Origin of the sequence: Amycolatopsis eburnea, assembly GCF_003937945.1 — a bacterium.
In the GTDB taxonomy this organism is placed as follows: Bacteria; Actinomycetota; Actinomycetes; order Mycobacteriales; family Pseudonocardiaceae; genus Amycolatopsis; species Amycolatopsis eburnea.
This window is the reverse complement of the sequence record NZ_RSEC01000008.1, coordinates 53,702-163,481: the sequence shown is the minus strand read 5'-3', so window position 1 is coordinate 163,481 and position 109,780 is coordinate 53,702. Positions and strand designations below refer to the sequence as shown.

117 protein-coding genes, 4 tRNA genes and 1 pseudogene (2 of these 122 cut by a window edge) are annotated in these 109,780 nt (G+C 70.9%); 71 read left to right on the top strand and 51 right to left on the bottom strand.

Translation table 11 applies throughout. The annotated features are described in order from the left end of the window. Positions 1-1,045 carry the 3' portion of a cellulose binding domain-containing protein gene (locus tag EIY87_RS01900; RefSeq protein WP_125305896.1) on the top strand. Its footprint begins 305 nt before the window's first position, so only the last 1,045 of its 1,350 coding nucleotides appear in the window; its start codon lies off the left edge, out of view; it ends in the stop codon at positions 1,043-1,045. Positions 1,046-1,100: 55 nt separating this feature from the next. Here the strand turns inward: EIY87_RS01900 and EIY87_RS01895 are convergent, their stop codons facing one another. From EIY87_RS01895 to EIY87_RS01885, 3 genes are all read right to left on the bottom strand, one after another. Continuing rightward, complete coding sequence (locus EIY87_RS01895; protein WP_125305895.1) at positions 1,101-1,304, bottom strand: DUF6186 family protein; 204 nt, start codon at positions 1,302-1,304, stop codon at positions 1,101-1,103. Beyond that, the gene (locus EIY87_RS01890) at positions 1,301-1,870 is read right to left on the bottom strand and encodes a hypothetical protein (RefSeq protein WP_125305894.1); all 570 of its coding nucleotides are present in this window, start codon (positions 1,868-1,870) and stop codon (positions 1,301-1,303) included. Before EIY87_RS01890 ends, EIY87_RS01895 begins: the two co-directional genes overlap by 4 nt. A 64-nt stretch (positions 1,871-1,934) precedes the next feature. After that, a complete protein-coding gene (locus tag EIY87_RS01885; protein ID WP_125305893.1) occupies positions 1,935-3,236 on the bottom strand; it encodes an aspartate aminotransferase family protein in 1,302 nt (433 codons plus the stop codon). Positions 3,237-3,323: 87 nt separating this feature from the next. On the opposite strand from EIY87_RS01885, the gene EIY87_RS01880 reads away from it, so the two are divergent. After that, positions 3,324-4,226, top strand: a complete 903-nt coding sequence (locus EIY87_RS01880) for a LysR family transcriptional regulator (protein ID WP_125305892.1) — start codon at positions 3,324-3,326, stop codon at positions 4,224-4,226. On the opposite strand, the gene EIY87_RS01875 is transcribed toward EIY87_RS01880, so the two are convergent. Together EIY87_RS01875 and EIY87_RS01870 are read right to left on the bottom strand one after the other, a co-directional pair. Beyond that, positions 4,227-4,694 carry a hydrogenase maturation protease gene (locus EIY87_RS01875; protein WP_125305891.1) on the bottom strand — a complete coding sequence of 156 codons (468 nt, stop codon included), beginning with the start codon at positions 4,692-4,694 and terminating at the stop codon, positions 4,227-4,229. It lies immediately after the preceding gene. Between the two features lie 38 nt (positions 4,695-4,732). After that, positions 4,733-5,776, bottom strand: a complete 1,044-nt coding sequence (locus EIY87_RS01870) for a tetratricopeptide repeat protein (RefSeq protein WP_125305890.1) — start codon at positions 5,774-5,776, stop codon at positions 4,733-4,735. Between the two features lie 175 nt (positions 5,777-5,951). Here EIY87_RS01870 and EIY87_RS01865 point away from each other — a divergent pair, with 175 nt between their 5' ends. The 4 genes from EIY87_RS01865 to EIY87_RS01850 all read left to right on the top strand — a co-directional run bounded on the left by EIY87_RS01865 (position 5,952) and on the right by EIY87_RS01850 (position 9,536). Next, positions 5,952-6,626 (top strand): HNH endonuclease family protein, encoded by a 675-nt coding sequence (locus EIY87_RS01865; RefSeq protein WP_125305889.1) that lies wholly within the window; start codon positions 5,952-5,954, stop codon positions 6,624-6,626. Between the two features lie 10 nt (positions 6,627-6,636). Then, a complete protein-coding gene (locus tag EIY87_RS01860; protein WP_125305888.1) occupies positions 6,637-7,278 on the top strand; it encodes an alpha/beta fold hydrolase in 642 nt (213 codons plus the stop codon). A gap of 182 nt (positions 7,279-7,460) precedes the next feature. Continuing rightward, positions 7,461-8,207, top strand: coding sequence for a 3D domain-containing protein (locus EIY87_RS01855; protein WP_125305887.1), 747 nt, complete (start codon positions 7,461-7,463; stop codon positions 8,205-8,207). Positions 8,208-8,216: 9 nt separating this feature from the next. Next, entirely contained in the window at positions 8,217-9,536 is a 1,320-nt protein-coding gene (locus EIY87_RS01850) for a cellulose binding domain-containing protein (RefSeq protein ID WP_191983912.1), read from the top strand. 80 nt (positions 9,537-9,616) lie between these two features. Here EIY87_RS01850 and EIY87_RS01845 read toward each other — a convergent pair whose 3' ends face one another. Continuing rightward, entirely contained in the window at positions 9,617-10,255 is a 639-nt protein-coding gene (locus tag EIY87_RS01845) for a nitroreductase family protein (RefSeq protein ID WP_125305886.1), read from the bottom strand. 18 nt (positions 10,256-10,273) lie between these two features. Continuing rightward, a complete protein-coding gene (locus EIY87_RS01840) occupies positions 10,274-11,251 on the bottom strand; it encodes an aldo/keto reductase (protein ID WP_125305885.1) in 978 nt (325 codons plus the stop codon). A gap of 47 nt (positions 11,252-11,298) precedes the next feature. Here EIY87_RS01840 and EIY87_RS01835 point away from each other — a divergent pair, with 47 nt between their 5' ends. Then, positions 11,299-11,778, top strand: a complete 480-nt coding sequence (locus EIY87_RS01835; protein ID WP_404800010.1) for a MarR family winged helix-turn-helix transcriptional regulator — start codon at positions 11,299-11,301, stop codon at positions 11,776-11,778. Here the strand turns inward: EIY87_RS01835 and EIY87_RS01830 are convergent, their stop codons facing one another. The 3 genes from EIY87_RS01830 to EIY87_RS01820 all read right to left on the bottom strand — a co-directional run bounded on the left by EIY87_RS01830 (position 11,779) and on the right by EIY87_RS01820 (position 13,453). Next, on the bottom strand, positions 11,779-12,198 hold the full coding sequence (locus EIY87_RS01830) for an ATP-binding protein (protein WP_125305883.1): 420 nt from the start codon (positions 12,196-12,198) through the stop codon (positions 11,779-11,781). It abuts the gene before it with no gap. Positions 12,199-12,260: 62 nt separating this feature from the next. Then, on the bottom strand, positions 12,261-13,040 hold the full coding sequence (locus tag EIY87_RS01825; RefSeq protein ID WP_125305882.1) for a SigB/SigF/SigG family RNA polymerase sigma factor: 780 nt from the start codon (positions 13,038-13,040) through the stop codon (positions 12,261-12,263). Continuing rightward, the gene (locus EIY87_RS01820; RefSeq protein WP_125305881.1) at positions 13,037-13,453 is read right to left on the bottom strand and encodes an ATP-binding protein; all 417 of its coding nucleotides are present in this window, start codon (positions 13,451-13,453) and stop codon (positions 13,037-13,039) included. The genes EIY87_RS01825 and EIY87_RS01820 overlap by 4 nt, the downstream gene beginning before the upstream one ends. 163 nt (positions 13,454-13,616) lie before the next feature. Here EIY87_RS01820 and EIY87_RS01815 point away from each other — a divergent pair, with 163 nt between their 5' ends. The 3 genes from EIY87_RS01815 to EIY87_RS01805 all read left to right on the top strand — a co-directional run bounded on the left by EIY87_RS01815 (position 13,617) and on the right by EIY87_RS01805 (position 15,347). Continuing rightward, entirely contained in the window at positions 13,617-13,925 is a 309-nt protein-coding gene (locus EIY87_RS01815) for a WhiB family transcriptional regulator (RefSeq protein ID WP_125305880.1), read from the top strand. A 218-nt stretch (positions 13,926-14,143) separates the two neighbouring features. Beyond that, complete coding sequence (locus tag EIY87_RS01810; RefSeq protein WP_086862300.1) at positions 14,144-14,497, top strand: STAS domain-containing protein; 354 nt, start codon at positions 14,144-14,146, stop codon at positions 14,495-14,497. Between the two features lie 61 nt (positions 14,498-14,558). Beyond that, the gene (locus EIY87_RS01805) at positions 14,559-15,347 is read left to right on the top strand and encodes a metal-dependent hydrolase (protein WP_125306006.1); all 789 of its coding nucleotides are present in this window, start codon (positions 14,559-14,561) and stop codon (positions 15,345-15,347) included. Here EIY87_RS01805 and EIY87_RS01800 read toward each other — a convergent pair. Both EIY87_RS01800 and EIY87_RS47535 read right to left on the bottom strand, forming a co-directional pair. Further along, positions 15,310-15,789: a nuclear transport factor 2 family protein gene (locus EIY87_RS01800; RefSeq protein ID WP_125305879.1), complete on the bottom strand. Its 480-nt coding sequence runs from the start codon at positions 15,787-15,789 to the stop codon at positions 15,310-15,312. The two genes, EIY87_RS01805 and EIY87_RS01800, sit on opposite strands and share 38 nt — an antisense overlap. Then, positions 15,777-15,917, bottom strand: a complete 141-nt coding sequence (locus tag EIY87_RS47535; RefSeq protein WP_158641274.1) for a hypothetical protein — start codon at positions 15,915-15,917, stop codon at positions 15,777-15,779. Before EIY87_RS47535 ends, EIY87_RS01800 begins: the two co-directional genes overlap by 13 nt. 97 nt (positions 15,918-16,014) lie before the next feature. Between EIY87_RS47535 and EIY87_RS01795 the strand changes: the two genes are divergently transcribed. After that, positions 16,015-16,575, top strand: a complete 561-nt coding sequence (locus EIY87_RS01795) for a TetR/AcrR family transcriptional regulator (protein WP_125305878.1) — start codon at positions 16,015-16,017, stop codon at positions 16,573-16,575. On the opposite strand, the gene EIY87_RS48225 is transcribed toward EIY87_RS01795, so the two are convergent. Both EIY87_RS48225 and EIY87_RS01785 read right to left on the bottom strand, forming a co-directional pair. Beyond that, the gene (locus EIY87_RS48225) at positions 16,549-16,680 is read right to left on the bottom strand and encodes a helix-turn-helix domain-containing protein (protein ID WP_225439646.1); all 132 of its coding nucleotides are present in this window, start codon (positions 16,678-16,680) and stop codon (positions 16,549-16,551) included. The genes EIY87_RS01795 and EIY87_RS48225 overlap by 27 nt on opposite strands. A gap of 1,201 nt (positions 16,681-17,881) precedes the next feature. Then, positions 17,882-19,114: an MFS transporter gene (locus tag EIY87_RS01785; RefSeq protein ID WP_125305877.1), complete on the bottom strand. Its 1,233-nt coding sequence runs from the start codon at positions 19,112-19,114 to the stop codon at positions 17,882-17,884. 90 nt (positions 19,115-19,204) lie between these two features. Between EIY87_RS01785 and EIY87_RS47530 the strand changes: the two genes are divergently transcribed. Continuing rightward, complete coding sequence (locus EIY87_RS47530; protein WP_158641273.1) at positions 19,205-19,528, top strand: hypothetical protein; 324 nt, start codon at positions 19,205-19,207, stop codon at positions 19,526-19,528. A gap of 39 nt (positions 19,529-19,567) precedes the next feature. Next, positions 19,568-20,038, top strand: a complete 471-nt coding sequence (locus tag EIY87_RS01775) for a hypothetical protein (RefSeq protein ID WP_191983911.1) — start codon at positions 19,568-19,570, stop codon at positions 20,036-20,038. Here the strand turns inward: EIY87_RS01775 and EIY87_RS01770 are convergent. Continuing rightward, positions 20,035-21,672: an ABC transporter permease gene (locus tag EIY87_RS01770; protein ID WP_125305875.1), complete on the bottom strand. Its 1,638-nt coding sequence runs from the start codon at positions 21,670-21,672 to the stop codon at positions 20,035-20,037. The genes EIY87_RS01775 and EIY87_RS01770 overlap by 4 nt on opposite strands. Continuing rightward, entirely contained in the window at positions 21,669-22,565 is an 897-nt protein-coding gene (locus tag EIY87_RS01765; protein ID WP_125305874.1) for an ABC transporter ATP-binding protein, read from the bottom strand. The genes EIY87_RS01770 and EIY87_RS01765 overlap by 4 nt, the downstream gene beginning before the upstream one ends. Positions 22,566-22,659: 94 nt before the next feature. On the opposite strand from EIY87_RS01765, the gene EIY87_RS01760 reads away from it, so the two are divergent. After that, positions 22,660-23,151 carry a GbsR/MarR family transcriptional regulator gene (locus EIY87_RS01760; RefSeq protein ID WP_125305873.1) on the top strand — a complete coding sequence of 164 codons (492 nt, stop codon included), beginning with the start codon at positions 22,660-22,662 and terminating at the stop codon, positions 23,149-23,151. Here EIY87_RS01760 and EIY87_RS01755 read toward each other — a convergent pair. Further along, positions 23,148-23,711: a TetR/AcrR family transcriptional regulator gene (locus tag EIY87_RS01755; RefSeq protein ID WP_125305872.1), complete on the bottom strand. Its 564-nt coding sequence runs from the start codon at positions 23,709-23,711 to the stop codon at positions 23,148-23,150. The two genes, EIY87_RS01760 and EIY87_RS01755, sit on opposite strands and share 4 nt — an antisense overlap. A gap of 82 nt (positions 23,712-23,793) precedes the next feature. Here EIY87_RS01755 and EIY87_RS01750 point away from each other — a divergent pair, with 82 nt between their 5' ends. The 4 genes from EIY87_RS01750 to EIY87_RS01735 all read left to right on the top strand — a co-directional run bounded on the left by EIY87_RS01750 (position 23,794) and on the right by EIY87_RS01735 (position 26,573). Then, entirely contained in the window at positions 23,794-24,405 is a 612-nt protein-coding gene (locus tag EIY87_RS01750) for an NAD(P)-dependent oxidoreductase (RefSeq protein ID WP_125305871.1), read from the top strand. A 9-nt stretch (positions 24,406-24,414) separates the two neighbouring features. After that, positions 24,415-25,077 (top strand): SGNH/GDSL hydrolase family protein, encoded by a 663-nt coding sequence (locus EIY87_RS01745; RefSeq protein ID WP_125305870.1) that lies wholly within the window; start codon positions 24,415-24,417, stop codon positions 25,075-25,077. A 420-nt stretch (positions 25,078-25,497) separates the two neighbouring features. Continuing rightward, the gene (locus EIY87_RS01740; protein ID WP_125305869.1) at positions 25,498-26,103 is read left to right on the top strand and encodes an RNA polymerase sigma factor; all 606 of its coding nucleotides are present in this window, start codon (positions 25,498-25,500) and stop codon (positions 26,101-26,103) included. Continuing rightward, positions 26,100-26,573: a carboxypeptidase regulatory-like domain-containing protein gene (locus tag EIY87_RS01735; RefSeq protein ID WP_125305868.1), complete on the top strand. Its 474-nt coding sequence runs from the start codon at positions 26,100-26,102 to the stop codon at positions 26,571-26,573. Before EIY87_RS01740 ends, EIY87_RS01735 begins: the two co-directional genes overlap by 4 nt. Here EIY87_RS01735 and EIY87_RS01730 read toward each other — a convergent pair. Then, positions 26,570-27,334, bottom strand: a complete 765-nt coding sequence (locus tag EIY87_RS01730) for a polysaccharide deacetylase family protein (protein WP_225439638.1) — start codon at positions 27,332-27,334, stop codon at positions 26,570-26,572. The two genes, EIY87_RS01735 and EIY87_RS01730, sit on opposite strands and share 4 nt — an antisense overlap. A gap of 107 nt (positions 27,335-27,441) precedes the next feature. Continuing rightward, positions 27,442-27,879: an SRPBCC family protein gene (locus tag EIY87_RS01725; protein WP_125305867.1), complete on the bottom strand. Its 438-nt coding sequence runs from the start codon at positions 27,877-27,879 to the stop codon at positions 27,442-27,444. A gap of 68 nt (positions 27,880-27,947) precedes the next feature. Between EIY87_RS01725 and EIY87_RS01720 the strand changes: the two genes are divergently transcribed. Both EIY87_RS01720 and EIY87_RS01715 read left to right on the top strand, forming a co-directional pair. After that, a complete protein-coding gene (locus EIY87_RS01720; RefSeq protein WP_125305866.1) occupies positions 27,948-29,915 on the top strand; it encodes an FUSC family protein in 1,968 nt (655 codons plus the stop codon). A 23-nt stretch (positions 29,916-29,938) separates the two neighbouring features. Continuing rightward, positions 29,939-30,148 carry an antitoxin gene (locus EIY87_RS01715; protein ID WP_086863118.1) on the top strand — a complete coding sequence of 70 codons (210 nt, stop codon included), beginning with the start codon at positions 29,939-29,941 and terminating at the stop codon, positions 30,146-30,148. Positions 30,149-30,210: 62 nt separating this feature from the next. Here the strand turns inward: EIY87_RS01715 and EIY87_RS01710 are convergent, their stop codons facing one another. From EIY87_RS01710 to EIY87_RS01700, 3 genes are read right to left on the bottom strand one after another with little or no spacing between them, the layout of a single operon-like run. Then, a complete protein-coding gene (locus tag EIY87_RS01710; RefSeq protein ID WP_125306003.1) occupies positions 30,211-31,164 on the bottom strand; it encodes a prephenate dehydrogenase in 954 nt (317 codons plus the stop codon). A gap of 50 nt (positions 31,165-31,214) precedes the next feature. Next, positions 31,215-33,227 (bottom strand): NADPH-dependent 2,4-dienoyl-CoA reductase, encoded by a 2,013-nt coding sequence (locus EIY87_RS01705; RefSeq protein WP_125305865.1) that lies wholly within the window; start codon positions 33,225-33,227, stop codon positions 31,215-31,217. Further along, on the bottom strand, positions 33,227-33,769 hold the full coding sequence (locus EIY87_RS01700) for a PadR family transcriptional regulator (protein WP_125305864.1): 543 nt from the start codon (positions 33,767-33,769) through the stop codon (positions 33,227-33,229). Before EIY87_RS01700 ends, EIY87_RS01705 begins: the two co-directional genes overlap by 1 nt. A gap of 104 nt (positions 33,770-33,873) precedes the next feature. On the opposite strand from EIY87_RS01700, the gene EIY87_RS01695 reads away from it, so the two are divergent. After that, on the top strand, positions 33,874-34,812 hold the full coding sequence (locus EIY87_RS01695; protein ID WP_225439637.1) for a patatin-like phospholipase family protein: 939 nt from the start codon (positions 33,874-33,876) through the stop codon (positions 34,810-34,812). Here EIY87_RS01695 and EIY87_RS01690 read toward each other — a convergent pair. After that, entirely contained in the window at positions 34,809-35,651 is an 843-nt protein-coding gene (locus EIY87_RS01690; protein WP_125305862.1) for an SAM-dependent methyltransferase, read from the bottom strand. The genes EIY87_RS01695 and EIY87_RS01690 overlap by 4 nt on opposite strands. After that, positions 35,648-36,097, bottom strand: coding sequence for a MarR family winged helix-turn-helix transcriptional regulator (locus EIY87_RS01685; RefSeq protein WP_125305861.1), 450 nt, complete (start codon positions 36,095-36,097; stop codon positions 35,648-35,650). The genes EIY87_RS01690 and EIY87_RS01685 overlap by 4 nt, the downstream gene beginning before the upstream one ends. Before the next feature lie 152 nt (positions 36,098-36,249). Between EIY87_RS01685 and EIY87_RS01680 the strand changes: the two genes are divergently transcribed. Continuing rightward, positions 36,250-37,212: an alpha/beta hydrolase gene (locus EIY87_RS01680; protein WP_125305860.1), complete on the top strand. Its 963-nt coding sequence runs from the start codon at positions 36,250-36,252 to the stop codon at positions 37,210-37,212. A gap of 147 nt (positions 37,213-37,359) precedes the next feature. Next, positions 37,360-38,568: an alpha/beta hydrolase gene (locus EIY87_RS01675; protein WP_125305859.1), complete on the top strand. Its 1,209-nt coding sequence runs from the start codon at positions 37,360-37,362 to the stop codon at positions 38,566-38,568. 3 nt (positions 38,569-38,571) lie between these two features. Here EIY87_RS01675 and EIY87_RS01670 read toward each other — a convergent pair whose 3' ends face one another. Beyond that, positions 38,572-39,438, bottom strand: coding sequence for a hypothetical protein (locus EIY87_RS01670; RefSeq protein ID WP_125305858.1), 867 nt, complete (start codon positions 39,436-39,438; stop codon positions 38,572-38,574). A 189-nt stretch (positions 39,439-39,627) separates the two neighbouring features. Here EIY87_RS01670 and EIY87_RS01665 point away from each other — a divergent pair, with 189 nt between their 5' ends. Then, positions 39,628-40,263, top strand: coding sequence for a DUF4383 domain-containing protein (locus EIY87_RS01665; protein ID WP_125305857.1), 636 nt, complete (start codon positions 39,628-39,630; stop codon positions 40,261-40,263). A 12-nt stretch (positions 40,264-40,275) separates the two neighbouring features. Here EIY87_RS01665 and EIY87_RS01660 read toward each other — a convergent pair whose 3' ends face one another. From EIY87_RS01660 to EIY87_RS01650, 3 genes are all read right to left on the bottom strand, one after another. Then, positions 40,276-41,265, bottom strand: coding sequence for an SCO0930 family lipoprotein (locus EIY87_RS01660; protein WP_125305856.1), 990 nt, complete (start codon positions 41,263-41,265; stop codon positions 40,276-40,278). Positions 41,266-41,348: 83 nt separating this feature from the next. Further along, positions 41,349-42,794, bottom strand: a complete 1,446-nt coding sequence (locus tag EIY87_RS01655) for a class-II fumarase/aspartase family protein (RefSeq protein WP_191983910.1) — start codon at positions 42,792-42,794, stop codon at positions 41,349-41,351. A 162-nt stretch (positions 42,795-42,956) separates the two neighbouring features. Next, positions 42,957-43,499 carry a DinB family protein gene (locus EIY87_RS01650; RefSeq protein ID WP_125305854.1) on the bottom strand — a complete coding sequence of 181 codons (543 nt, stop codon included), beginning with the start codon at positions 43,497-43,499 and terminating at the stop codon, positions 42,957-42,959. Positions 43,500-43,711: 212 nt separating this feature from the next. On the opposite strand from EIY87_RS01650, the gene EIY87_RS01645 reads away from it, so the two are divergent. Beyond that, a complete protein-coding gene (locus tag EIY87_RS01645) occupies positions 43,712-44,557 on the top strand; it encodes a COG1361 family protein (protein ID WP_125305853.1) in 846 nt (281 codons plus the stop codon). 23 nt (positions 44,558-44,580) lie between these two features. Here EIY87_RS01645 and EIY87_RS01640 read toward each other — a convergent pair whose 3' ends face one another. Continuing rightward, the gene (locus tag EIY87_RS01640) at positions 44,581-45,117 is read right to left on the bottom strand and encodes an AAA family ATPase (protein WP_125305852.1); all 537 of its coding nucleotides are present in this window, start codon (positions 45,115-45,117) and stop codon (positions 44,581-44,583) included. Between the two features lie 113 nt (positions 45,118-45,230). On the opposite strand from EIY87_RS01640, the gene EIY87_RS01635 reads away from it, so the two are divergent. After that, positions 45,231-45,303 (top strand) — tRNA-Lys (locus tag EIY87_RS01635). Position 45,304: 1 nt separating this feature from the next. Here the strand turns inward: EIY87_RS01635 and EIY87_RS01630 are convergent. Together EIY87_RS01630 and EIY87_RS48220 are read right to left on the bottom strand one after the other, a co-directional pair. Next, positions 45,305-46,204, bottom strand: coding sequence for a site-specific integrase (locus EIY87_RS01630; RefSeq protein ID WP_225439636.1), 900 nt, complete (start codon positions 46,202-46,204; stop codon positions 45,305-45,307). Positions 46,205-46,541: 337 nt separating this feature from the next. Beyond that, positions 46,542-46,670: pseudogene (locus EIY87_RS48220) on the bottom strand (helix-turn-helix transcriptional regulator); the annotation flags it as partial. A gap of 17 nt (positions 46,671-46,687) precedes the next feature. On the opposite strand from EIY87_RS48220, the gene EIY87_RS01625 reads away from it, so the two are divergent. Beyond that, the gene (locus EIY87_RS01625; protein WP_225439645.1) at positions 46,688-47,377 is read left to right on the top strand and encodes a GntR family transcriptional regulator; all 690 of its coding nucleotides are present in this window, start codon (positions 46,688-46,690) and stop codon (positions 47,375-47,377) included. A 12-nt stretch (positions 47,378-47,389) separates the two neighbouring features. On the opposite strand, the gene EIY87_RS01620 is transcribed toward EIY87_RS01625, so the two are convergent. From EIY87_RS01620 to EIY87_RS01610, 3 genes are all read right to left on the bottom strand, one after another. Then, positions 47,390-48,265, bottom strand: a complete 876-nt coding sequence (locus EIY87_RS01620) for a hypothetical protein (RefSeq protein WP_125305850.1) — start codon at positions 48,263-48,265, stop codon at positions 47,390-47,392. Beyond that, entirely contained in the window at positions 48,243-49,637 is a 1,395-nt protein-coding gene (locus EIY87_RS01615) for an AAA family ATPase (protein WP_125305849.1), read from the bottom strand. The genes EIY87_RS01620 and EIY87_RS01615 overlap by 23 nt, the downstream gene beginning before the upstream one ends. 709 nt (positions 49,638-50,346) lie before the next feature. Further along, a complete protein-coding gene (locus tag EIY87_RS01610; protein WP_125305848.1) occupies positions 50,347-51,270 on the bottom strand; it encodes a hypothetical protein in 924 nt (307 codons plus the stop codon). Between the two features lie 274 nt (positions 51,271-51,544). On the opposite strand from EIY87_RS01610, the gene EIY87_RS01605 reads away from it, so the two are divergent. The 6 genes from EIY87_RS01605 (at position 51,545) to EIY87_RS01580 (ending at position 58,006) form a co-directional block, all read left to right on the top strand. Beyond that, complete coding sequence (locus EIY87_RS01605) at positions 51,545-52,309, top strand: S1 family peptidase (protein ID WP_125305847.1); 765 nt, start codon at positions 51,545-51,547, stop codon at positions 52,307-52,309. A 117-nt stretch (positions 52,310-52,426) separates the two neighbouring features. Next, positions 52,427-52,930, top strand: a complete 504-nt coding sequence (locus EIY87_RS01600) for a SixA phosphatase family protein (RefSeq protein WP_125305846.1) — start codon at positions 52,427-52,429, stop codon at positions 52,928-52,930. A gap of 55 nt (positions 52,931-52,985) precedes the next feature. Further along, a complete protein-coding gene (locus EIY87_RS01595; protein ID WP_225439635.1) occupies positions 52,986-55,325 on the top strand; it encodes a xanthine dehydrogenase family protein molybdopterin-binding subunit in 2,340 nt (779 codons plus the stop codon). Then, on the top strand, positions 55,322-56,164 hold the full coding sequence (locus EIY87_RS01590; protein WP_125305844.1) for an FAD binding domain-containing protein: 843 nt from the start codon (positions 55,322-55,324) through the stop codon (positions 56,162-56,164). The genes EIY87_RS01595 and EIY87_RS01590 overlap by 4 nt, the downstream gene beginning before the upstream one ends. Beyond that, positions 56,161-56,622, top strand: coding sequence for a (2Fe-2S)-binding protein (locus tag EIY87_RS01585; RefSeq protein WP_125305843.1), 462 nt, complete (start codon positions 56,161-56,163; stop codon positions 56,620-56,622). The genes EIY87_RS01590 and EIY87_RS01585 overlap by 4 nt, the downstream gene beginning before the upstream one ends. 85 nt (positions 56,623-56,707) lie before the next feature. Beyond that, complete coding sequence (locus EIY87_RS01580; protein WP_125305842.1) at positions 56,708-58,006, top strand: alginate lyase family protein; 1,299 nt, start codon at positions 56,708-56,710, stop codon at positions 58,004-58,006. Between the two features lie 46 nt (positions 58,007-58,052). Here EIY87_RS01580 and EIY87_RS01575 read toward each other — a convergent pair whose 3' ends face one another. The 3 genes from EIY87_RS01575 to EIY87_RS01565 all read right to left on the bottom strand — a co-directional run bounded on the left by EIY87_RS01575 (position 58,053) and on the right by EIY87_RS01565 (position 59,693). Beyond that, positions 58,053-58,769, bottom strand: a complete 717-nt coding sequence (locus EIY87_RS01575) for a S1 family peptidase (RefSeq protein ID WP_125305841.1) — start codon at positions 58,767-58,769, stop codon at positions 58,053-58,055. A 164-nt stretch (positions 58,770-58,933) separates the two neighbouring features. Then, the gene (locus tag EIY87_RS01570; protein ID WP_125306002.1) at positions 58,934-59,305 is read right to left on the bottom strand and encodes a hypothetical protein; all 372 of its coding nucleotides are present in this window, start codon (positions 59,303-59,305) and stop codon (positions 58,934-58,936) included. Between the two features lie 22 nt (positions 59,306-59,327). Further along, the gene (locus EIY87_RS01565; RefSeq protein ID WP_125305840.1) at positions 59,328-59,693 is read right to left on the bottom strand and encodes a hypothetical protein; all 366 of its coding nucleotides are present in this window, start codon (positions 59,691-59,693) and stop codon (positions 59,328-59,330) included. Between the two features lie 447 nt (positions 59,694-60,140). Here EIY87_RS01565 and lanKC point away from each other — a divergent pair, with 447 nt between their 5' ends. The 4 genes from lanKC (at position 60,141) to EIY87_RS01545 (ending at position 66,619) form a co-directional block, all read left to right on the top strand. Then, positions 60,141-62,696, top strand: coding sequence for a class III lanthionine synthetase LanKC (gene lanKC, locus EIY87_RS01560; RefSeq protein ID WP_125305839.1), 2,556 nt, complete (start codon positions 60,141-60,143; stop codon positions 62,694-62,696). A 31-nt stretch (positions 62,697-62,727) separates the two neighbouring features. Further along, entirely contained in the window at positions 62,728-62,871 is a 144-nt protein-coding gene (locus EIY87_RS01555) for a SapB/AmfS family lanthipeptide (protein WP_125305838.1), read from the top strand. A 128-nt stretch (positions 62,872-62,999) separates the two neighbouring features. Next, on the top strand, positions 63,000-64,667 hold the full coding sequence (locus tag EIY87_RS01550; protein WP_125305837.1) for an ABC transporter ATP-binding protein: 1,668 nt from the start codon (positions 63,000-63,002) through the stop codon (positions 64,665-64,667). Beyond that, positions 64,664-66,619, top strand: coding sequence for an ABC transporter ATP-binding protein (locus tag EIY87_RS01545; protein ID WP_125305836.1), 1,956 nt, complete (start codon positions 64,664-64,666; stop codon positions 66,617-66,619). The genes EIY87_RS01550 and EIY87_RS01545 overlap by 4 nt, the downstream gene beginning before the upstream one ends. Positions 66,620-66,833: 214 nt before the next feature. On the opposite strand, the gene EIY87_RS01540 is transcribed toward EIY87_RS01545, so the two are convergent. Continuing rightward, entirely contained in the window at positions 66,834-67,247 is a 414-nt protein-coding gene (locus EIY87_RS01540) for an acyl-CoA thioesterase (protein WP_125305835.1), read from the bottom strand. Beyond that, a complete protein-coding gene (locus tag EIY87_RS01535) occupies positions 67,241-68,521 on the bottom strand; it encodes a hydroxyacid-oxoacid transhydrogenase (protein ID WP_125305834.1) in 1,281 nt (426 codons plus the stop codon). The genes EIY87_RS01540 and EIY87_RS01535 overlap by 7 nt, the downstream gene beginning before the upstream one ends. Positions 68,522-68,656: 135 nt before the next feature. Here EIY87_RS01535 and EIY87_RS01530 point away from each other — a divergent pair, with 135 nt between their 5' ends. From EIY87_RS01530 to EIY87_RS01480, 12 genes are all read left to right on the top strand, one after another. After that, positions 68,657-70,315: a thiamine pyrophosphate-binding protein gene (locus tag EIY87_RS01530; protein WP_125305833.1), complete on the top strand. Its 1,659-nt coding sequence runs from the start codon at positions 68,657-68,659 to the stop codon at positions 70,313-70,315. 214 nt (positions 70,316-70,529) lie between these two features. Continuing rightward, a complete protein-coding gene (locus EIY87_RS47965) occupies positions 70,530-70,703 on the top strand; it encodes a hypothetical protein (RefSeq protein ID WP_166640346.1) in 174 nt (57 codons plus the stop codon). A 206-nt stretch (positions 70,704-70,909) separates the two neighbouring features. After that, positions 70,910-71,113: a cold-shock protein gene (locus tag EIY87_RS01525; RefSeq protein ID WP_004563013.1), complete on the top strand. Its 204-nt coding sequence runs from the start codon at positions 70,910-70,912 to the stop codon at positions 71,111-71,113. 64 nt (positions 71,114-71,177) lie between these two features. Further along, positions 71,178-71,402 carry a heavy-metal-associated domain-containing protein gene (locus tag EIY87_RS01520; protein ID WP_125305832.1) on the top strand — a complete coding sequence of 75 codons (225 nt, stop codon included), beginning with the start codon at positions 71,178-71,180 and terminating at the stop codon, positions 71,400-71,402. Positions 71,403-71,565: 163 nt separating this feature from the next. Continuing rightward, positions 71,566-72,600, top strand: coding sequence for an ATP-NAD kinase family protein (locus tag EIY87_RS01515; protein WP_125305831.1), 1,035 nt, complete (start codon positions 71,566-71,568; stop codon positions 72,598-72,600). After that, complete coding sequence (locus EIY87_RS01510; protein WP_125305830.1) at positions 72,597-73,496, top strand: thiamine pyrophosphate-dependent dehydrogenase E1 component subunit alpha; 900 nt, start codon at positions 72,597-72,599, stop codon at positions 73,494-73,496. Before EIY87_RS01515 ends, EIY87_RS01510 begins: the two co-directional genes overlap by 4 nt. Before the next feature lie 12 nt (positions 73,497-73,508). Next, positions 73,509-74,456: an alpha-ketoacid dehydrogenase subunit beta gene (locus EIY87_RS01505; protein ID WP_125305829.1), complete on the top strand. Its 948-nt coding sequence runs from the start codon at positions 73,509-73,511 to the stop codon at positions 74,454-74,456. Between the two features lie 79 nt (positions 74,457-74,535). Further along, positions 74,536-75,798 carry a helix-turn-helix domain-containing protein gene (locus tag EIY87_RS01500; protein WP_125305828.1) on the top strand — a complete coding sequence of 421 codons (1,263 nt, stop codon included), beginning with the start codon at positions 74,536-74,538 and terminating at the stop codon, positions 75,796-75,798. An 18-nt stretch (positions 75,799-75,816) separates the two neighbouring features. Then, entirely contained in the window at positions 75,817-76,941 is a 1,125-nt protein-coding gene (locus EIY87_RS01495) for a sensor histidine kinase (RefSeq protein ID WP_125305827.1), read from the top strand. A gap of 94 nt (positions 76,942-77,035) precedes the next feature. Continuing rightward, positions 77,036-78,442, top strand: coding sequence for a hypothetical protein (locus EIY87_RS01490; RefSeq protein ID WP_125305826.1), 1,407 nt, complete (start codon positions 77,036-77,038; stop codon positions 78,440-78,442). Next, positions 78,439-79,413 (top strand): glutamate ABC transporter substrate-binding protein, encoded by a 975-nt coding sequence (locus tag EIY87_RS01485; protein ID WP_191983908.1) that lies wholly within the window; start codon positions 78,439-78,441, stop codon positions 79,411-79,413. Before EIY87_RS01490 ends, EIY87_RS01485 begins: the two co-directional genes overlap by 4 nt. A 55-nt stretch (positions 79,414-79,468) precedes the next feature. Then, complete coding sequence (locus EIY87_RS01480) at positions 79,469-82,105, top strand: serine/threonine-protein kinase (protein WP_125305825.1); 2,637 nt, start codon at positions 79,469-79,471, stop codon at positions 82,103-82,105. Positions 82,106-82,133: 28 nt separating this feature from the next. Here EIY87_RS01480 and EIY87_RS01475 read toward each other — a convergent pair whose 3' ends face one another. Then, complete coding sequence (locus EIY87_RS01475) at positions 82,134-82,727, bottom strand: PaaI family thioesterase (RefSeq protein WP_191983907.1); 594 nt, start codon at positions 82,725-82,727, stop codon at positions 82,134-82,136. Positions 82,728-82,964: 237 nt separating this feature from the next. Here EIY87_RS01475 and EIY87_RS01470 point away from each other — a divergent pair, with 237 nt between their 5' ends. Further along, positions 82,965-84,299 carry an MFS transporter gene (locus EIY87_RS01470; RefSeq protein ID WP_125305824.1) on the top strand — a complete coding sequence of 445 codons (1,335 nt, stop codon included), beginning with the start codon at positions 82,965-82,967 and terminating at the stop codon, positions 84,297-84,299. Between the two features lie 339 nt (positions 84,300-84,638). Here the strand turns inward: EIY87_RS01470 and EIY87_RS01465 are convergent, their stop codons facing one another. The 4 genes from EIY87_RS01465 to EIY87_RS01450 form a co-directional block, all read right to left on the bottom strand. After that, a complete protein-coding gene (locus tag EIY87_RS01465; protein WP_125305823.1) occupies positions 84,639-85,109 on the bottom strand; it encodes a hypothetical protein in 471 nt (156 codons plus the stop codon). Positions 85,110-85,114: 5 nt separating this feature from the next. Next, positions 85,115-85,666 (bottom strand): SigE family RNA polymerase sigma factor, encoded by a 552-nt coding sequence (locus EIY87_RS01460; RefSeq protein ID WP_125305822.1) that lies wholly within the window; start codon positions 85,664-85,666, stop codon positions 85,115-85,117. A 108-nt stretch (positions 85,667-85,774) separates the two neighbouring features. Further along, positions 85,775-86,068 (bottom strand): hypothetical protein, encoded by a 294-nt coding sequence (locus tag EIY87_RS01455; RefSeq protein ID WP_191983906.1) that lies wholly within the window; start codon positions 86,066-86,068, stop codon positions 85,775-85,777. A 158-nt stretch (positions 86,069-86,226) separates the two neighbouring features. Further along, on the bottom strand, positions 86,227-87,438 hold the full coding sequence (locus EIY87_RS01450) for a L,D-transpeptidase (protein WP_125305820.1): 1,212 nt from the start codon (positions 87,436-87,438) through the stop codon (positions 86,227-86,229). A 457-nt stretch (positions 87,439-87,895) separates the two neighbouring features. Between EIY87_RS01450 and EIY87_RS01445 the strand changes: the two genes are divergently transcribed. Then, the gene (locus tag EIY87_RS01445) at positions 87,896-88,099 is read left to right on the top strand and encodes a cold-shock protein (protein WP_003097368.1); all 204 of its coding nucleotides are present in this window, start codon (positions 87,896-87,898) and stop codon (positions 88,097-88,099) included. Positions 88,100-88,190: 91 nt separating this feature from the next. Here the strand turns inward: EIY87_RS01445 and EIY87_RS01440 are convergent, their stop codons facing one another. Further along, a complete protein-coding gene (locus EIY87_RS01440; protein ID WP_191983905.1) occupies positions 88,191-88,625 on the bottom strand; it encodes a hypothetical protein in 435 nt (144 codons plus the stop codon). A gap of 654 nt (positions 88,626-89,279) precedes the next feature. On the opposite strand from EIY87_RS01440, the gene EIY87_RS01435 reads away from it, so the two are divergent. The 9 genes from EIY87_RS01435 to EIY87_RS01395 all read left to right on the top strand — a co-directional run bounded on the left by EIY87_RS01435 (position 89,280) and on the right by EIY87_RS01395 (position 93,299). Continuing rightward, on the top strand, positions 89,280-89,534 hold the full coding sequence (locus EIY87_RS01435) for a hypothetical protein (RefSeq protein ID WP_086860904.1): 255 nt from the start codon (positions 89,280-89,282) through the stop codon (positions 89,532-89,534). Positions 89,535-89,684: 150 nt separating this feature from the next. Further along, complete coding sequence (locus EIY87_RS01430; protein WP_125305818.1) at positions 89,685-90,458, top strand: SCO6745 family protein; 774 nt, start codon at positions 89,685-89,687, stop codon at positions 90,456-90,458. A 99-nt stretch (positions 90,459-90,557) separates the two neighbouring features. Next, a tRNA-Glu gene (locus tag EIY87_RS01425) sits at positions 90,558-90,630 on the top strand. 21 nt (positions 90,631-90,651) lie between these two features. After that, positions 90,652-90,725, top strand: a tRNA-Asp gene (locus EIY87_RS01420). A gap of 31 nt (positions 90,726-90,756) precedes the next feature. Beyond that, positions 90,757-90,830: transfer RNA gene (locus tag EIY87_RS01415), tRNA-Phe, on the top strand. A 259-nt stretch (positions 90,831-91,089) separates the two neighbouring features. Continuing rightward, the gene (locus tag EIY87_RS01410) at positions 91,090-91,443 is read left to right on the top strand and encodes a hypothetical protein (RefSeq protein WP_125305817.1); all 354 of its coding nucleotides are present in this window, start codon (positions 91,090-91,092) and stop codon (positions 91,441-91,443) included. After that, a complete protein-coding gene (locus tag EIY87_RS01405) occupies positions 91,444-92,022 on the top strand; it encodes a class I SAM-dependent methyltransferase (RefSeq protein ID WP_125305816.1) in 579 nt (192 codons plus the stop codon). 107 nt (positions 92,023-92,129) lie between these two features. After that, positions 92,130-92,480 carry a YciI family protein gene (locus tag EIY87_RS01400; RefSeq protein ID WP_125305815.1) on the top strand — a complete coding sequence of 117 codons (351 nt, stop codon included), beginning with the start codon at positions 92,130-92,132 and terminating at the stop codon, positions 92,478-92,480. A 33-nt stretch (positions 92,481-92,513) separates the two neighbouring features. Beyond that, the gene (locus EIY87_RS01395; protein ID WP_125305814.1) at positions 92,514-93,299 is read left to right on the top strand and encodes an arylamine N-acetyltransferase family protein; all 786 of its coding nucleotides are present in this window, start codon (positions 92,514-92,516) and stop codon (positions 93,297-93,299) included. Here EIY87_RS01395 and EIY87_RS01390 read toward each other — a convergent pair. Both EIY87_RS01390 and EIY87_RS01385 read right to left on the bottom strand, forming a co-directional pair. Further along, complete coding sequence (locus tag EIY87_RS01390) at positions 93,293-95,614, bottom strand: sensor domain-containing protein (RefSeq protein ID WP_125305813.1); 2,322 nt, start codon at positions 95,612-95,614, stop codon at positions 93,293-93,295. The two genes, EIY87_RS01395 and EIY87_RS01390, sit on opposite strands and share 7 nt — an antisense overlap. 44 nt (positions 95,615-95,658) lie before the next feature. Next, the gene (locus EIY87_RS01385; RefSeq protein ID WP_225439634.1) at positions 95,659-96,387 is read right to left on the bottom strand and encodes a rhomboid-like protein; all 729 of its coding nucleotides are present in this window, start codon (positions 96,385-96,387) and stop codon (positions 95,659-95,661) included. Positions 96,388-96,557: 170 nt separating this feature from the next. Here EIY87_RS01385 and EIY87_RS01380 point away from each other — a divergent pair, with 170 nt between their 5' ends. Further along, positions 96,558-97,070 (top strand): hypothetical protein, encoded by a 513-nt coding sequence (locus tag EIY87_RS01380; protein WP_125305812.1) that lies wholly within the window; start codon positions 96,558-96,560, stop codon positions 97,068-97,070. Here EIY87_RS01380 and EIY87_RS01375 read toward each other — a convergent pair whose 3' ends face one another. Then, positions 97,071-97,517, bottom strand: coding sequence for a pyridoxamine 5'-phosphate oxidase family protein (locus EIY87_RS01375; protein WP_125305811.1), 447 nt, complete (start codon positions 97,515-97,517; stop codon positions 97,071-97,073). An 87-nt stretch (positions 97,518-97,604) separates the two neighbouring features. Between EIY87_RS01375 and EIY87_RS01370 the strand changes: the two genes are divergently transcribed. After that, on the top strand, positions 97,605-98,180 hold the full coding sequence (locus tag EIY87_RS01370; protein ID WP_125305810.1) for a TetR/AcrR family transcriptional regulator: 576 nt from the start codon (positions 97,605-97,607) through the stop codon (positions 98,178-98,180). Here EIY87_RS01370 and EIY87_RS01365 read toward each other — a convergent pair. Then, positions 98,131-99,453, bottom strand: a complete 1,323-nt coding sequence (locus EIY87_RS01365; protein ID WP_125305809.1) for a nucleobase:cation symporter-2 family protein — start codon at positions 99,451-99,453, stop codon at positions 98,131-98,133. The genes EIY87_RS01370 and EIY87_RS01365 overlap by 50 nt on opposite strands. 120 nt (positions 99,454-99,573) lie before the next feature. Here EIY87_RS01365 and EIY87_RS01360 point away from each other — a divergent pair, with 120 nt between their 5' ends. The 5 genes from EIY87_RS01360 to EIY87_RS01340 are packed head-to-tail and all read left to right on the top strand — an operon-like array spanning position 99,574 to position 103,850. Beyond that, positions 99,574-100,713, top strand: a complete 1,140-nt coding sequence (locus tag EIY87_RS01360) for a 5-methyltetrahydropteroyltriglutamate--homocysteine S-methyltransferase (RefSeq protein WP_191983904.1) — start codon at positions 99,574-99,576, stop codon at positions 100,711-100,713. Further along, on the top strand, positions 100,710-101,030 hold the full coding sequence (locus tag EIY87_RS01355) for an NIPSNAP family protein (protein ID WP_125305808.1): 321 nt from the start codon (positions 100,710-100,712) through the stop codon (positions 101,028-101,030). The genes EIY87_RS01360 and EIY87_RS01355 overlap by 4 nt, the downstream gene beginning before the upstream one ends. 4 nt (positions 101,031-101,034) lie before the next feature. Further along, a complete protein-coding gene (locus EIY87_RS01350) occupies positions 101,035-101,826 on the top strand; it encodes an IclR family transcriptional regulator (RefSeq protein WP_125305807.1) in 792 nt (263 codons plus the stop codon). A 24-nt stretch (positions 101,827-101,850) separates the two neighbouring features. Then, positions 101,851-103,080: an NAD(P)/FAD-dependent oxidoreductase gene (locus EIY87_RS01345; RefSeq protein ID WP_125305806.1), complete on the top strand. Its 1,230-nt coding sequence runs from the start codon at positions 101,851-101,853 to the stop codon at positions 103,078-103,080. 32 nt (positions 103,081-103,112) lie between these two features. Then, positions 103,113-103,850, top strand: a complete 738-nt coding sequence (locus tag EIY87_RS01340) for a Clp protease N-terminal domain-containing protein (RefSeq protein ID WP_125305805.1) — start codon at positions 103,113-103,115, stop codon at positions 103,848-103,850. A gap of 70 nt (positions 103,851-103,920) precedes the next feature. On the opposite strand, the gene gndA is transcribed toward EIY87_RS01340, so the two are convergent. Both gndA and EIY87_RS01330 read right to left on the bottom strand, forming a co-directional pair. Further along, the gene (gene gndA / locus EIY87_RS01335; RefSeq protein WP_125305804.1) at positions 103,921-105,360 is read right to left on the bottom strand and encodes an NADP-dependent phosphogluconate dehydrogenase; all 1,440 of its coding nucleotides are present in this window, start codon (positions 105,358-105,360) and stop codon (positions 103,921-103,923) included. An 84-nt stretch (positions 105,361-105,444) separates the two neighbouring features. Then, the gene (locus tag EIY87_RS01330) at positions 105,445-106,365 is read right to left on the bottom strand and encodes an MBL fold metallo-hydrolase (protein ID WP_125305803.1); all 921 of its coding nucleotides are present in this window, start codon (positions 106,363-106,365) and stop codon (positions 105,445-105,447) included. A 236-nt stretch (positions 106,366-106,601) separates the two neighbouring features. Between EIY87_RS01330 and EIY87_RS01325 the strand changes: the two genes are divergently transcribed. The 4 genes from EIY87_RS01325 to EIY87_RS01310 form a co-directional block, all read left to right on the top strand. Continuing rightward, the gene (locus tag EIY87_RS01325) at positions 106,602-107,465 is read left to right on the top strand and encodes a helix-turn-helix domain-containing protein (protein ID WP_125305802.1); all 864 of its coding nucleotides are present in this window, start codon (positions 106,602-106,604) and stop codon (positions 107,463-107,465) included. An 88-nt stretch (positions 107,466-107,553) separates the two neighbouring features. Then, on the top strand, positions 107,554-108,384 hold the full coding sequence (locus tag EIY87_RS01320) for an SAM-dependent methyltransferase (protein WP_125305997.1): 831 nt from the start codon (positions 107,554-107,556) through the stop codon (positions 108,382-108,384). Then, the gene (locus tag EIY87_RS01315; RefSeq protein ID WP_125305801.1) at positions 108,381-109,229 is read left to right on the top strand and encodes an SAM-dependent methyltransferase; all 849 of its coding nucleotides are present in this window, start codon (positions 108,381-108,383) and stop codon (positions 109,227-109,229) included. Before EIY87_RS01320 ends, EIY87_RS01315 begins: the two co-directional genes overlap by 4 nt. Next, on the top strand, positions 109,226-109,780 hold the 5' portion of the coding sequence (locus EIY87_RS01310) for a class I SAM-dependent methyltransferase (protein ID WP_125305800.1). 54 nt of this gene lie beyond the right edge of the window; 555 of the gene's 609 nt are visible here — the first part of the coding sequence; the start codon lies at positions 109,226-109,228; the stop codon falls past the right edge of the window. Before EIY87_RS01315 ends, EIY87_RS01310 begins: the two co-directional genes overlap by 4 nt.

Below are 109,780 nucleotides of genomic sequence, written 5' to 3'. Positions count from 1 at the left end.
CAACGGTGCCAGCGCGAGCTTCGGCTTCAACGTGACGTACTCCGGTTCGTACGTCGCGCCGTCGAACTGCAAGCTGAACGGGGGCTCGTGCGCCGCCGGGGGCACACCCCCCACGACCACGACGCCTCCTACGACGACGACCCCGCCGACGACCACCACACCGCCCCCGCCGGGTGGCCGCGGTGCGCCGTACCTCTACATGGGCTGGGGTAGCCCGCCGAACCCGCAGACGGTGATGAACGCGACCGGGATCAAGTGGTTCACCATGGCGTTCATCAACGCCAGCGGTGGCTGCAACCCGGCGTGGGACAGCAGCCGTCCGCTTTCGGGCAGCGCGGACGCGAACGCGATCGCGCAGATCAAGGCGGCGGGCGGCCAGATCGTCCCGTCGTTCGGCGGCTGGAGCGGCAACAAGCTCGGCCCGAACTGCTCGACGCCCGCCGCGCTGGCCGGCGCCTACCAGCAGGTGATCAACGCCTACGGGCTGAAGGCGATCGACATCGACATCGAGAACTCCGACGAGTTCGAGAACGAGGCCGTGCAGGACCGCATCCTGAACGCGCTGAAGATCGTCAAGCAGAACAACCCGGGGATCCAGACGATCCTGACCTTCGGCACGTCGACGACCGGCCCGAACTACTACGGGAACCGGCTCATCGACCAGTCGAAGGCCCTGGGCGCGAACGTGGACGTGTACACGATCATGCCGTTCGACTTCGGCGGCGGCGCGAACATGTACAACAGCACGGTGAGCGCGGCGAACGGCCTGCGCGACAAGCTGAAGTCGACGTTCGGGTGGTCCGACGCCACGGCGTACGCCCACCTCGGCATCTCGGGCATGAACGGCCTGTCCGACCAGCAGGAGCTGACCGATCTCTCGACCTGGACCCAGATCACCAACTGGGCCAAGACGAACAAGATCGCGCGCCTGGCGTTCTGGTCGGTCAACCGCGACCGGGGCTGCCCCGGCGGCGGCGTCCAGTCGGCGTGCAGCGGCATCGCCCAGAACGACTGGGACTTCACCAAGGTGACGGCGGGCTTCTGACGTCGTCGTGAACGAGGCCTCCTTGCCAGCTCCCCGGGCCGGCAAGGAGGCCTTTTCACCGCCCCACGAAGAAGTGCCAGCCGACCCACCACCAGGCCAGCACGAACGCGATCCGCGCGCTCCGGCGCCGCATCACCACGGCCAGGACGCTCGTCAGCTTCGGGACCCGCTTCGGGGCCACGTGGCTGGCCACGCCCAGGCCGATCGCGGCCAGGACGATCAGCCCGAAGCCCAGCTCGGTGACGATCCGGGTGCTCACGACCGCCTCGCCAGCGCCGCCGCGCGGAGCATCGCGAGACCGGCCGCGAGCCAGCCGGTGATCGCCAGTGCCTGGACCCAGCGGCTGGTCAGCAGCGGGTCGACGAGGTCGCTCATCGTCGGGTGGGTCTCCGACAGCCCGCCCGCCGCCTGCTCGTAGACGAACGACAGCAGCTCCCAGCCGCACCACGAAAGCGCCACCGCCGACCACAGCCACGCCCGGCGCGGGACCGGGCGGTCGGCGGGCAGCGACGGGTCGCGCCACTCCGCGAACAGCGCCACCAGGCCGATCGCCGAGATGGCGACCGCCACCGGGAGGCTGTCGCGGCCGAACGCCAGCACCAGCAGCCCGGCCGCGACGACGGCGAACCCCGGCACGCGGAACGGATCCCCGAGGACCGCGGTGTCCGCGCGGGGGCGCTCGGTCACCAGGAGCGCCAAGGTGACCGCGAGGAAGATCAGCGCGTCCTCGGGTGCGCCGCGGATCCAGTGCGCGATCGCCGCGAGCGTGAGCGCGACGACCGGCAGGTCGACGGTGAGCGGGTGACTGCGGAAGCCGAGAGCCATGGCGTAGCTCCTTCGCGACACAGTTTCCTGTTTGAACGTCGCGCCGGGCCCGCGGATTCCCCGGTCAGAGCGTTTTGACGACGTCGCCGATCGCCTGGTCGAGGATCTCCAGGCCGAGCCCGATCTCCTCGTCGGACGCCGTCAGCGGCGGCGCGATCCGGAACACCCCGCCCATCCCCGGCAGCTGCACGATGTTCATGTGCAGCCCGAGTTCGAGGCACCGCCGGGTGACGCGGGCGCCCAGCTCGTCCGAGCTGCGCTTGGTTTCGCGGTCCACCACCAGTTCCAGCCCGGCCAGCAGGCCGCGGCCGCGGATGTCGCCGACCACCTCGTGCCGGGAAGCGAGTTCCTCGAGGCCGCGGCGAAGCAGCGCGCCCAGGGACAGCGCCCGCGCGTCGAGGCGGTCGCGCTCCAGCACGTCGAGGACCGTGTTGCCGACCGCCGCCGGGAGCGGGTCCGAGACGTGCGTGGTGAAGAACAGGAAGCCGCGGTCGTGCGCCTCCTGCTCGATCGCCGCGCTCGTCAGCACCGCGGCCAGCGGCAGGCCCGCGCCGAGCGTCTTGGACAGCGTCAGGATGTCGGGGACGACGCCGTCGCGCTCGAACGCGTACCAGGTGCCGGTGCGGCAGAGGCCGGTCTGGGCTTCGTCGAGGATCAGCAGCATGCCGCGTTCCCGGCACTTCTCGGCCAGCGCGGCGAAGTAGCCGGGTGGCGGCTCGATGACGCCGCCGGAGCTCAGGATCGGCTCGGCGAGGAACGCGGCCAGGCTGCCGACCGACTGCGCGTCGATCAGCTCGAACCCGAAGTCCAGCTGGCGCCGCCAATCCAGCCCGCCGGACGCGTCGGTGAAGTCCGGGCGGTAGGTGTTGGGGACCGGGATGGCGAAGTTGCCGGGCGCGGCCGGCCCGTACCCCTTCCGGCCCGCGCTGTACGTCGCGCTCGCCGCGGCCTGGGTCATGCCGTGCCACGAGCGGGCGAACGAGACGATCTCGTGCTTGCCGGTGACGAGCTTGGCCATCCGGACGGCGGCCTCGTTCGACTCGGCGCCGGTGGTCAGCAGCAGCGCCTTCTCCAGCGGGTCCGGCAGCGTGCCGGCCAGGCGCCGCGCGAGGTCGACGACCGGGCGGCTCAGCATGCCGCTGAACAGGTGGTCCAGCTTCGCGGCCTGCCGCCGGACGGTCTCGACGATCTCCGGGTGCGAGTGCCCGAGGATCGCGCTCATCTGGCCGGAGGTGAAGTCGAGGACGCGGCGGCCGTCTTCGGTGAAGACGAAGCTGCCCTCGGCGCGGTCGATGATTTCGCGGGTGAACGCGCCGCCGTACCGCACGAGGTGCCGGTCGGCGTCGTCCCAGAAGGATGCGGCCATGGCTGCGACGGTAAGTCCGCGCCGAGCGCCACGTCCATCTCACGATTCCGGCTTTGTTGTTCGGTTTCGCCGCACAAGAATGGCGGCATGCTGAACCCGTGGCGGCTGTCGCTGCTGAGCAAGCTCGACACCCTGGGCACGGTCCGCGCGGTGGCGCAGGACGCCAACCTGAGCGCGTCCAGCGTGTCGCAGCAGCTCGCGGTGCTCGAGGCGGAAACCCGCACCCAGCTGCTGGAACGCACCGGCCGCCGGGTCCGGCTGACCCCGGCCGGGCTGGTGCTGGCCCGCCGCGCGCGGGCGATCCTCGACCACATGGACACCGTCGAGGCCGAGCTGCGCAGCCTCGGCGGCGAGCCGGCCGGCCTGGTCCGGCTCGGCGCGTTCCAGAGCGCGATCCACACCCTCGCCGTCCCGGCGGTGACCCGGCTGGCGCACCCGCACCTCGAGGTCCAGCTGCTGGAGCTGGAGCCGCACGAGAGCATCCCGGCCCTGCGCGGCGGCCACGCCGACGTCATCATCACCACGACCGACTTCGTCGAGCAGCCGCTCGGCCCGGACCTCGACATCGTCCCGCTGGCGACGGACCCGATCGTGCTGGTCACCCCGCCGGACGCCCCGCGCGGCCCGGCGGTCCTGTCGGCCTACGCGGACGCGCCGTGGGCGCTGGACGTGCCGCAGTCGTACATGGCGAACCTGACGCTGCGCCTGTGCCGCGAGTCGGGTTTCGAGCCGCGCGTGGTGTGCCGCTTCAGCAACTACCTGATGACGCTGCAGCACGTCGAGGCCGGCCTGTCGATCGCGCTCCTGCCGGGCCTGGCGGTCGACCGCCGCTACCGGGTGGCGACGCGCGAGCTGTCGACCCCGGTGACGCGCACGATCACGGCGGTGGTCCGACGCGGGACGCCGTTGCGGGCCGGGGTGAACGTCGTCCTGGACGCGCTCCGGCAGCCGCCGGACCTGCCGGACCTGGCGGAGTGGGCCGGGCCGTGATCAGACCTCGGTGCGCACCCGCGCCGGCAGCTCCGGGGTCGCGCCCCACGCCAGCTCGGTGACCGCGCGCACCGCGGCCGGGACCGCGGCCTCGACCTCGGGGGACAGGCCGATCCCGCCGTCGACGCACGCCGGTTCGCAGCCCAGCACCAGGACGCGGCCCGCGTCGCCGCCCAGCAGCCGGAGCAGCTGGAAGATCGCGTCGCCGCGGAGGGCGTGGGTGTCGATGCCCTCGGCGAGCGAGAGCGTGCCCGGTGGCCGGCCGTGCGGGGTGGCGTCCAGCAGGATCGTCGTGTCGTAGCCGCCGGTCAGGTCGTAGGCCAGGTGGACCGTCGCGATGTCGTAGTCCGCGATCTGCACCCACGGTGGCAGGCCCGCCCGGTCCAGTTCCTTCAGCACTTCGACGCCGAAGCCGTCATCACGCAAGAAGATGTTGCCGATGCTCGCGACCAGGACTCGTGGCCTCATCCGTCCAGGCTAGAACTGTGAATTGGCTCACACAATAGTCAGACGTGGTGCTCGCGGTCGTCCTGCACGGTCTCGGCGCGGGCCAGCCACTGCTCGGCCTCGTGGGCGGCGCCGCGCGAACGCAGCATCCGCGCGAGGCTCAGCATGCCCTGGACGTCGCCGGTCCGGGCGGCGCGGCGGAACCACTCCTCGGCCTCCGCGAAGTCCTCGCGGTGCTCGGCGAGGTGGCCGAGGTTGGTGAGCGCCGGGACGCTGCCGTGCTCGGCGGCCTTGCGGTACCAGGCGGCGGCTTCGCCCTCGTCGCCGCGGTTGCGGGCCAGCACGCCGAGGTTCGTCATCGCCGCCGGGTCGCCGCGCTCGGCGGCGTCGAGGTACCAGCTCTCCGCCTCCTCGAGGTCGCCGCGGCGGTGCAGGAGCAGCCCCAGCCGGACGATCGCCTCGCTGTTGCCGCCGGTCGCGCCCTGGCGGTACCACGATTCGGCGTCACCCGGCCTGCCGAGCCGTTCGGCCTGCCTGCCGAGCTGGCACGTGGCGGCGAGGTCACCGGCCTGCGCGGCCGAGCGCCACCAGCGGGCGGCTTCGGCGGCCTGGCCGCGGTCGCGCAGCACGATGCCCAGGTCGATCATCGCGCTGGTGGTGCCGGCCTCGGCGGCCTGCCGCAGCCACGACTCGGCCTCCTCGCCCCGGCCCTGCTCGCGGAGCAGGTGCCCGAGCGCGGCGATCGAGGGCAGGTCACCGGTGCGAGCCGCCTCGCCGTACCAGTGCTGGGCCTCGTCGCGCTTGCCCTGCCGCTCGTACGCGCGGGCGAGGTTCAGCATCCCGTGCGGCTCACCGGCCAGGGCAGCTTCGTGGTACCAGCGCTCGGCTTCTTCCTGGGCGCCGCGCTCGGCCAGCAGGTGGGCCAGCGACGTCATCGAGACGCGGTCGCCGCCCATGGCGGCCTTGCGGAACCAGCTCTCGGCTTCGGCCAGCTCCCCGCGTTCGCGCATGGCCGAACCCATCCTGGCCATGGCGACGACGTTGCCGCCTTCCGCGGCTTTGCGCTGGAAGAACTCGTCGAACTTCTTGAGCCGACCGGGCATCGGCTGCTCCCTCCGGATGGGTCCTGCTCCGGTAGTCGCAGTTCCTGGGCCCGGTGTGACACCGCCGTGGGTGGGCGAGGTCACATTCGCGCCAGGTCGTCGTGTCGGCGCGGTTGTCCCCGGCCGGCACGGGTGAGACTACGCCGCGCCCCCGCGCAGGTGAGAGGAGAAAATCTTGGCGGCCCGCAGCTTTCGGCTCAGCGTGACGCAACGGATCCTGCTGGTAGTCGCGCTCCTCGCGGTCGCGCTCTTCGGGTACTGGGTGACGAGCAGAGGGGCGGGCGCGACCCCGCCGTCCACCGCGGGCCCGGTGCCGGTGAGCGCCGCCGACGCGCAGAAGCAGCTCGACGAGCTGGAGATCGCCGCGCGGACGTCCATGGACGGCTACTCGCGCGAGAAGTTCAAGCACTGGGACAGCCAGGGCGGCGGCTGCGACACCCGCGAGGTCGTCCTCAAGCGCGACGGCAAGGACGTCCAGACCGACAAGGACTGCAAGGCGACGTCCGGGACGTGGACCAGCATCTACGACGGCGAGACGTGGACGAAGCCGACCGACCTCGACATCGACCACATGGTCCCGCTCGGCCAGGCGTGGGCCAGCGGCGCGAAGACGTGGACGGCCGAGAAGCGCGAGCAGTTCGCCAACGACCTGACGCGGCCGCAGCTGTTCGCCGTCACCGACAACGTCAACCAGCAGAAGAGCGACAAGGCGCCGGACCAGTGGAAGCCGCCGCTGGTGTCGTTCTGGTGCACCTACGCGACCGACTGGATCGTGGTGAAGCACTACTACGGCCTGACGATCACGCAGGGGGAGAAGACCGCCTTGACGGACATGCTGCGCCGCTGCTGAGCTGCCCGCCATGACGACTTTCGCGCTGATCCACGGTGGTGGTGGCAGCGGCTGGGACTTCCACCTGCTCGGCCCCGAGCTGGTTGCCCGCGGCCACGACTTCGTGGCGCCGGACCTGCCGATTACCGATCCGGCGGCCGGGCTTTCTTCGTTCGTCGACACCGTGCTGGCGGCGTTGGGCGATGCGTCGGACGTCGCCGTCGTCGGGCATTCGTACGGCGGGTTCACGGCGCCGCTGGTCGCCTCGAAGGTGCGGGCGCGGCTGCTCGTCTACCTGGCCGGGATGATCCCGGCGCCGGCCGAGCCGCCGGGGCAGTGGTGGGGCAACACCGGCTTCGCCGCGCCGTCCGGGCTGTCGGAGGCCGAGCAGTTCTTCAACGGCGTCCCGGCCGAGCTGGCCGAGCAGTGCCAGGCGCACGGCCGCGAGCAGGTCAGCAAGGAGTGGGACGAGCCGTGGCCGCTGGCCGCCCACCCGGACGTCCCGACGCGGGTGCTGCTCTGCCGCGACGACCGGTTCTTCCCGCCGGACTTCCAGCGCCGCGTGGCCCGCGAACGGCTGGGCGTGACGCCGGACGAGATCGACGGCCCCCACTGCGTCACCCTCAGCCACCCGGCCGAGCTGGCCGACCGCCTGGTGAGCTACCTCGGCTGAGCCCCGGCGGCTCGCTCGGCGGCGGTCGCCGACCGGAGCGGCCGCTGAGCCGTTCGGGTACCGCAAAACTTAAAGGTCTAGACCTATTGACTGTGTGGTCCAGGCCACTTAACGTCGTTTTCCAGCGGTGAACCCGCTCGCGTCACCTCCACCCCGGTCCCCACCATGGAGGTTTCCCCGTCATGCGCTCCGTCCGGGTCCTCGCGCTGGCGGCCTTGGCCGCCGGCGGTCTGCTCGCTCCCGCCGCGCCCGCTTCGGCCGCGGTTTTGCCCACCTGCCAGCACTTCTACCCCGGTCCCATCCCGGACCGCCCGGTCACCGGCGGGCACGGGCCCGGCACGCTCGTCGGCGCCGTCGACGTGACGAACCGGCTGCCCGCGCCCGGTTCCGTCAGCGGCGGGCTCGGCGCCGACGGCCGGGTCACGTTCACCTTCGCCCGCGTCTCCGGCGCGAAGGCGTACCGCGCGTTCCGCAACGGCCAGGCCCTGCAGTGGATCAGCGACTGGGGCCAGCCGACGCTCACCGTCACCGACGCGAGCCCGTGCCAGGACGCGAACTACCAGCTCTACGCGATGACGGCGGAGGACAACTCGCCCGGCTCGCTCGGCCAGATCTCGACGGCCTACCGCCTCGACACCGGCAACCGGCTCGCGCCCTACCGCATCCCCGCCGGCACGACGCTGAACTACCGCGTCACGTCCTACAACGACGTCGCCCAGACCGCGCTCGGCTACACCGCCGGGCCGGGCTTCTGCGCCGTCGACGCCCGGATCATCCCGTGGGGCACCCGGTTTTCGGTCCCCGGCTACGGCGAGTGCTACGCGGCGGACATCGGCAGCTGGATAAAGGACGACATCGTCGACGTCTGGCTGCCCGGCGCCCAGGCCGACGCCTGGGGCATCCAACGGCTCACCCTGACCGTCCACTGAGGAGGGACCGTGAAAGCCAAGCTCGCACTCGCCGCGACGATCCTCTCGGTGGCGACGGTCCTCGTCGTCTCACCCGCCACCGCGGCCACCGCGCCGTCGGCGGCGTTCTCGGCCGACTCGAACTGGGGCTCCGGCTACCAGGCGAAGTACACGATCAGCGCGGGCACGTCGGCGCTGACGAGCTGGAAGCTGGAGTTCGACCTGCCGGCCGGGTCCACGCTCGGGTCCTATTGGGACGCGCTCGACACCCCGAGCGGCGCGCATCACTCGTTCGCCAACCGCGAGTACAACGGCAGCGTCGCGGCCGGGGCGTCGACGAGCTTCGGATTCCTGGTCAGCGGCAGCGGGTTGCCCGCGAACTGCAAGCTGAACGGCCAGCCGTGTGCCGGTACGACAGTGCCGACGACCACGCCCACCACCCCGTCGACGACGACCACCACCACCACGCCGCCGACCGGGGGCAGCGCGCGCGTTTCGCCGTACATCGACATCACGATGGCGACGCCGTCGCTGGTTTCGGTGGCGAACGCGACCGGGCAGAAGAACTTCACGCTCGCCTTCGCGCTCGGCAGCAGCCTCGGCTGCGACCCGCAGTGGGGCGGCACGGTCCCGCTCCTGGATTCACGGATCATCAACGACGTCAACGCGTTGCGCGGTTTGGGTGGCGGCGTGACGGTCGCCTCCGGTGGCGCGCTCGGCCCGTACCTGGAGAACGTGTGCGGCTCGGTGGACGCGCTGTACAACGCGTACGTGAAGACGCTCGACGCCGTGGGCAGCAACAGCCTGGACGTCGACGTGGAGGCGTCGATCCCGACCGCCATGGTCAACCAGGCCCTGCTGCGGCTCCAGCAGCAGCGCGGCACGCACATCAGCTACACGATGCGGATCCAGGGCCAGGACTACGGGATGGACCCGTTCTCGGTGCAGATCCTGCAGGACGCGGCGTCGCGCGGGCTGAACGTCGTGGTCAACCCGATGCTGATGGACTTCGGCTACAGCGGCTCGTGGGGCGACGCGCTGATCTCGGCGGCCAACGCGACGCTGGGTCAAATGAAGACGATCTGGCCGGCGAAGTCCGACGCGGAGCTCAAGGGCCTGCTCGGCCTGACCCCGATGATCGGCCGCAACGACACGGGCTCGATCACCGACCAGGCGGCGGCGCGGCAGCTGCTGTCCTACGCGCAGGCCAACCACGTGGCGAGCATCGGCTTCTGGTCGGCGGGCCGCGACAACGGCGGCTGCCCCGGCGGCGGCGCGGTGGCGACCTGCTCGGGGATTTCCCAGTCGCTGTACGAGTTCACGAACATCTTCAAGGCCTACACCGGTTGAGCCTCCCGCCCGCCGAAAGGCGGTGAAGGCCTCCTTGCCGACGTCCCCCTATGCCCCGGCAAGGAGGCCTTCACGGGCGGTCACCAGCGGTCGAGGTGCAGCACCTCTTCCAGCGGCTGCCGCGCCGCGGGCTTGAACGTGTCGCCGGTGTAGAACGCCGTCGGGATCAGGGCCGCCTGGTGCACGTTCTTCGGCAGCCCCAGCACCTCGGCCGCTTCCTGCTCGTACTTCAGGTGCAGCGTCGTCCACGCCGTGCCGAGCGTGACCGAACGGGCCGCCAGCATGTAGCTCCACACCGCAGGCAGCAGCGACGCCCACAGGCCCGCCTGGTTGCCGGCCGGCAGTTCCGCGGACGCCGTCTCCAGGCACGGCACCACGAGCACCGGGACGTCACCCATCCGGTCGGCCAGGTACGCGACGCTGTCGCCGACCCGCTGCTGCACCGGGGCCCGCGCCGGGTCGTCCGCGAACTGCTTGCCCGCCGCGTTCGGCGACGCCAGGTACTCGTGGCACGCGCGGCTGTAGATCCGCCCGAGCGCGGCGCGCTGCCCGGCGTCGGTGACCACGAGCCACTGCCACCGCTGCGTGTTCGAGCCGCTCGGCGCCTGCAACGCCACCTGCACGCAGTGCTTCACCAGGTCGAGCGGCACGGGACGGTCCAGGTCGAGCCGCTTGCGCACGGTCCTGGTGGTGGTCAGGAGCTCTTCGGGCGTCATCATCGGCCCATCATGCCGGGCTCACCAGCGATCGTGCACCAGCGGCCGGATCAGCTCGTCGTACGTTTCGCGGACGCCCGCCAGCGCCTCGGGGGACAACGCGGGCAGCGCCGCCGCAGCGGTGTTCGCCGTGGCCTGCGCGGCGTTGCGGGCGCCCGGGATGACCGTGCTCACGCCCGGCTGGTCGATGATCCAGCGCAGCGCGAACTGCGCCAGCGCCTGGCCCTCCGGCACCAGCCCGCGCAGCCGCTCGACGGCCGCCAGCCCGGCCTCGTACGGCACGCCGGAGAACGTCTCGCCGACGTCGAACGCCTCGCCGTGGCGGTTGAAGTTCCGGTGGTCGTTCTCGGCGAACGTCGTGTCAGCGGTGTACCGGCCGGACAGCAGGCCCGACGCCAGCGGCACCCGCGCGATGATCCCCGCGCCCGCCTCCGCCGCCACCGGCAGCACGCGCTCCAGGGGCTTGAGGCGCAGGCAGTTCAGGATGATCTGGACGGAAGCCACGTGCGGCCGCGCCAACGCCGTCAAGGCCTCCTCGCACGTCTCGACGCTCACGCCGTACGCCTTGATCCGGCCCTCCTCGACCATCGCGTCGAGGGCGTCGTACACCGCGTCGGAGGAGTACACCGGCGTCGGCGGGCAGTGCAGCTGGACCAGGTCGAGCGTGTCGACGCCGAGGTTGCGGCGCGACCGGTCGTTCCACTCGCGGAAGTTCGCGGCGACGTAGTTCTCCGGCACCTGCTCGGCCCGGCGGCCCATCTTGGTCGCCACGAAGACGTCACCGCGGTCGGCGAGGAACCGGCCGACCAGCCGTTCGCTGCGGCCGTCGCCGTAGACGTCGGCGGTGTCGAAGAAGGTGACACCGTTGTCGGCGGCCGCGTGCAGCACGCCCAGCGCGTCGTTCTCGTCGACCTCGCCCCAGTCGGCGCCGAGCTGCCAGCAGCCGAGCCCGACGACGGACACCTCGCGGCCCAGCCGGGCGATCTTCCGGTTCTCCATACCGCGATCCAAGCACACGCCCCCGCCTATGATCGGCCGTCATGGCCATGACTTCGGGTCCGGACGGGCTCGGGACCCGGATGCGGCACGTCCTCGAAATCCTCGAGGGCGACGTCGCACGGTTCCTCGCCGACATCGGCCTCGACGACTACCGCCCGCGGTACTCGCCGGTGGTGCGGGCGCTTCTGGCGCGCGGCCCGCTGGCCATCCGCGACCTCGCGGCGGAGATGCGCGTGACGCACTCGGCGGCCAGCCAGACCGTCGCGCAGATGAACCGGGCCGGGCTCGTCGCGCTCGAACCGGGTGCCGACGCCCGGCAGCGGATCGTGTCGCTCACCGCGAAGGCGCGTGACCTGCTGCCGCTGATCGAAGCGGAGTGGGCGGCGACGACCGAGGCGGCGGAAGCGCTGGAAGCCGAGCTGCCGTACTCGCTGCGCGCGCTGCTGGACGCGATCGTCGAAGCGCTCGACCGGAAGCCGTTCCGGGAGCGGATCGGGGAGACCGAAGCCGCGCGCGAGCTGCGCTGATCAGGCGTCCGGGAGGCGGAAGACCGCCCAGACGTACTTGCCGCCCGGGCAGCGTTCGAAGCCCCAGTCCACCGACAGCGCCTGGACCAGCACCAGCCCGCGGCTGCGCGCCTGTGCCGGGATCGGCTCCCGCAGCTCGGGCAGCAGGGCGCCGATGTCGTAGACGCGCAAGGTGAGGGTTCCCTCGGCGTACTCCAGCTCCAGCCGCTGCGGCCGCTCGCCGTGCTCGAAGGCGTTCGTGACCAGTTCCGACGTGGCCAGCAGGACGTCGTCCAGCGCGCGCTCGGGCACGCCGAAGCCGAGCAGCGCCGTCCGGACCTCGTGGCGGGCCAGCGCGGGGGCGGTGACGTCGGCCGGGAGGAGCACCTTGAGCGGGGCGGCGGCCGCGGCGGTGTGCTGCGGCAGCTTCGACGTCGTCATCCGGTCCCCCTCCCAGTGAGTTCGGTACCGCCCGCGAAGTACCCAAGCGGGTCAGCGGCTAATCAGGTGCCTTCGGCCAGCTCGGATTCGTCCAGGCCCGAACGCAGTTTCTTCAGCGTCGCAGCCAGCAACCGCGACACCTGCATCTGGGACACCCCGACGCGGCGCGCGATGTCCGATTGGCTCATCCCGGAGCCGAACCGCAGTGCGACGATCTTGCGCTCCCGGTCCGGCAGGCTCTCCAGCATCGGGCGCAGCGCCTCCCGCAGCTCGGCCTGGCCCAGCTCGGCGTCCGGCGCCCCGAACCGGGTGTGCGCGGCGTTCTCCAGCAGGTGGTCCAGCGAAGCGCCGTAGCGGCCCTGACCGGCGCGAAGCCCCTCGTAGACGTCTTCGACGGGCACGCCGAGGCGGGCCGCGATCTCACTCGGCTTGGGCGCGCGGGAGAGCTGCACGGTGAGCTCTTCGCGCGCGGCCGAGATGTTCGCGTTCAGCTCCTTGAGCCGCCGCGGCACCCGCACCGACCAGCTGTTGTCCCGGAAGTGGTGGCGCAGCTCCCCGGAGATCGTGGGCACCGCGAACGCCAGGAAGTCCGTCCCCTGGTCGGGGTCGAACCGGTCGACGGCGTGGATGAGCCCGACGGTGGCGATCTGGACCAGGTCCTCCATCGCCTCGTCGCGGTTGCGGAACTTCCGGGCGAGGTTGCGCGCGAGCTCCAGGTGCACCCGCACGAGGGTGTCGCGGACGCGGTCGCGTTCCGGCGAGTCCGCCGGCAGCGCGGCGAGCTGGGCGAACAGCGCCTCGACGTCCGGTTCGCCGCCGCCGCTCTCGGCGGGACCGCTCACGAGTCCGCCACCTGGCTTTCCCGGACCAGGTCGACCCGGGACAGGTAGCGGCCGTTCTCCGGCGTGATGGTGCGCTCGGCCGTCGTGGCGAGCGCGGTCAGCAGCTGCCACGAGAGCCCGGTGTCGTCCTCGTGGTCCGGGCTGTCCGAAAAGACCGATACCGAGACCTCGATGCGCGGCCCGTTCCACGAGAAGACGCACGTGAGCTTCCCGTCGGCGCTGGCGGGGAGCAGCAGCGAGCAGGCTTCGTCCACCGCCATCCGGAGGTCCTCGACGGCGTCGAGGTCGAAGTCCTGGCGCATCGCGATGTCGGCCACGATGGTCCGCAGCGTGGGCACGACGTGCGGGATCGCGGCCGTCCGCACCTCGATGACCTGCGCGCCTTCCGGGACGAGCGGGGCGTTGTCCTCCACGTTTGTTCCTTTCTCCGGCTCGCGCTGCGGGGGTCGGCGGTGTCCTCTTCACGCCCGGTCAGCGAGATGCCCGTGGGGTGAGCAAACCAAACCCGGGTTTGATCCGCTCCACCGGCGGGCATGTAGCCGTCGACATGCTGATCCTGGGAAAGGCGGGGACGACATGGCTGACGTGAGCCGGCTGCCCAACGTGGTTGCTGAAGAGTGGGAATGGCAGCTGCACGGCTCGTGCCGCGGTGCGGACAGCAGCCTGTTCTTCCACACCGACAACGAGCGGGGTTCCGCGCGCGAGCGGCGCGAGTCGCGGGCCAAGGCCATCTGCCAGACCTGCCCGGTGCTGGCGCAGTGCCGCCGGCACGCGATGACGGTGCAGGAGCCGTACGGCATCTGGGGCGGCCTCGGCGAGATCGAACGGCGGCAGCTGTTCCTCCGCCAGCGGCGGGCCGCGCGGAAGACCGTGAGCGCGCACTGACCAGGCACGATTCAGACGCACGTGAACAGCTCGCGCGAAAGGGCGGCGGCCGTGGCGGGCTCGGCCGCTTGCTGGGTTAGGGTTGGCCCCGGAGTTGCCTTGACCGTGCCCGGCGCGGGGTTCTGCCCCGGGCTGTGGAAGGCACGGTGACACGGTTGCCGCTTGAGACAGCAGGCGCGTACCCGGCGCAGGAGCAGCGCCTGACGAGGAGAAACTGCATGCCCGCAGCCGACCAGAACGCCACCCCGCCCGGGTTCGGCATCACGCTGGACACCGACGCGACGGAGCCCCGGGTGGTGGTCACCGGCGAGCTCGATCTGCTCACCAGCCCGCAGCTGCAGGAGGCCCTGGCGGGGCTGATCGCGGACAAGCGCGCGCAGCGGGTCGTTGCCGATCTGACCGGGGTGACCTTCTTCGATTCCTCCGCGCTGAACGTGGTGCTCCGCGCACAACGCCAGGCCGGCGAGCAGGACGTCGAGCTCGAGGTCGTCCCGAGCCCCGCGGTGAGCCGTGTGATCGAGCTCACCGGCGTGGCCGAACACCTGAGCGTGTCGGAGGACCCCCAAGCCTGACCGCCCGCTACGGTTCCGCGGAGCGATTTTCGCGCGTGGACCTTGGGGGCGGCACGAAATGATGGGGCGGACGCACGCCCTGACCGGCTGGTGCGCGGGCTTGGCACTGGCACCCGCGGTCGGGGTGGGGTCGGTGCACCAGGCGGTGGTCTTCGCGGCCACCACGGCGGGTTTCGCGCTGCTGCCCGACCTCGACCACCCCGGCGCGAGCGCGTCCCGCCTGCTGGGCTGGCTGACCGGCGCCCTGTCGTGGCTGCTGAGGCGGGTCTCGGCGGCCTTCTACGCGCTGACCAAGGGCCCGCGCGACGAGAAGGTCACCGGCCAGCACCGGCACCTCTCGCACACGGTCCTCTTCGCGGCCGGCCTGGGCGCCCTGACGTCGTGGGGCACGGCCGCCGGCGGCCCGTGGGCGGTCGTCGGCGTGGTGGTCTTCGGGCTGATGCTGGCCGAAGGCGCGCTGGGCGACTGGCTGCTCCCGGTGAGCGGCGCCGCGGTGGCGTGGTGGTTCTTCACCGCCCCGCCGGACCGCGCGGGCGAGCTGGCCTCGATCTCGGGCTGGCTCGGCATCGCGGTCGCGGCGGGCTGCCTGACCCACTGCCTCGGCGACGCGCTCACCGAGTCCGGCTGCCCGTTCCTCTTCCCGATCCCGATAGCGGGCGAGACCTGGTACGAGCTGGGGCCGCCGAAGGCGCTGCGCTTCAAGACCGGCAAGAAGGTCGAGAAGCGCCTGGTCTTCCCGGTGTTCGTGGTGCTCGGCGTGCTGCTGGTGCCCGGGGTGTGGGACTGGTCGGTCAGCACGGTCGAGCGGCTGTTCACCCCGCCGGCGTCCCAGCAGGCGACCACGCCTTGAGCCGTTCCGCGGCCGCGGCCGCGGCGGTGTCGGTGTAGTCGCGGCTGTGCGTGATCCGGCCGTCTTCGACGGTCAGCACCATGACGTAGGAGACGGCGAAGGCCTCGCCGCGCACCTCCTGGTGCAGGTCGAACTCCGCCACGAGCTTCCGCGGGTCCGTGGTCTCGTGGACCACGACGTTGGCGGCGCCGGTGACCCGCCGGAATTCGCCGGCCGCGCGGAAGCGGCGCCGGAGTTCTTCGCGGCCCTTCGACACGCGGGGCACGCCGGGGAGGGTGAAGGGCATTTCCAGCGTGACGTCTTCGGCGTAGAGGTCGGCGAGGTCGTCCCACCGGTTCTCGACCGAGGCGGCGAGGAAGCGGTCGAAGACCTCGCGCGTGCCGAGGGCGGTGTTCGGGTTGTCGCGGTGCGTCGTGACCTCGCCGTCGGTCACCGTGACCACGCCGCTTCCCGCACGTCGAGCGTGTGCGTTCGGATGCTGGCGGCGAAGAGGTCCGCGAACGGCTCGGTGTCGAGAGCGGACATACCAAACCGGACCAGCCGGGCGATTTCAGGCACGGTGCGAGCCATTGGAATTCTCCTGGAAGACTGGGCGTTGAATCGGAACGGTGCACCCGCTTACGACGATACGGAGCAACCACTCCGGTTGTCAACGAGGAGAAGCTTGATGGAGAAGATGCGCGCGGACGCCCGCCGCAACCGGGCCAAGGTCCTGGCCGCCGCGGAAGAGGCGTTCGCCGTCGACGGGCTGGCCGTTCCGCTCGACGACATCGCGCGGCTGGCCGGCGTCGGCGCCGGCACCGTCTACCGGCACTTCCCCAGCAAGGAAGCGCTGTTCCAGGCCGTCGTCCTCGAGCGCATCCAGCAGTTCGCCGACGAAGCCCGTGACCTCGCCGAAGCGGAGGAGCCCGGGGAGGTCTTCTTCGACTACTTCGTCCGCGTCATCCACCAGGCGTCCCTCAACCGGGCGATTTGCGACGCCCTCGCCGAATCGAGCGGGCACGCCTTCAAGGCCGGCGCGGGCGACGACTTCCGCGCGGGCTTCGCGCGGCTCCTCGAGCGGGCGCAGGCGGCCGGCGCCGTCCGGCGGGACATCGATGGGGACGACCTGCGCGCGCTCATCGTCGGCTGCCTCGCCGTCGAGCGGTACACGCCGGGCAGCGCGCACCTCGTCCGCGTCGTCGTCGACGGGCTGCGGGCGTCAGCCGCTCAGGGCGATGTCGCGTAGCTGCGCCCGGCTGGCGATGCCGAGCTTCGGGAACACCTTGTACAGGTGGTAGCCGACGGTGCGCGGGCTGAGGAACAGCCGCGCGCCGATCTCCCGGTTGGACAAACCCCGCCGCGGCCAGCTCCGCCACCTGGCGCTCCTGGGCGGTCAACGGCCCGGCCGTGGGCGCGGCCGCCCCCGCCGCCCGCAGCTCACGGCGGGCCATCGCCGCCCACTCGGCCGCGCCAAGGCTTTCGAACAGCTCCAACGCCGTCCGCAGCGCCACCTTCGCTTCGGTGATCCGGCGCTCGCGCCGCAGCGACTGACCACGCCGGAGGCTGCCGCGCGCCCGCTCGAAGGGCCGGTCGTCGGGTGGGACGGGGGCGAGCCCGCCGGACGCCGCTTCGGCGAGGTCGAGCGCGGCCGCGGCGGCGACGTCCCGGTGCCCCGGCGACGTGAGGCGTTCCACGGCCGGTTCGTACTCGCCGCGGGAGAGGTGCAGTGCGCCCAGCGCCCACCGGGCCTGCGCCGCGGCCAGCGCGTTGTCCTGGGCCGGCGCTTCGCCCAGCACGAGCTTCGCGTGCGCCCGGCACGCCTCCGCGTCGCCGCGCAGGGCGGCGAGCCGGGCCAGTACCGCGTGCGCGTCCACCGACGTCACGCGCTGCTCGGCGGCGGTCCGCAGTGCTTCCTCGGCGTGCGCCCGCGCGTCCGTCCAGCGGCCCAGGTCCAGCTCCACCTCGGCCAGCCACGTCAGCAGGACTGCGTACAGCGCGAGGATCCCGTTGGCCCGCAGCCGTTCCGCGGCGACAAGCCCGAACTCCCTGGTCGCCTGCCGGTGCGGCCCGCGGCGGCCGATCGCCATCGGGACGAGCCAGCGGTGGGCGTGCCGTTCGGTGAGCGACGCCGGCACCGCGTCGAGGAGCCGCCACGGGTCCGGCACCTCGCCGCCGGCGAGCAGCCCGGCCAGGACGTGGTAGCCGGGTTCGCAGTCCAGCTCGGCGATCCGCCCCGCCAGCACGACGACGTCCTCCCACCGGTCGCGGTGGTGCGCGGCGTCGATCGCCAGGAACAGCAGCCGCGCGGCACGCCCGGGCTCGACCTGCTCCGCGAGCCGCGTCAGGTGGTCCTGCGCGGCGGCGAGGTGCCCGCTGTACAGCTCGATCAGCCCGCGCAGCCGCCCGGTCAGCGGCCGCGCGACGGGCTCGCGGACCGTCCGGGTCATGACGTCCAGCAGCCGCCGCGCCCGCGCCGGGTCGCCGGCCTTCCACGCCGAGTGGGCCGCCTCGCAGAGCCGGTGCGCCCGCGCGCTCTCGTCCATGCCCCGAAACTAGGGCGGTCCCGCTGAGACGTCGTTCAGGTCGCGCAGCTTCCGCAGCGGCGAGCACACCAGGATCGCCGCCGAAGCGAGCACCCCGGCGGCCGCGATCTGCAGCGTCGCCCGCGTTCCGAACGCGGTCGCGAGCGCCCCGCCGAGCAGGCTGCCCAGCGGGACGACGCCGAGGATCAGCGTGTGGGTGACCGAGTTGACCCGGCCCAGCAGCTCCGGCGGCGCGACCAGCTGCTGGAAGCTCATCCCGAAGACGTTCAGCACGATGACGCCGTAAGTCGCGAAGAACCCGGCGGCGATGTAGCAGGCGAGCGCCCAGCCGCGCCCGGTGAACGGGTAGAGCTGGTAGGCCAGGCCGAACAGCACCCCGGCACGCCAGAGGGCCCGCGCCTGGCCGATCCGCGCGCCGAGCCGCCGCGCGGTGAGGCCGGCGGTGAGGGCGCCGGTCAGCGACGCGGTGCCGAGCAGCCCGATCGCCCACGCCGAAAGCCCGATGTCCCGGGACAGGAAGACGATCACGACCGCCAGGTGGGCCGACTGGAAGAGGCTCGACACCGCCCCGTGCGCGCTGATCGCGAGCAGGATCCGGTTGCCGCGCACCACCCGCAGCCCTTCGCCGATCTCGCGCAGCAGCCGCCGGGGCCGGGGATCGGGACGCACGTCCGGGGTTTCGACGCGCCGCAGCCACAGCGCCGACCACACGTAGCTGACGGCGTCGGCGGCGAGCGCGGTCGGCGCCCCGAGCGCCTGGACGATCAGCCCGGCCAGGCCGGGGCCCGCCACCGCCGCCATCGACAGGTTCGTCTGGAGCCGCGCGTTCGCCTCCGGCAGCTGTTCGCGCGGCACCAGCCGGGGGACGTACGTCTGGTGCCCGATGTCGAAGAACACGCCCAGGATCCCGACCCCCAGGACGACCAGCAGGAGCTGGGGCAGGCCCAGCACGCCGAAGAGGGCGGCGACCGGGACCGTCGCGATCAGCGCGGCGCGGCCGGCGTCGGCGGCGATCAGCAGCGGGCGCGGGCGGATCCGGTCGCACCAGGCGCCGACCTGCAGGCCGAGCACCAGGTACGGCAGCGTCTCGGCGGTGCGCAGCAGGGAGACCTCGAAGACCGACGCGCCCAGCGTGGAGACGGCCAGCAGCGGCACCGCCAGCACGTCGATCCGGCTGCCGAACTGGCTCGCGAGGTCGGCGAGCCACAGCCGCCGGAAGTCGCGGTTCCCCAACACCCCCATCGTTCCAACGTGGCACATCGGGTAACGGGACGTAAGATCGAAACGAGTTAGTCCTCGTACCTGCGCTGCGCGTGGCGAGGGGGTGCCCGGATGAGTGGCCGACCTACCTGGGGTTCCGCCGCGGTCACCGGGCTGGCGGGATTCGCCTCCGGGCTGCTCGTCGCCGCGCTGCTCATCGCCGGCCGCTCGGCTCCCCGGCCCGTCGAAGTCACGACACCGCCGACCAGCACCGTGCCCGCCGTGCCGGTCACGGTGACCGCGTCGGCGCCGCCGTCCACCGTCACCTCGGTGGACACCCCGCCGCCGACCACCACGACGAGCCGGGTGGAGGTCACCGTGACCTCGACATCGACCTCGGTCAGCCCGACGTCGACCTCGCCGGCCCTGCCGTTGACCAGCAGCTGGCGTGACTGAGGCGTGCAACCGACCGGCGGCGGGTCCCGTCTGGCCGTCATGCGAAGGATTCCGTGGCTCGCCGTGGCCCTGCTCGCCGCCGCCGGGTGCGGGGCGGAGCCGGAGGCCGCCTGCACCGCGATCGGCACCCCGGTCGGCATCGGCCTGTCGGTGCCCGACCCGGCCGGCCTCACCCGCGCGACGCTCGACGCCTGCTGGGGCGGCCGGTGCGTCACCCGCCAGGTCGCCCTCTTCCCCGCGACGGCGGCCGGTCCTGCCTCCTGCACCGGCACCGGGCCGGACGCCTCGTGCGGCACGTCGATGGTCCCCACCGGCGGCCTCCAGGGCTTCGCCGACGTCCCGGGCCTGCCCGCCGAGCCGGTCCGGGTCACCGTCCGGTTCGACGACGGCAGGCCCCACGGCGTCGAAGTGACGCCGTCGTTCAGCGAGCCGAACGGCCCCGCCTGCGGGAAGGCGGGGCCGCAAGCCCAGCTCCTGGTGGGCGCCGGCGGCGAACTGCGTGCTCGTTAACCGACGTCCCGGCGTCGCCAGCCGGCCAGCCCGGCGACCAGCGCGACGACCGCGACCCCGAGCAGCCAGACGATCGGCGTCGCGGCGAACTCCTGGCCGGGCAGCTTCGGCGGGTGCTGGAACGGCGAGACGTCCAGCACCGCCTGCGGCAGGTTCACCACCGGGCCGAACAGGCTGAGCAGCAGCGCCAGCGCGCCCACCGCCCACGCCGCGGCCGAGTACGCGGGCAGCAGGCCGAAGATCGCCACCGCGAGCGCGACCACCACCCAGGCCGCGGGCAGCTGGACGAGCATCCCGGCGAGGGTGTCGCCGATCGAGCCGCCGACGTCGCCGGTGCGCAGGCCGTTGGCCAGGCCCATGAAGAGGCCGCCGACCAGCAGCAGCGCCGCCGTGCCGAAGAAGGCGAACACCAGGTGGCCGCCCGCCCAGCGCAGCTTGCCGACGCTGGTGGCCAGCACCGGTTCGAGCCGGATCGCGGTCTCCTCGCCGCGCATCCGCAACGCCGCCTGGACGCCGTAGAGCGACGCGACCATGGCGAACATCCCGGCCATCGCGGCGAGGAACGCCTGCGTCAGCGCGTGGCTGCCGCCGAGCCGCTCGAAGATCTGCTGCGCCTGCGGGCTCGACCCGACGAGGTCGCCGATGCCGCTGGCGATCGACCCGAACACCGCGCCGACCACGGCGACCCCGATGAGCCAGCCGAGCAGCGGGCCGCGGTGCAGCCGCCAGGCGAGCGCGAACGGCGTCCGCAGGCTCGGCGCCGCCCGCGCCGGACCCGGCCGCGGCGGCAGGATGCCGACGCCGACGTCGCGGCGGGGGAGCAGCCAGTACCCGATCCCGCCGACGACGAGCGCGAAGGCCGCCGGCAGCAGGAGCACCCACCAGCGTTCGACGGCGAACGCCCGGACCTGCTGCACCCAGCCGATCGGCGACAGCCACGACAGCCAGCGGGCGTCCACAGTGGAGTCCCCGGCGCCGCGCACCAGGAAGGCGGCGCCGACCACGGCGGTGCCGATCCCGTTGGCGGTGCGCGAGTACTCGGCGAGCTGGACGGCGACCGCCGCGACGGCCGTGAACCCCAGTCCCGCCAGCGCTTCCGCCGCGCCGAACGCGATCGAGCCCGCCGCCGGCAGCCCGGCGCCGAGCAGGCTGACCGCCTGCACCAGCCCGATGAGGACACTCGCCCCGCCGGCCACCAGCAGCGCCGACGTCAACGCCGCGTACCGGCCGACGACCGCGGACGCGAGCAGCTCCGCGCGGCCGGTGTCCTCCTCGGCGCGGGTGTGCCGGGTGACGGTGAAGACCACCATCAAGCCGGTCAGCAGCGCCAGGAACCCGGCCATGCGCCAGGCGATGAACCCGCCGGCCGCGGTCAGGTCGAACGGCGGCCCGTAGAGCAGCGCGTACGACGGGTTGGCGTTGGCGCCCGCCTGCAGCGCGAGCCGGTCGGCGACCGTCGGGTAGAACTGCGTGAACGTGTTGACCGTGCTGGCCGGGACGATGCTGAGCAGCACGATCCAGATCGGCAGCACCACGCGGTCGCGGCGCAGCGCGAGCCGGGTGAGGTGCCAGGTGCCCGCGAATTCGTGCGCGGGCGCGACCTCGGCGTCGGCGCGGGAGAGGGTCGCGGTCATTTCGCGCTCGCTTCGGTCGTGTAGTGCCGCAGGAACAGCTCTTCTAGCGTCGGCGGCTGGCTGACCAGGCTGCGCACGCCGACTTCGGTGAGCTGGCGCAGGGCGTCGTCGAGGGACCGCGTTTCGACGTCGAAGCGGACGCGGTTGCCCTCGACCTTGAGGTCGTGGACGTTCGCCAGCTTCGTCAGCCCGTTCGGCGGGCCGGCCAGCTCGGCGGTGATCGACGTGCGGGTCAGGTGGCGCAGTTCGGCGAGCGTCCCGGACTCGACCGTGCGGCCGTTGCGGATGATGCTGACCTTGTCGCACAGCGCCTCGACCTCGGCGAGGATGTGACTGGAGAGCAGCACGGTCCGGCCCTGCTCGCGCTCCTCCTGGATGGCGTACTGGAACGTCGCCTCCATCAGCGGGTCGAGGCCGGACGTCGGCTCGTCGAGGATCAGCAGGTCGACGCGCGAGGCGAGGGCGGCGACGATGGCGACCTTCTGCCGGTTGCCCTTCGAGTACGTCCGCCCCTTCTTCTTCGGGTCGAGGTCGAACCGCTCGATCAGGTCGGCGCGGCGCTTCTCGTCGAGCCCGCCGCGCAGGCGGCCGAGCAGGTCGATCACCTCGCCGCCGGAGAGGTTGGGCCAGAGGTTGACGTCGCCGGGCACGTAGGCCAGGCGGCGGTGCAGGCTCGCGGCGTCCTTCCAGGGGTCGCCGCCGAGCAGGCGAACGTCCCCCGAGTCCGCGTGGAGCAAGCCGAGCAGGACCCGGACGGTGGTCGACTTCCCGGCGCCGTTCGGGCCGAGGAAGCCGTGCACCTCCCCAGCGGGTACCTGCAGATCGAGGCCGTCGAGGGCCTTCGTCCGGCCGAACGACTTGTGGAGGCCGGAGATCGCGATGGCGTTTTCCATGCTTCGGAAGCTACACTGGTTTCACAAAGTTGTGAAGTTAAGAAAATGTATAGAGCGAGTGATCTTGGGGGCCGGGGTACGGGAGGATGGGCCGATGACGACGCCTGACACGAAGCGAGATGAAGACGCCGTCCGCCGGTACGTCGAGAGCCTGGCGCTGGTGCTCTCGCAGATCGGCATGCAGCGCATGGCCGCGCGGGTGTTCGCCGCGCTGATGACCACCGACGAAGGCCGCCTGACCGCCGCCGACCTGGCCGCGCAGCTGTCGGTCAGCCCGGCCGCGATCTCGGGCGCGGTGCGCTTCCTCGAGCAGATCGGCCTGGTGGCCAAGGAGCGCGAGCCCGGCGAGCGCCGCGACCACTACCGCCTCCTCGACGACCTCTGGTACGCGACCTTCCTCAAGCGCGACCGCATGATCACCATGTGGCGCGACGCGGCCGAGAACGGCATCGACGCCCTCGGCGAGGACTCGCCGGCCGGGAAGCGGCTCGCGGAGATGCGGGACTTCCTGTCGTTCATGATGGAAGAGCTCAACGGGATGTACGAGCGCTGGCACAAGCTGCGCGAGGAGAAGAACGCCTCCTAGAGCGCGGCGAGCAGCGTGTCCGCGAGCCGGCCGGCGAGATCGGCCGGCTCGCGCTCCTCGAACGTGGCCAGGAACGCCTGCTGGAAGCACGCGCCGAGCAGCAGGGCCGCGGCCGCTTCGACGTCGGTCGCGACGTTGACCCGGCCCAGGGAAACCTCGGCTCGCAGGTAGTTCGCGACGCCGTCGAGCAGCACTTTCGGCCCGTGCGCGCCTAGCCGTTCGCGGTGCGACCGCAGCAGCTCGCGCGAGGAGAACACCGAGACCGCGATCGGGAACCCCCCGAGGTAGAACGCCAGACCGAGCCGGGCGACGCGGGTGAGGTTGTCCCGCAGCGACGCCCGTCCCGGGTTCGCGGTCAGCTCGCCCAGTGCTGCCCCCAGCGCGGGCAGCTCCTCGCCCAGCACGCTGAGGAACAGGTCGGTCTTGTCGCGGAAGTGCTTGTAGAGCATCGCCTCCGAGTAGCCCGCGGTCTGCGCGATGACCTTCGTCGTCGCGTGCGCGTAGCCCTGCTCGCGCATCACCTTCGCGGCCGCGGCGACGATCTCCGCACGGCTTCCCATGGTGGCTCCTGAGTGCGTTCTCAGCGTGGTTAGTGAACACTCACCTTACCTGGTGAGTGTTCACTAACCGAGGAGGAGACCCATGCGGATCACCGTTCTGGGCGCGACCGGCGGCGTCGGCGGCGAAGTCGTCAAGCAGGCACTGGACCGCGGCTGGCACGTCACGGCCGTCGTGCGCGACCCCGCCAAGCTGGCCCTGCCGGCCGAGGTCGTCGTCGCCGGGCTGCACGAGCAGGAGAAACTCACCGCCGCGATCGAAGGCCGCGACGCCGTGCTCTCCGCGCTGGGCTCGCGCGACCGCCGGCCGACGACCGTCTGCACCGACGGCGCCCGCGCCGCGCTCGCGGCCGGGGCCAAGCGGCTGCTCGTGGTCAGCGCCAGCGGCCTGGACGCCGACGGCGACGGCGTCTTCACCCGCACGCTCGTGAAACCGCTGCTCAACGCGGTCCTCAAGCACGGTTACGCGGACATGCGCGCGATGGAGGACCTGGTCATGGCCAGTGACGCGGACTGGACCGTCGTCCGCCCGCCGATGCTGCTGAACGGCCCGCGCACCGGCGTCGTGAAGAGCCGCCTCGACGGCAACGTGCGCGGCAGCTACACGATCCGCCGCGCCGACGTCGCCGCGTACCTGCTCGACGCCGTGGCGGACCCCACCCTGATCAGGCGCAAGGTTTCCATCGCCCACGGCTAGCGTCGAAGCATGGTGCTGATCGCGCAGGCTGTGTACGTCAAGCGGACGACCCCGCGGCTCCCGGGAGCCGCGGGACCCACCGAAGGGCTCGTCCCCGGCGACGGCGAGCCGTTCCGCTTGGCCGTCCTGGGCGAGTCGACGGTGGACGGCGTCGGCGCGGCACACCACGAGGAAGCGCTCACCGGCTGCCTCGCCCGCGAACTCGCCCGCGACGGCCGGGCGGTGCGCTGGCAGGCGGTCGGCCGCACCGGCGCCAACGCCCGGGTCACGCGTACCGACCTGGTCCCGCTCGTGCGTCCGGCCGACCTGGTCGTCATCGCCCTCGGCGTCAACGACACCATCGAACTCCGGTCCGCCCCGGCCTACCGCCGCGACCTCCTGGCCCTCGTCGTCGAGCTCCGGCGGCGGCTCGGCCCGGTCCGCGTCGTCCTGGCCGGGGTGCCGCCGATGTCCCGCTTCCCGGCGCTGCCGCGGCCCCTGCGCGACGTCCTGTCGGCGCGGTCGACCGCGCTCGACGCGGCCGCGGCGGCCCTCGCCCGCGTCCCCGGCGTCACCCACCTCCCGATGGATCCCGCGCTGCTCGACCCCGCGGCCTTCGCCTCGGACCGCTTCCACCCCGGTCCGGCGGGCTACGCGAGGTGGGCGCAAACGCTTGCGGACCACATTCTGTGATCGACCGGCGCCGGTGCGTCGATCTTCGAAAAAGTTCGGCGATTCGTGTATCTGGCCGTCTCCCCACTGCGTCCTGTGGAGCAGCCGAGGACGGAAGAACACGACAGGGGGTGTCGGGTTCGACGGAAAACGCGGTGGCCGGGAGCCGAGGGGGCTGCCGGACACCGTCGGCCGGGTGCCCTTCGGGGGAGGGGACACCTGGCGGGACCCGTTGGGGAGCGGGTCCTTGAGGGAGGGGAGCACCGGCCGGTGCGGGCGCATCCGCGCCGGCCGGTGCCTCCCGCAGCGACCACTGACCGCCAGCGCACGAAGTAAGTGACCTTGATGTATCCGAGATCCACCTGCACGCTCCTTCCCCCCGAAGGACCCGCGATACTGCCAATGCCGACTCGAAGACTCTTCCGAAGAGGGGCAGATACCGTGACCGACGTGCAAACCACAGAGGTAGATCCGCCTTGGGAGGGCCTGACCGGCGCCGAGCTGCACGCCGCGTGCATGCAGGCCGCCCGGGACGGTGACCGCCGGGCGATGGACCGCCTCGTCGCCGAGCTGACCCCGCTCGTGTGGCACGTCGCCCGCGCCAACGGCCTCGACCGCTCGGTCGCCGAAGACGTCGTGCAAACCGTCTGGCTCGCCCTCTTCAGCCAGCTCGGCAAGCTCCGTGATCCCAAGGCACTCGCCGCCTGGTTGATCACCACCACCCGCCGCGAGGCCACCCACCCGTTCGGCCGCCGCATCCAGCCCGTGCCCTTGAGCGACGAAGTCGCCGACGCCATGCCGAGCACCCAACCGGCTCCCGAAGACGAAGCCGTCCGCGCCGACCGCGACCGCCGGGTCTGGCGCGCCTTCGTCCGGCTGCCCCACCGCTGTCAGGAACTGCTCCGGCTGACCGTGCTCGCGGGCCGCGCGGAGTACCAGCTCGTCGCCGAGGCGCTGCGCATGCCGCGCGGCAGCGTCGGACCGACCCGAGGACGCTGCCTCGACCAGATGCGCGATCTCCTCGTCAGTGAAGGGGGAAGCCGATGAACGACCTCGGGGCGCCGGGTGAGGCCTTTTCCGATGACCTGATCCTGGCCGGGATCGGCAGCTTCCTCGACGAGTTCGACCCGCCACCGGGAGACCTGGTGCAGCGGGTCCAGTTCGCGCTCGCGCTCGAGGACCTCGACGTCGAGGTCGCCCGCTGGGAGCGGCTCGACGACCTCGCCGGCGTCCGCGGCAGCGGCACGGGCACGATCACGTTCACCGTCAGCGACCTGACGGTGATGATCAACCTGACCAAGATCGGCAAGCTGCACCGCATCGACGGCTGGCTGGTGCCGGCCGGGCAGTACGGGGTCGAGGTGCGCGTCGCCGAGCACGGCACGTCGTCGACGACCGCCGACGAAGGCGGGCGGTTCGTGCTCGACAACGTGCCGCGCGGGACGACGCAGATCCTCGTGCACCTCGGGGACGTCTCGTGCCGCCGGACGGTCGTGACGCCGACCGTGGTGCTCTAACCGAGGAAGTCGGCCAGGGGGACGGGGATGAGCCCGTCCTTCTTCGCCTGCTCGACGAACGCCGTGTAGTCCTCGGTGAACGTCTTCCGGAAGTGCATCAGCACGATGTCGCCCGGCTTGAGCTTGTCGCCGGACTGGAACTGGACGTGCCCGTCGTTGACCGCGGCCGTCCACAGCACCGCGGCGCGCATCCCGCACGCGGCCGCCGCGCGCAGCGTGTTCTGGTCGTAGTTGCCGAACGGCGGCCGGAACAGCGACGGCCGGACGCCGAGTGACGCCTGGAAGTCGTCGGCGTCGTCGCAGATCTCCTTGCGCTGGAACTCGTACGGCTTGCCCTTGAGGTTCGGGTGGTCGACCGTGTGGTCGCCGAGCGTCGCGCCGGTGGCGTCGAGGATCTGCTTGAAGTAGGCCTCGTGGCCCTTCACGTACTTCTGGTTCAGGAACAGCACCGGGTGGGTGCCGTTCTGCTGCATCAGCTTCGGCGCGGCCGGGTCCTTCACGGCGCCGTCGTCCATGGTGAGGAAGACGTACGGCTTGTCGGTGGTGATCCGCCGGACCACCGGGACCTGGCCGTTCTCGACCGCGGGCGCCTTCTGCTGGACCGTGCCGAACGGGTACGGCCCCGGGGTCGTCGCGCCCGGGCCGCCGCCCGGCGCCGGGTTGGGCTGGCTGGTGCCGAACTCCCGCTGGTCCGGCTCGTCGGCCGAGCACGCCGTCAGCGCCAGTGCCGCCGCGACGACGATCGCCGCCAGTCGTTTCATCTCGCGTCCCCCTTTCCGCGGTGGTCAAAAGACCACCCGAAAGAGTGACGTGGGACCGCGGTCGGAAGTTGCGCCGGGCGATCTTGGTGTGGCCCGGCGCACCCAGGTCAGCGCCCGGTTTCGGCCGCTTTGACGAGCTTGCCCGAGAACAGCCGGATCACCGCGCGCAGGCCGGCCGCCAGCGCCGGGCCGCTGCCCTTGACCGGCTCGGTGAACGACCCGGTCCACCGCAGGTGCGTGCCGCCGTCGGCGGTCGGGGTGAGGAGCACCTCGGCCCGGTAGTCCTTGATCGGGTTGGCGCCGAAGAACGTGTAGACGTGCTTGCGGCCGGGCTCGTACTCGACGGTCTCTTCGCGGATCAGCACCGGCCACAGCCCGACCTCGCGGACGGCGCCGACGCCGGGGCCGGGCCGCTTCCAGCGGGCCTGCACGATGAGTGGCTTTCCCCACTCCGCCCAGCGCGGGCCTTCGGCCTCACGCTCGAACAGCGCCTCCGGCGGCGCCGTGCTCGTGCGGTTGACCTCGAAGGAGAACTTGCGGCCCACCGGAACCTCCCGCGTTGTTGACAGATTGATAATTAAGCGTGCCGGTGAGCGTAGGTCAAGATGGGGGCGTGAGCACGCCGCGCCCCGACCTCGCCGCGCCGCACTGGCTGACCCAGCTGCTGCGCAGCAAGCCGGTCCCGGTGCCGTGGAACATGGTCGCCCGCGCCGTGATCGCGCTGGCCGTCCCGCTCGCAGTGGCCTACGCGGCGGGCGACATCGCGGTCGGCGCGCTCATCTCGACCGGCGCGCTGCCCGCCGTGCTCTCCGAATCGGCGGGCCCGTACCGCTACCGCGCGCGACGCCTGGGCGGTGCGACGCTCGCCGCGACCGCCGGCTACCTGGTCGGCTTGCTCACCGGCGGCGTGCCGGCGCTGTCCGTGCCCGCGGTGATCCTGGTCGCCGCGGTGTCCGCGCTGATCAGCGCGGCCGGCAGCAACGCCTCGGTCGCCGGCCTGCAGATGTTCGTGTTCTGCGTGCTCGGCACCGGCCAGCACGCGACCGGCGTGCGCGTCGAAGTCCTCTTCGGCTACTTCTGCCTCGGCGCGGCCTGGAGCTTCCTGGTCGCGCTGGTCAGCTGGACGTTCCGGGCGACCAGCCCCGAGCGCACCGCCGTCGCGCACGTCTACGTCGAGCTGGCCGCGATGCTGTCCGCGACCGACGAAGCCGTCTCGCGCGTGGCCCGCCACCGGCTGACCACGGCGATGAACACCGCCTACGACCAGCTGCTCACCGCGCGCTCGTGGCTGTCCGGCCGCGACGCCGCCTACCGCCAGCTGCTCAACCTGCTGTCGGCCACGACACCCGCGGTCGAGGCGTCGGTGGCGCTGGTCCACGCCGGGCGCCGCCCGCCGCGGGAGGTCATCGACCACTTCGTCGCGCTTTCGGCGTCGGTGCTGGCCAGCCAGCCGCTGCCGGAACCGCCGCCGGCGCCGGAGGACGAGGCCGATCCGCGCCTGGCCGCCCTGTACGCGGGACTGGTCCGGATCGGCAAGGGCGACGACCGCAAGCGCCGCGAGCCCACGCCCTGGTACCGGCGCCTGCGCACGTGGGCGGGCTCGCTCGCGTCCGGCCCGCTGACCTGGATCGCCGCGCTGCGGCTGACCCTCTGCGTCGCGATCGCCGAGGTCGTCGGCCTGCTGGTGCCGTTCGAGCGGTCCTACTGGATCACGCTGACCGTCGGGATCGTGCTCAAGCCCGACTTCGGTTCCGTCTTCGGCCGCGCGGTGCTGCGCGGGATCGGCACGCTCGTGGGCGTCGGGATCGGCGCCGTGGTGCTCGCCGCCGGCGGCCGCGGCTGGATCCTGGTCGCGCTGATCGCGATCTTCGCCGGCGGCGTCGCGGTCGGGAAGGTGCGCAACTACGGCATCCTCAGCGCGTTCGTGACGCCGTTGATCATCCTGCAGATGGACCTGGCCAACACCGGCAGCTGGAACGTCGTGGTGGCGCGGCTGGTCGACACCGCGCTCGGCTGCGTGATCGTGCTGGTCTTCGGCTACCTGCTGTGGCCGGGCAGCCGCCGTCCCCAGGTCGGCGGCCGGCTGGCCGACGGGCTGGACGCCGTCGCGAAGTACGTCTCGTGCGCGCTGGTCGAGGCGTCTTCGGGGGAGGCGCGGCTGGCTCGGTCGCGAGCCCGCCGCGGCGCGTACCGGGCGCTGGCGGACCTGCGGACGGCGTTCCAGCAGGTCGTCGTCGAGCCGTCGGCGAACGGCCGCCAGGCGGTGGCGTGGTGGCCGGTGATCGCGGCGCAGGAACGCGTCGCGGACGCGGTCACCGAGGTCGGCGTGACGATCGGCCGCGGGGTACCGCCCCCGGACCCGGCCGACGTCGAGCTGCTCACGGCCGCGCTGGACGAGCTGGCGACCGCCATCCGCGAGCAGCGCGAACCGCGGTCGGTGCCGCTGCCGGACCGCGAGCAGCTCGCCGGCGTCGTCGACCAGCTGGAGTCGGCGTTCGACGCCGTCCGCGGCCCCGACCTGGTGGAACGCACCCCGCTGCGGCTCGTCCGGCGGTTCCTGCCCTACCACAGGCGCACCTGAGGTTCGTGTTGTTCAATTGCGGCATGGGAATCGACTTCGAGGCGTTGAAGGGCAAGGCCGAAGAGGCCCTGCGTGAGCACAACGACAAGATCGAGGAGGGCCTGGACAAGGCGGCGGACTTCGCGAAGTCCAAGTTCGCGGGCCACGACTCGCAGATCGACGGCGGCGTCGAGAAGGCCAAGGACTTCCTCAACAAGTTCGACGACACCCCGGACACCCCGCCCGCGCGGTAGTCGCCCAAGTTCGTGAAGGCCACCTTGAGGAACTTGAAGTTCCTCAAGGTGGCCTTCACGAACTACTGGACCTCGCCGGTGGCGATCCCGTCGGACAGCCCGGTGATCCGGCCCCCGCGCTCGCCGAGCGCGATCAGGCCCTGCCGGGCGTCCGGCGCCGTCAGGCTGATCCGGACGCCCGCGCGCTCGGCGTCCAGGTTGGCCGCGAGTGCCTGCGCGCCTTCATAACCCGCGTTGATCGTGGCCGCCAGCCCGCCGGTCGACGCGAGCGAGCCGCGCGCGGCACCGAGCCGCCCGAGTGCTTCGTCGACGATCGGCAGCAGCGCGTCCCGGTTGCCCTCGGTCATCGCGCGCACGAGGTGCGGGTTCGAGCTCGCCACCCGCGTCCCGTCCCGGTAGGACCCGGCCGCCAGCGACATCGCGAGCGGGCCGCCCTCGGCGCCGATCGTGGCCAGGATGGCCGCGAACAGGTGCGGCAGGTGCGAAATCCGGGCGACGGCCTCGTCGTGCGACTCCGCCGGCAGCGGCACGACGTGCGCGCCGATGTCGAGCACGAGCGCCGCCACCTCGGCCCAGGCTTCGAGGTCGGTGTCCTCTTCGACGGCGACGACCCAGGCCGCGCCCTGGAACAGCGTCGCGTCCCCGGCCAGCCAGCCCGAGTTCGACGTGCCCGCCATCGGGTGGCCGCCGACGTACCGCGTGTACGGCACGCGCCGCCGGACCGCGTCCAGGACCGGCGCTTTCACGCTCGTCACGTCGGTGAGCAGGCAGTGCGACGCGTGCTGGTTGACCAGCCGCAGCAGGTCTTCGACGGCCGGGAGCGGCACCGCGAGCACGACCAGCGCGTCGTCGGCGGCGGCCCGGTGCAGCGCGGCTTCGACGTCGGTCGTGACGTCGTAACCCGCTCTGCTGGCCGCGTCGGCGTCCCCTTCGGAAACCGCGGCGCCGAACGCCGTGCGGCCGCTGGCGGCGGCCGCACGCAGCAGCGAACCGCCGATCAGCCCGAGCCCGATCACGCATACGTCTCGCACGGGCCCCATCCTGCCAGTGCCGGACGCATTAAGGGCTACAGCGCGGCCGCGAGCCGCGTTCCCTGGTCGATCGCGCGTTTCGCGTCGAGTTCCGCGGCGACGTCGGCGCCGCCGATCAGGTGCACCGGCACCCCGGCGGCGCGCAGGTCGTCCGCGAGGTCCCGCACGGGCTCCTGACCGGCGCAGACGACGACCGTGTCGACTTCGAGCAGCCGCGGCGTGCCGTCGACGGTGATGTGCAGGCCGTCGTCGTCGACGCGTTCGTAGCTGACGCCGGGGAGCTGTTCGACGCGCTTCGCCTTGAGCGCGGCCCGGTGCACCCAGCCCGAGGTCTTGCCGAGCCCGGAACCGATCCCGGTCTTCTTGCGCTGCAGCAGGTACACCTGCCGCGGCGACGGCTCGGGCTTCCGTTCGGTGAGCCCGCCCGGCGCGGCCTCCGGATCGGTGACGCCCCACTCCGCCATCCACGTGTCGAGGTCGAGCGCGGGGGAATCCGCGTGCGTGAGGAATTCGCTGACGTCGACGCCGATCCCGCCGGCCCCGATCACGGCGACCCGCGCGCCGACCTGCTTGCCGTGCTTCACGACGTCGACGTAGGACAGCACCTTCGGGTGGTCGATCCCGGGCAGCGACGGCACCCGCGGCGCGACGCCGGTGGCGAGCACGACCTCGTCGAAGCCGGTGAGTTCGGCCGCGGACGCGCGCTTTCCGAGGTGCAGCTTCACGCCGGTGACTTCGAGGCGCCGCCGGTAGTAGCGGATGGTCTCGGCGAACTCCTCCTTGCCGGGGATCTTCCGCGCGATGCCGAACTGGCCGCCGATCTCGTCGTCGGCTTCGAACAGCTCGACCCGGTGCCCGCGCTCGGCGAGCGCGGTCGCGGCGGACAGCCCCGCGGGCCCGGCCCCGACGACGGCGACGTGCTTCACCCGCCGCGTCGGGGCGAGGGTCAGCTTCGTCTCGTGCCCCGCGCGCGGGTTGACCATGCAGGACACGAGCTTGCGCTTGAACGCGTGGTCGAGGCAGGCCTGGTTGCAGGCGATGCACGTGTTGATCTCGTCTTCGCGGCCGGTCTCGGCCTTCCGGATCCACTCCGGGTCGGCGAGGAACGGCCGCGCCATCGACACGAGGTCGGCGGCACCGCTGCTCAGGGCTTCCTCGGCGACCTGCGGCATGTTGATCCGGTTCGACGTGACGACCGGGATCCCGACGTGCGGCTTGAGCTTCCCGGTCACCCAGGTGAACGCGGCGCGCGGCACCGACGTCACGATCGTCGGCACCCGGGCCTCGTGCCAGCCGATGCCGGTGTTGATGATCGTCGCCCCGGCGGCCTCGACTTCCTTCGCGAGCGCGACGACGTCTTCCCAGCGCTGGCCGCCGTCGACGAGGTCGAGCATCGAGAGCCGGTAGATGATGATGAAGTCTTCGCCGACCTTCTCCCGCGTGCGCTTGACGATCTCGACCGCGAACCGGCGGCGCTTCTCCGGCGTGCCGCCCCAGGCGTCGGTGCGCTTGTTGGTGCGCTCGGCCAGGAACTGGTTGATCAGATAGCCCTCGGAGCCCATGATCTCGACGCCGTCATAGCCCGCTTCGCGCGCGAGCGCGGCGCAGTTCGCGAAGGCGTCGATCTGCTTGCGGACGCCGTAGCCGGTCAGCGCGCGCGGCCGGAACGGGTTGATCGGCGCCTTGATGCTCGACGCGGAAACGCTCAGCGGGTGGTAGGCGTACCGGCCGGCGTGCAGCACCTGCAGCGCGATCTTGCCGCCGGCTTCGTGGACCGGAGCCGTGAGCTGCCGGTGCTGCTTCGCTTCGGCGGACGTCGTCAGCTTCGACGCCAGCGGCAGCAGCCAGCCGGTCTTGTTCGGCGCGAACCCGCCGGTGACGATCAGGCCGACCCCGCCGCGAGCGCGTTCGGCGTAGTACTCGGCCAGCTCGGGGAAGTGCGCCGCCTTGTCCTCGAGGCCGGTGTGCATCGACCCCATCAGGACGCGGTTGCGCAGCGTCGTGAAACCGAGGTCGAGCGGCGAAAGCAAGTTCGGGTACGGGGTCATCAGGCGTCCTTGGGGTGGTGGAGGGCGGCGAGGACTTCGTCGAACCACTCGACCTGGCCCTCTTCGACGCGGATGCCGCCGCGCAGGACCAGGTACTGGTGCAGGTGCTGGCCCTGGAGGCCCGCGGGCGCGGGGAAGTCGCGCTTTTCGATCTGGCGGTAGACGTCGAGGCGCTCGGCGTGAGCCGCCCGGTGCCGCACGATCTCTTCGGCCACCTTCGCCGGGTCGCCGAAGGTGGCGCCGCGGATCTTCACGGCCAGTTCGACCGGACCCGCGTTCGGATCGGGCTCGGCCAGCCAGCGGACGAGCTCGGCGCGGCCGCCGTCGCTGACCGTGTAGACCTTCTTGTCCGGCCGCCCCGACTGCGCGACGACGTCGACGGCCACCCAGCCGGCCTCTTCCATCCGCTTCAGGACGCGGTAGATCTGCTGGTGGGTGGCGCTCCAGAAGAGCCCGATCGATTTCTCGAACCGGCGCGTCAGCTCGTAGCCCGAACCGGCGCGCTCGGACAGCGAGACGAGGATCGCGTGCTCCAGTGCCATGGCCCGAGGGTCCTATGCAACGAGTTGCAGTGCAACGAGGCGCGCATCACTTCACCCCCCTGGGTGGGATAAATCGGGTCGACTGCGCGCGCGAAACGACCAGGATGGGAGGAGTGCACCCGGTACTCGAACTGATCTCCGAACGGCTGGCGACGGGCAGCGTCCCGGGCGAACGCACCGACGGCAGGCGCCTCGCGCTCGCCATCGAAGGCGGCAGCAGCCGCGGCACGTACTCCAGCGGCATGGCACTGGCACTCGACGAACTCGGCGCCGTCCCGGTCTTCGACGCCGTCTACGGCTCGTCGGCCGGCGCGCTCAACGGCGCCTGGCTGCTCAGCGGGCGTTCCGCGACCGGCGTCCGCACCTGGTGGAACCCGGTCGTCATGCGCCGCATCATCAACCCGCTGCACACCCTGCGCGGCCGCGCCGTGATCGACCTCGAATACCTCGTCCACCAGGTCTACTCGGTCCTGGAACCGATGGACTTCCCGGCGATCCTGGCCAACCCGGTGACCTTCCACCCCCTGGCCACCGACGCCGACACGGGGGAGTCGACCGACCTCCACCCCTTTCTCGACGACGTCGACGCGATCAAGGTCGCGCTCGCGGCGTCGTCGTGCATGCCGGTGCTGGCCGGACCGCCGATCCCGATGGCGGGCCGCCGGTTCGTCGACGCGGGCGTCGCCGAACCGATCCCGTACCGGACGGCGCTGGCCCAGGACGCGACCGACGTCCTCGTCCTGCGCACCCGCCGCGCGGACGAACTACCCCTCCCGCCCCCGCGCGCCTACGACGTCGTCGTGCCGCGCTTCCTGCGTCGCCAAGCCCCGGGCGCGATCCCCGCGTGGCGCGACACCTACCGCCGCGACGTCGAGGACGAGGAGACCCTGGCGTCGGACCCGCGGATCCTGAGCATCCGCCCGCCGGCCGGGTCCCCGGACGTCGCCGTGCTGGAGCGCGACCCGGAGGTGCTGCGCAAAGCCGTCGAACTGGGCAAGAGCGCGGTCCTCGACGTCCTCGAAGGACTGCGCGAAGCGTCTTAAGGCTTGCGGGCGACGCCGCCGATGACCCGCGATTCGGACGGCGACCCGGCGAACACGGTCTGCTCGTCGGGGTGCCACGCCGGCGCGTAGACGAGGCCCGGCTCCAGCATCGGCCAGCCGCCGAAGAAGCGTTCGAACTCGGCCATCGGCCGCAGGAACCCGGGGTTCGTCGTGGTCTCGTAGTACTCGAGCAGGTCGATCAGCGCCTGGCGCTCGTCGTCGTTGACCGGGTTCTCGTTGGTCATCTGCGACAGCACCAGCAGCGACCCGGACGGCAGCCGGTCGCGGTAGAAGTCGAGCAGCCGGTCCGGGTTCTGCTCGTCCTTGACGAAGTGCATGACGGCGTTGATCACCAGCGCCATCGGCTCCCGCACGTCGATGACGTCGGACGCGGTCACCCGGTCCCAGAGGTCTTCCGGCTGTAGGAAGTCCGCGGCGATGGCGTGGTGGCGCTCCGGGTCGGCGGTGTCGGCGAGCAGCAACGTCGAGTGCGCGAGCGCGATCGGCTCGTTGTCGATGTAGAGCACGCGCGTGTCGAGTTGCGCACTGGTGTCATCTGCAACCTCGTGGACGTTGCCCGCGGTCGGCAGGCCCGAGCCGATGTCGACGAACTGGCGGATGCCCTCGCGGACGCACTGCCGGACCGCGCGGCCCAGGAACTGACGGCTCGTCAGGCAGTACTCGCCCATCAGCGGCAGCCGGGCGCGGACCTTCTCCGCGAAGTTCCGGTCGATCGCGTAGTGCGTGTGCCCGCCGATGAAGTAGTCGTAGATCCGGGCCGCCGAAGGGCGGTCCAAGCTGCTTTCGACGGCCTTCAGTGCGTCGTCGTGGTTGATCATGCCGGTGCCAGAGCCTCCCGATAGGCGTTCACCGACTCTGTCAGGCGGTCCAGTTCGGCGCGCAGCCGGGCCACCCCGGCGTCGTCCAGGCTCATCGCTGTCCCGATCACGTCGGGGATGCCCTGCGCCTTCTCGCGCAACGCTTTCCCGGCCTCGCTCAGGCTGACGCGGACCGACCGCTCGTCGTCGGCCTGCCGGTTCCGGACCACCAGCCCGGCCGTCTGCAGCCGCTTGAGCAGCGGCGAGAGCGTGCCCGAGTCGAGGTTCAGCTCGGCGCCGAGTTCCTTGACCAGGCGGTGGTCCCGTTCCCAGAGCGCCAGCATCACCAGGTACTGGGGGTAGGTCAGGTCGAGGTCGTCCAGGACGACCCGGTACAGCGACGTCACCGCGCGAGACGCCGAGTACAGCCCGAAGCAGAGCTGGTCGTCCAGCCGCAGCGATGCCATGGCGGCCTCCTCTCTCGTACCACTCCATGGTTCCCGACCTCGGACTGCGTGGCAACTTAAGTGCCCTGCATCTCATTGGACGTCATTAAGTTGTGCACAACTGAGTTGCGAGCTACTTTGGTCGCATCAGCTTCGAACCCGAGGAGGACGACATGACCGCCAACCCGCACAACCTGGCCCTCGAACCGGCCGCGCAGGCGTTCGCCGAGGCCACCGACCAGCCGCCGTACCTGTTCCAGCTGCCGCCCGCGGAAGGGCGCAAGGCCGTCGACGGCGTCCAGGACGGCGAGGTCGCCATGGCCCCGGCGTCGATCGAGGTCATCCAGGTCCCGGGCGGCCCGACCGGCGAGGTGGAGACCCGGATCGTCCGTCCCGAGGGCGTCGAGGGCCCGCTGCCGGTGATCGTCTACATCCACGGCGCCGGCTGGGTGTTCGGCGACTTCCACACCCACGAGCGGCTGGTGCGCGAACTCGCGGCCGGCGTCGGCGCGGCCGTCGTGTTCCCGGAGTACGACCGCTCGCCGGAGGCGCGCTACCCGGTCGCCATCGAGCAGAGCTACGCCGTCGCGAAGTGGGTTGCTGCGAACGGTGCTTCGCAGGGGCTGGACACTTCGCGCATCGCGATCGCGGGCGACTCCGTCGGCGGGAACATGACCGCGGCGCTGACGATCCTGGCCAAGCAGCGCGGCGACGTCACCTTCAAGCAGCAGGTGCTCTTCTACCCGGTCACCGATGCGAACTTCGACACCGAGTCGTACCTGAAGTTCGCCGAGGGCTACTTCCTCGGCCGCGAAGGCATGAAGTGGTTCTGGGACCAGTACACGACCGACCCCGCCCAGCGCGCGGAGATCACCGCGTCCCCGCTGCGCGCGTCGCTCGACGAGCTCGCCGGCCTGCCGCCGGCCCTCGTGATCACCGGCGAGGCCGACGTCCTGCGTGACGAAGGCGAGGCGTACGCGGCGAAGCTGCGTCAGGCGGGCGTGCCCGTCACGGCCGTCCGGTACCAGGGGATCATCCACGACTTCGTGATGGTCAACGCCCTGCGCGAGACCCACGCCGCCGAGGCCGCGATCACCCAGGCCATCACCGTGCTGACCCGCGCTTTGGGGAAATAACTGAGAAATCGCTGAGTTCGGAGTGCGTTGCGGCCCTATGACAGAAGTCACAGGGCCGCAACTTGTCCGTGGGCTCAAACGTGATATATACGCGAGTCCGGGGGGTTCCGGGTGCGCGTTCACTGCCCGCCCGGAAGGACAAACCCCATGAACTTGAGCGGCATCCGGCTCGATTCGCCGGTCAACATGATCGTGGTGGTCGTGCTGACGCTGCTCGCGATCATCGCCGTCCCGTGGTTCTGGGACCGCTGGAAGCGCAAGCGCCTGTGGCGCAGCGCCACCATCCTGCTCGCGGTCGTCCTGCTGGTCTTGACCACCGGCATGGCGGGCAACATGATCGGCGGCTTCTTCCCGACGGTCGGGTCCCTGCTCGGCACCGGCGTGTACGCCGGCCAGGGCACCGACGCGGAGGCGGCGCAGAACGGCGAGGACCTCGAGAAGCTGCGCGACACGGGGGTGGCGCACGCGAAGGAGGGCAAGGGCACGGTCGTCCACATGAAGGTGACCGGCCGGCGCACCAAGCTGACCCGCGACGTCACGGTGTACCTGCCGCCGCAGTACTTCGACGCGGCGTACAAGGAACTGCGCTTCCCGGCGATCGAGTGGATCCCGAACTACCCGTCCGGCCCCGAGGTCTTCACGAGCGGATACCACATGCCGGAGCAGCTCGACGCCGCGATCGCGAAGAAGGTCCTGCCGCCGACGGTGGTGGTCGTCCCGGACCCGACGGGCGTGCCGAAGGTCGGCCACGACACCGAATGCGTCGACGAGGTCAACGGAACGGCGAACGACACGTACCTGACGGCCGACCTGCGCGACTGGACCCTGCAGAAGCTGGGCGTCTCCGCGAACCGCCAGGCGTGGACGATCGCCGGCTGGTCGTCCGGCGGCTACTGCGCGATGAACCTGGTGACCCGCCACCCCCAATGGTACGGCCAGGCGGTCAGCGTCAGCGGTTACGACAAGGCGCAGGTCGACGCCGAGACCGAGGACCTGTTCCACGGCCGCCAGGACATCAACGACGCCAACAACGTCCGGATCAACGTCCGCCTCCACCCGTCCCCGGTCCAGATCCTCGCCATCTCCGGCGAGAAGGAGAGCTACGAGAGCTACGCGATCGACCAGATCCGCGCGGCGGCCCGGCCACCGGTGCAGTTCACGTCGTGGCGCATCCGGGACGCGGGCCACAACATGAACACCTTCAAGTCCCAGATCCCCGACGTGCTGGCGTGGATCGGCGCGCACACCACGAGCCCGGCCCCGGCCGGCCGCCAAGCCGAGACGACGGGCGGCGTCCTCCCGTGGCCGCTGCCGAAGTCCGGCGCGCACGGAGCGCTGGCGGACACCGACCAGTGAGCGTCAGCCGAGCAGCGCGGTGACGATCGCCGTCACCCGCTTCGAACCGGTCGCGTAGTCGACCGACGCGGGGTGCTCGCTCAGCACCACCACGATGTAGCGGTCGCCGTCGCCGACCACGCCCGAGGTGTGCAGCATCCGCGTCGGCCCGCAGCACGACCACCCCTGCTTGACCGCCCACGGCCGGCCACCGGCGGCGTCCGGGATGCCGAAGTACTGCCGGAACCCGTCGGACCCCCGCTCGGTCGCGCCCCGCAGCGCGGCCGTGACCGCGCCCGGCGCGTGCTCCAGCACGTACTGCCAGATCCGCACGACGTCCCGCGCGGTGATCCGCGTGTCACCCCAGCGCCCCGGGTCCGCGGGCGGCTTCGTCCCGGTGAGCCCGAGCTTCACCGCCCAGCGCGTGACGATCGCCGGCCCGCCGTACGCCGACCAGAACCCGCTCGCGAGCCCGTCGTCGCTGCGGGACAACATCTTCTGCACCGACGCCGCCGGCCCGCCCCGGTCCAGCACGGTGAGCGCGATCAGCAGCTTCACCAGCGACGCCGACGTGTACCCGCGGTCCGCCCGCACGGAGACGGTCGCCGCGCCGCTCTGCCGGTCGAACACCACGGCGCTGGCGGTCCCGCTCGGCATCAGCCGGTCCAGCTCCCCGGCCGCCACCTTGGGCGCGCTCTTCGGCGTCGGCGCGGCGCTCTTGCTCGGCGTGGGGGTCGGTGTGTTCACCGGGGTTTCGGACATCGTTGTCAGCGGTTCCGCGGCCGCGAGGGGCGCGGGCGCCGCGGGGACGTCGTGACGCGCCGTGACCACCACCGCCCCGATCGCCCCCACGCACAACCCCACCAGGAAGATCCCGCTCAGCTTGCGCATGACCCGGATTGCCGGGAGTGCCCCGCGCTGTTCGCTGAACCGGGTGAATTTGTGGGATAGCTCTCGCCAGGGGTTCTGACGCGAACGCGCAGGTGGCCCGCGGGCAAGCACCGTCGTTTCGCTCACCGTGGTCACGGGGTACCCGAGTGCGGTGACGGTCGTCACCACTCGCTGGGAAGGACTGGAGTCATGACTCACGCGAAAGGCGCACGCATCCGGGTTCGCGGCCTGCAGCCGGCGCAGGTGCTGGCCGGACTGGCCGGGATCGCGTTCCTCGTCGTCGGCATCATCGGCTTGACCAGGACGGGCTTCGGCAACTTCGCCGGCCACCACGACGCGGGCTTCTGGCGGTTCTCCGCCAACCCGCTCATGAGCCTCGTCCGCGTCGGAACCGGCGTCATCGGCCTGCTGCTGGCGTTCGGCTCGGGCCGTGCGAGGACGTTCGGCTGGCTGCTGTTCATCGGCTACGGCCTGCTGTTCGTGTGGGGCCTGATGATCGACGGCCTCATCTCGAACAACCCCTTCGCCACCGCCGGCAACCCGCTGGACATGGGTCCCGCCGACACGTGGCTGCACCTCGGCGTCGCCGCGCTCGGCCTGCTGATCGCGGTCCTGCCGGCCCGCCGCACCATCCTGCTGCCCGAGGACGAGACGGCCGACGAGCCCGCCCTCGCCGAGCAGCACACCGAAGTCATCGACCGCGACCGCGTCGTCGGTGCGACCGAGGACACCACCCCGCGTCGCCGGTCGTTCCTGCGCCGCCACCACGACGAGCGAGGCCCGGAGGCCGCTCGCGAAGAGCGTCCGCCGGGCCTCGCCCACTAGGAGTTTCGTGGCTCAGTAGGTGGTGCCACCGGAGCCGGAATTGCTGCTCCCCGCACCGCTGTCGGCCGGAGCCTGGTTGGCGGCGGTGCTGGGGGTGGTCCCGACCTTGCACCCGTTGGGCTCGATGACGAACCACGTGCCGTTGACGCCCATGCCGTTCGCGTCACCCGGCTTCAGGTCCTTCGCGAAGGTGTAGACCGGCCAGCCGCCGATGGTGACCTGCTCGGTGCCGTCCGCGCGCTTGATGCTGCCGAGCAGCTTCGAGTCGATGCCCTGCAGCTCGACCTTGCCGTTGTTCGAGAGGACCGCGGGCCACGTCTTGGCGCAGTCGCCGTTGCAGGCGGACGTCTTGGCCTTCTTGGTGTCCTTCGTGAACAGGTAGAGCGTCATCCCGTTCTGGTCGACGATCGCGTCCCCGAGCCCGTCGATCTTGCTCGCGCTGAGCTTGACGGCACCGGCTTCGGCCGCGGCCTGCCCGGCCTTTCCGCCCTTGGCGTTCGCGGCGTACCAGGCCCCGCCGACACCCTGCCCGGTCGCGTCGCCGGCCTTGGTGTCCTTGGCGTAGCGGTAGAGCGCCCACCCGCCGACGGTGATCTGCTCGGTCCCGTCGGACCGCGTCACCTTCCCGACGAGGTTCTTGTCGACCCCCTGCACCTGCACGTCCCCGGTCGCCAGCATCGGCGGCCAGGCCTTGGCGCAGTCACCGTCGCAATTGGACTTCGGCGGCTTCGCCGTGTCCTTGTCGAACCGGTAGAGCGTCATCCCGTTCTGGTCGGTGAGCACCTGCCCGACGTTGGCCACGTCCGCGACGACGAGTTTCGACTCGTTCGACGCGGGTGCGGCGTTCCCGACCTGGCCGTTGGCGATCTGGCCGCCACCGGTGCCCCCGGCCGCTGCGGGTGCGATGACCGGCTGAGCAGTTTCGGCACCCGAGCAAGCGGTGAGCACTGCCAGCCCGGCTGCCGCCGCGGCGACGGAGACGGCGATGCGCGTGCGAAGCATGGAAGTTCTCCTTGTGTCCGTTGGGTTTTCCCGCCGCTCGGTGCGGCCTGATACCCACTACACGGACACCCGCCGGAGGCGGTTCAAACTTTTTTGGCCTCCTGCCCGAGCGCACGATCGACCAGCTCACCGGCGGCCCCGGTGTACCCGGCGGGATCGAGCAACCCGTCCAGCGCGGCCGCGGTCAGCACCCCGGTGACGGCGGGCAGCTCGTCCAGCACCTCCCGCAGCGGCCGGTCCTCCTGAACAGCCCGCCGCGACGCCTCACCCAGCAGCTCCTTGGCCTTCGCCTTCCCGAGCAGCGGCGCGAGCACGGCGGAGAGCCGCTCCGAGACGATCAGCCCGTGCGTCGACGCCAGGTTTTCCGCCATCCGCTCCGGCCGGGCGGAGAGCCCGCGCGCCAGCTCGACTGCCGTGTGCGCGGCCCCACCGGTCAGCCGCAGGCACTCCCGCACCAGCTGCCACTCGGCGTGCCACACCCCAGCCGACCGTTCGTCCTCGGCCAGCATCGACTGCGTGACCCCGGCGGCCAGCACGGGCACCTGCAGCGCGGCCGAACGGATCAGCGTCGCGAGCACGGGATTCCGCTTGTGCGGCATCGCCGACGACCCACCTCGCCCATCGGCGGCCGGTTCGACGACCTCACCCAGCTCGGTCCGGGTCAGCGTCGCGACGTCGACAGCCAGCTTCCCCAGCGCCCCGGCGGTGAACGCGAGTGCCCCGGCGAGGTCCGCGACGGGTGTCCGGAGCGAATGCCACGGCAGCACCGGCACGGCCAGCCCGGTCTCCTCCGCGAACGCGGCAACGAGCCGCTCGGCGTAGCCCGCGGCACCCCCGCCGACCTCCGGCCCCCCGCCCCCCGCCCCACCCCATCCCGCTTGCCCCTGCCCCTCGCCCTCGGCCAGGCGGGCGTACTCGACGTACGCCGCCAGCGTCCCCGCTGCCCCGCCGAGCGAGACCGGCAGACCGCCGTCCAGCAGCCGGCGGATCCGGACGGCCGCGTCCAGCACCAGCTGCCGCCAGCCCGCCGCCTTCAGCCCGAACGTCGTCGGCACCGCGTGCGCCGTCAGCGTGCGCCCGGCCATGGTCGTGTCCCGGTGCGTGCGCGCCAGCTCGGCCAGCGCCTCGGCGGTGGCGTCGAGGTCGGCCGCGAGCGGCCGCAGCGTCCGGACGGCGACCAGCATCATCGCGGTGTCGAAGATGTCCTGGCTCGTCGAGCCGCGGTGCACGTACTCGGCCGCAGTCCCGCCGACCGCCGACGTCAGCGCCTTCACCAGGCCGACGACCGGGTTCGCGGTCGCCCGCGACCCCCGCGCCAGCTCGACGACGTCGATCCGCGAACTGCCCGCCGCCGCCGTGATCGCCTCCGCGGCCTCGGGCGGTACCGTCCCGAGCCGCGCCTGCGCCCTCGCCAGCGCCGCCTCGGCGTCGAGCATGGCGCGCAGCCAAGCCTCGTCGCCGGTCGACGCTTCGGCCGGCGTACCGGCCCGTACCGGGGACAGCAGTCCGGAATCAGGGTCGACACTCATGCCGTCAGCATCGCACGCGCCCGCGTCCGGCACCCTCATCCGTCAAGAGCAGTGCTCTGTCCACGGAGGACACCGCAGGCACCGCCGACGCCGAACTGCTGCGTTCACTCGGCCATCACCAGTTCGAATACGTCTCCTTCCTGATCAGTCAAGCCTGAGCCGCTACTCGCCCGTCACGCCGTCGATCCGCTCCCTGACCAGGTCGGCCTGACCGCAGTGCCGCGCGTATTCGCCGATCATGCGCAGCATCAGCCAGCGCAGGGCGAACGGTTCGCCCGTGCTGCGTCGCACGCCGGTCTGGTCCAGCGAGCTCGCCGCGACGATCTCCCGTGAGCGCGCGCACTCGGCGTGCCACAGCGCGAAGGCCTCGTCCACGTCGCCGTCGAGCGAGGTGAAGTCCTGCTCCGGGTCGTCGTCGGAGTAGTACAGGTTCGGGACGTCCTCGCCGGCGAACTGGATCCGGAACCACCAGCGTTCGACGCCGGTGAGGTGCCGCAGCAGCCCGTGCAGGGTCAGCGTCGACGGTGGTACCGAGCGTTCGGACAGGCGGCCGGGGTCCAGACCGGTGCACTTCAGCTCGAAAGTGCGCCGGTAGTAGTCGAGGCTCTCGGTGAGGGCCTGCCGCTCGTCGGCGAGCGGTGTCGGGTCTTCGCGGGGGCCGGTCAAGCGGGCCGGGGCCGCGACCGGGGTGCTGTGTTCGGTCATGTGCGGAGCGTGCCACGGGGGTCCGACAATTTTCGGGGCGCCGGGGTGTCCGGTGACCAGGCAACGACCCGGAAACCCCAGTTCAGACACGGTTTCGAGAACCAGGTAACGAATTTCGGGGACGGCCGATCTGATCTTCGTCACCCCCGCTGCGCACACCGGTTTCCCCGGCCGGAGCGGCGCCCCTCGGTTCGGAACCAGGAGATCAAGACATGCAGCGAACCGGACGAAGAACCGCAGTACTGGCCGCGCTGACGACCGCGGCCCTGATCGCGGCCCCCGCCGTCGCGTCCGCGGCGCCCTCACCCAGCTCGATCGACGTCAGCGCGACCACCGTGCACGCGGGCGACACGTTCACGGTCACCGAGCAGCTGTACAACCCGACGGACTTCACGGTGACCGGCGCGAAGGCCGCGCTCTACACCAAGGAAAAGCCGGTCGTCGACCTGGTGAACCTGGTCTCCTGCACCGGTGCGATCGCGTGCTCGCCGTACCTCAGCAGCTTCCGCGGCGGTGTCGGCGACCTGGGCGCCGGCGAGAGCAAGACGGTGACCTTCACCTTCCGGGTGAAGGAGGACGTCGACCCCGGCCAGTTCACGCTGCAGCATCAGTTCGCCGGCGACAACTACGCGTTCGGCGTCGAGGACGGCCCGGCCCTCACGGTCGCCGCGCCGGACGAGGCCGACGTCAAGGTCGCGCTGACCGGAACCCCGCGTCCCGGCCTGGTCGCCCGCGTCGACTACGTGATCACGGTGTCGAACACCGGCCCGGCGACCGCGACCGGCGTCCGCGTGACGGCCAACGCGGGTTCGGGCCGCACGGTGACGTCCCAGACCGGTTGCACCCGCTCGGGCACGACCCTGACCTGCGCGATCGGCAACCTCTCCCCGGGCGCGTCGGCGACGGCGAAGTTCACCTCCGAGGGCGGCTTCTTCGCCTGGGGCGCGTTCACGGCCACGGCTCAGCGAACGGCGAGCACCCCGGCCGACCCCGCCGCGGCCAACGACAAGGCGTCGAAGAAGTGCACGGCCTACACCGGCCTGTTCGTGCAGTGCTGACGACGTTCGTCCACTGAGGAGCGTCACAACCTGAAGGCCGCCGAGCGGGCGCGTTGCCGCACCGCTTCGGCGGTTTCTTCAATCGTGTCGTCCGTCGTGTCCATGACGTTTCGTTCCAGCTCACCCAGCGCGGAGAACGCCGCGTGCATGCCGGTGAGCGGCTCGACGTCGGTGAGCTCCGGGGCACCGCGAGCGGTCCCGCGCGCGAGGGTGGCCTCGAGGTCCGGCCGCAGGACGACATAGAAGAGGTCCAGACCGTCCCGCTTCGCGGCCGCCCGGAACGGCTCCAGCGCCCACGGCCCGACGACACCGTCGAGAACGACGTCGTAGCCCCCGCGCGCGTACCCGCAGGCGGCCTCGGCGATCACCCCGAGCACGACCTCGTTCTGCCGCGCGGCCTCGGGCAGGTACGGCGCCACGAACCCGGTCCGGATCGAGACGTAGAAGCTGTCGGTGTGCAGGTGCACGGCAGCCCGCGGCGCGCCCTCGGTGACCAGCCGGGCAACGGTCGACTTCCCGGCACCGGGCGGCCCGGTGAGGATCAGCAGGGAACCAGGCATCCCTGCATCATGGGCGGGCGAGCGGCCGAGAACCAGTCTTGACCTTCGGGGCGCCCCTCAGCCGCACCCCGGTGTGGAGGTGGTGGACCGGGGCCTGGCTAAACTGGGGGCGCGGGCCGTTAGCTCAATTGGTAGAGCTGCGGACTTTTAATCCGTAGGTTCTGGGTTCGAGCCCCAGGCGGCCCACTCAAACTCCCTGGTCAGCGGCCTGTCGGTCGCTACCGGTCAAGATCGGCTCCCCGGGGTTATCCCCGGAATTGGGGTCCGACGGTTTATCCAAGAGCCCTTCGAGGGCCTGTGCCGTGACCGGGTCGCCCGTCTTCTGGCCCAGGTAGGTGTCCTGCGTCATCGACATCCGTGAGTGACCGAGGTGATCAGCGATCAGCCGCGTCGGGATGCCCGCGTCGTCCAGAGCGGTCGCGGTCGTCTTCCGGAAGTTGTGCGACGTGAGCCACAGGAAGTCGTCCGATTCCCGGATTTCACGGAGGACCCGCAGGATGTTGTTCGGATCCCGCAGCGTGCCGGTCGTGCTGGCGAAGATCGGGCTCGCCAGTGGCCGGCCATCCGCCTTCGCCTCAGCCCATCGCCGCTCCAGCAGGGCCAGCGCCCACGAAGGCAGGGGGAGCGCGCGCATGCTCGACTCCGTTTTCGGCCGAGGCTTGCGGAGCAGGCCCTCACCCTTGACCCGGACGACCGTGTGCGTGATGTCCACCGTGCCCGCGACGAAGTCGACGTCCTCCCAGAACGTCGCCAGCGCCTCGCCGACTCGGACACCCGCCGCCATCATGAAGCGCGAGAGGTCCGGCAGCTCCCAGCGCCGCGCCTTCTCGTTGGCCTCGACTCTCGCCAGCCACTTCGTACGCTCTTCCGCGTCCAAGGCGCGAGGCTCCTTCTTGCTCTTCGGGATACGGCGGGTGTCCCGCGTCGGGTTGCTGTCGATCGCGTCGTACCGCGCGGCCAGGCCGAGCATCCCCGACAGCGCCGTCCTCGCGGTCTTCGCCGTCGACGCCCCGACGGTCCGCTGAAGCGCGCCAAGGAACCGGTCCAGCCGCATCACGGTCGCCTCGCGCACCCGCAGCTCACCCATCCCCGGGACCACGTGCCGCTTGAGGATGGACTCATACGTGGTGATGGTCGTCGGCGACTTGATGCCCTCCCGGACGTCCTGCTGGACCTGTTCGATCTAGACGGCGGCGAGATCCTTGAGCCGGGTCTCCCGCGTGATCTCCCCGGCTGTTGAGCCTGCCAGTTGAGGAAGGCAGCCCGAAGCCGGTTCGCAGCTTGGGTTTTGGTCTTCCCCGAGCGCTCGACCTCCCGCGTCTGGCCGTCGAAGTCGCGGAACAGCGCGCGTGCCCGCCAGCCCTTCGCAGTTGCCGAATAACGGATCTCCCCGTACGTCCCGATCTCCAGCTGAGGGCGAGGCATCACGCCACCTCATCCGACAGCTGGTCCACCCACGAACGGACATCCTCCTGGCGGTACCGAACGTACTTGCCGATCCGACGGCCGGCCGGACCGTAGCCCTTGGTCCGCCACTGATACAGCGTCGAAACCGCAGGACGGGGAGAAACTGCCGAGCGAGGCGCAGCTCTGCGAGATCCACGACGTCTCACCCATCACCGCGCGCGCAGCGATGCGCCTGCTGCGGGAGTGGGGCTTCGCGAACGGTATCCGGGGGAAGGGTGTGTTCGTCCGCCGCTTGGACAAGCTGACCCGGATCGCGCCGCTGCGCTACTTCCGAGGTCAGGAGGCCCGCACGTACGTGCGCGAGGCCGAGGCCGCGAACGTCGAGATGCAGGTCGAGCACAAGACGACCAAGACGACGGCGCCGGCCAATGTCGCCGAACGGCTGGGTATCAACGAGGGTGATCCGGTTACCTGCACTCGGTACTTCATCCGGATGGGAAACCCGCCGCAGCCTGTCACGAGCAGCCTCGCTTGGGAGCCGCTGGCGATCACGGGCGGGACGGACATCGAGCTGCCGCACGAGGGCCCGCACGCCGACAGGGGCATCGTCGACCGGTTCTCTGCTATTGGGCACGAGGTCAACCAGGTCGAGGAACGACTGGACATCCGCACGCCGACCGCCGAGGAAGCAAAACTCCTTGACATCCCCGCGAACCGACCGGTTGTGCAGATCGTGCAGACCTTCCGTGTCGCTGATCGTATCGGCGCGGAGGACGATCTTGCGGTCGAGACGGCTGACATTCTATTTCCCGCCGATCGTTATGAGCTACGCTACGTCATGGATATTAAGTAGCGTTGTAGAATATCAGGCTGCCGTAAGTCGTTCTCTCAGGCGAATAAACATCTGATGATGATCGAGATCGACGAGTTCGAGGCATCCGACTAATGATTTTTCAACAGCTTCTGCGGGTCCGAGCTTCTTTCCTAGTCTAAGAGTAAAAATGATAATTCGTGCAATGTCGTGGCCCCGAATATGCTCAAGTGTAGACTTGCCATGCGTCGAAACCAGTTCAGAGTAGCTCGTAAGCGCCAGTTCTTTCAGATCCCTCTCTCGAAGCGAACGCTTGATAAGTTCGACTGCGTCAAGAGTGGCTACGTGATCTTTTAAGCTAAGGCAACGCTCAACATTGTCGACTAATCCATCACCGGAGTTCAGTCTCTTGATTGATACCCTGACAAAGTAGAGTTCGACTAGGGCTGATTGTATGCGCTTAAGGAGAGTGTCACCTGATTCTTCGGTTGTGCCGACTACTAATCTGAGGAACTTCTCGAGCGTGCGCGGGTTGAGTACATAGCCTTCAATGGATGAAAAATCGGTAAAAAGCACGCTATCTGGATAGGTCATTCCGTCGGCTATTAAGAACCTAAAGTCGCTGTCTACTGTAAAGGTCAACGAGTGAGGGCCGATCTTCCCGTTCACCTCAAACGCTAATCCCAGGACGCGTCCGCGGTTCCCCATTTCGATACCTCGCGATTCAAGGACTTCTGCGGGAACATAGGCGAGATCGTCGATCGCATAGACTGTCGACTCGATGTCATGTTCGCGCACGTACCAAGATATAAACGCCTTATCCATCCTTCCTTCAACAATCACATCCCTTAGGCCAGGCTCTATGCTGTAGAGCGTTATTAGTTCCTCGATCGTGCGCCGGTCGTCGTCAGGTTCTCTTAGTGTTGGCAAGTCGGACCAACCTTTCCCGGTAGCCTGTTATTAGCTCAATCGAATGAGTCGCCACGATGAACTGAATTCCACTATTAGCGGCACAAGTGAGCAGGGCGTCGATAATTCTCCGCTGCCACTTGATGTTCAAGCTCAACTCGGGCTCATCAATAATGAACAAGCGAGAAGTCTGCCTTGCTAGCATTGTGTAGCAAAGAAGAAGTACGAGTTGCCTCTCGCCTGAGGATAGATTCGTCGGGTCCAGCAACGAGTCCGAGTCGGTGACGATTCGTATACCCTCACGTGGCCTAAAGGTTAGGTACTTTCCGCGAAGAAAACTGTTCGCCTGGTCCAGAAGAGTTTGAGTTATCCCCTGTGCTTCTTGCAAGGCGTCGAGGCGCTTTTCCAAGCTTACAAAGTATGGCCCGAGTACGCCTTTTGCAACCTGTTTTGCCTGATCGTCCAATTTGCTTACAAGGGTAAGAAAGGCGCCTGCGGGAAAGCTAGGCGAGAAGCCCAGCTGTTCAAATTTTTCGTTGCGGAGGCCTAGAGTTATGATCTGCTTCTCAAGGTTAACGTCGTCGACGACTCGCGAATCGGACGCTGTATCACCAAGACGTTCCAGTACGTCCATGTAGAGGCTCGTCGCGTTTTGGGAGCCAATGGCCTGCGCTCCAATGGTCAACTGCCTTAACTGTTGGCTTAGGCGATCCATACAAAAAAGAACCTCTTCGCTGACACTTCTCCTGGCGGCATCAGGATCGCCTTGAGGGCGCCGTTCGGCACGTGCAGTCTCTTCTTCGTCAATCAGATCGCTATAGATTATCCGGTCATCGGCGAGAAAAATGGGAGCAATCGCACAATCCTTCAAGAATCCCAAGTACTCGCCGTCATCGTTGCGCTTTATCTTCTGGCCATACTTCCGACTGAGCTTCAGTATGTTCTCAGTGGTCATTCGCGAAATGTCGCCGAAGTCGAGATCGTCATACCGGATCGCCATCTGACTATTGACTTCATAGTCAACTCTGATTTGCGACCTTCGACTAGGATAGTGCACTAAAACAACAAAATCACCGACTAGCTCCGCCTTCTTGATCGCCTCGATGACGGTGCCGTCGCTGAGTGTAAGTGCAATGCGACGAAACGGTGTACGTGCCACCCTTGATCGGTGGCCCCTCGATGTTGCTGGACTTAGAAGATCCCAGACGAGTTTAAGAATTGTTGTCTTTCCTGAACCATTGTCGCCATAAAGAAGCATCAACCTGTCTGATATTCCGCCAGGTCCATCCGCCGGTGGCTCCGGAACAATGTTGTAACTAAGACGGCCAAAAAGGTCTTCCACTTCGATGCGTTGCAAGACTTCCGAACCCTTATCGGGATTCTTTTCGGGCATTACCCCGCCTCCTCTGGCTGAATACTCAAGCTGAAGGTTAGCCTGCGCTCGCCAGATTTGCACTTCTTATTCATGACGACTGCCGAATTCCGCTCTATAGGATCAAGGGCGCGCCGCCGGGCGGCGCGCCGGTCGCCTTGCGCAGCTGCTCCCGTTGGCGACCACGCCCGTGCCCGGCACGGCCGGCTCCGCTCCGCTCTGCCGACCGGCCGGGCGGCGTGGCCGCCTTCGGTGCAGCTGCGCAGCGCCGCCCGCCGACGGCGCGTCTGAGCCATTCAGCCAACGTCGAGCCTCCCTCGCCGATGAGTCGTACAACCCGGGTCGCCGTCAGGCGTCACCGTGTTACGCCCAGTCGGCGGTAAGCACCATCCCGAAGCTTGATCGTGACAACGGCCGGTAGCGCCGCGTCAAGGCCGGGAAGCGTGCCTTGACCCGACGCCACCGGCCGCGTGCTGGCTTCGTATCGGGATGGAGGGGGAGCTGTGGGCGGTAGAGTAGGTACGCGCGAGCTGGCAGCGAAAGCCGCGAAGAGGACATGATCATCTCCCCGGTTTCCCCCGGGAAACGACGCAGAACGACGAGAACCAGCGACCGACCATGATCGTTTGGCGCGGACGTCCATGCAGGTGAAGACTGGTATCGACCGATGACGAGAACCAGCCGCTAACCCGAGCTCATCCGTTCTGGGTTCGAGCCCCAGGCGGCCCACTCACCAGCGCCAGCGCATCCCCCGGATCCCCGGCGGCCCGCCGGAGCTGAACACGTGCGCCGGCGACACCGGCGAAACCGCCGTCACCTCGCGCTCCGGCCCGCCGGACGAGTCCAGCCGGTAACCCTGGCAACTCACCGGCACCACCCCCGCCGCGAAGTGCACCTCGAGCAGGTGCTCGGCCCCCGGGTGCCGGAACCGCCGGTCGTAGCTGGTGTCGGGCACTCCGTCGCAGTACTCGAACTCGTACTCCAGAATCGCCGTCTCACCCACCGCCAGCGCCCGGTGCGGCACCAGCTCGCTCACGATGAACCCCGGCTCGGCCTGCACCTCCGTGCGCACCGCCTGGCAATACCGCGTCGACACCAGCCGCGGTGGGCGGCCCGGGGTGCAGCCGCGCAGGACCACCACCTTGGCTTGGACCGGTTCCGCGACCGCGCGGACGACCTCCCGGACGCGCAGCCGGGTCAACGCGCGGGACGCGTCGACGTGCAAGCTCTCGTGCAGGCTGAGCACGACCAGCGACGTCTCGTCGGCGGCGTCGAAGGAGTGCAACACCGACAGGACGCGGGCGCGCGGCTCCCACAGCCGCTCCCAGCGCACCGCTGCCGATACCCCGGGCTCACCGCCATGAGGCCGCGCGAGCAGGGCGGTCAGCGCGTCCGCGGGCAGGCCGAGGACGCCTTCGAGCACCGAAACCGCGCGTAGTGACTCCGGTCGTTCGGGACGGGTCCGACCGGTGCGCCAGTAGCTCAACGTCGTCGTGCTGACGGGCGCGCCGGCGGCGTCGAGCCTTCCCTTGAGCCGGGCCAGGCCGAGGCCGCTGTGGTCGATGGCCAGCGTCAGCGCCCTGCTGAACGGGCCGGTGGCCAGCGCGTGCGCCAGCTCCCGCCGGGCTGGTTCGGGTACCGCGAACAACGGCATCCAGGTTCCTCGAGGGTCGGTCCGCACCGCGGGTGCGCCCGGCGGGCCGCGGTGGATCGCACCGGGCCGGCGACGGGCGGTCTCCCGGGTTTAGCAGCCGCGGCGAGCCGGTGTCACCCGACGAACGTCGGCTGTGTGGAGCAAGGGAAAGCGCAACCCGCCGAAGGAACCGTTCTGTTCCGTTGATCAGCACAGGACTTCCAGCGGATTACCCGAAGCACACCGTCCGCTTACTTTCGGTGAGTCCCCACCGGTTCCCCAAGGGAGTACCGAAATGCGTGAAAACCCCGGCCGGTTCGTCCGCGCCGCCGCTGTGCTCGCCGGTTCCTGCGCCGCGTTCGCGACGCTCGCCGCCGCCCCCGCGTCGGCCGCGCCCGTCACGCCGCTTCCGCCCGACGCGCAGCCGTCGATCATCGGCGGCAGCACCGCGCAGAACCCCGGCTACATCACCCGGTTCAACGGCCACGCCAACGGTTACACGTTCTTCTGCACCAGCACCCTGATCGGCACGCGCTGGGTCCTGACCGCCAAGCACTGCATGTACGACAACAACGGCCGGCGCCTTTCCGACATCGACCTCTACATCGGGTCGAACAGCGCTTCCGGTGGCGTGCACGCGAAAGCGGCATCCACCTACGTCTACTCGGGCGGCGACCTCGCCCTGATCAAGCTGAACACCGACGGCGGCAGCACGTTCGCGCGGCTCGCGACGAGCTCGTCGGACGCGACCGAAGGCGACGCCGCCCGCGTCTACGGCTGGGGCGCGACCCAGTCCACCGACGAGGGGAGCCACCAGTCGAGCGTGCTGAAGCAGGCATCGGTCGAGATCTCCGACACCGGCGCCAGCGACTACTTCGGCGGTCCGGCCATCGAGGCGTACACCCCCAACGGCGCGGTCGCCGGCGGCGACTCGGGCGGCCCGATGCTCGACGGCGGGGTCCAGGTGGGCGTCTGCTCGACCAGCGACCGCTCCAGCACCACGACCTACGGCAGCGTCGCGGCGGGCCGCAGCTGGATCCGCCAGGTCAGCGGGGTCTGATCGCGCGAAAGCCGCTGCTTTGACCGCCGGATCACCAAGTCCGGCACGGACCTCACATCGGGTCCTGACCCGCCGAGCCTGACGAGCCTGCCGCCGCGGGCTCGTTAGGCTCGGCCGATGGACGCGCCCCGACGGCTCATCGTCGTCCGCCACGCCAAGTCGGACTGGACGGACGACCTCCCGGACCACGATCGCCCCCTGGCGCCGCGCGGGCTTCGCGCCGCGCCCAAGCTCGGCCGCTGGCTCGTCGACGCCGGCTACGTCCCCGAACTCGTCTTCTGCTCCACCGCCCGGCGCACGCGCGAGACCTGGCAGCACGTCGCCGGCGAACTCCCCGCCGCGCCGCCCGTGACGTTCGACGAAGACCTCTACGGCGCCGACGTTCCCGAACTGCTGAACGCCGCGAGCCGGACGCCGCCCGAGGTCACCGCCGTCGCGCTGGTCGCGCACGAGCCCGGCGTCAGCGACCTGACCCTGCACCTCGCCGGGCACGGCGACGACACCCGCGCCGTCCAGGTCAAGTTCCCCACCGGCGCCGCCGCCGTGCTCGAAACCACCGACCCGTGGGACGCGCTCGCCGCCGCGAAGCTCGTGGCCTTTTTTCGTCCCCGCGAGGCCTGAAAGTCGTCCTTTCGTAGGACGCGGACCGCTCGCCCGAGGTGGCACGGTGGGATTCGTGGCGGGACTGATCGGCGCGCGGGTGCGCCGCACGGAAGACCTGCGGCTGCTCACCGGCCGCGGGCAGTTCGTCGACGACGTCGAACTGCCGCGCATGCTGGAAGCGGCCGTTCTCCGCTGTCCGCTGCCGCACGCGCGGATCACGCGGATCGACACCGGCGCGGCCGCGCGGCAGGCGACCGTGCTCACCGGCGCCGAGGTCAAGGCCGTCGTCAAGGCCCCGCAACCGGTGATCTGGCGGAACGTCCCCGACATGCGGCTCACCGACGCCTACCCGCTCGCCGTCGACCGCGTCCGGTACCCGGGGCAGGGCGTCGCGGTCGTCGCCGCGGGGGATCGGGCCGCCGCCGAGGACGCGCTCGAGCTCATCGAGGTCGAATACGAAGAACTGCCGGCCGTCAGCACTTTGGAGGAGGCGCTCGCCGAAGGTGCGCCACGGCTCTACGACGACTGGCCCGACAACGTCTGCGCGCGCACGACGATCGCCACCGGGGACGTCGCCGCCGCGTTCGCCGAAGCCGACGTCGTGCTCGCGGAGTCCTTCCGGTTCGCGCGGCAGATGGGGACGCCGCTGGAAACGCGGGGCGTGGTCGCGAACTGGGATCCCTTCACCGGGAAGCTCGACGTGTGGCTCGCCACCCAGGCGCCCAACCTCGCGCGTGAGCTGCTCGCCGAGGTCCTCGGCCTGCCCGCGGCCAAGATCCGCGTGCGGACCCCGGACGTCGGCGGCGGGTTCGGGAACAAGTTCGACTTCTACGGCGACGAAGTCCTGGCCGCCCTGCTCTCGCACCGCACCGGGCGGCCGGTGAAGCTGATCGAAGACCGCGTCGAGAGCTTCGTCGCCACCGTGCACGCGCGCGAGCAGAAGATCGACGTCGAATACGCCGCGAAGGCGGACGGCACCATCACCGGCGTGCGCGGCACCGTCCACGGCGTGCTCGGCGCCGAACTCGGCACGATCGCCTTCGGCCCCTGCTACACCGCCGCGGCCTGCATCACCGGGCCGTACGCGATTCCCGCGGTCGAGATGGACGTCGTCGCCGTCATGACCAACCGGACGCCGTACGGCTCCTACCGCGGCTGGGGCCTGCCGAAGGCGAACTTCGTGCAGGAACGGATGATCGAGCTGCTCGCCGCGCGCCTGAACCTCGACGCGCACACCGTGCGGCGCCGGAACTTCGTGCCCCCGGAAGCGTTTCCGTACCAGAGCCCGGTGTTCGTCTACGACAGCGGGCGCTACGCCGACTGCCTCGACCTGTGCCTCGAAGCAGTCGCGGAGGCGGGCTGGGCGGGGCGCGTCGCCGAGGCCAGGGCGCGCGGCGCGTGCGTCGGCATCGGCTACTCGTTCCACAACGAGATCACCGCGTTCGGCCCGAGCCGGATCGTGAACCTCAGCGGGCTGCAGCACTCCGGGTTCGACGAGGAGGTGGTGCGGATCGACGCCACCGGGCACGTGACCGTCCACACCGGACAGTCGGCGATGGGGCAGGGCCTGCACACCGCGCTGGCGCAGATCGCCGGCCACGCGCTGGGCGTCCCGTTCGAGGACGTCACCGTTGTCTCCGGCGACACGGAATCCTGCCCGTACACCGGGTACGGCACCGGCGCGAGCCGCGCGGCCGCGGTCGGCGGCGCCGCCGTGCTCACCGCGGCGACGCGGCTGAAGGCGAAGGTGCTGCGGATCGCCGCCCACCTCCTCGAAGCCTCACCGGACGACCTCGTCGTCGAGAACGGCCGGATCTTCGTCGACGGCGTCCCGCACCGGTCCGTCGGCATGGCGGAGGTCGGCGACGCCGCGCACCGGCGTCTGGAAGGACGGCTGCCGGAGGACGAGTCGCCGACGCTGCAGGAGCGCGAGGTCTACGACCCGGTCAACGTCGCGACGGCGTTCGGCTGCACCGCCGTGCTCGCCGAAGCCGACCCCGAAACCGGCGTCGTGACGCTGCTCGGCTACCTCGTCGCGCACGACTGCGGCACGGTGATCAACCCGCTGATCGTCGACGGCCAGCTGCACGGCGGCGCGGCGCAGGCCATCGGCGGCGCGCTGTACGAAGAACTCGCCTACGACGACGGCGGCCGGATGCTGACCCGGACCTTCCGCGACTACCTGGTCCCGTCGGCGACCGAGGTCCCGCCGTTCACGCTCACGCACATGAGCACGCCCGCCGACCACATCCCCGGCGGCTTCAAGGGCATGGGCGAAGCCGGCGTGATCGGCGGTGGCGCCGCCATCGCGCACGCCGTCGAGGACGCGTTGCGCGATTACGGCGTCAAGATCACCGCGTTGCCGATCACGCCACCCGGGTTGCTGGCCGCGATCAAGCGGGGTGCGCGGTGAAGGCCGCCGCGTTCGAGTACGTCCGCGCGGGGTCCGTGGACGACGCGATCTCTTCGCTCGCCACCGACGGCTCCCAGGTGCTCGCCGGCGGGCAGAGCCTGGTGCCGTTGCTGAACATGCGGCTCGCACGGCCGTCGCTGCTCGTCGACGTCAACGGCCTCGGCGAGCTCGCTTACGTCCGCCGCGACGGCGAGCACGTCGAAATCGGCGCGCTGACCAGGCAACGCGTGGTCGAGACGTCGGACGTCGTACGGCGGGACGTGCCGTTGCTCGCCCAGGCGTTGCGGCACGTCGGCCACGTCGCGACCCGCAACCGGGGCACGCTCGGCGGCAGCCTCGCGCACGCCGATCCGGCGGCCGAACTGCCCGCCGTCGCGGTCGCCCTCGACGCGGAACTCCTGGTGCGCGGGCCGCGCGGCGAACGCGTGATCGGCGCGCGCGAGTTCTTCGAGGGTCCATTCAGGACGGTCCTGACGCCGGGCGAGCTGCTGACCGCGGTCCGGTTCCCGGTACGGCAGGCGGCGTGCGCGATCGAAGAACTTTCCCGGCGCAGCAAGGATCTCGCGCTGGTCGCGGTGTTCGTTACCCTCGAGCAGGACGACGGCCGGTGCGCGCGGGCGCGGATCGCCGTCGCGGGGGCCGGCCCGACGCCGATCCGGGCGGTCGCGGCCGAGGAGCTGCTGCGGGGCCGGCCGCTCGACGATACCGTGATCGCCGAAGCCGCGCGGGAGATCGCGGCCGCCACCGATCCGCCGTCCGACCTGCACGCGCCCGCCGACTATCGCCGTGAGATGGCCGCGGTGCTCGGGCGGCGGGCCCTGACGAAGGCGGTCCGATGAAGGTCTCCCTGACGGTCAACGGCCAGCCGTGCAGCGCCGACTGCGAACCGCGCCGGACGCTGGCCGACTTCCTGCGCCACGACCTGGGCTTCAAGGGCGTGCACGTTGGCTGCGAGCACGGGGTATGCGGCGCGTGCACGATCACCCTCGACGGCGCGACTGCGCGGGCGTGCTGCCTGCTCGCCGTGCAGGCCGAGGGCGCCGAGGTCACGACGGTCGAGGGCCTGGCCACCGGCGGCGAGCTGCACCCGCTGCAGCAGGCGTTCCGCGACCGCCACGGTCTGCAGTGCGGATTCTGCACGCCCGGGGTGCTGGCGACGGCGGCCGAGCTGCTCGCGAGCAACCCGGACCCGTCCGAGGCCGAGATCCGCGAGGCGCTCGCCGGCCACCTCTGCCGGTGCACCGGCTACCAGTTCATCGTGGACGCCATCCGCGCGGCCGCGGCCAAGCCGGCCTGAACGGAGGCATTGCCCCAACGAAGTTCACATGCGTACCCTCCATTCACTCACGGGTCTGATGTTCATATTTGTGAATGGAGCGGACATGGTTTTCCGCCACACCGTCGTGGCCGCGCTCGCCGCGCTCGGCCTCGTCGCCAGCTCCTTCGCCGCACCGGCGGAGGCCTCGCCACGAAGCTGCACCGTCCCGGTCATCGGGCCGGTCTGCGCTCCCGACACCGTCGTCCTCGACGGCCACCAGCTGCTCCGGACGAAATTCGCGGCGCTCGCCGGCGAAAAGACGTCCCGCACGGCGTTGACCAACCTCCTCGCCGCGGCGAAGACCGACCTCACGACGGGGCCGTGGAGCGTCACGTCGAAGAAGCAGGTCCCGCCCAGCGGTGACAAGCACGACTACCTGAGCCTCGCGCCCTACTGGTGGCCGACCACCGAGCCGACCGCCGAAAACCCGTGGGGCTGCCCGTTCGTGCAGAAGGACGGCCAGCGCAACCCCATCGTCGACGAGATCACCGACCACGCCTACCGCGGCGACGCGTTCGCCGCGATCTACCGGCTCGCGCTGGCCTGGTACTACACCGGCGACGCGCGCTACGCCCAGCGCGCGGCGCTCGACCTGCGCACGTGGTTCCTCGACGCGGCCACGAAGATGAACCCGAACATGAACTTCGCGCAGGGCATCCCGTGCAAGGTCGACGGGCGCGGCATCGGCATCATCGAGTTCTCCTACACGCTCACCCAGGTCGTCGACGCGACCGCCATCCTGGCCACCGGCGCCCCGGGCTGGACGACGGCCGACCGGTCCGGGATGACCGGCTGGTACACGCAGTTCCTCGAATGGCTGCGCACCAGCAAGAACGGCACCGACGAAGCCAAGGCCCACAACAACCACGGCAGCTTCTACGACATGCTCGCCGCCGCGCTCGCGCTCGGCACCGGGCAGCGTGATCTGGCCAAGACCATCGCCCGGAACGCCGGCCCGGGGCGGATCGCGCCGCAGATCCAGGCGGACGGCTACCAGCCGCAGGAGGCGAGCCGCACCCGCAGCTGGCACTACTCGAACTTCAACCTCGTCGCGTTGACGCGGCTCGCCCAGATCGGCAAGCACGTCGGCGTCGACCTGTGGCACTACACCGCACCCAGCGGCGCGACGCTGTTCAAGGCGGTCGACTACCTGATCCCGGCCGCCACGCGGGGCCAGTCGTCGTGGCCGTACCCGGAGCTGGACTTCCGGCCGTACGCGGCGCTCGACGTCCTGCACGCGGCGGCCGACGTCGGTGATCGCGCGGCGCGGGCGGCGTTGCCGTCGGTGCCGGTCCAGCCGGGCGGCGACCTCTACCCGGTCCGGCCCGCCGCCGAACAGCTCGACGACATTTCCACTTCCTGACGGCAAAAGGGGCCCGGTCGCGACCGGGCCCCTTTTCCCCGGGGAATCAGACCCCGGCGACCTGCGAAATCCAGCTCCGATAACGCGTGATGTTCGTGTACGCGGTGTTGTTCACCCGGTCGCTGGTCGACGCGACGCCGACCTGGCGGCCGGAGGCGAACATCGGGCCGCCCGAGTCGCCGCCGGCGGTGATGCCGTTGACGCGGTTCGCGCAGACCGCGACGCCGCCGGTGTAGTCGCTGCAGCTGATCGAGTTGACCCGGACCGTCGCGACCTTCAGGTACCGCGACTGGCAGTTGATCTCGGAGCCGCACTGGCTGGTCGCGCCCCAGCCGTAGACCGAGACGTTCTGACCGACCGCTACGTCACCGACGCTGCCGAGCGGCGAGTACGTCGCGCTGACCGAGGTCGTGAGCTTGACGATCGCCAGGTCGGCGGAGCCCGGGTAGCGCGTGATGGTGGAGCCGGTGGCCGTCGTGCCGCCGCTGGTCTGGTCCAGGCTGCCGATCCGGAACGTGTACGTGCCGGAGCTGCTGACGCAGTGCTTGGCGGTGAGGATGTACTGCGGCGCGATGATCGTCGCGGTGCAGTTCTGCTGGCCGTTCACGAACAGCCGGGCCGCCCAAGGGCCGCTCGTGGCGGTGCTGCCGCCGATGATCGACGGCTGGGCCTGCGGGGTGCTCTCGGCGGCCGCGGGGCCGCCGAGGCCGACGACGGCCAGTGCGGTGCTCGCGGCCAGCAGGACGAACTTGCCGAATTTCACGCTCACTCCTTTTCACGCGGGGGAGAACCGCGTGGGGGGAAAGCCGGTGGGGACCGAACGACAAGAGTGTCCGAGTTTTAGGGGAATGTCCGGAACCGACGAAAGTCGCCGGTCGAATCCGTATTTATAGGCCCCGCGGGGCCTACGTGCAGTTCCCCGTACTGCTAGGCCGCGATCTTGGCCGGCGCGGACCTGCGCAGCCAGTACAGCCCGATGACGGGCAGGACGAGCGGGATGAACAGGTAGCCCTCGCCGTAGACCGACCAGACGGTCGGGTGGCGGAAGGCGGCCGCGTCGACCAGGCTCAGCGTGCCGATGGTCAGCACGCCCAGCAGCTCGATCGAGCAGGCCACGAGGGCCACGCGCCACCAGCCGTCACCGCGGCGGGCCAGTGCGATCGTCGCGACGATGTAGACGACGGCGGCGAACGCCGAGAGCAGGTAGGCCAGCGGGGCTTCGTGGAACTTCGTGCCGATCTGGACGCCGGCCCGCGACGTCGCGGCCAGCGCGAAGATCGCGTACACGGCGACGAGCACGCGTCCGGGGCCGGTGGCCGTCCTACGCCGTTGCTCCACTCCACACCTCGTTCAGTCGCAGCACCATCACCGGGATGGCCAGGCACGCGATGCCCAGCACCGCCGTGCTCGAGCGGCTCCGCTCGGCCAGCGCCCAGGCGGCGCCGACCGGCAGCACGACCAGGCTGCCGATCAGGTAGGCCAGGTAGGTCGCCAGGCTGCCGGGGCGGTCACCGCCGGCGAGCAGCACGATGCCGATCACCAGCTGCGCGACCAGCAGCAGCTCCAGGACCGCGAGCGCGACCAGGAGGGGGTTGTCCGGCAGCCGGTTGCGCGCCGACTGGAGGAAGCTCCACAGCGCGACGAGCGTGGCGGCCACAGCGACCGTCACGGCGAATCCGGTGATCACCCGTTCCTCCTTCCGCTCGCCGGGCGCCAACTTACTCCGTGGTACCGGCGGGGCCGCCCGCCGAGGTGCCGCGGCGTGGCGCGGGCCACGTCATCCTCCACTGTGGACAATTCCGGGATCACGTGATCCGCGGCCATCGGGTGAATTGATCACCGATCCGCCTTGATGGCATTCTGCCAATTCGGCGGGTTATTCCGTCCGGCCCTTGCGTGGATCTGGGGGAATGGCGTAAAAATCTTCGTGTTACACCACTATGGAGTGGTGGAGTGTCTCGGAAAAATTACCCTCGGTTCAGCTGTCGACACCCGAGTGACGTTTTTACCTACCTCGGATAGCTCAGTTGAACCGCCGGGTTGGCGGATTGGCCAAGGGTCGTTCGGTATGGGGGAATGGTCCTCGTCCGGGGGTCGCGGCGCCCCCGGGGGAACGCACGGAGGGGTGTCCCAGATGGACCTGCGCTACGAAGCTTATTGCTTCGCCGACCCGTTGTTCTACGACGAACAACCGGAAATCGGCACGCCGGTCGACGAATTCGCCTCGGCCCTGCCGGCGCCGTCCGGCTGGGTCACCGCCGACCGCGGGGTCTGGCGCGTGCTGCACCCGCGAGGTCAGGTTCTGCCTGGTCAGGGCTGGAAGATCCACGTCTCCGCCGGGCTGGACAACGCTCGCCGCGTCCTCGGGCAGGTGCACGAGTACTGCCTCGAGCACCGCCTCTCGTACAAGCACCTCCGCTCGATGCTGACCCTGCTCGCCCGGAATTCGAAATACGCGCCGCGGGACGGCAGCGCCAAGCTGGTGACGATTTACCCGGCGGACGACCGGCAGCTCGAGCGGGTACTCGAGGACCTCTCGGCCCGGCTCGAGGGCGAGCACGGCGCCTATATCCTGAGCGACCTGCGATACGGCGCCGGGCCGCTCTACGTGCGTTACGGCGGATTCGTCGAGCAGTGGGTCGAGCACGACGGCAACCGCGTCCTGGCGATCCGCAGGCCGGACGGCCGGCTCGTCCCCGACAAGCGGGAGCCGACGTTCTCCGTTCCCGATTGGGTGAAAATTCCGGCGTGTTTACGGAGCAGCGTTGCCGCGCGTAAGGTCAGCGACCCAGGTCAATTCCGCTACCGGGTGACGCGTTCCCTGCACTTCTCGAACGGCGGCGGCGTCTACGTCGCCGAGCCCGAGGCGGGCGGCGACGAGGTCGTCCTCAAGGAGGCCCGCCCCCACGCCGGCCTCGACAAGGCGCGGATCGACGCGGTCGAACGGCTCCGCCGTGAGCACGACGTCCTCGACCGGCTGGCCGGCGTTCCCGGGGTGCCGCAGGTCTTCGAGCGGTTCACCGTCTGGGAGCACCACTACCTGGCGATGGAGTACCTGCCGGGCAGCTCGCTGGGCAGCTGGCTGGCCCGCAACTACCCGCTGACCAGGCGTGGCACGACGGACGCCGACCTCGCCGCCTACGCCCGGCGCGCGCTCGAAATCGTCGACGGCGTCGAGAAGACGATCGAGGCCGTACACGCCCGCGGCATCGTCTTCGGCGACCTGCACCCGCTGAACATCCTGGTCGACGACGACGGCCGGATCTCCCTGATCGACTTCGAGATGGCCTTCGACGTCGAGTCCGGCGACCGCCCGGCACTGGGCGCGCCCGGCTTCCGCGCGCCGGCCGACCGCACCGGCTTCGAGATCGACGAGCACGCGCTCGCCGCGTTGCGGCTGTGGCTGTTCCTGCCGCTCTCCCAGCTGACGGAGCTCGCCCCGGCCAAGCTGCCCGGCATCGCGGAGTTCGTCGAACGCCGGTTCGCGCTCCCCGAGGGCTACGCCGACGCCGCGGTCGCGGCACTGGCCCCGCGGGTGGCCGCCACGCGGTCGGCGCCGGCCCACACCGAGCTCGACCAGGAGAAACCGGACTGGCCACTGGTCCGCAAGCAGATCGCCGAGGCCATCCTGGCCAGTGCGACCCCCGAGCGCCAGGACCGGCTCTTCCCCGGCGACATCGAGCAGTTCCGCGTCGGCGGCGCCTGCTTCGGCGTCGGCGCCGCGGGCGTGTTGCACGCCCTGGACGTCAGCGGCGCCGGCCGGTTCCCCGAGCACGAGCGCTGGCTGATCGACGCGGTCCACCGCGACCCGCCGACCCGCCCCGGCTTCTACGACGGCAGCTACGGCATCGCCTACGTGCTGGAGAACTTCGGTCACCACGGCGAGGCCACCAAGCTGCTGGCGTCGTCCGCGCGGCTGGTCGAGCAGACGACCGACCACGCCCTCGAAAGCGGCCTCGCCGGCATCGGGCTCGCGATGCTGCACTTCGCGGCGGTCCGCCAGGACAACGAGTTCGGCCGCCAGGCGCTGACCACGGCCGTCCGCCTGGCCGAGGCGCTGGAGACGGCCCCGCCGCCCGGCAACTTCGCCCGCGCCGGCCTGCTGTCCGGCTGGTCCGGGCCCGCGCTGCTGTTCATCCGGCTCTTCGAGCGCACCGGCGAGCCCGCCTGGCTGTCCTTCGCCGACCAGGCGCTGACCCGCGACCTCGAGGAGTGCGTCGAGACCGACGACGGCTCACTGCAGGTCCGCGACGGCGGCGCCCGCACGCTGCCCTACGTCGGCGTCGGCAGCGCCGGAATTCTCCTGGTCGCCGAGCAACTGGCGCGCCACCGCCCGGACGCCAACGCCTGCGAGAGCCTCCCCGCCCTGCGCGAGTCGTGCCGCGGCGAGTTCGTGATCCACCCGGGCCTGCTCTTCGGCCGGTGCGGCTTGGCGGTCGCCCTGGGCATGGACCCGGACCCGGCACCGTCGACCCGCGCGGCGATCGACCTGCACCTGGCGCGGCTGTCCTGGTACGCGGTCCCGTTCAAAGGCGGCCTCGCGTTCCCCGGCAACCAGCTGCTGCGCCTGTCGATGGACGTCAAAACCGGCGGCGCGGGAATCCTCCTCGCGCTCGCCGCCCTCCAGGACGGCAAGGAGGTGCTGCCCCTCCTGGGCGGCGCGCCGTCCCTCCAGACCTCCGGTCGCTGACCGGCGGACCCCTCAGAAGGAAGGAACACCGATGGAACTCGTTCTGGAGCTGCAGGCCCTGGAGACCCCCGAGGTGCTCGACGGCGGCCACGGCGGCGGTCACGGCGGCGCGTCGAACCTGAGCCTGCTCGCCTCCTGCGCCAACAGCACCATCAGCCTGCTGACCTGCCACTGACCCGGCGGTCCGCCGGCGAGTAGCGCCGAGCTGAACGGTGCGGGAGCGGCACAGGCCAAGTGCGCCGCTCCCGCACGTTCATTCTGCGCCCCGGACCCGCCCCGGCGGTACCTGTCCGAAGGAGTGAGATGCGCGGCCCCGCCGATCGGCTGCTGGTCAAGGTGGCCGGCCTCGACCGTGTGCGTGTGGCCGCCGTCGTGGTCACCGCACTGCTCGCCACCACGGCCGGCTTGCTCCTGCCGGGCGCGCTGGCGGCCGCGGTGGACGCCGTGGTCGCTGGCCGCCCGAGTGCGCGCGAAGTCTCCTGGCTGCTGCTGGTCGGCGGCGCGGAGATCGCGGCCGACGTCGTCGGCGGAATCCTCACGACCCGCCTGACCGCGACGGCGTCCGCCTGGCTCCGCCGCACGCTCTCGGACAAGCTGTTCGCCCTGGGCACCCGTTCCCGCTTCGCGGAAGGCGACGCGATCAGCCGCCTCACGGGCGACTGCACGGGCGCGGGCGGCATCGTCCCGATCGTCGTCCAGTGCGGCTCGATGCTGATCATCTCCTCCGGCGCGATCGTCCTGCTCGCCCTGCTGGATTGGCGCCTGGCGCTGGTCTTCATGGGCAGCATCCCGTTCGCGTTGCTGCTCGCCCGCAGCCACCTCCGCCGCACCGCCGACGACGTCCTCACCTACCAGCAGGTCTCCGGAGAAATCGCGGCCCGCATGGTCGACGCGGTCGCCGGCCTCCGCACCATCGCCGCCTCCGGCACGGCCGACCGCGAAGCCGAGCGGGTCCTGCGCCCGCTCCCGAAGCTGACGCTCGCCGGACAGGGCCTGTGGCGCACCCAGGCCCGGATGGTCTGGCGCGCCGGCCTCCTGACCCCGGCGGTCGAGCTCTCCGTACTGGCCGCCGCCGGCTTCGGCGTGCTCGACGGCCGGCTGAGCGTCGGCGACGTCATGGCCACCCTCGGCTACGTCGCTCTCGCTCTCGGCCTGGTCACCCAGATCCCGCTGCTCACCACGCTGTCCCGGGCGCGCGGCTGCGCTGAACGCCTCGTCGAGGTCCTCGACGAGCCCTTGCCCGTGCCCGGCAAGCTCCCGCTCCTCCCCGGTGACGGCACGGTCGAACTCCGCCACGTCGGCGTCAAGGGCGCGCTCGCCGACGTCGACCTGCGCATCGACGGTGGCACCTACCTCGCGGTCGTCGGCCGCTCGGGCTCGGGCAAGTCGGCGCTGGCCGGGGTGGTCGGCGGACTGCTCACGCCGGACGAGGGCCAGGTCGTCCTCGACGGCCGCCCGCTCGAGCACCTCCGCCCGGAGGAGTTGCGCGCGGTCGTCGGCTACGCATTCGAGCGGCCCGTTCTGCTTGGAACCACGGTCGCCGACGCGGTCGGCTACGGCTCGTGGGCCGGAGAGTCCGCCATCCGTGGCGCCTGCCGGACAGCGCAGGTAGATGAGGTGGTCGTCCGCCTGCCCCAGGGCTACCGCACCCCGCTGACCGAGACACCGCTGTCCGGTGGCGAGGCCCAGCGGCTCGGGCTCGCCCGGGCGATCGTGCACAAGCCGCGCGTCTTGATCTTCGACGACGCCACGGCCAGCCTCGACACAGTCACCGAGGCAGCGGTCGAGCGCGCCTTGGCCGAGGCCCTGCCGGGACGCACGCGCGTCGTCGTGACCCACCGGGCCGGCACCGCTGCCCGCGCTGACCTCGTGGTCTGGCTCGATGATGGCCGGATTCGCGCGATCGCCCCGCACGCCGCTCTTTGGCGAAAGCCGGGCTACCGGGGTGTCTTCACGGAGGACGGCGAGTGAGCCTGCGCAGGTTGTACTGGTCCGCCCTCGCCGGGCAATGGCGTGGCGGTGTCGTGCTGCTGGCTTGTTCGCTGCTCGAAGGCGTACCGGCTTTCTTCTCGGGACGGCTGGTCGAACTGTCCGTCGACCGCGGTTTCGCCGCCGGCGACCCAGCGGCAGGCCTCGGCTGGCTGGCGTTGTTCGGCCTGACCGCCGTGCTCGGCGCGTTCGGCGCACGGATGGTCTGGCGCCAGCTCGGCACGGTCGTCGAACCCCTGCGCGACGCTCTAGTTACGGCCGTCGTCCGCGGCGTTCTGCACGACGACTCCCCACCGCGCAACCGACCTGACTCCAGCGGCGTCGCCCGGATCACCCAGCACGTCGAGGTCGTGCGCGACGCGACCGCCGGTCTGCTCGTCGAGGCCCGCGGCATGCTGGTGACGACGACGTCCGCACTTGCCGGCCTCATGACCGTCGCCGGTGCGCTGGTGGTGCCGGTCGCGCTGCCGGTGTTCTTCGCGCTGGCCGCCTTCGCGTGCCTCCTGCCGTCGCTGGCTCGCCGCCAACGCGCGCTGGCGCTGGCCGACGAGCACACGGCGGCAACGGCGGGCACCTCGCTGTCCGGCGTACGGGACATCGTGGCCTGCGATGCGCAGCCGGTCGCCGCGCTGGCGATGTACGAAGCGGTCGACGCTCAGGCCAACGCGGCGATCCGCGTGGCGCGCTCGAGCGCCCTTCGAGCACTGGTGATCTCGCTCGGCGGGTTCGTTCCGCTGCTCCTCGCGCTCGCACTGGCCCCGGGGCTGGTGGTCAGCGGCAAGCTGACCGCGGGCGCGGCCTTGGGCGCGCTCGTCTACCTGGCCACGACGATGCAGCCGGCTCTCCGCGGCCTGGCGGCCACGGCCGGCACCGTCGTTCTGCGCCTGCTCGTCGCCCTTCGCCGGTTGGCGGAGACCGCCGAACTGCCCGATGTCGTCGACGGCACGGCGACTCCGCGCGGCATCGACGTCCGGGTGCACGGCCTGACGTTCAGCTGGGGTGCGTCGGCCGAACCCGTCGTCCGTGGTCTGGAGCTGGGGCTGCAGCCGGGGGAGCACCTCGCCGTCGTCGGGCCGAGTGGCATCGGCAAGTCGACATTGGCCGGCTTGCTCACCGGGATGCTCGCTCCGCAGGAGGGCCGCGTGTTGCTGGGCGGCGTCCCGGTGCGGGACGTACCTGCGGCGTTGCGCCACGAGCTGGTGGCGTTGATCCCGCAGGAGGCGTACGTCTTCGCGGGAACGGTACGGGACAACGTGAGCCTGTTCGCCCCGTCAGCTTCGGACGACGACCTGTCGTCCGCTGCGGACGCGGTGGGGGCGGGCGCGCTACTGCGGCGCTTGGGCGGCCTCGACGCCGAGATCGGGCACGGCGGCGAAGGCGTCTCCGCGGGCGAAGCGCAGCTGCTCGCGTTGGCCAGGGTGTACGCCAGTGCGGCGCAATTGGTGATCCTTGATGAAGCGACCTCCCATCTTGACCCGGTGGCGGAGGCCCGCGCGGAGCGGGCCTTCGCCGCGCGGGGTGGTGTTCTGGTGGTGATCGCGCACCGGCTTTCCTCGGCGCTGCGCGCGGATCGCGTGCTCGTCGTGGACGGGCGCGAAACCGCGGTGGGCAGCCACGCCGAACTGGTGGCCGGGTCCGCGCGGTACGCGGAGCTCATGCGGGCCTGGGCGACACCGGTGCCCGACCATGCGGCCACCGGTGCCCGCCCGCCTGCTGGTGCAGGTGGTGAACCAGCCGGTACCTCGACCGGTTCACCTGTGGGCGGTGGTGTGGCCGTTGGCGGGGCGCCTTCCGGCAACGGCCACACCACACTGAGTCCTTCCGTGGACGACGGAGCCGCGACCACCGGCGGGGCGCCTGCCGGCGGCGGTACTACGGCCACCTTGGGGCTGTCAGCCGGACACGATTCCCGGTGCCACCGGATCGACGCCTAGGTCGCCATCCGTGTCGCGAGCCGCACGTGTCAGCCGAGAGCTCGTCCACTGTGGACTGATCTCTGTGCTCCTCCAGCTTATCGCCGTCGGAAGGCTCGGGAAGTCCTTGTTTTCGATCTGTGGACAACTCGCCGGTTTTCGAGCCTCCTGTGGATAACTCGAGTCGATTCGCCACTTCTGTCGGTGGCTCAGGGCATGATCGGAGACACCAACATCAGCTGGGTTGCAGTGCTTCCAGCGCCTCACGCAGCTTGCCCGAGAGCGGTGTCGGCCGGCGTGACTCGCGGTCCACGAAGACGTGCACGAAGTGCCCTTCCGCGACCAGGGTCTCGTCGGCGGCGTACATCCCGATCTCGTAGCGCACGCTGGACTTCCCGAGGTGCGCCACCCGCAACCCCACCCGCAGCGAACCAGGAAAGGAAACCGATGAGTGATACCCGCAGTGCGACTCGACGCACAGCCCGATCACCTCCCCGGTCTCGATGTCGAGACCACCCTGCTCGATCAGCCAGGTGTTGATCACGGTGTCCATCAGCGAGTAGTGGACGACGTTGTTGACGTGTCCGTAGATGTCGTTGTCCTTCCAGCGCAGCGGGACCGTCTGCCAGTGGGGGTACTCGTTCACCACAGCGACACCGACTCGCGCAGGATGTCCGACAGGTCTTCCTCGGAAGCCTCACGCGGAGCGGTGGCCAGCAGCCTTTGCTGCTTCAGCGTTCCCTCGACGAGGGAGTCCACATCGGACTCCGTGTAGCCGACGGCGCCGATGCCGTCCGGGATGCCGATCCGGCGCATCAGGTCGATCAGTACCGCGGGCAGGTGGTCGGCGAAGTCGCCGGGCCACTCGAAGTCGGGTGCCAGGAGGCGCGCGACGCGGAGGTGGCGGTCCGGGGCCGCGTCGAAGGTGAAGCGGAACGCGGCGGGCGCGGTCAACGACACGGCCATGCCGTGCGGCACCATGGGTTCTTCGCCCGGGTAGCCGTCCGGGTGGAAGTTCCTGACCTGGCCGGCGATCGGGTACGCGTTCGCGTGCGGGATGTGCACGCCGGCGTTGCCGAAGCCGAGTCCGGCGAACGTCGCGGCCAGGGCCATGGCTTCGCGGGCCTTGAGGTCGCCGCCGTCGCGCACGGCTGCGGGCAGGGCCCAGGACAGCAGCCGGAGGGACTGCTCGGCGAACATGTCGGCGAGCGGGTTGGCCCCGCAGTACGGCACCCGCTGTTCCGGGCGCTTGCGCTCGAACTCGGTGTACGGCTTCGCGGTGTAGCTCTCCGCGGCGTGGCACAGGATGTCCATGCCGCTGGCGGCGGTCACGCCGGCGGGCTGGCTGACCGTCAGCCGGGGGTCGACGACGGCGAGGGTCGGGCGCAGGCGGAGGTGGCTGATCCCGCTCTTGACGCGGAGGGACAGCACGTCGAGGACGCAGACCGTCGTGCTCTCGGAGCCCGTTCCGGTCGTGGTCGGTACCGCGACCAACGGCTTGAGGGGGCGCTCCGGGGCGCGGCCGCCGCCGACGGGGGCGTTGACGTAGTCCATCAGGTCGCCGTCGTTGCTGGTGAGGAGGTTCGCCGCCTTGGCGGTGTCGATCGCGGAGCCGCCGCCGACGGCTACGAAGGCGTCGTACGGGCCGGTGCCGCGGGCGAAGTCAACCGCCTTCTGCATGCTGACATCGGTGGGTTCGACGTGTACGCCGTCGAAGATCTCGGTCTCGATGCCGTAGCCGGCGATGCCGTCGGCGATGCGGCGCGGCCAGCCGGTCGCGGCCACTTGCGGGTCGGTCAGGACGAGCACGCGGTGGGCGCCGTACTGCGTCAGGTCGTAGCCGATCTCGTCGCTGGCGCCGGTTCCGTACTTCAACGCCGGTGCGCCATAAGTAAAAACGGTTTCATGTTCGGTTGCGGTCAAGACTGCGGTCCTCGCTCCCTTGATCGGCTGACAGTCGGTCAAAGCGGACATTCGGCCCATCCTTGCCGGGTTTCGGCGAAGATCACTTGACTGCACTGAACGGTGCCCGCCTAAGCTCTCCTCATTAGATACCAACTGGGAGCGACCGTCGCCCAGACGGCCGTGCGGATCCTGACCGAGGCGCGCGTCCGCCGCGTTTACGCGGTGGTCGGTGAGTCCTTCCTGGAACTGCTCGACGCACTGCAACGCGAGCGGGAGATCACGCTGGTCTCGGCCCGCCACGACGCGGGTGCGGCGTTCATGGCGGAGGCGGAGGGCAAGCTCACCGAGCGTCCCGCCGTGCTGCTCGCCAGCCGGGGGCCGAGCGCGGCGAGCCTGGCGATCGGCGTCCAAACGGCGTACCAGGACGAGACCCCGATGGTCGTCCTGCTGGAGACGCCGGCGACCGAACCGGTGCCTTCGTCGTCCGGGGAGCTGCCGACGTCGGACCTGACGGCGATGTTCGAGTCGATCGCCAAGTCGACATTGCGGGTGACCGACCCGGACAGCCTGCCGGGGCTGCTGGCGCACGCGCTGACCACCTCACAAGAGGGACGGCCGGGGCCGGTTGTGCTCGGCGTGCCCTGTGACGTCTGGGGGATGCCCTACGACGCGGCGAAGCCGATGGCGCGGGTGCGGCCGCCGGCGTCCGGGACGCTGGGCCGTTCGGCGGACGCCGTCGCGCAGCTGGTGGACGAGGCCAAGTACCCCGTGGTCATCGTCGGCGGGCGGGCGCGGTCGGCGCGGGACGAGCTGATCGCCGTGGCCGACGAGCTCGCGCTGCCCGTCTACAACGCCTTCCGGCGGCAGGACGCCTTCCCCGAGAACCACGCTCGTTACGCCGGGCACCTCGGGCTCGGCATCCCGGCCCGGCAGCTCGACGCGCTCGAGCGGGCCGATCTCGTGGTCGCGCTCGGCACCCAGCTCGACGAGGTGACCACGCAGGCGTACCGCTACCCGACGCCGCAGCAGACGCTGGTGATGGTCGGGACCGGGATCGACGTCAGCCCGAAGCGACGGGGGCTCACGTTCCGCGTCGACTCCGAGGTCGAGCCGTTCCTGCGGGAACTGCGAGCCGTGGCGTCGCCGCGGACCAGGCGGGCCTCGGCGGCGAACGCGGCCGTGCACACGTTCATGACCCCGCCCGACACCAGCGGGAACACGCGGGTGCACCCGGTGGACGTCGTCCGGGCGCTGCGGAAGCTGGCGCCCGAGGACACCATCGTGACCAGCGACGCCGGCAACTTCGCGCAGTTCATGCACCGCTACTGGTGCTTCACCGCGCCCCGCAGCCAGCTCGGCCCAAGCAACGCCGCGATGGGGTACGCCGTGCCGGCGGCCGTCGCGGCGAAGCTCGCCGAGCCGCGGCGGACCGTCGTGGCCATGGTGGGGGACGCCGGAACGCTGATGACCGGGCAGGAGATCGAAACCGCCGTGCGGTACCGGGCGCCGGTGATGGTCGTCGTCTTCCAGAACGGCGTGCACGGCGCGCTCGCCATGCACCAGGCGCGGACGCACGGGCGGCTGTCCGGGGTGTCGATCCCGCTGACCGACTTCGCTTCGTGGGCGCGTGGACTGGGCGCGGCCGGGTACACCGTGGACGATCGGGAAGAGCTGGAGCCGATCATCGCCAGTGCGCTGGTGCGGCAGCGGCCGTGCGTCATCGACGTGCGGACGGACCCCGATGTGGTGACGCCGGACGTCCGGCTTTCGGCGCTGCTCGCGCAGGCCCGCCCGCAACCTCCCGCCCCGTAACGATTTCACTCGGTTTCATTACGGGAAACGCCGGGAAAGTTGTGTGGTAGCACGACGAAGGCTCAGGTAGCCTGACGGTGTTCCGGTGGTGGTTCGCCGCTGAACCTTCCCGGCCGGGTCCCGGCGGGAGACAACCGGTTTCTGTCGGTGCCGCATGGCACCATCACGGTCATGACCCGCGCCGAAGCGGGCAGGGAACGAGGGGAGTTTCGACGTGACCGATCACCAGCACGCATCCGAACCAGCGCGGAAGTCCTCCGGCGTCGTACCGGTGCTGTTCAGCGCCTCCGCCGAGGCCCACGACGACGCCGTGGTCGCGGCCGAGCACGACACGGCCTGGCGTTCGCCCTTCACCACGGAAGGACTGCGCCCGGCGAGTGGCGAATAGCTCACCTCGCCCGGGTGACGAGCGCTTGTCCGCCCTGGTCAAGGTGTGCTTTACTGCTGAAGGTCTCGATTTTTGTGTTCGTGATGAGTCACGCTCGCAGAACTCAGCGGGCGTAGTGTCTCCTCGCCGAGGAAGCAAACCGTCCGGGTGCTGACCCGGGTCGCCGAAGTGGCTTCCTGTTTTGGTGTTACACATGGAGATTTTTGATGACTCAGGGCACTGTGAAGTGGTTCAACTCCGAGAAGGGGTTCGGCTTCATCACCCCCGACAACGGTGGCGGCGACGTCTTCGTTCACTACAGCGAGATCCAGGGTAACGGCTTCCGCACCCTCGAGGAGAACGCCCGCGTCGAGTTCGAGATCGGCCAGGGCCAGAAGGGCCCGCAGGCCACGTCGGTCACCGTGATCTGACTTTGATCTTGGGGAAGGGCCGTCACCCGTTCGGGGTGGCGGCCCTTTTCGTATGCTGCGCACCATGATCGAGCACGGCTACACCGTCTCCGGGATGAGCTGCGGCCACTGCGCGCAGTCGGTCACCGAAGAGCTCACGGCGCTGCCCGGAGTGACCGAAGTGGACGTCGACGTGCCGACCGGCCGGGTCGTTGTGCGCTCAGGAGCCACGCTGGCCGAAGACGACGTCCGGAGCGCGGTCGAAGAGGCCGGTTACACCTACGAGGGTCCCGTCAGCCTCGTCCCGTAGCCGCGTCCGGTTGGTTTTTCTCCAGGTTGGACTGTCCACTGGAGATCACCCAGGTGACGTTCGACGCCTCCTGGGTGCCGCTCGGCACTGCAACGGCCTGCAACCCTTCCTTCCGCGCCGCCCGCGGAGTCTCCTGTTCTCCGGTGAAGTATCGGGAGGTCAGGTGGGTGAAACGGTGGCGGGGATCGTCGCGAATCCGGCTTCGGGACGGGACATCCGCCGGCTGGTCGCGCAAGCTTCGGTGTTCCCCACCGCGGAGAAGGCGAACATGGTCCAGCGGCTGCTGGCGGCGTTCGCCGTGACCGGGCTCGACCGCGCCCTCGTCTCGACCGACCTGGGCGGGATCTCCGCCGCGGTCCTGCGGGCGCTCGGCCGGGGCGGGACCTGGCCCAAGGTCGACTTCTGCGACGACGACCCGCTCACCGGCACCGCGGCCGACACGACCAACGCCGTGCGGCGGATGGTCGAGGCCGGTGCCGGGGTCATCGTCGTCCTCGGTGGGGACGGGACTGCCCGCGTTGCGGCCGCGGCCTGCGAAGACGTGCCGATCATCGCGCTGTCGACCGGGACCAACAACGCGTTCCCGCAGATGCGGGAGGCGACCGTCGCGGGACTGGCCGCCGGGCTGATCGCGACCGGGCAGATCGACCCCGACCTCGTCACGCACCGGGTCAGCGTGCTGGAGGTCGTCACGAAAGCACGTCGTGAGATCGCGCTCGTCGACGTCTGCGTGTCGCTGAGCAAGCACATCGGGGCGCGGGCGCTGTGGGACCCGGCGACGCTCACCGAGCTGTACTGCACCTTCGCCGAGCCGGACGGCATCGGCCTCTCGAGCGTTCCTGGGCAGCTCTGTCCCAGCCCGCGCTCCAGCCCGGACGGCGTCGCGCTGCAGCTCGGCCCGGTCGGGGAGACGCCGTACGTCGTGCAGGCGCCGATCGCGCCCGGGCTCGTGCGGCCCGTCGGGGTGCGGGGGTGGGGCGTGCTCCGGCCCGGCGTGCGCGTCGAGCTGGCCGCGGCCGGTGGGGTCATCGCGCTCGACGGTGAGCGTGAACTCGAACTGAAGACGGGCGAGAGCGCGTTCGTCGAGCTCAAACCGGACGGGCCGTGGTGCGTCGACGTCCGGGCGGCGATGGCGGAAGCGGCGCGGAAAGGGCTGTTGCGCACGGAAACCGCGCACGGGAAGGAGCGTCGAAGATGACGGACACCCTGCGGGAGGCCTATCGCGTGATGCGCACCATCCGGACGTTCGAAGAGCGGGTGCGCCAGGAGTTCGCAACCGGCGAAATCCCCGGGTCCGTGCCCGGCTACGCCGGTGAGGAGGCCTCGGCCGCCGGGGTTTGCCTCCACCTCGACGACCGTGACGCGATCGCCGGCACCCACCGCGGCCACGGCCACTGCATCGCCAAGGGCGTCGACGTCCACGCCATGATGGCCGAGATCTACGGCCGCAAGACCGGGGCCTGCCACGGCAAGGGCGGCTCGTGGCACATCGCCGACCTCGCCAAGGGACTGCTCGGCGCGAGCGGCGTCGTCGGCGGTGGCCCGCCGCTCATCTGCGGCACTGCGCTCGCCGCGAAACAGCAGAACACCGGCGGTGTCGGCGTCGCGTTCTTCGGCGACGGCGCCGGCAACCAGGGGACGACGCTGGAGGCGTTGAACCTCGCGTCCGCCTGGAACCTCCCCGCGATCTTCGTCGCGGAGAACAACGGCTACGCCGAGGTGACGGCGAGTGCCTGGTCCGTGGCGTCGGACAACATCGCCGACCGGGCCGCCGGGTTCGGCGTGCCCGGTGTGATCGTCGACGGGTTCGACTTCTTCGCCGTCCACGAAGCAGCCGGAGAAGCCGTCGAGCGCGCCCGAGAGGGCGGCGGCCCGACGCTGATCGAGGTCAAGTTCACCCGCTGCTCCGCGGGACTCGACTGCCTCGACCGGTTCCGGGCGCGCGTCACCGACCGCGGTGAGCTGGGCGAACCGGTCCTCGACGACATCGACGCCGAAGTCGCGAAGCTGATCGAGGACGCCGTCTCGGCGGCGAAGGCCGCACCGAAACCCACGAGGGAAGACCTCGAGACCGACGTCTACGTGACGTACTGAGGAGCGCACGCCGTGGCCAGGACGATCAGCTACCGCGAGGCGATCGACGAGGCGCTCGCGCAGGAGATGGCCCGGGACGCATCGGTGATCGTGCTGGGTGAGGGCGTCACCACGGGGCTGTTCCAGCGGTTCCCCGGCCAGGTGCTCGACACGCCGTCCGCCGAGTCGGCGTTCGTGGGCGCGGCGATCGGCGCCGCGACGCGCGGGCAGCGGCCGGTCGCGGAACTCGGCTCCGTGGGCGCGTGCTTCGACCAGATCTTCAACCAGGCCGCCAAGTTCCGGTACGTGTTCGGCGGCAACGCCCGCACGCCGGTCGTCATCCGCACGGTGTACGGCGCCGGGCTGCGGGCCGCCGCGGAGCGTTCGCAGTGCCTGTACCCGATCTTCACGCACGTCCCCGGGCTGAAGGTCGTCGTCCCGTCGAGCCCGTACGAGGCGAAAGGCCTGCTCGTCCAGTCCATCCGGGACGACGACCCGGTGATCTTCTGCGAGCACAAGGCGTTGTACGGCACCAGCGGCGACGTCCCGGAGGAGAGCTACGCGATCCCGTTCGGCGAGGCGAACGTCGTCCGCGAGGGCGGCGACGTCACCGTCGTCGCGATCGGCCGCATGGTCGCCATGGCCGGAGGGGCCGCGCGCGAGCTCGCGGCTTCCGGGATCGAAGCCGAGGTCATCGACCCGCGCACGACCAGCCCGCTCGACACCGGGACGATCCTGGAGAGCGTCCGGAAGACCGGACGGCTGGTCGTCGTCGACGAGGCGTCGCCACGGTGCAACCTCGCCACGGACATCTCGGCGCTCGTCGCGAAGGAGGCGTTCGGCTCGCTGCGGGCGCCGATCGAGATGGTGACGCCGCCGCACACGCCGGTGCCGTTCTCCGACGCGCTCGAAGACCTGTACATCCCGGACGCGCAGAAGGTCCTCAACGCCGCGAAGGCGGTCGTCGCGTACCGGCGCTGACGCACAGCGAGATCGTCGCCACCTTCCGATCACCGGATCGAAAAGGCAGACTGAGGAGGCAGAGCGCAAGGAGTGGCGGTTGGGTCAGCGAGACCTCGAGGCAGCGTTGCCGGCCGGGGCCGACCCCCGGCGGCACGCCCGTGTCCTCGCGCAGGTGCACGAAGCGGCCCTGGCCGGAAAAGCCCTGCCCAGCCGCCCGCGGGCGGTCATCGGCGCGTCCTGGCAACGGATGCGCCGGCTCGGCGTCGACCCGGACGGCCGCGCGCCCGCGCCCGTCCTGGGCGCCGAAGAGCTGGAGACGCGCCGCCGCACGAGTGGGCTGGCCGAAGCCCTGCCGACGCTGCGCGGGGGCCTGCTGACCCTCGCCGAGCAGGCCGCGCACATCATGGTGATCGTCGACGCGGGCGGCCAGGTGCTCTGGCGCGACGGCAGCGCCGCGGTCCGCCGCCGCGCCGACGGGCTCGGGTTCGTCGAAGGCGTCGACTGGCGGGAAGAGTCCGTCGGCACCAACGCGATCGGCACCGCGCTGGTCGCGCGCCGCCCGGTCCAGGTCTACTCCGCCGAGCACTACGTCCGCGCCCAGCACTCCTGGACGTGCGCCGCCGCGCCGCTGCACGATCCGCGGGACGGCAAGCTCCTCGGCGTCGTCGACCTCTCCGGTCCGGCCCCGACCGTCCACCCGACGACGTTGGCGCTGGTCGACGCCGTGGCGCGGCTCGCGCAGGCGCAGCTGCGCACCACCCACCTCACCGAGCTCGAGCGGCTGCGGGGCTTCGCCGCGCCCGTGCTCGGCAAGGTCGGCGGGCCGGCCGTGGTGGCCGACGAGCACGGCTGGGTCGCCGCGGCCGCCGGCCTCGCGCCGGTCGACCGGATCGCGTTGCCGACCGGGCTCAAACCCGGCCGCGTCTGGCTGCCGGCGTACGGCAACTGCGCTGTCGAGCCCGTTCCCGGCGGCTGGCTGATCCGGCCCGCCGAGGACGACGCCGCGCCGCCCACCCGCGTCGTGCTCGACGTCCGGTCGCCGCGCGAGCCCGAGCTGACCGTGGCCGGCGCCACCGGCACCTGGACGCACCGGCTCAGCCCGCGCCACGCCGAGATGCTGTACGTGCTGGCCAGCCACCGCGACGGCCGGTCGGCCTCCGAGCTGTCGGCCGACCTGTTCGGCGACGCCGGCCGCACGGTCACCGTCCGCGCCGAGATGTCCCGGCTGCGCCGCCACTTCGGCGGCATCCTCGACGCGAAGCCGTACCGCTTCGCCGACGACGTCGAGGTGCTGGTCCGGCGGCCGCCGGACCCCGAAGCCGTGCTCCCGCACTCCCTGGCCCCGGCGATCCGCGGCTGATCCGGGAAAGATGGGGGCGTGCCGAAACGTCCCCTGCTGCCGGACACCATCGCGCCGAGCTGGCTCGTGGTGCAGCTGCTCGGCACGCTCTTCTTCGCCCTGACGCTGCTCACCGCGCGCGAGCCTGCCCCGGGCGTCTGGGCCGCTTACGGCGTCGCGAGCGCCTGCTGGCTGGGCTTCGTCGTCCTCGCGCCGAGGCTGCCGAAGACGGCCGCCGTGCTGCTCGCCGTCGCGAGCGCGCTGCCCGCGGCGCTGGTCGGGCGGGCCGCGGACTCCTCGGCGATCATCCTGTCCGCCGTCGCGCTCGGCAGGCTCGCGACGCTGACCACGACCGGCGTCGGCGTGATCCTCGGGATCGGCCTGCTCGACATCGCCCTCGCGGTGACGTCGCACGTGCTCGCCGGGCACGGCCCCGGCGCGGCGCTCGCCGAACCCGCCGTGCTCCTGCTGCTCGTCCTGGTCGGGCTCAACCGCCGCCAGTACGAGGTGCAGGCGAAGCAGGCCGAAGCGCTGCTCGAACAAACGCGGCTCGCGCAGGCCGAGCACGCGCGCGCCGCCGCGCTCGACGAACGCACCCGGATCGCCCGCGAACTCCACGACGTCCTCGCGCATTCGCTGGGGGCGCTGGGGGTCCAGCTCGAATTGGCCGAAGCGCTGCTCGCCGAAAAGTCCGATGTGGACGGTGCGCTGCGGTCGGTCAAGCGGTCGCGCCGGCTCGCCGCCGACGGGCTCGCCGAGGCGCGGAACGCCGTCGCCGTGCTCAGACGGGACATCCCGCCGCTGGCCGACGTCCTCGCCGCGGCCGCCGCCGCGCACGCCCGCGACCACGGCGTGTCCGTCACCTTCGCCGCCGACGGCGAGCCGCGCCCGCTGCCGTCCGCGGTGGTCGTCGCGCTCGCCGGCACCGCGCGGGAGGCGCTGACGAACGCGGGCAAGCACGCGCCAGGGGAGGACGTCGAGGTGCGGCTGGGCTACGCGCCCGAGACCGTCCGGCTCGACGTCCGCAACACCCTCGGTGTCACTCGAACAGGTGAAGGTTTCGGGTTGGCCGGGATGCGGGAGCGGCTGGCGCTGGCCGGTGGCACCCTGGAGGCCGGTCCCGACGGTGGTCAGTGGCGCGTCCTGGCCGAGGTGCGGGCGTGAGATCACGTGCTGGTGACAGCGGGCGGTGCCGGTGCCCGCGCGGACCGCGGACCGGCTACCTTCTGCGGGTACCGCTTTTGGGGAGGAATCGGGGATGACCAGCACTGCGACGGCCCCGGGTCCGACGGCGCCCGCGCCGGGACCCCCGCCGCCGCCACCGGAAGGCGGGGGCCGCAGCGGCCTGCTGGGGCTGCTGGACCTGCCGGGACAGGGCGTCCGCGCGGTCGTCCGGTCCGCCGCGACGACCCCGGGCAGGCTCACCGTCATCGCCGTCGGCCTGGTGCTCCTGTCCCTCCTCGCCGGCCTGGTCGCGACGCTGTCGGTGCAGGACCGCGACGACACGATCACCGGCGTCATCGACCACCGCGAACCCCTCGCCGCCGCCGCGCAGCAGGTCTACCGCTCCCTCTCGGACGCCGACGCGACCGCCGCGAGCGCGTTCCTCTCCATCGGCACCGAGCCGCCGGAACTGCGCCAGCGCTACGAGCGCGACATCGCCGAAGCCGGCGCCGCGCTCGCGAAGGCCGCCTCCGACGCGTCCGACGTCGCCGACGCGGCCGCCCCGGTCGACGTCCTCAACCAGTCGCTGCCCGTCTACACCGGGCTCGTCGAGACGGCCCGCGCGAACAACCGCCTCGGCTACCCGGTCGGCGCGTCCTACCTCCGCGAGGCCTCCGAGCTGATGCGGGCGAAGATCCTGCCCGCCGCGCAGGACCTCTACCGCGTCGACACCGAGCGGCTGATCGACGAGCAGGACAGCGCCACCGGGTTCCCGTGGCTCGCCACGATCCTGGTGGTCGCGCTGCTGGCCGCGCTCATCGCCGCCCAGGTCTACCTGACCAAACGCACCAACCGGCTGCTCAACGTCGGGCTCGTCGTCGCGACGGCCGCCGTCGTGGTCTCGCTGCTGTGGGGCGCGGTCGCGCTGATCGTGCAGGGCAGCCTGGTCGGCAGCGGCCAGGACGACGGCTCGCACCGCGTCGACGTGCTGGTCCGCGCGCGCATCGCCGCGCTGCAGGCCCGCGCCGACGAAACGCTCACGCTGGTCGCGCGCGGCGACGGCGCCGCGTACGAGAAGGACTTCGGCACCAACGCGGCCCAGCTCGTCGGCCCGGACGGCCAGGGCGGCCTGCTCGGCGAAGCCCGCGGCCTCATCCAGGGCGGCGAAGGCGCCACGAAGGTCGCCGACGCCGCGAAGGCCGCGAACGACTGGCTGAAGGCGCACAAGGAAGTCCGCGCCCAGGACGACGCCGGCCAGTACCAGGAGGCCGTCGACTTCGCCGTGCTGGAGGACAAGACCGACGGCTCGGCCCCGGCGTTCCGGCGGCTCGACGACAGCCTCCAGGCGGCCATCGACGTCGGCAGGCAGGAATTCCTCGACGACACCCACAACGGCGACCGCGCGCTGACGCTGCTGGCGCCCGGCCTGGCCGTGCTCGCGGTCGTCGCCGCCGCGGGTGTCACCATGGGGATCCGGGAGCGACTGAGGGAGTACCGGTGAGCAGGCGGGGGAACACGGTCCGGGCGGGCGTGCTGGCGGTCGTCGCGCTGCTGGTGGCGTCCTGCGGCAGCCCCGGGAAGCCGGTCGACCCGGCCCCGGTCGGCAACGCGGCCTGGCCGCAGCCCGCGCACGTGGGCGGTCCGGACGCGGCCGCCGGCGGTGGCGGCGACACCAGCTGCAACCCGCTGGCCAGCCTGCAGCCGGACAAGGGGACGTCGATCCCCGACGGCTCGACCATGGCGAAGATCAAGGAACGCGGCAAGCTCATCGCCGGCGTCGACCAGACCACGTACCTGTTCGGCTTCCGCAACCCGACCTCGGGCAACCTCGAGGGCTTCGACATCGACCTCGTCAACGAGATCGCCCGCTCGATCTTCGGCGCGCCCGAAGGCCGCGTCCAGTTCCGCGCGATCACGTCGTCGCAGCGCCAGGACGTGCTGATGCAGCACCAGGTCGACATCGTCGTGCGGACCTACAGCATCACCTGCGCGCGCAAGAAGGACGTCCAGTTCTCCTCCGTGTACTACGTCGCCGGGCAGCGGCTGCTGGTGACGAAGGAGTCGAAGGCGACCAAGCTGGCCGACCTGAGCGGCAAGAAGGTGTGCGCGGCGAAGAAGTCGACGTCGCTGGCGAAGATCGCGACGGACCCGGCCAAGCCGCAGGCGATCTCGGTCGACAACTGGTCGGACTGCCTGGTGATGCTCCAGCAGGGCCAGGTCGACGCGGTTTCGACCGACGACACGATCCTCGCCGGGATGGCCGCGCAGGACCCGACGCTGCAGGTCGTCGGCGACCAGTTCACGCAGGAGAACTACGGCATCGGCGTGCCGAAGGACAACGAGGACATGGTCAAGTTCGTCAACGCCGTGCTCGAGAACATCCGCAACAGCGGGGCCTGGCAGAACAGCTACCGCCACTGGGTCGAGTCGTCGCTGGGGCCGGCCTCGCCGCCGCAGGCGCAGTACCAGTGAGCGGGCCGCGACTAGGATCGGTTCCCGCACGTCGGCGGGGATCTGGGAGGTAGCAGTGTCGGAGGAACCGCGCCGTCCTCGGCACGCCGCGCCGGACGACGAAAAGCAGCCGGGCGGCAGCTGGCAGCCGCCACCACCGGTGCGGTGGGAGACGCCGGAGCCGTCGATCTCCGGCCGCCTCGACGACGGCGAGCCGTCCCGCGGCGAGGAGACCGTCTTCCACGCGCCCGTGCGGCGCCCGCCGACGCCGCCGCGGGGCGCGCCGATCCCGGGCGCGGACGACCCGACCAAGCCGCCGGGCAGCATGAACCCCGTGCTGCCGCCGGTCCAGCCGGTGCCGACGCAGGCCGTCCGCCCGCCGCAGCCCGACGAGCCGCAGCTGACGAGCGTGCTCGCCGCGCCGGCGCCGGAAACCCAGAGCATCATGCCGCCGGTGCCGCGGCCGGACACCGGTCCCGGCACGCCGCTGCCGGACCCGGGCACCGAAAGCGTGCTGCCCGAGCGCACCAGCGAAGGACGGCACACCGGAACCGGCACGGGCACGGGAACCGGCAGCGGCTCGGACTCCCGCTCCGGCGCGTTCCCCGGCACCTCGCGGCGGACGTCGTCGCGGACGTCGCGCTCGCGTCGCGGCCGGCTCGGCGCCGGGCTGGTCGAAGTCCCGCCGGTGCCCGCGCGCGACCCCGCGTCGGCGGTGCTGACGAACCCCGTGGTGTCGGAGGAAAAGCGCTTCTGCGGCAACTGCGGCGCGAAGGTCGGCCGCGGCAAGGACGGCAAACCCGGTTCGCCGGAAGGGAAGTGCGAGAACTGCGCCACGCCGTTCTCGTTCCTGCCGAAGCTGCAGCCGCACGAACTCGTCGGCGGCCAGTACGAAGTGCTCGGCGCGATCGCCTACGGCGGGCTCGGCTGGATCTACCTGGCGCAGGACCACAACGTCAGCGACCGCTGGGTCGTCCTCAAAGGACTGATCGACACCGGCGACGCGACGGCGATGGCGGCCGCGGCCAACGAGCAGCGGTTCCTCGCCGAGGTCGAGCACCCGAACATCGTCAAGATCCACAACTTCGTGCAGCACCCGGACGCGCACAGCGGCACCACCGTCGGCTACATCGTCATGGAGTACGTCGGCGGCCAGTCGCTGCGGCAGCTCGCGCTGGCGCACCACCGGGAAAGCCGCCGCCCGGAGCCGCTGCCGATCGGCCAGGTCATCGCGTACGGGCTGGAGATCCTGCCCGCCATGGGCTACCTGCACAGCCAGGGCCTGCTCTACTGCGACCTCAAGCCGGACAACGTCATCCAGACCAACGAACAGCTCAAGCTGATCGACCTCGGCGCGGTCCGCCGCACCGACGACTACGAGAGCCCGCTGTTCTTCACCACCGGCTACAGCGCGCCGGAACTGCCGACGCAGGGCGCGTCGATCGCGTCGGACCTGTTCACCGTCGGGCGCACGCTCGCCGTGCTGAGCTTCGAGTTCACCGGCTACACCACCAAGTTCAAGACCACCCTGCCCGGCCCCGACGCGGTCCCGCTGTTCGCGCTCTTCGGCTCCTACTACCGGTTCCTGCGGCGCGCGACGCACGCCGACCCGGACCGCCGGTTCCTCTCCGCCGAGGAGATGGCCGACCAGCTCACCGGCGTGCTGCGCGAGATCATGGCGCTCGGCACCGGCAAGCCGCGGCCCGGCGCGTCCACCGTGTTCGGCCCGGAGATCCGCACGTTCGGCGTCCAGCTGGTGGTGCCGGAAGCCGGCGAGGCCGTGCCGCTGCCCGGGGCCGACGAGGTCGTCGCCGGCCTGCCGATCCCGCAGGTCGACACCGACGACCCGGCCGCGGGCGTGCTCGCCACGACGACCACGCTCGAACCGCGCGGCGCCATCGAGGCCCTCTCCGGCGCGCCGCGGGAGTCGATCGAGGTCCGGCTGCGGATCGTGCGGGCCCGGATCGAGCTGGGCGAGCTGGCGGAGGCGCAGCGGCAGTTGCAGGCCGCGCAGTACCTGGCGATCAAGAACGGCTTCCCGCACGACTGGCGCATCGACTGGTACCGCGGCCTGATCGAGCTGGCCGGCGGCCGGTCGCGGGTCGCGCACGTCGCCTTCGAAGCGGTGTACGACGACCTGCCCGGCGAGATCGCGCCGAAGCTCGCGCTGGGCGTCAGCGCCGAAGGCGTCGGGGACTACTTCGCCGCCGCGCGCTTCTACGAGCTGGTCTGGCGGACCGACCGCACCTACGTCAGCGCCGCCTTCGGCCTGGCCCGCGTGTACCTGGCGCAGGGGGCGCGCTCCAGCGCGGTCGAGGTGCTCGAGACCGTGCCGGCGTCGTCCACCCACTACGTCGACGCGCAGGTCGCGGCGATCAGGATCAAGACGACGGTGACCAAGGCCAAGGGCCGCGAGACGCCGGTCACCGAGCACGACCTGCTCGACGCGTCGGCCCGGCTCGAACGGCTCCGGCTGGACGTCGAGCGCCGCACCCGGCTCACCGCGAGCGTGCTCGAAGCCGCGCACGAATGGCTGAAGCAGGGGCGGCCGACGCCGGGCTCGCAGGTGCTGGGGTGCGCGTTCGAAGAGCGTGAGCTGCGGTTCGGCCTCGAGCGGTGCTACCGGGCACTGGCCCGGCTGGCGGGCACGGTCGAGCAGCGCGTCGAGCTGGTCGACCGGGCCAACGCCATCCGGCCCCGGACCCTCACCTGAGGCGTAGCTTTCACGTGAAAGCTACGCCTCAGGGGTTGATCTCCCAGTCGCGTTCCGCGCGTTCACGCTGGTTCTTCGCGTGCTGCTCGGCCAGCTTCTCCAGCGCCTGCGGGTCGCCGTGCGTGCTGAAGTGCTCGAAGCCGACGACGACGAACAGCGCGCGGGCGCTGACCGCGATCGGGCCGTCTTCGGCGTCGAGGCGGCCGTCCGCGCTGACGTAGATCTTGCGGCCGGCGACGCCGTCCAGCCGGGTCTCGATGAACAGCGTCGTCCCGACCGGCACCGGACGGCGGAAGTCCGTCTCGAGCTTGCCGGTCACCGCGGGGCGGCGCATCAGGTTGCCGACCGCCGAGCCGAGCGCCTCGTCGAACGCGCAGGCCAGCAGGCCGCCGTGGGCGAGCCCGGGGGCGCCCTGGTGGGCCGAAGTGACGGTGAACCGCGAGCGCACGACCTGGCCCTCGCCGACCGTCGAGCGCAGGTGCAGCCCGGCGTCGGCCTCGTCACCGCACCCGAAGCACTCCGCGAAGTGCACGCCGAGCTCGGTGCCCGGCGCCGGCGCCTTCGGGTGCGGGACCGCGGGCTCCACCGCCACCGGCGGCCACGGTTGAGAAACACGACTCATGCGCTGACGTTAACCGGCGGGTAAACCGGGGCCGCGTCCGGCCCGGACCGGGTACCTGCGGGCTACATCTCTCAGTAGCCGGAAAGTTCCCCACCGTAGAAGTTTCGCGGCTCAGACTGCCGACCTGCGACGACCGGTCAAGACTGGGTTGATGAGCTCGAACGGCCCAATGGGCACTGCGCGGAGGAGGTCGTCGCCGGCATGAGCGAACCAGCAGCAACGACGGGCAAACCGTCAGTGGACGAAAGAACCGTCAAACGCGCCGTCTGGGCGTCGGCCATGGGCAACGCGACCGAGTGGTACGACTACGGCGTCTTCACCTCGGGTGCGATCGCCACCAGCATCGGCACGCTGTTCTTCCCCGGGGAAGGCAACGCGGTCCTCAAGTCGCTGGCGCTGCTCGCGGTCGGGTTCATCGTCCGGCCGTTCGGCGGGGCGTTCTTCGGCCCGCTCGGCGACAAGATCGGCCGCAAGCGGGTCCTCGCCATCACGATCCTGCTGATGTCCGGCTGCACGTTCCTGGTGGGCGTGCTGCCGACGTACGCCGGCGGCTACAGCATGGGCATCGCGGCGCCGATCGCGATCCTGCTGCTCCGGATCATCCAGGGCTTCTCGACCGGTGGTGAATACGGCGGAGCGGCGACGTTCATCGCGGAGTACTCGCCGACGAAGCGCCGTGGCTTCTTCGGCAGCTTCCTCGAGCTCGGCACGCTGGGCGGTTACGTCCTCGGCAACCTCGTGGTGCTGTCGGTGACGCTGTCCCTGTCGGCCGACCAGGTCGACGCGTGGGGCTGGCGGATCCCGTTCTTCGTCGCGCTGCCGCTCGGCCTGATCGGGCTCTACCTGCGGAACAAGCTCGAGGACACCCCCGAGTTCCGCCGGATGGAGGCCTCGGGCGGCAAACCGCAGAAGGCGCCGCTCAAGGAGATCCTGACCCGCAACTGGCGGATGATCCTCAACCTGATCGGCATCGTCCTGCTGCTGAACGTCGCGGACTACCTGCTGCTGACGACGATGCCGACGTACTTCACGGACACGCTGAAGATCAACGACAACACGTCGACGCTGATCATCATCGCCGTCGAAGTCATCCAGATGGCGATCATCATCCCGCTCGGGGCGCTGTCCGACCGGATCGGCCGGAAACCGCTGCTGCTCACCGCGGCCATCGGGTTCCTGGTGCTGAGCTGGCCGTGCCTCAAGCTGATGCAGTCCGGCAGCATCCTGTGGCTGTTCGTCGGGTTCCTGGTCGTGGCGATCCTGCTCGTCTTCATCCTCGCGGTGATCGGCTCGACGTTCCCCGCGATGTTCCCGACGCGGGTGCGCTACGGCTCGTTCGCGATCGGCTACAACATCTCGACGTCGCTGTTCGGCGGCACCGCCGGGGTCGTCGTGACCGCGCTGATCAAGAGCACCGGCAACGAGGACTGGCCGGCGTACTACCTGATGGCGGCGGCGCTGATCGCGATCATCCCGATCATCAAGATCCCGGAGACGTCGCAGGTGCCGATGGACCAGATCGAAACCGAGGACAGCGGCAGCAAGCTGGCTTCCGCGTCCGCTCAGCGCTGAGCGGACGCCCGATAGACGTGTGCCCCGTCCGGATCACCGGGCGGGGCACACGTGCGCGCTGAGGTCAGTTCGCGTCGCTCCGAGGAGTGAAGCGCTTGCGGGACCAAGCGGCGAGCGCGCCCGCTACAACGACAGCGATTCCGGTTTCGACGATGAGTGCGGCGAACACCATGTGCTTCCTCCTCGGTTTCTCGGGCCGGCGCGAGGCGTCCGGCTGAGCAGTTGTCCGGTGTCCGATCGGAACACCACAGGGCATATCGCCACGGGGAGGCCGGGTATTTCGTCAGGAACCCACCTTCGGACGGTGATCTGCGGCACAGGCCCTGAGCTGCGAAAACGCTAGCGGGACGTGCTCGCGACCGGGGGTGAGGGCACGGTTTCCGTGGGTCCGGTGGAAGCGCGGGTGGTGGTCGGCTCCGCCCGCTGCGTCGCGCGGCCCGCCGACGACGGCGGCGGCTGCGGGGCCCGGGTGGCGCGCGCGGGCGTGCTGCGTTCCGGCTGGGCGGACGGCGGCGCGATCGACGTCGGCGGCGCGACCTCCGGCGCGGGGGAGCTGGTGCCGATCGTGGACAGGCCCGGCCCGGCGGGCAGCACCGGCTCCGGCGGCCCGGCGCGGTGACCGGCCAGGAAACCGGCCACCGCCAGGACGACCGCCGTCGCGGCCGAGGTGCTCGCCACGGCGAGGCGCTTGCGCCGCCGCCGGACCCGGCCGCCGCGCTCGATCACGTCGGCGGCTTCGAGGCGCATCGGCGGCTGCGCGCCACCGGCCGCGCTCGTCAGGTACGCGCGGACGTCGTCTTCGGGGTCCATGTTCGTCACCTCCCCTCCGTGGGCGCGCTGAAGGTCAGCGCGTAGTGCGGGCCGAGCCGGTTGCGCAGCGTCGCCAGGCCGCGGGAGGCCTGGCTCTTCACCGTGCCGGTGCTGCAGCCGAGCGCCTTCGCCGTCTCCTCGACGCTCAGGTCCTCGAAGTACCGCAGCACCAGCACGGCGCGCTGCTTCGGAGCGAGTACGGCCAGAGCCTGCCGGACGAGTCCGTCCTGGTCGCTCGCGGCCGGTTCCGCCGGCAGCTCCGGCGGGGTGTCGGTGAGCCGCTCCCGCTTCCACCTGCTGCGCCGGTGCTCGGCGAGGAACGTGCGGAGCACGACCTTGCGGGCGTAGGCGTCCAAGGCGTCGTGGCGCGACAGCCTCGGCCAGGCGAGGTACAGCTTGAGCAGCGCGGCCTGCGTGAGGTCCTCGGCCTGGTGCCAGTCCCCGCAGAGCAGGAAGGCGGTCGAGCGCAGGCTGTGCGCGCGCTCGCCGAAGTACCGGGCGAACTCGCCGTCCCACGGCGAGCCCGGCCCGGTCGACGGACGGGAGCGGGAGATCACCGAGCTACCCGTTACCGGTCCGGCCAAAAGCAGGCCCGGCCGCGAACGGCACGCAACCGGTGCTACGGGCCGGTTCGGCCGTGGCTGTGGCCGGATCGGTAACCAATGTCACAGCACCCCGATGGCCGGCAGGTGCAGGTCACCGGTCGGGCCGGCCGGCACGGCACGCGGAACGCGCGGGGCCGGGCCGGTGCGCGGGGCGCGGGTCGTCTCGCGCGGCGCGGGCACGGCGGACGGCGGCTGGGGCGCGCGGGTGGCCGTCGGCACCTCGGACGGCGCCTGCGTGGGCCGGACGCTGGTCGGTGGCGCCGGCTGCGCCTGGTCGGCCAGCGCGATGCCACCGGACAGGGCGCCACCGGCGAGCACGAGCGCGCCGAGGGTCAGGGCGATGCGGATGCGCAAGGCAGCTCCTCTTCTCGCGGGCGCGACCGGGATCGTCGCGCCTCTGCCCGTAGTCATGCGGTGGGGCTTCGCCGGGGTTGCACCGGATTCCGGCGGAAACACGAACGGCCGGGAAGCCCGTGGTGGACTTCCCGGCCGCCCGGTCCTCCTCAGTGGCTTCAGCCGGCGAGGGCCGACAGCTTCTGCCAGCTCGCCCAGTCGTAGGTCCAGTCGCTGTAGTCGCCGTCCTTGGCGGTCAGCGTCTGGGTGCTGCCGGTGATCTCGACCGGGTCACCGGTCAGGACGCCGTCGTAGTACTCCTTCGCCCGCGCCGGCGAGAGGTTCAGGCAGCCGTGCGAGACGTTCTTCTTGCCCTGCGCCCACACCGACGCCGCCAGCCCGTGGATGAACTCGCCGTTGTTGGAGATCCGGACCGCCCACGGCACCACGACGTTCTCGTAGTGGTACTTCGGGTTGCTCATCGCGTACGTGGCCTGCTTGCCCATCACGACGTGCACGCCGCTGTGCGTCACGCGGCCCGGGTCGGAGTCGAGGCCGTAGCTCACCGGGTAGTCGGCGATCTGCTGGCCGTCGCGGATGACCTGCATCGTGTGCTGCGTGGTGTTGCCCTTGACGATCTGCGAGCGGCCGATCGCGAAGGTCGCCGAGACGTCCTGCTTGCCGTACGTGCCTTCGCCGACCTTGACGCCGTAGATCTTGGCGTTGACCTTGACCTGCGTGCCGGGCTTGAAGTACTCCTTCGGCCGCCAGTGCACCGAGGTGTCACCGTTCAGCCAGGCCCACGAGCCTTCGGTCTTCGGCGTCGTCTCGACCGAAAGCGCCTTCTCGACGGAGGCCTTGTCCGTGACGCGGCTCGGGAAGGTCAGCGCGATCGGCATCGCGATGCCGTACGTCTGGCCGTCCCCGACGTTCAGGCTCGCCGACATCTGGCGCTTCGGCTTGACGGTGGTGAACGCGCCCCCGATGGCGACGTTCTTGCCGTCGGCGCCCTGCGCGTGGCCGGACCAGGTGTAGGTCTTGCCGTAGCCGAGCTGCTCGGTGGTGTTCCAGCTCTTCTTGTCCGCCGACGCCTGGCCCTGGACCTGCTTGCCGTCCGGGTTCGTCAGCGTGACCGACAGGATGGTGCCGTCGGTGACCTGGACCCCCACCGGTTCGCCGGGCGCCACGTCCTGCGCGCCACCGGCCGGCGTCACCGTCAGCTTCGCGGGCTGCGCGCTGGGCGCGGGAGAGCTCGTCGGGCCCCCGCCCGAAGAGCCGCTCGCCGAGACCGTCGGTTCGCTGCTGCACGCCCCCAGCGTGAGCACGGCGACCAAGCCCAGTGCCACTGCCGCGCCCCGGCGCCGCGTGGAAGTCCTCACCGTCACACCCATTCCCCTTTGCCCCATTTGGTGCCTCCCCCCTTCGAGACGCCTCGTGGACCACCGACGTTGAGCAAGCGTCGCGTGACGAAGGTCACAATGATCGTGGAAGGCTTTCACGGAGGGGGCACGGGCGACTCCGAGCCGTATCCGGTGATCACGGTGTCGCTGTGCTGCGCCAGACTAGCCGGTGGGTCCGACAGAACCGGGCGGGAGCCCTACGACGTTCCGGTGACCTTGGTGCGCAGAGCCGGTTTTCGCCTCGATCACGGGGTTCAACTTTGGCCAGATCCCGGTAGTCTGCTCTCAGGCCGTCGTTTTGCGTGTTAGTGGCTTCACACTCGCGGAACTTCTGACGCGAGCCATGGAGCCGACACGCTCTTGACTCGACTCGTTGGAACCGCCCGGGACGGTCGGGGTGCCGCTTCGGTGGCATTCGAAGCGGATCTGTGTAACGAGGAGTACAGCGGTGGCGCAAGGCACTGTGAAGTGGTTCAACGCGGAGAAGGGCTTCGGCTTCATCGCGCAGGACGGCGGCGAAGGCGACGTGTTCGTGCACTACTCGGAGATCGAGGGCCGCGGCTTCCGCACCCTCGAGGAGAACCAGCGAGTGGAGTTCGAGGTCGGCCAGGGTCAGAAGGGCCCGCAGGCCCAGAAGGTCCGCGCGATCTGACAAACAGGCCCTCTGCGTTTCTTAAGGCCTGAGTGAAGGGCCCCCGGCGATTCGTCGCCGGGGGCCCTTTCTCTTGGGGTTTTCGGGGTGCTCAGCGCCGTCCGAGCGCAGGCGCCTCGAAGGCGTCGGCGGGGAAGTGGAACTCGTCGGTGAGGTCGGTGAGGTCACCGGTCGGCCGGCGCTGGTCCTGCAGCGAGGACGCCTGGCCTTCCCAGTTGAGCCGCTCGAGGATCCATTCCTGGGCGAGCGCCTGGGGCGAGATGTCCCGCTCGGCGGCGATGTCCTTCAGCTGCTGGTTGGCGATGAGGCTCATCCGGAGCTGGATGACCTGCGCCTCGCCGAAGCGCTTGCCGGTCCCGGTGCTCTCGTTGTCGGCATCGGGCGCCAGTGCGGCGAGGTAGGAGGTGAGTTCCTTGTCCTCGACGACACCGTCGTCCGCAGGCTTCGCGGCACCACGATGGCGTCCGGAGGACGCGGCTTTGAGGTTCGTCCGGCTGCTCAAGCGGCCAAGGGAGGGAAGAGGCACGCCAGCCACGATAACGGTTAGGTCTCGCCACACAAACCACTGTGAGCCACGACACGCCCCCGAATATCCCCGTTCAGAGCAACCACCCCCCATTCAGCCCAACCAAACACGCCGCCTCAAAACAGAGGGCAACCCCCGGATAACCGAGCGAATCGATCAAGAAAGCCGCAGCGAACTCGCGAACGCAACTCCGCTCACGAGCGAGGGCGCCCAGCGCCCGAGGCGGAACCACCCTGCCAAGCCGAACCGGAGGCACCGTGGGGGCTCCGGGGGCTCGGCCCCCGGGCGATACGCCGGAATGAACGGGCCGTCGCGAAGGCGAAGCCGAAGCAGGTCGTGGAAATGGAGGACCCCCGCGCCAGGGGGAGGAACGCGGGGGTCGGAGGGGATCTCCACAGGCGCTGACCGGGGGTGTGTCAGCAGTTCGATTGTTGCACGAGTTGCTGGGCAGGGCGAGTGGAGAGCGGGAAATTTCCGCGTGTGGTGTCACTTCGCGGTGGGTGACGTTCGTTCGGGTGGTGCTCTTCTCCGGCTTCGGCGATTGCGCTGCGTTGAGCGGAGCGTGGCCTCAGGTTCACTCTCCGGGGGGCTGTGTGTGGCGGCCGGCGCTGGTTAGCCTCGCGGCCAAGCTGTTGTGAGCCGTGTGGAGGAGCTATGAGCGGGTCTGTTGAAGTGCGGCAGTTCCTCCTTCGGTACGAAGGTGCCGATGGGGGGAGTGCTCCGTTCGCCGGGGCGTTGCCGGCGCAGCGCAGTGGGGCCGGTGACGCGCAGCGGGTGTCGGATGATCAGGTCCGGCGGGCTCGGCTGGCGGTCGCGGCCGGGGCGTTGGGGGTCGAGGACTGTGTTCAGCTGCTGGAGATGCTGGGGCTGAACCTCGATGACGACGGGCAGGCGCCGGTTCAGCGGTGAGCCGGTGGGTCCGGTGTCGGTGCCGGGCCCTTCCCGTGATGTTCTCGCAGGTTGAACGTCTTTCTGGGGAGTAATTGGCGGGTCTTCCCCAGCTCTTTGACGCGGGTTTCGTAACAGTGTTACGGTAGTCGGGTCGAAAGGGGAACGGACATGACGACGGCGAACCGGATCCGGTCGGTGGTGCAGGTGCTGGGCGGCAAGTTCATGACGTCGCCCGAGCTGGCCGCGGTCGAGGCGGAGGTGGGGCTGCCGCCGCGGTCGCTGTACCTGCGGGGGCGGTCGGCGGTGCTCGGGGACGTGCCGCCGAAGGTCGCGGCGGAGCTGTTCGGGATCTTCCCGCACTGGCTGTTCGACTTCGTCCTGCCGTCGGCGACGGCGGCCATCGACGCACCGGCTGCCGTCTGCGCCTACTCGGAGTCATCGGCTCGGTGGTCGCGCGTCAACCTTTCGGCCGTACGGGAACCCGGCCGCCTGGCCGAGCTCCTGTTCCGCGTGGTGGACGCCGCGGACGCGAGCGGGCTGGCGCTGTTCGCCGGCTGGAAGAACGCCGACCGGCCCGACGGCGACATCGAGCGCCTCGGCTTCGCGCTGATGGTCTTCCGCGAGCTGCGCGGCGGCCTGCACTTCGCCGCGTTGCGCGCGCTCGGCGTCACGGTGCCCGAGGCGGTGGTCGCCGACCCCGAAGGCGGACGCGCGCGGCTGCTGCGCACGGCGTGGCCGGAGGACGCGGCCGACGCGCTCGTCGCCGCGGCGGAGCGCAAGCCGGACCTTCGCGAGCGTTGGCTCAAGGCGGAGGCGATCACCGACGCGCGGATCGACGAACTCCTGGCGTCCGCGCTGTCCGAAGGGGAGTCGGCCGAGCTCGAGCGCCGATTGGCCGAACTCGCGGCGTTTGCGCAGGTCCCGGCTCCGGCGGAGGCTTAAGGAACCCCCGGTGTAAAGCGGTGGCGGCGTGCCCTATGCTTGTAATCGCTCCCAGGGGAACCTGAGAGCGCGGTCGGTCGGTCACCCGAAACCGGCCGGGCTCCCATCGTTCAGCGGCCTAGGACTCCGCCCTTTCAAGGCGGCAACGCGGGTTCGAATCCCGTTGGGAGTACGCAGTACAGCAGTAACGCAAGGCCCTGTGGCGCAGTTGGTTAGCGCGTCGCCCTGTCACGGCGAAGGTCGCGGGTTCGAGTCCCGTCAGGGTCGCAAGATCGTTCGGCTCCTCGCCGGCGTTCCCGGCCAGGTAGCTCAGTTGGTACGAGCGTCCGCCTGAAAAGCGGAAGGTCGCCGGTTCGACCCCGGCCCTGGCCACACCCGAAGAAGCCGTCTTGACTCCGGTCAAGGCGGCTTTCTTGTGTCCGGGACCGATCCTTCCGGGCGGCTGGCGCGAGATCAGCTTGGCGCAGCCGATCAAGCCGAAGAAGCCGGGATGGCGCCCTTCGGTATCGGGCTCGGCGCTCTGGAACCTGACGTAGGCCATGCGGTGTTCATAGCGAAGAAATCGGCTGGCCGGGAGATCGGACCGCTCCGTAAGCTCCGGCAGAACTCGGCTGAGCACGAAGGGGGCACGATGGTGCAGGAGCAAGCGACCACTGTGCTGTGGCGGCCGACCGGTCCGGAGGAGATCGAACTCGTCCGGGAGTCCGGTTGGCGGGCCTGGCCACCCCGCCTTCCCGAGCAGCCGATCTTCTACCCCGTGCTCAACGAGGAGTACGCGATCAAGATCGCCCGGGACTGGAACGTCCCGCACCACGGAGTCGGCTACGTCACGCGCTTCCGGGTCGAGACGGCGTTCCTCGAGCGGTATCCGGTCCAGCAGGCCGGTGGCCGGACCATTCTGGAGCTGTGGGTTCCGGCCGAGGAGCTCGACGAGTTCAACGCGCACCTGGCCGGCCCGATCGAAGTCGTGCACGAGTTCCGCTGAATGGACATCTGGGACGCCGAGGCCGACTCCTTCGACGAGCAGCCCGATCACGGGCTGCGGGATCCCGCCGTGCGGGCCGCGTGGGCGGATCTCCTGCTCCCGCTGCTTCCCCACGCTCCCGCCGACGTCGTCGACATCGGGTGCGGGACCGGCAGCCTCGCGGTCCTGCTGGCGCAGGCGGGGCACGCCGTCGTCGGGGTCGATAGCGCGCCGCGGATGCTCGAAAAGGCCACGGAGAAAGCCGGGACCGCCGGCGTGCGCGTGGACTACCGCGCCGGGGATGCCGCCGATCCGCCTTGTGCGCCCGGTGCTTTCGACGTCGTCCTCGTGCGGCACGTGCTCTGGGCCATGCCCGATCCGGATACCGCGATCGGAGCCTGGGTGCGGCTGCTGACACCCGGCGGGCGGCTGGTGCTCGTCGAAGGCCGGTGGTCCACCGGGGCCGGGATCACGGCCGTCGAGTGCGAACGGCTGGTCCTCGCGCACCGGGAAACCACGACGGTGACCCGGCTCGACGACCCCGCGTTGTGGGGCGGGCCGATCGAGGACGAGCGGTACCTGCTCATCAGCCGGCGCTAGGCCGAACGAGTGAACCGCGAAGTCCCCTGTCCGGACCCAGGGGTCAGCACCGACCCACCGGCGAAGGCAGCCCACCAAGGGGCCGCCACCCGAACCGGGGAGACGACATGCGCTACCTCCTGACCCTCCACATGAACCCGACCCTCTGGGCCACCCTCACCGACGACCAGAAGAACGGCGTCTACGAAGGGCACGGCGAGTTCATCAAGCTCATCACCGGCTCCGGCGAGATGGTCGAGACCAAAGCCCTCGCCGAAGCCGCCGAGACCAAGACCGTCACCGTCGAGGACGGCGTCGCCCACACCACCACCGGCGGGTTCGTCGAGTCCGAAGCCTTCCTCTGCGGCTACTACGTCGTCGACGTCGAGAGCGAGGCGCGCGCGGTCGAGCTGGCCGCGAAGATCCCCGACGCCCAGTACACCGCCGTCGAAGTGCGGAAGGTCGTGCACGAAGGTTGACCTCGATCAAGGTCGAGGGTGCAGGGTGGACCCATGACCGATGAATGGGGCATCGACGCCGTCGATCTCGACGCCTACCTGGCGCGCACCGGGCAGCAGCGCCGCCCGCCGTCCGAAGGGGCGTTGCGGGAGCTGATGCGGGGGCACGTCGGGGCCATCCCGTTCGAGAACGTCGACGTCGTTCTCGGGCAGCACCAAGGGATTTCGCTCGACGTGGTGAGCGCCAAGCTCGTCGGGCGGCGGCGGGGCGGCTACTGCTACGAACAGAGTGGCCTCTTCGCCGCCGTCCTCGAGCGGCTCGGCTACACGGTGCACCGGCTTTCGGCGCGCGTGCAGCCGCGGCGGCCCGGGCCGTACACGCACATGACGCTCGTCGTCGAGGTCGACGGCCGCAGCTTCTTCGCCGATGTCGGGTACGGGGCCGGGATCCTCGACCCGATGCCGCTCGTGGACGGCGCGGAAGTCGACCAGGCGGGCTGGCCGCAACGGCTGAGGCACGAGAACGGCTGGTGGACGTTGGAAAAGGACGGTGAGGACATCCTCGAGTTCCGGCTCAACGGCATGCACCCCATCGACTACGAGGTCTACCACCACTACACGTCGACGCACCCGAAGTCGCCGTTCACCGGACGGCTCGTGATCATGACGCTCGAACCGGGCGTCAGCAGGCGGCTCCTCGGCCGCGAGCTGACCGTCGAAAAACCCGGTGGCCACAGCGAAACCACGACGATCGCGCCCGAAGAACTCGACGCGACCCTCAAGGACCTCGGCATCGAGCTGACCGCGGACGAGCTCGAGCGGCTCAAAACCGTTTACTGACCGAACAGTTCGGCCGCCGCGACCGGGCGGCCGAGGTGGTAGCCCTGCGCCTGGTCGCACCCCAGCGACCGGAGCAGGTCCACCTGCTCGGCGGACTCGACGCCCTCGGCGATCACCGTGAGGTCCACGGCGTGGGCCATCGCGATGATGCTCGTGACGATCGCCGCCGCGTCGCGGGATTCGGCGATCCCGGTGATGAACGAGCGGTCGATCTTGAGCGTGTCCAGCGTCAGCCGCCGCAGCTGGGCGAGCGACGAATAGCCGGTGCCGAAGTCGTCGATCGCCAGCAGCACGCCCAGCGACCGCAGGGACGCCAGCACTTCCGCGGCCGCTTCCTGGTCGCGCATCAACGCGCTTTCGGTGACCTCCAGGCACAGCGCGGCGGCCGGGAGCCCGGTGCTCGCCAGCGCGTCCTGGACCGCGGGCACCAGGTGCGGGTCGTCGAGCTGCCGGGCCGACAGGTTGACCTTCAGAGTGAGGTCCAGACCGCCGGTGCGCCGCGCGGCGAGTTCGCGGGTCGTCGCGTGCAGCATCGCCTTGCCGATCACGTTGATCAGGTCGCTCTCCTCGGCCAGCGGGATGAACTCCGCGGGCGAGATCGCGCCCTGCCTCGGGTGCGTCCAGCGCAGCAGCGCCTCGACCGCGACCATCTCGCCGGTCCGCAGGTCGACGACCGGCTGGTACGCGGGCCAGAGCTGGCCGTCGTGGACGGCGTCGCGCAGGTCCTGCTCCATCCGCAGCCGCCGCTGCATGCGCTCGCGCAGGCCGACGTCGAAGAAGTGGTGCCGTCCCCGCCCGAGCGTTTTCGCCTGGTACATCGCGACGTCCGCGTCGCGCAGCAGGTCCTCCGCGCTGCGGGGGTCGGTGCCGCCGACGAGGACGACGCCGATGCTGGCGTCGAGGTGCAGCTGCCTGCCGAGCACGCCGATCGGCTCGGCCAGCGCGGCCCGCAGGTGTTCGGCCAGCGCCCGGACTTCGGCGGGCTCGGTGACTTCGCCGGTGACGACGACGAACTCGTCGCCGCCGAGCCTGCCGACCAGGTCCTCGCGCCCGGAGCTGCGGCGCAGGCGCTCGCCGACGATCCGCAGCACCTGGTCGCCAACCGAGTGCCCGAGCGAGTCGTTGATGACCTTGAACTTGTCGAGGTCGAGGAACAGCACCGTGAGCGCCCCGCGCCGGCGGACGTCGAGCCGGTCGAGGACCAGGGTCCGGTTGGCCAGCCGGGTGAGCGGGTCGTGGGTCGCGTCGTGGGCCAGCCGCGCGCTGATCGCGCGGGTCTCGGTGATGTCCGTGAACGTCGTGACGACGGCCCGCGCCGTCGGGTCGTCCGGGTCCAGCAGCCGCGAGGTCAGCGACACCCAGACGTCCCGCCCGTCCGGCCGGCGCAGGCGCACGACCAGGCCGTTGTGCGTGACGCCGGTGCGCCGGGACTGCACCGACGGCATCTCGTCCGGCGGGATCCAGTGCCCGGACTCGGTGAACAGCACCAGCGTGTGGCACGGGACGCCGAGCAGGTCGGGCTCGGGCACGCCGAGGATCCGGCACGCCGCCGGGTTGGCCGCTTCGATCAGCCCGGTCGGGCCCATCACCAGCACGCCTTCGTCGAGCGACGCGACGACCGTGCGGTAGTTCTGCTCGGCCCGCCGCCGCGCGGTTTCGTCGGCGCAGACGAGCACGTAGCCGTCGTTCATCTCAGCTGCCGAAACGCGGACCGCGAGAGGGGCGCCGTCCCGCCGCCGGTGCACCGCTTCGGCGACCCCGCCGCCGCGCCGGATGGCCGGCAGGTCCAGCGGCGCGCCGACCAGCTCGCTCGCGCGCCGCCCGACGGCCTCGGCCGCGGTCCAGCCGTACACCGCTTCGGCGGCCGGGTTCCAGCTGGTCACGACGCCTTCGCCGGTGGTCGCGATCAGGGCGTCGCTGACGTGCGACACGAGCGCGGCCTGGTAGCGGAGGGCGTCCGCGGCCGCCTTCTTCGCCGTGATGTCCCGCATGACGACCTGGTACGCGGCCGTGCCCGCCAGGCGCACCACGACCGTCTCGACGGCGAACTTGCTCCCGTCGAGCCGGGACATGAGCGCTTCGACCGGCTCGCTCGCCTGCCCCGGCCGGGTCAGCCCCTCGACCTGCCCGGCCAGCTCGGCCTGCGAATCCTCGGTGACGAAATCGGCGAACCGGCGCCCGACGACCTCGGCGGTGCCGCGCGCGGCGAACGTTTCCAGCGCGGCCCGGTTGGCGTAGGTGAGGACGCCGTGCTCGTGGACGCAGATCGCGTCCGGACTCAGCTCGACCAGCTCGGTGAGCGAGTCAGCCTCCATGAGCGTCCGTCCGTCCCCCGTGCATCGCGGCTGTGGCCCGTCGATTACACCACCGACGCCGACGCCTGCCTACCCGCCGCGGCGCGCAGCCGCGGCCCCCAGAACAGCAGCCCGAAGTGCGCGGCGAACGCGTGGCCGAGCAGCGTGACGACCGAATCGAGGGTGGCCGGGTCGTCGCTGATCCAGATCACCGCGATGAACGCCTCCATCGCGGCCAGCGCGACGAGCCGGGCCCGGCCGCGCAGCAGGAACACCAGCGTGCCGGCCGTGGCGAAGAAGCCGTAGCTGACGCCGATGTCGAGCCAGTGCCCGGCCGAGGCAGGCAGGACGTGCGCGCTGATCAGGGCCATCACCGGCAGCTCGGTGGCGAGCGTGGCCAGCACGTGCCCGGAGAAGAAGACGGTCGCCGCGCGGCGGGCGCCGAACCGGCGTTCCAGCGGGGCGACCGCGATCGCGAAGATCACGACGTAGGCGAGCCAGCCTTCGTCGGAGAGCCAGAGCGCGCTGGTCAGCAGCGAGGTGAGCGGGCGCCGCCAGAGGTTGTGGGCGTCGGTGCTGGACAGGCGGAGCAGCCGCTCGGTCACGTCGGGGTCGGCGAACTTGAGGACCAGCGTCGTGCCGAGCAGGACGACGAGGTAGCCGAAGGTGAACGGCGTTGTCTTCGGATTCGGGACGAACCGGGCGAAATGTCGGGCGCTGAAGCGACGCGGGACAGCGATCGCGGGGACCGGCTGTCCGGCTTTCAGCAGCATGGGCTGAGCTTCGCCGGTCATGCTGGGAGTATCACGAGTGTCAGCTTAGAAAACGCTGTGCTTGTCACTCACTGTCAAACTCCCGCGACAAAACAGAGATTTTTACCAGTTCCTCACCCGTTCGGGTGGCTTGTGCGGTAAAAATACGGCCACGATGTCGGCCGAAAGGCCTCTCGGGAAGGTCTGCCGGGGTGAACGACGAGGTATCGGTCGCCGAGCTGCTCGTGCGCGAGGGCTGGGGTGAGCGTTCAGGACCGGGGCAGTCGCGGTGGCGGGTGCTCGCGGTGATGCTCGCCGTCGTCATCGGCTGCGGTGCCGCCGCGGTGCTGGTCGGGCTCGGCGGCAAGGGCACGCCGGACGCGTCGGCGGTCGACCAGATCCAGGTGATCCCGTTCCCGCAGCGCACCACCGGCCTCGGCGGCGCCGACCAGGCCACGGACTCCCCGCCGGAGGGCGGCACCGGCGGCGGCGACGTCGTCCCGGGCAGCGGCGTGCCCCGGGAGACCGTCACCGAGGTGCCCGGCAAGCCCGCGACGACCGAGAGCAGCGCCGACTCCACGACGCCGACGACCACGCCGACCAGTGGCGACCCGTCCGGCTCGGTCACCACGACGCCGACGACGACGGGCGGTCAGCAGCCGACTCGCCCGGCGCCGCCGAAGCCGCCGAAGCCGACGACGTGCCTGCTGATCATCTGCTGGTGATCACGCCAGCTGTTCCGCGAGGTCGCTGAAGTCCGAGGTGTTCCAGCGCTCCGGGCGCATCACGATCGCGATGTTGTTCCCGTGGGTGGCGTCGGTCGCGTCGGTGTAGGCCTCGCTCACGCCCGGCGGCAGGTAGCGCGCGGCGACCTCGTTGCGCTCCGCCTTGGTCATCGGCCACGTCTTCACCACCGGACCCTCGACCGAGACGTACTTGTAGACGCCGTCCTGCTCCTGGACGCACAGCGCGAACCGGCCGGCCGCCTCGATCAGCCGGGTCTTGCGCAGGCCGGGTGAGGTCATCACGAGGACGTCGCCGCCCGGCTCGTAGCGGTACCAGATCGGCGTGGTCAGCGGGGCGCGGCCGGGTTCGCCGGCGACGCTCAGCACGCCGACGCGCGGCTCGGCTAGAAAAGCTTCGCGCTCTTCGCGGGTCATCTTGCGGGCCATCTCGGTCTCCCTAAAGCCATTCGATTTGCTTTAAAGGTAGCCACAGTCGGCGGGCAAAGGCAAGTAGGTTTGCTTTAAGCTGGAGGCATGACCCGACCCGGTGGCCGCAGCGCCCGCGTCCGCGACGCGGTGCACGACGCCGTGATCGAACTGCTCGCCGCGGGGGAGATCGACGCGGCCGTCCCGAAGATCGCCGAACGGGCCGGCGTGAACCCGACCAGCGTCTACCGGCGCTGGGGCAGCCGCGACAACCTGCTCCTCGACGCGGCCGTGACGCGCCTGCGCTCGACGTCGCCGATCCCGGACACCGGTGCGCTGCGCGGCGACCTGCTCGGCTGGGCCGAAGGCGTCGAACGCGCGATGCGCGACCCGCGCGGCCAGATCCTGCTCCGCGCGCTCGTCGCGACCCTGGGCCCGGCCGAAAAGCCGCTCGAGTACCTGCAGGCGCGCGGCGAAGACCTCCAGGCGGCACTGGACCGGGCCGCGGCCCGCGGCGAGGAAGTGCCGTCGGTGGACGAAGTCCTCGACTTCGTGCTGGCCCCGCTCTACCTGCGCGTGCTGTTCCGGCGCCCGGTCGAGCCGGGCACCGGCGCCCGGCTCGTCGAGCGGCTGCTCACGGCGCTTCCAGCAGGTCCGGCTCCGAACGCCGGCCGAGGTGGTTGAACAGCAGGTTCAACGCGAACGCCAGCACCGCCGCCACCGTGATCGAACTGCCGCAGATCGTCTGCAGCCACGCGGGGAAGTGCTGGAAGATCTTCGGCGCGAACGCCGGCAGCAGGCCGACGCCGAGGGCGACCGCGACGATGAACGTGTTGTGGTTGCCGGAAAACTCGACCTTGCGGAGGTTCTGCGCACCCACCGCGGCGACCATCGCGAACATCACCACCGCGACCCCGCCGACCACCGGCTGCGGGATCGCCGCGATGAACGCCCCGATCTTCGGCACCAGGCCCATCAGCACCAGGATCCCGCCGGTCACCGCGACCACCCAGCGGCTGCGGACGCCGGTCATCCGCACCAGGCCGACGTTCTGCGCGAACGCCGTGTCGGGGAAGGAGTTCAGCACGCCGCCGAGCACCGCCGAGAAGCCGTCGGTGGCCAGGCCGCGCGCGAGGTCGGAGTCGGTCGGCGGGCGCCCGGTGATCTCGCCGACGGCGATCATGTCCGCGGTCGACTCGGTGAACGTCACCAGCATGACCACGCACATCGACAGCACCGCGGCCACCGGGAACGTCGGCGCCCCGAAGTGGAACGGCGACGCGAGCCCGAACCAGCTCGCCGCGCCCAGGCCGTCCCAGTGCACCAGTCCCATCGGGATCGCGATCACCAGCCCGATCGCCAGCGCCAGCAGCGGCCCGATCTGGTTGGCGAACCCGCGCAGCACCCGCGTGAACAGGATCAGCAGCGCCAGCACGCCGAACGCGAGCAGGATGTTCGACAGCGCCGCGTAGTCGGACGCGGTCGGGTCGTTGCCCGCGATCAGCCCCGCGCCCGGGCCGAGCAGCGAGACGCCGATGACGAGCAGCAGCGTTCCGGTGACCAGCGGCGGGAAGAAGCGGATCAGCTTCGCGAACGGCTTCGCGATGAGCAGCCCGAAGACGCCGGACGCCAGCATCGCGCCGTAGACCGCGGGCAGGCCGTACTGGGACGCGATCAGGATCATCGGGTTGACGACGCTGAACGTCGCGCCCGCCACCACCGGCAGCCGGATGCCGAGCAGCTTCCCGATGCCGACCGCCTGGATCACCGTCGCGATGCCCGCCACGAGCAGGTCGGCGTTGACCAGCAGCCCGATCGTCGCCGGGTCCAGCTTGAGCGCGCTGCCGACGATCAGCGGCACCGCGACCGCGCCGGCGTACATGATCGACATGTGCTGGAGGCCGAGCAGCGCCAGCCGTCCGGCGGGCAGGACCTCGTCTACCGGGTGTTTCGTCATGCACAGCCCCTTTCGCCGGGGAGACAGCCAACGCGCCGGGCGTGACGGTAGCAAGTCGCCGGCGTCATGATCTTGTTTCCGGGGGCGGCGCGAAGGCCCGGAATGTGTGACCATCGGTGCATGACTTCGGGCGGCATTCCCCAGGTGGGCCCGCCGTTTCGCGCCGATCACGTCGGGAGCCTCCTGCGGCCCCCGGTCCTGCGTGACGCGCGGCGGCGGCACGAAACCGGTGAGATCGGCGCGGAGCAGCTCCGCGCGGTCGAGGACGACGCGATCCGCGACGTGATCAAGATGCAGAAGGCGGCCGGGCTGAGCTCGGCCACCGACGGCGAATTCCGGCGTGCCTCGTGGCACATGGACTTCATCTACGCGCTCGGCGGCGTCTCGAAGAGCGACGAGCGGCTGCACGTCAAGTTCCACAACCTGGCCGGGGACCTCGAGTTCAGCCCACCGGGCCTGCAGGTCGACGGGAAGGTGCGGCTCGACGAGCCGATCTTCGCCGCGCACTTCGAGTTCCTCAAGTCCCATGTGGACGCCGGGGTGACGCCGAAGCTGACCATCCCGTCGCCCAGCATGGTCTACTACCGCGGCGGCCGGGCCGCGGTCAGTGAGAGCGTTTACCCGGACCTCGAAGAGTTCTTCGCCGACCTCAGCTCCGCCTACGCCGCGCAGGTTTCCGCGGTGCACGGGCTCGGCTGCCGGTACCTCCAGCTCGACGACACCAGCCTCGCCTACCTCAACGACCCGGCGCAGCGGGAGCTCGTCGCGCGGATGGGCGGCGACCCGGACACCCAGCACCTGCGCAACATCGCGACGATGAACGCGGCGCTGGCCGGCCGGCCGGAAGACCTCACGGTGACGACCCACCTGTGCCGCGGCAACTTCCGGTCCTCGTGGGTCGCGTCCGGCAGCTACGAGTTCGTCGCGGAAGCGCTCTTCGGCGACCTGGCCGTCGACGGGTTCTTCCTCGAGTTCGACGACGAACGCTCGGGCGGCTTCGAACCGCTGCGGTTCGTGCCGAAGGACAAGAAGGTCGTCCTCGGCCTGGTCACGACGAAGCGGCCGGAGCTGGAGGACGCCGACGTCCTCGTGCGGCGGATCGAAGAAGCGTCGCGGTACGTCGACATCGACCAGCTCTGCCTGTCGCCGCAGTGCGGGTTCTCCTCGACCGAGGAGGGCAACGACCTGACCGCGGACGACCAGCTGCGGAAGCTGGAGCTGATCGTGGCCACGGCCGACCGGGTCTGGGGCGGCCGATGATCACGTGCGTCGTCGACTACGTCATCGACCCCGCGAAAATCGCCGACTTCGAACGCTTCGCCGCCGCGTGGATGCGGCTGGTGCAGCGCGAAGGCGGCGTCCACCACGGCTACTTCCTGCCGTCGGAAGGGGCGAGCGACGAAGCACGGGCGCTGTTCAGCTTCGAGAGCCTCGCCGCGTACGAGCGCTACCGGACGCTGTTCGGCGCCGACCCGGACTTCATCGAGGCCGACAAGATCCGCGAGGAAAGCGGCTGCGTGCTCCGGTACCGGCGGACGTTCATGCGCCCGCTGCTGCCGGGCGACGACGAAGACTGATCCGGTGCGGCACAGCGCGCGGCGGCCGCCGTCGGTCGTGGACCGCGTCCTCGACCTGCTCGGTGCCTTCACCGCCGAGCGGCCGAGGCTCACGCTGTCCGAGCTGAGCCGCCGCGCCGGGCTGCCGCTGTCGACCACGCACCGGCTGGCGGGCGAGCTGACCCGGCGCGGGGCGCTCGTCCGCGACGAAGCGGGCGTGTACCGCGTCGGGCTGTGGCTGTGGGAGGTCGCGTCGCTGGCGCCGCACGGCGCGGAGCTGCGGGAAAGCGCGATGCCGTTCCTGGAGGACCTCTACGAGGCCACCCACCAGAACGTGCAGCTCGCCGTGCTCGACGGCGCCGAAGTCGTCTACGTCGAGCGGATCTCCGGCCGCGGCGCGGTCAACGTCCTCACGCGCGTCGGCGGCCGCCTGCCCGCGCACGCCACCGGGGTCGGTCAGGTGCTGCTCGCGCACGCACCCGCCGAGGCGCAGGAAGCGGTCCTGGCCGGGCCGCTCAAGACGTTCACGCCCAAGACGATCGGTTCGGCCGCGCAGCTGCGGCGCGTGCTGGCCGACGTCCGGCGCGACGGCTACGCGATCAGCGACGGCCAGATCGAGCTGATCGCGTTGTCCGTGGCGGCCCCGGTCTACGACGCCACCGACGAAGTGGGGGCGGCGATCTCCATCGTCGTCCCCGCGGAGGGGACCGACCCGCGGACGCTCGTCCCGGCCGTGCGGGCCGCGGCGCGGGGCATCTCGCGGGTGCTCGGGGCCCCGCGCGCGCTGCGGTCGAGCGGCGGCTCCTCGACGGCTTGAGCCTCTTGTGATCGGATGGCGGTCATGGGTGCACAGAACACGGTTCTCGTCGTCGGGTCGGGGCAAAGCGGGTTCCAGGCCGTCGCGTCGCTGCGGGACAAGGGCTTCGACGGCCGGGTCGTGCTCGTCGGGGACGAGCCGGGCGTGCCGTACCAGCGGCCGCCGCTGTCGAAGGCCTACCTGGCCGGCACCGCCGGGCTCGAACAGCTGCACCTGCGCGGCGAGGACTTCTTCGCGGAGAAGGACATCGAACTGGTCGCCGGGCGGGTCGCCGCGATCGACCGCGAGGCGTCGCTGGTGCGGCTCGAAGACGGCCGTGAGCTGGGCTACGACCACCTGGTGCTGGCCACCGGCGCGCGCAACCGCACGCTGCCCGTCCCCGGCGCGGACCTGCCGGGCGTGCTGACCCTGCGCACCCGCGACGACGCCGACCGGCTGCGCGAATCCCTGGCGCACGCCGAAAACGTCGTCGTGGTCGGCGGCGGGTTCATCGGGCTGGAGTTCGCCTCGCACGCCGGCCGCCCGGTGACCGTCGTCGAGGCGCAGGACCGGCTGCTCAACCGGGTCGCGACGCCGGAGATCTCCGCGTACTTCGCCGCGCTGCACCGCGAAGCCGGGCACACGGTGCTGCTCGGCCAGGGCGTCACGGCCCTGCACGGGGACGAGCGGGTGCGCGAGGTCGAGCTGTCCGACGGCACGCGGCTGCCCGCGGACCTGGTCGTCGTCGCCGTCGGCGTCGTGCCGGAGACGACGCTCGCCGCCGAGGCCGGGCTGCCGGTGGACAACGGCGTGGTCGTCGACGAGCACCTGCGGACGTCGGACGAGAAGATCTTCGCCATCGGCGACTGCGCGAACTTCCCGTGCGTGCAGGCGGGCGCGGCGACCCGGCTGGAGTCCGTGCAGAACGCCGTCGACCAGGCCCGCAGCGTGGCCGCGGCGATCACCGGCACCCCTGAGCCGTACGCGAGTCTGCCGTGGTTCTGGACCGACCAGTCGGGCGCGAAGCTGCAGATCGCGGGCATCCTCGCCGGCGCCGACCGCACGGTGGTCGCCGGCGACCGCGACGCGGGCAAGTTCTCGGTGCTGTCCTTCCGCGACGACGTCCTGATCGCGGTGGAGTCGGTGAACCGGCCCGCCGACCACATCGCCGCGCGGCGGCTCTTCACCGCCGATCCGCACCCGCGGTACGCGGACCTCGAGGTGAGCGAGTTCAACCTCAAGGAGCACCTGAAGGCGGCGTCAACTCGCGGTTGACGAGGCGAAATCGTCAACCTACAGTTGACGGCATGGACCTTCCCGCCAACGTCAAACTCGACGACCTCATCAGCGCGATCAAGAGCAACAACGACAAGGACGCCCTCGCCCAGCTGTCCGACGCCGTCTACGTGGGCGAACACCTCGGCGAGGTGGCCGACCACCTGATCGGCCACTTCGTCGACCAGGCCCGGCGCTCCGGGGCGTCGTGGACCGAGATCGGCAAGAGCATGGGCGTCACCAAGCAGGCCGCCCAGAAGCGGTTCGTGCCCAAGGTCGACCCCGGCGGCGACCCCTCCGGCGCGATCGAACGCGTCTACGGCCGCTACACCGACCGGGCGCGGCACGTGATCGTCGAGGCCCAGAAGTCCGCTGTGGACAACGCCAGCCCCGAGATCGACACCGTGCACATCGTGCTGGGCCTGCTCACCGAACCCGCGGCGCTCGCGGCGGGCGCGATCCTCGCCCAGGGCGTCCAGCTCGACGCCGTCCGCGAAGCCGCCGAAGCACGGCTGCCCGAGGGGGTCGATCCGGTGCCGAACCCGGTGCCGTTCTCGGCCGCCGCCAAGAAGACCCTCGAACTCACGATGCGCGAAGGCCTGCGGCTGGGCCACAACTACATCGGCACCGAGCACATGCTGCTGGCGCTGCTGGAACAGCGCGAGGGCGCCGGGTTCGAGGTGCTCGACGGCCTCGGCGTCAAGAAGGACAAGGCCGAAGCGAAGATCCAGGAGGTGCTGGCGGAAATCCTCGCCGCCCGCGGCCAGTGAGACTCCCGGAAAGCCGTGAAGGCCTCCTTGCCGGGCAAAAAAGCCGGTAAGGAGGCCTTCACGGACTTCGTCAGGCGCCGGATTCCGGGCGGCCGTCGGCGGCCCAGGCCGTGTGGAACGAGCCTTCGCGGTCCACGCGGCGGTACGTGTGGGCGCCGAAGAAGTCGCGCTGGCCCTGGACGAGGGCCGCGGGCAGGCGGTCGGCGCGGAGGCCGTCGTAGTACGCCAGCGCCGTCGAGAAGCCCGGCGTCGGGATGCCGAGCTTGACCGCCGTCGAGATCACCGAACGCCACGAGTCCTGCGCGTCCTCGACCGCCTTGCGGAAGCCGCCCGACGTCAGCAGCGTCGGGAGCTGCGGCTCTTCGGCATAGGCCGAGGTGATGTCGTTGAGGAACTTCGCGCGGATGATGCAGCCGCCGCGCCAGATCGAGGCGACCTTGCCGAGGTCGATGTCCCAGCCGTACTCGGTCGCGCCGGCCTGGATCTGGTTGAAGCCCTGCGCGTACGCGACGACCTTCGACGCGTACAGCGCCTGCTCGACGTCGTCGGCGAAGCGGTCCAGCGACGAACCCGACAGCGGAGTCGCCGACGGGCCGCCCAGACCGCGGGCCGCCGCGCGCAGCGGCTTCGAGCCGGACAGCGAACGCGCGAAGACGGCTTCCGCGATGCCGGAGATCGGGACCCCGAGGTCGAGACCGATCTGCACGGTCCAGCGGCCGGTGCCCTTCTGCTCGGCGGCGTCCTCGACGACGTCGACGAACGGCTTGCCCGACGACTTGTCGACGTGCGCGAGCACCTCGGCGGTGATCTCGATCAGGTACGAGTCGAGCCGCCCGGTGTTCCACGTGCGGAAGACGTCGGCGATCTCGGCGGGGGAGTAGCCGCCCGCGTGGCGCAGCAGGTCGAACGACTCCGCGATCAGCTGCATGTCGGCGTACTCGATGCCGTTGTGCACCATCTTGACGAAGTGGCCGGCGCCGTCCGCGCCGATGTGCGTGCAGCACGGCTGGCCGTCGACCTTCGCCGAGATGTCCTCGAACAGCGGGCCGAGCGACTCGTACGACTCCTTGGAACCGCCGGGCATGATGCTCGGGCCGTGCAGCGCGCCCTCCTCGCCGCCGGAGACGCCGCTGCCGACGAAGTGCAGCCCGCGCTCGCGCAGCGCCTTCTCGCGGCGGCGCGTGTCGGCGAAGTGCGCGTTGCCGGCGTCGATGATCACGTCGCCCTCTTCGAGCAGCGGCGCGAACTCCTCGATGACGGCGTCCGTCGGGCCGCCCGCCTTGACCATGATCACGACCTGGCGGGGCCGCTCCAGCGCGTTGACGAACTCCTGCGCGGAGTAGGCCGGGATGAAGTCGCCCTCGTCGCCGAACTGCTCCACCAGCGCGCGGGTCCGCTCCTCGGACCGGTTGTGCAGGGCCACGGTGTGCCCGTGCCGGGCCAGGTTGCGGGCCAGGTTGCGGCCCATGACCGCCAGGCCGGTGACCCCGATGCTCGCCTTCTTGCTCATCCGAATCCTTCCGAAGTCTCTCTCGATTCAGACAGTAGTCCGATCGACGCCTCATGGGAGGTACGGCGCCGCGGCTCACGCAGTTCAGGAGAAGCAGCGGATGGGACCCCGGTTGATCGCCACCATGTCCATCACCGCGGCCGCGAGATCGATCTGAGCACCCCATTCGGCGCCGTCCAGCTCGGCGTACGCCCGGTGCAGGTTGCCCGGCAGCCGCTCCTGCTCGCTCAGCACCGCAAAGTCACCCAGGTCGGTGTCCTTCGCCACTTCGAGCGGGGACAGCCCGGCGGCCTTCCCGCGCTCGGCCGTCTCCTGGACGAACTTCAGGTAGGCGTCCACCGTGTCGACGACGTCGAGCCCGCACGCGGGCCCGTGCCCCGGCAGGATCACCTCCGGCGACAGCTCCCGGATCACGTCCAGCGCCTGGCGCCAGCCGGCCACCGAACCCATCAGCGCGAACGGGCTGCCGCCGTTGAACACCAGGTCGCCGGCGTAGAGCACCCGCCGCTCCGGCAGCCAGACCAGGACGTCGTTGGTGGTGTGGGCGGCGTGGCCCGGGTGGATCAGCTCGAGGGTCGTGTCGCCGGCGTGCACGGTCAGCCGGTCGTCGAACACGACCTCCGGCGGCCGCGAGCGCAGCTCGCCCCAGTCGTTGCCGACGAAGATGCCGTCGAACGTCTGGATGCCCTCGGCGACCAGCAGCTCGCGGGTCTTGCGGTGGCCGATGACCGTCGCGCCTTCGACGAGGTAGTTGCCGTTGGTGTGGTCGCCGTGGTGGTGGGTGTTGACCAGCGTCGTCACCGGGCGGCCGGTGGTGGCCTCGACGGTGTCGAGCAGCGCGCGCGTGCGGCGCTCGGTCGAGCAGGTGTCGATGAGGACGGTGTGGTCGCCGGCGTCGACGAACCCGCAGTTGTTGATGTACCAGGAGCCGTCCGGCTGGACGTAGCCGTGGACGTTGTCAGCCAGGCGGGTGACGGCGGCGGCGGAGGGCGAACGATCGGTCACGGCGCCCACTATGCCGCAGTCCGCTGCCCGCCGGTTGGCGCAAAGGTCACGAATCCGCTGGTCCAGGCGAGTGAACCCCCGAGTGACTGGCATTCCGCGACGTTTCCTGGAACGCTGCGCGATGTCATCATCGAGATCCGCAAGGTGAAGCACTAACCTGGGTGGGTTCGATAGTTCGCGCGCGACGGCGACCGGGAGGCCGCCGTCGCTTGGTAGTGGTCCGGGAGAGCAGGGCGATGGCCAGCACCGTCACCTCGCGCCGGAAGCAGCTCGGGAACGAGCTCCGGCATGCCCGCACCGCGGCGCGGATGACACAGCAGCAGGTCGCCGAGGTCCTCGGCTGCACCCAGGGCAAGGTCAACAAGATCGAGTCCGGTGCCGTCGGGGTGAAGCTCGGGGATGTGCGATCCATGCTGAACGCGTTCGGGATCAACGGTGAAGAAGCCGACACGCTGATGAACCTGGCGCGGGCCGCCGCCGGGCAGCGCGGCCACTGGTCCGGCTACCGCTCGGTGGTGCCGCACTGGTTCCGCACCTTCACCGACCTGGAACCCGCGGCCGCGGAGATCCTCACCTGGCACGGTGAGCGCATCCCCGGTCCGCTGCAGTCCGAGCACTACATGCTCAAGCAGTTCACCGAGGCGGGCGCCACCGACGTGACGTCGCTGGTGCGCAACCGCCTCGACCGCAAGGCCGTGTTCGAACAGCAGCAGCCGCCGTACTACCGGTTCATCATCAGCGAAGGCGCGCTGCGCCGGGCCCCCGGCGGGTTCGCGCCCGCCGTGATGCTCGACCAGGTCGAGCACCTGCTCTCGCTGGAGAAGCACCCGCGGGTGTACGTGCACGTGCTGCCCTTCGGCGCGCGGCTGGCCGCGGTGCCCAACGACTTCACGATCATGCGCTTCCCGGACCGCACCCGGGACTTCGTCTACATCGAGCACTCCGCCGGTGGTCTGTACCTCGACGACGTCAAGGACTTCAACATCTTCGTCGATTCGTGGGACCGGCTGCGCGGCGCCGCGCTGGAGCGGCAGGAGACCCGGCAGTTCCTCAAGGAGCTCGCGGAGGGTTACCGCGCGCAGATGCAGCAGATCCAATAGGGCGAACGGACGCCTCAGCTATCCCGTCCCGTGAACAACTTTCGGTAGAGTCGGTCTGTTGCGCTGGAATCCACTGGAAGTGAACATCGTGGACCCCGACTTCCTCCCCGACGCCGTCGACCTCGACCGGCCGAACGTGGCGAGGATCTACGACTGGGCACTCGGCGGCACCGCGAACTGGGCGATCGACCGGCAGTACGGCGAGCAGGCGGTGCAGGCGTTCCCGCTCGCCAAGACCCTCGCCCGGAGCAACCGCGACTTCCTCGGCCGCGCCGTCCGCTACTGCCTCGCCGAAGGCATCACGCAGTTCCTCGACCTCGGCTCCGGCATCCCGACGGCGGGCAACGTGCACGAGGTGGCCGACGACCACGCCGACGACAGCCGGTGCGTCTACGTCGACAACGAGCCCGTCGCCGTGGCGCACGGGCGGATCCTGCTGGAGGAGACCGGCGACCCCGACCGCCACGCCGTGCTGTACGCCGACCTGCGCGACGCCGAAGAGGTGTGGGAAGCCGCGCTGGCCACCGGTGTGCTCGACCCGGACCGGCCGATGTGCCTGCTGAGCGTGGCCGTGCTGCACTTCCTGCCGGACGTCACCGGCGTCCGCGAAGCCATCCGCGACTACCGGACGCTGCTGGCCCCCGGGTCGGCGTACGTGCTCTCGCACGCGACCGAGTCCGGCGTCGTGGGGGAGGAGCTGGCGCAGATCCGGCGGCTGGTGAAGCTGTCCGAGCGGTCGAGCTCGCCCGCGGTTTCCCGGTCGCTCGACGAGATCGCGGCGTTCTTCGGTAACTTCGACGTCGTCGAGCCCGGGATCGTGCCTGTGGGAGAGTGGCGCCCCGAGCCCGGCGCCGCCACGGTCCCCCTCGCGAGCGTGGTCGGCGGTGTCGGCCGCAAGCGTGAAGGACGGTTCGCATGACGACGCAGGATCCCGAGGCCCCCGAAGGCGTCGACCTCGAGCGGCCGAACGCGGCCCGCATCTACGACTGGTTCCTCGGCGGCACCGCCAACTGGGCCATCGACCGGCAGTTCGGCGAGCAGGCCGTCAAGACGTTCCCGATGATCAAGACCGTCGCCCGCGCCGGCCGCGACTTCCTCGGCCGCGGCGTCCGGTACCTGGCGCGCAACGGCATCGACCAGTTCCTCGACCTCGGCTCCGGCGTCCCGACGGTCGGCAACGTCCACGAGGTCGCGGCGGCGGTCAACCCGGACGCGCGCTGCGTGTACGTCGACAACGAGCCGGTCGCGGTCGCCCACTCGCAGGTGCTGCTGGAGAAGGAAGGCGTCGCGGACCGGCACGCGGTGCTGCAGGGCGACCTGCGCGACCCGGCCGACATCTGGAAGCGCGCGCTCGACACCGGCGTCCTCGACCCGAACCGCCCGATCGGCCTGATCATCGTGGGCGTCCTGTACTTCCTCGGCGAGGACGAGCCGGTGGCCCAGACCATCCGGAAGTACCTGTCGCTGCTGCCGTCCGGCTCGTACTTCCTGTCCTCGCACCTGACGAGCGAGGGGCTCGGGGACATGGCCGACTCCGAAAGCCGCGAGTCGATCATGAAGCAGTACAACCGGTCGAGCACGCCGCTGCACCTGCGGTCGCGCGCGGAGTTCACGTCGTTCTTCGACGGCCTCGAGCTGGTCGAGCCGGGCATCGTCTACCTGCCGGAGTGGCACCCGGAGGAGATGGAGTCCAAGGCCACCAAGAAGCTCGCGAACGACCCGTCGTTCGTCGGCCACCTCTGCGGTCTCGGCCGCAAGCCGTGACGGTCACGCCCTACGACGCCGTCGCCGTCCAGTACGCGGAGTTCGTCGGCCCGGTCTGGGACGGCGACCCGCTGGACCGGGCGGCGTGGACGGCGTTCGCCGACTACGCGCGCGGCCGCGGCCCGGTCGCCGACCTGGGCTGCGGGCCGGGCCACCTCACGGCGCACCTGCGCTCGCTGGGGCTCGACGCGTCCGGCGTCGACCTGTCCCCGGCGATGGTCGAGCTGGCGCGCGCCGCGCACCCGGACCTGCGCTTCGCCGTCGGATCGATGGCCGCGCTGGACATCGCCGACGGCTCGCTCGCCGGGATCCTCTCGTGGTACTCGGTGATCCACACGCCACCGGCGGAGCTGCCGGGCTACTTCGCCGAGTTCGCCCGGACGCTGGCGCCGGGCGGGGTCCTGCTGCTCGGCTGCTTCGAGGCCGACGGCGACGTGGTGACGACGTTCGACCACAAGGTCACGCTCGCCTACCGGTGGCCCGTGGCCGAGCTGGCCCGGCTGGGTGCCGCGGCGGGCCTGGCCGAGGTGGGACGGATGCACCGCGAGCAC

Bases quoted from the DNA above. Each gene is read 5' to 3' on its own strand.
- EIY87_RS01805 (WP_125306006.1), top strand. From the start codon at position 14,559: ATGGGGCGGACGCACGCCCTGACCGGCTGGTGCGCGGGCTTGGCACTG.
- EIY87_RS01580 (WP_125305842.1), top strand. From the start codon at position 56,708: ATGGTTTTCCGCCACACCGTCGTGGCCGCGCTCGCCGCGCTCGGCCTC.
- EIY87_RS01605 (WP_125305847.1), top strand. From the start codon at position 51,545: ATGCGTGAAAACCCCGGCCGGTTCGTCCGCGCCGCCGCTGTGCTCGCC.
- EIY87_RS01785 (WP_125305877.1), bottom strand. From the start codon at position 19,114: ATGGGGGTGTTGGGGAACCGCGACTTCCGGCGGCTGTGGCTCGCCGAC.
- EIY87_RS01645 (WP_125305853.1), top strand. From the start codon at position 43,712: ATGCAGCGAACCGGACGAAGAACCGCAGTACTGGCCGCGCTGACGACC.
- EIY87_RS01810 (WP_086862300.1), top strand. From the start codon at position 14,144: ATGCCCGCAGCCGACCAGAACGCCACCCCGCCCGGGTTCGGCATCACG.
- EIY87_RS01520 (WP_125305832.1), top strand. From the start codon at position 71,178: ATGATCGAGCACGGCTACACCGTCTCCGGGATGAGCTGCGGCCACTGC.
- EIY87_RS01340 (WP_125305805.1), top strand. From the start codon at position 103,113: ATGGACCTTCCCGCCAACGTCAAACTCGACGACCTCATCAGCGCGATC.
- EIY87_RS01640 (WP_125305852.1), bottom strand. From the start codon at position 45,117: ATGCCTGGTTCCCTGCTGATCCTCACCGGGCCGCCCGGTGCCGGGAAG.
- EIY87_RS47535 (WP_158641274.1), bottom strand. From the start codon at position 15,917: ATGGCTCGCACCGTGCCTGAAATCGCCCGGCTGGTCCGGTTTGGTATG.
- EIY87_RS01770 (WP_125305875.1), bottom strand. From the start codon at position 21,672: ATGACCGCGACCCTCTCCCGCGCCGACGCCGAGGTCGCGCCCGCGCAC.
- EIY87_RS01880 (WP_125305892.1), top strand. From the start codon at position 3,324: ATGCTGAACCCGTGGCGGCTGTCGCTGCTGAGCAAGCTCGACACCCTG.
- EIY87_RS01705 (WP_125305865.1), bottom strand. From the start codon at position 33,227: ATGACCCCGTACCCGAACTTGCTTTCGCCGCTCGACCTCGGTTTCACG.
- EIY87_RS01650 (WP_125305854.1), bottom strand. From the start codon at position 43,499: ATGACCGAACACAGCACCCCGGTCGCGGCCCCGGCCCGCTTGACCGGC.
- EIY87_RS01615 (WP_125305849.1), bottom strand. From the start codon at position 49,637: ATGCCCGAAAAGAATCCCGATAAGGGTTCGGAAGTCTTGCAACGCATC.
- EIY87_RS01665 (WP_125305857.1), top strand. From the start codon at position 39,628: ATGACTCACGCGAAAGGCGCACGCATCCGGGTTCGCGGCCTGCAGCCG.
- EIY87_RS01655 (WP_191983910.1), bottom strand. From the start codon at position 42,794: ATGAGTGTCGACCCTGATTCCGGACTGCTGTCCCCGGTACGGGCCGGT.
- EIY87_RS01465 (WP_125305823.1), bottom strand. From the start codon at position 85,109: ATGGACCCCGAAGACGACGTCCGCGCGTACCTGACGAGCGCGGCCGGT.
- EIY87_RS01405 (WP_125305816.1), top strand. From the start codon at position 91,444: ATGGACATCTGGGACGCCGAGGCCGACTCCTTCGACGAGCAGCCCGAT.
- EIY87_RS01585 (WP_125305843.1), top strand. From the start codon at position 56,161: ATGAAGGTCTCCCTGACGGTCAACGGCCAGCCGTGCAGCGCCGACTGC.
- EIY87_RS01600 (WP_125305846.1), top strand. From the start codon at position 52,427: ATGGACGCGCCCCGACGGCTCATCGTCGTCCGCCACGCCAAGTCGGAC.
- EIY87_RS01760 (WP_125305873.1), top strand. From the start codon at position 22,660: ATGACGACGCCTGACACGAAGCGAGATGAAGACGCCGTCCGCCGGTAC.
- EIY87_RS01375 (WP_125305811.1), bottom strand. From the start codon at position 97,517: ATGGCCCGCAAGATGACCCGCGAAGAGCGCGAAGCTTTTCTAGCCGAG.
- EIY87_RS01510 (WP_125305830.1), top strand. From the start codon at position 72,597: ATGACGGACACCCTGCGGGAGGCCTATCGCGTGATGCGCACCATCCGG.
- EIY87_RS01475 (WP_191983907.1), bottom strand. From the start codon at position 82,727: ATGAGTCGTGTTTCTCAACCGTGGCCGCCGGTGGCGGTGGAGCCCGCG.
- EIY87_RS01360 (WP_191983904.1), top strand. From the start codon at position 99,574: ATGACTTCGGGCGGCATTCCCCAGGTGGGCCCGCCGTTTCGCGCCGAT.
- EIY87_RS01370 (WP_125305810.1), top strand. From the start codon at position 97,605: ATGACCCGACCCGGTGGCCGCAGCGCCCGCGTCCGCGACGCGGTGCAC.
- EIY87_RS01345 (WP_125305806.1), top strand. From the start codon at position 101,851: ATGGGTGCACAGAACACGGTTCTCGTCGTCGGGTCGGGGCAAAGCGGG.
- EIY87_RS01885 (WP_125305893.1), bottom strand. From the start codon at position 3,236: ATGGCCGCATCCTTCTGGGACGACGCCGACCGGCACCTCGTGCGGTAC.
- EIY87_RS01890 (WP_125305894.1), bottom strand. From the start codon at position 1,870: ATGGCTCTCGGCTTCCGCAGTCACCCGCTCACCGTCGACCTGCCGGTC.
- EIY87_RS01525 (WP_004563013.1), top strand. From the start codon at position 70,910: ATGACTCAGGGCACTGTGAAGTGGTTCAACTCCGAGAAGGGGTTCGGC.
- EIY87_RS01395 (WP_125305814.1), top strand. From the start codon at position 92,514: ATGACCGATGAATGGGGCATCGACGCCGTCGATCTCGACGCCTACCTG.
- EIY87_RS01745 (WP_125305870.1), top strand. From the start codon at position 24,415: ATGGTGCTGATCGCGCAGGCTGTGTACGTCAAGCGGACGACCCCGCGG.
- EIY87_RS01660 (WP_125305856.1), bottom strand. From the start codon at position 41,265: ATGCTTCGCACGCGCATCGCCGTCTCCGTCGCCGCGGCGGCAGCCGGG.
- EIY87_RS01630 (WP_225439636.1), bottom strand. From the start codon at position 46,204: ATGGGTGAGCTGCGGGTGCGCGAGGCGACCGTGATGCGGCTGGACCGG.
- EIY87_RS01870 (WP_125305890.1), bottom strand. From the start codon at position 5,776: ATGCCCGGTCGGCTCAAGAAGTTCGACGAGTTCTTCCAGCGCAAAGCC.
- EIY87_RS01830 (WP_125305883.1), bottom strand. From the start codon at position 12,198: ATGACGACGTCGAAGCTGCCGCAGCACACCGCCGCGGCCGCCGCCCCG.
- EIY87_RS01750 (WP_125305871.1), top strand. From the start codon at position 23,794: ATGCGGATCACCGTTCTGGGCGCGACCGGCGGCGTCGGCGGCGAAGTC.
- EIY87_RS01450 (WP_125305820.1), bottom strand. From the start codon at position 87,438: ATGGGTGTGACGGTGAGGACTTCCACGCGGCGCCGGGGCGCGGCAGTG.
- EIY87_RS01765 (WP_125305874.1), bottom strand. From the start codon at position 22,565: ATGGAAAACGCCATCGCGATCTCCGGCCTCCACAAGTCGTTCGGCCGG.
- EIY87_RS01755 (WP_125305872.1), bottom strand. From the start codon at position 23,711: ATGGGAAGCCGTGCGGAGATCGTCGCCGCGGCCGCGAAGGTGATGCGC.
- EIY87_RS01795 (WP_125305878.1), top strand. From the start codon at position 16,015: ATGGAGAAGATGCGCGCGGACGCCCGCCGCAACCGGGCCAAGGTCCTG.
- EIY87_RS01435 (WP_086860904.1), top strand. From the start codon at position 89,280: ATGAGCGGGTCTGTTGAAGTGCGGCAGTTCCTCCTTCGGTACGAAGGT.
- EIY87_RS01390 (WP_125305813.1), bottom strand. From the start codon at position 95,614: ATGGAGGCTGACTCGCTCACCGAGCTGGTCGAGCTGAGTCCGGACGCG.
- EIY87_RS01490 (WP_125305826.1), top strand. From the start codon at position 77,036: ATGACCAGCACTGCGACGGCCCCGGGTCCGACGGCGCCCGCGCCGGGA.
- EIY87_RS01685 (WP_125305861.1), bottom strand. From the start codon at position 36,097: ATGGCATCGCTGCGGCTGGACGACCAGCTCTGCTTCGGGCTGTACTCG.
- lanKC (WP_125305839.1), top strand. From the start codon at position 60,141: ATGGACCTGCGCTACGAAGCTTATTGCTTCGCCGACCCGTTGTTCTAC.
- EIY87_RS47530 (WP_158641273.1), top strand. From the start codon at position 19,205: ATGAGTGGCCGACCTACCTGGGGTTCCGCCGCGGTCACCGGGCTGGCG.
- EIY87_RS01355 (WP_125305808.1), top strand. From the start codon at position 100,710: ATGATCACGTGCGTCGTCGACTACGTCATCGACCCCGCGAAAATCGCC.
- EIY87_RS01860 (WP_125305888.1), top strand. From the start codon at position 6,637: ATGACGACTTTCGCGCTGATCCACGGTGGTGGTGGCAGCGGCTGGGAC.
- EIY87_RS01815 (WP_125305880.1), top strand. From the start codon at position 13,617: ATGGCTGACGTGAGCCGGCTGCCCAACGTGGTTGCTGAAGAGTGGGAA.
- EIY87_RS01700 (WP_125305864.1), bottom strand. From the start codon at position 33,769: ATGGCACTGGAGCACGCGATCCTCGTCTCGCTGTCCGAGCGCGCCGGT.
- EIY87_RS01410 (WP_125305817.1), top strand. From the start codon at position 91,090: ATGGTGCAGGAGCAAGCGACCACTGTGCTGTGGCGGCCGACCGGTCCG.
- EIY87_RS01385 (WP_225439634.1), bottom strand. From the start codon at position 96,387: ATGACCGGCGAAGCTCAGCCCATGCTGCTGAAAGCCGGACAGCCGGTC.
- EIY87_RS01840 (WP_125305885.1), bottom strand. From the start codon at position 11,251: ATGGAGAACCGGAAGATCGCCCGGCTGGGCCGCGAGGTGTCCGTCGTC.
- EIY87_RS01400 (WP_125305815.1), top strand. From the start codon at position 92,130: ATGCGCTACCTCCTGACCCTCCACATGAACCCGACCCTCTGGGCCACC.
- EIY87_RS01555 (WP_125305838.1), top strand. From the start codon at position 62,728: ATGGAACTCGTTCTGGAGCTGCAGGCCCTGGAGACCCCCGAGGTGCTC.
- EIY87_RS01695 (WP_225439637.1), top strand. From the start codon at position 33,874: ATGGGAGGAGTGCACCCGGTACTCGAACTGATCTCCGAACGGCTGGCG.
- EIY87_RS01690 (WP_125305862.1), bottom strand. From the start codon at position 35,651: ATGATCAACCACGACGACGCACTGAAGGCCGTCGAAAGCAGCTTGGAC.
- EIY87_RS01875 (WP_125305891.1), bottom strand. From the start codon at position 4,694: ATGAGGCCACGAGTCCTGGTCGCGAGCATCGGCAACATCTTCTTGCGT.
- EIY87_RS01735 (WP_125305868.1), top strand. From the start codon at position 26,100: ATGAACGACCTCGGGGCGCCGGGTGAGGCCTTTTCCGATGACCTGATC.
- EIY87_RS01610 (WP_125305848.1), bottom strand. From the start codon at position 51,270: ATGCCGTTGTTCGCGGTACCCGAACCAGCCCGGCGGGAGCTGGCGCAC.
- EIY87_RS01730 (WP_225439638.1), bottom strand. From the start codon at position 27,334: ATGAAACGACTGGCGGCGATCGTCGTCGCGGCGGCACTGGCGCTGACG.
- EIY87_RS01835 (WP_404800010.1), top strand. From the start codon at position 11,299: ATGACTTCGGGTCCGGACGGGCTCGGGACCCGGATGCGGCACGTCCTC.
- EIY87_RS01845 (WP_125305886.1), bottom strand. From the start codon at position 10,255: ATGATGACGCCCGAAGAGCTCCTGACCACCACCAGGACCGTGCGCAAG.
- gndA (WP_125305804.1), bottom strand. From the start codon at position 105,360: ATGAGCAAGAAGGCGAGCATCGGGGTCACCGGCCTGGCGGTCATGGGC.
- EIY87_RS01325 (WP_125305802.1), top strand. From the start codon at position 106,602: ATGGCCAGCACCGTCACCTCGCGCCGGAAGCAGCTCGGGAACGAGCTC.
- EIY87_RS01715 (WP_086863118.1), top strand. From the start codon at position 29,939: ATGGGAATCGACTTCGAGGCGTTGAAGGGCAAGGCCGAAGAGGCCCTG.
- EIY87_RS01675 (WP_125305859.1), top strand. From the start codon at position 37,360: ATGAACTTGAGCGGCATCCGGCTCGATTCGCCGGTCAACATGATCGTG.
- EIY87_RS01365 (WP_125305809.1), bottom strand. From the start codon at position 99,453: ATGACGAAACACCCGGTAGACGAGGTCCTGCCCGCCGGACGGCTGGCG.
- EIY87_RS01680 (WP_125305860.1), top strand. From the start codon at position 36,250: ATGACCGCCAACCCGCACAACCTGGCCCTCGAACCGGCCGCGCAGGCG.
- EIY87_RS01315 (WP_125305801.1), top strand. From the start codon at position 108,381: ATGACGACGCAGGATCCCGAGGCCCCCGAAGGCGTCGACCTCGAGCGG.
- EIY87_RS01430 (WP_125305818.1), top strand. From the start codon at position 89,685: ATGACGACGGCGAACCGGATCCGGTCGGTGGTGCAGGTGCTGGGCGGC.
- EIY87_RS01670 (WP_125305858.1), bottom strand. From the start codon at position 39,438: ATGCGCAAGCTGAGCGGGATCTTCCTGGTGGGGTTGTGCGTGGGGGCG.
- EIY87_RS01775 (WP_191983911.1), top strand. From the start codon at position 19,568: ATGCGAAGGATTCCGTGGCTCGCCGTGGCCCTGCTCGCCGCCGCCGGG.
- EIY87_RS01855 (WP_125305887.1), top strand. From the start codon at position 7,461: ATGCGCTCCGTCCGGGTCCTCGCGCTGGCGGCCTTGGCCGCCGGCGGT.
- EIY87_RS01550 (WP_125305837.1), top strand. From the start codon at position 63,000: ATGCGCGGCCCCGCCGATCGGCTGCTGGTCAAGGTGGCCGGCCTCGAC.